Annotated in this window: 93 protein-coding genes (2 of these 93 running past the window's edge); 61 read left to right on the top strand and 32 right to left on the bottom strand. The window is 56.3% G+C overall.

The genetic code is table 11. From position 1 onward, the window contains the following. A protein-coding gene (locus ASD60_RS24645; RefSeq protein WP_056856486.1) for an LTA synthase family protein crosses the window boundary here: on the top strand, window positions 1-1,278 show its 3' portion. 822 nt of this gene lie to the left of the window's left edge; only the last 1,278 of its 2,100 coding nucleotides appear in the window; the start codon falls outside the window, past its left edge; its stop codon occupies window positions 1,276-1,278. A gap of 60 nt (window positions 1,279-1,338) precedes the next feature. On the opposite strand, the gene ASD60_RS28585 is transcribed toward ASD60_RS24645, so the two are convergent. Next, the gene (locus ASD60_RS28585; RefSeq protein WP_008060837.1) at window positions 1,339-1,491 is read right to left on the bottom strand and encodes a DUF3309 family protein; all 153 of its coding nucleotides are present in this window, start codon (window positions 1,489-1,491) and stop codon (window positions 1,339-1,341) included. A 285-nt stretch (window positions 1,492-1,776) separates the two neighbouring features. On the opposite strand from ASD60_RS28585, the gene ASD60_RS24640 reads away from it, so the two are divergent. The 3 genes from ASD60_RS24640 (at window position 1,777) to csrA (ending at window position 3,332) form a co-directional block, all read left to right on the top strand. Then, window positions 1,777-2,592 (top strand): SDR family oxidoreductase, encoded by an 816-nt coding sequence (locus ASD60_RS24640; protein WP_056856485.1) that lies wholly within the window; start codon window positions 1,777-1,779, stop codon window positions 2,590-2,592. A gap of 64 nt (window positions 2,593-2,656) precedes the next feature. Continuing rightward, a complete protein-coding gene (locus ASD60_RS24635; protein ID WP_056856484.1) occupies window positions 2,657-2,989 on the top strand; it encodes a YnfA family protein in 333 nt (110 codons plus the stop codon). A 151-nt stretch (window positions 2,990-3,140) separates the two neighbouring features. Then, complete coding sequence (gene csrA, locus ASD60_RS24630) at window positions 3,141-3,332, top strand: carbon storage regulator CsrA (protein WP_056856483.1); 192 nt, start codon at window positions 3,141-3,143, stop codon at window positions 3,330-3,332. Here the strand turns inward: csrA and ASD60_RS24625 are convergent. The 4 genes from ASD60_RS24625 to ASD60_RS24610 all read right to left on the bottom strand — a co-directional run bounded on the left by ASD60_RS24625 (window position 3,321) and on the right by ASD60_RS24610 (window position 8,483). Continuing rightward, entirely contained in the window at window positions 3,321-3,548 is a 228-nt protein-coding gene (locus tag ASD60_RS24625) for a YheU family protein (RefSeq protein ID WP_003199186.1), read from the bottom strand. The two genes, csrA and ASD60_RS24625, sit on opposite strands and share 12 nt — an antisense overlap. Window positions 3,549-3,625: 77 nt before the next feature. Next, entirely contained in the window at window positions 3,626-4,816 is a 1,191-nt protein-coding gene (locus tag ASD60_RS24620) for an osmoprotectant NAGGN system M42 family peptidase (protein WP_056856482.1), read from the bottom strand. A gap of 145 nt (window positions 4,817-4,961) precedes the next feature. Further along, entirely contained in the window at window positions 4,962-6,707 is a 1,746-nt protein-coding gene (gene ngg, locus ASD60_RS24615; protein ID WP_056856481.1) for an N-acetylglutaminylglutamine synthetase, read from the bottom strand. A gap of 3 nt (window positions 6,708-6,710) precedes the next feature. Beyond that, window positions 6,711-8,483, bottom strand: a complete 1,773-nt coding sequence (locus ASD60_RS24610) for an N-acetylglutaminylglutamine amidotransferase (protein WP_056856480.1) — start codon at window positions 8,481-8,483, stop codon at window positions 6,711-6,713. A 295-nt stretch (window positions 8,484-8,778) separates the two neighbouring features. Here ASD60_RS24610 and ASD60_RS24605 point away from each other — a divergent pair, with 295 nt between their 5' ends. After that, window positions 8,779-13,593 carry an NEL-type E3 ubiquitin ligase domain-containing protein gene (locus ASD60_RS24605; RefSeq protein WP_056856479.1) on the top strand — a complete coding sequence of 1,605 codons (4,815 nt, stop codon included), beginning with the start codon at window positions 8,779-8,781 and terminating at the stop codon, window positions 13,591-13,593. A 5-nt stretch (window positions 13,594-13,598) separates the two neighbouring features. Here ASD60_RS24605 and mnmC read toward each other — a convergent pair whose 3' ends face one another. Continuing rightward, the gene (gene mnmC / locus ASD60_RS24600) at window positions 13,599-15,581 is read right to left on the bottom strand and encodes a bifunctional tRNA (5-methylaminomethyl-2-thiouridine)(34)-methyltransferase MnmD/FAD-dependent 5-carboxymethylaminomethyl-2-thiouridine(34) oxidoreductase MnmC (RefSeq protein ID WP_056856478.1); all 1,983 of its coding nucleotides are present in this window, start codon (window positions 15,579-15,581) and stop codon (window positions 13,599-13,601) included. Between the two features lie 275 nt (window positions 15,582-15,856). On the opposite strand from mnmC, the gene pap reads away from it, so the two are divergent. Continuing rightward, a complete protein-coding gene (pap, locus tag ASD60_RS24595) occupies window positions 15,857-17,380 on the top strand; it encodes a polyphosphate:AMP phosphotransferase (RefSeq protein WP_056856477.1) in 1,524 nt (507 codons plus the stop codon). 103 nt (window positions 17,381-17,483) lie between these two features. Beyond that, window positions 17,484-18,668 carry a thiolase family protein gene (locus ASD60_RS24590; protein ID WP_056856476.1) on the top strand — a complete coding sequence of 395 codons (1,185 nt, stop codon included), beginning with the start codon at window positions 17,484-17,486 and terminating at the stop codon, window positions 18,666-18,668. Window positions 18,669-18,788: 120 nt separating this feature from the next. On the opposite strand, the gene ASD60_RS24585 is transcribed toward ASD60_RS24590, so the two are convergent. Then, entirely contained in the window at window positions 18,789-18,983 is a 195-nt protein-coding gene (locus tag ASD60_RS24585; RefSeq protein WP_056856475.1) for a DUF6316 family protein, read from the bottom strand. A 206-nt stretch (window positions 18,984-19,189) separates the two neighbouring features. Here ASD60_RS24585 and ASD60_RS24580 point away from each other — a divergent pair, with 206 nt between their 5' ends. Beyond that, window positions 19,190-20,149 carry a DMT family transporter gene (locus tag ASD60_RS24580; protein ID WP_056856474.1) on the top strand — a complete coding sequence of 320 codons (960 nt, stop codon included), beginning with the start codon at window positions 19,190-19,192 and terminating at the stop codon, window positions 20,147-20,149. A 130-nt stretch (window positions 20,150-20,279) separates the two neighbouring features. Here ASD60_RS24580 and ASD60_RS24575 read toward each other — a convergent pair whose 3' ends face one another. Continuing rightward, entirely contained in the window at window positions 20,280-21,674 is a 1,395-nt protein-coding gene (locus tag ASD60_RS24575) for a class II fumarate hydratase (protein ID WP_056856473.1), read from the bottom strand. Between the two features lie 192 nt (window positions 21,675-21,866). Between ASD60_RS24575 and ASD60_RS24570 the strand changes: the two genes are divergently transcribed. The 5 genes from ASD60_RS24570 (at window position 21,867) to ASD60_RS24550 (ending at window position 26,361) form a co-directional block, all read left to right on the top strand. After that, entirely contained in the window at window positions 21,867-22,391 is a 525-nt protein-coding gene (locus tag ASD60_RS24570; protein ID WP_056856472.1) for a DUF2059 domain-containing protein, read from the top strand. Between the two features lie 12 nt (window positions 22,392-22,403). Further along, window positions 22,404-22,700, top strand: a complete 297-nt coding sequence (locus ASD60_RS24565; RefSeq protein ID WP_056856471.1) for a BolA family protein — start codon at window positions 22,404-22,406, stop codon at window positions 22,698-22,700. 267 nt (window positions 22,701-22,967) lie between these two features. Then, window positions 22,968-23,912 (top strand): oxygen-dependent tRNA uridine(34) hydroxylase TrhO, encoded by a 945-nt coding sequence (trhO, locus tag ASD60_RS24560; RefSeq protein WP_056856470.1) that lies wholly within the window; start codon window positions 22,968-22,970, stop codon window positions 23,910-23,912. 36 nt (window positions 23,913-23,948) lie between these two features. Continuing rightward, entirely contained in the window at window positions 23,949-24,551 is a 603-nt protein-coding gene (locus tag ASD60_RS24555) for a DsbA family protein (protein WP_177336610.1), read from the top strand. Continuing rightward, entirely contained in the window at window positions 24,544-26,361 is a 1,818-nt protein-coding gene (locus ASD60_RS24550; RefSeq protein WP_056856468.1) for an ABC transporter ATP-binding protein, read from the top strand. The genes ASD60_RS24555 and ASD60_RS24550 overlap by 8 nt, the downstream gene beginning before the upstream one ends. Window position 26,362: 1 nt before the next feature. Here ASD60_RS24550 and ASD60_RS24545 read toward each other — a convergent pair whose 3' ends face one another. Next, window positions 26,363-30,496: a hypothetical protein gene (locus tag ASD60_RS24545; RefSeq protein WP_056856467.1), complete on the bottom strand. Its 4,134-nt coding sequence runs from the start codon at window positions 30,494-30,496 to the stop codon at window positions 26,363-26,365. 220 nt (window positions 30,497-30,716) lie between these two features. On the opposite strand from ASD60_RS24545, the gene ASD60_RS24540 reads away from it, so the two are divergent. Both ASD60_RS24540 and ASD60_RS24535 read left to right on the top strand, forming a co-directional pair. Beyond that, window positions 30,717-33,173: an EAL domain-containing protein gene (locus tag ASD60_RS24540; protein WP_056856466.1), complete on the top strand. Its 2,457-nt coding sequence runs from the start codon at window positions 30,717-30,719 to the stop codon at window positions 33,171-33,173. Window positions 33,174-33,250: 77 nt separating this feature from the next. Beyond that, a complete protein-coding gene (locus ASD60_RS24535; protein ID WP_442966025.1) occupies window positions 33,251-34,012 on the top strand; it encodes a TenA family transcriptional regulator in 762 nt (253 codons plus the stop codon). 74 nt (window positions 34,013-34,086) lie between these two features. On the opposite strand, the gene ASD60_RS24530 is transcribed toward ASD60_RS24535, so the two are convergent. The 5 genes from ASD60_RS24530 to ASD60_RS24510 all read right to left on the bottom strand — a co-directional run bounded on the left by ASD60_RS24530 (window position 34,087) and on the right by ASD60_RS24510 (window position 39,075). Beyond that, entirely contained in the window at window positions 34,087-35,013 is a 927-nt protein-coding gene (locus tag ASD60_RS24530; protein WP_056856464.1) for a GGDEF domain-containing protein, read from the bottom strand. 364 nt (window positions 35,014-35,377) lie between these two features. Continuing rightward, on the bottom strand, window positions 35,378-36,118 hold the full coding sequence (locus ASD60_RS24525) for a YciK family oxidoreductase (RefSeq protein ID WP_056856463.1): 741 nt from the start codon (window positions 36,116-36,118) through the stop codon (window positions 35,378-35,380). Between the two features lie 189 nt (window positions 36,119-36,307). Further along, window positions 36,308-36,979 (bottom strand): N-acetylmuramic acid 6-phosphate phosphatase MupP, encoded by a 672-nt coding sequence (gene mupP, locus ASD60_RS24520; RefSeq protein WP_056856462.1) that lies wholly within the window; start codon window positions 36,977-36,979, stop codon window positions 36,308-36,310. A gap of 4 nt (window positions 36,980-36,983) precedes the next feature. Beyond that, window positions 36,984-37,682 (bottom strand): bifunctional 2-polyprenyl-6-hydroxyphenol methylase/3-demethylubiquinol 3-O-methyltransferase UbiG, encoded by a 699-nt coding sequence (gene ubiG / locus ASD60_RS24515; RefSeq protein WP_056856461.1) that lies wholly within the window; start codon window positions 37,680-37,682, stop codon window positions 36,984-36,986. Window positions 37,683-37,740: 58 nt separating this feature from the next. Next, a complete protein-coding gene (locus tag ASD60_RS24510; RefSeq protein ID WP_056856460.1) occupies window positions 37,741-39,075 on the bottom strand; it encodes a TRZ/ATZ family hydrolase in 1,335 nt (444 codons plus the stop codon). 105 nt (window positions 39,076-39,180) lie between these two features. On the opposite strand from ASD60_RS24510, the gene mtnA reads away from it, so the two are divergent. The 12 genes from mtnA (at window position 39,181) to ASD60_RS24455 (ending at window position 54,740) form a co-directional block, all read left to right on the top strand. Next, on the top strand, window positions 39,181-40,257 hold the full coding sequence (gene mtnA / locus ASD60_RS24505; RefSeq protein ID WP_056856459.1) for an S-methyl-5-thioribose-1-phosphate isomerase: 1,077 nt from the start codon (window positions 39,181-39,183) through the stop codon (window positions 40,255-40,257). 425 nt (window positions 40,258-40,682) lie between these two features. Then, complete coding sequence (gene gyrA, locus ASD60_RS24500; protein WP_056856458.1) at window positions 40,683-43,337, top strand: DNA gyrase subunit A; 2,655 nt, start codon at window positions 40,683-40,685, stop codon at window positions 43,335-43,337. Window positions 43,338-43,589: 252 nt separating this feature from the next. Then, entirely contained in the window at window positions 43,590-44,675 is a 1,086-nt protein-coding gene (gene serC / locus ASD60_RS24495; RefSeq protein ID WP_056856457.1) for a 3-phosphoserine/phosphohydroxythreonine transaminase, read from the top strand. Next, window positions 44,675-45,769, top strand: a complete 1,095-nt coding sequence (gene pheA / locus ASD60_RS24490) for a prephenate dehydratase (protein ID WP_007939916.1) — start codon at window positions 44,675-44,677, stop codon at window positions 45,767-45,769. The genes serC and pheA overlap by 1 nt, the downstream gene beginning before the upstream one ends. A gap of 12 nt (window positions 45,770-45,781) precedes the next feature. Beyond that, a complete protein-coding gene (hisC, locus tag ASD60_RS24485) occupies window positions 45,782-46,894 on the top strand; it encodes a histidinol-phosphate transaminase (RefSeq protein ID WP_056856456.1) in 1,113 nt (370 codons plus the stop codon). Between the two features lie 28 nt (window positions 46,895-46,922). Continuing rightward, window positions 46,923-49,130 carry a bifunctional prephenate dehydrogenase/3-phosphoshikimate 1-carboxyvinyltransferase gene (locus tag ASD60_RS24480; protein WP_056856893.1) on the top strand — a complete coding sequence of 736 codons (2,208 nt, stop codon included), beginning with the start codon at window positions 46,923-46,925 and terminating at the stop codon, window positions 49,128-49,130. Then, window positions 49,127-49,816, top strand: a complete 690-nt coding sequence (gene cmk, locus ASD60_RS24475; RefSeq protein ID WP_056856455.1) for a (d)CMP kinase — start codon at window positions 49,127-49,129, stop codon at window positions 49,814-49,816. The genes ASD60_RS24480 and cmk overlap by 4 nt, the downstream gene beginning before the upstream one ends. A gap of 119 nt (window positions 49,817-49,935) precedes the next feature. Further along, window positions 49,936-51,627 carry a 30S ribosomal protein S1 gene (gene rpsA / locus ASD60_RS24470; RefSeq protein WP_056856454.1) on the top strand — a complete coding sequence of 564 codons (1,692 nt, stop codon included), beginning with the start codon at window positions 49,936-49,938 and terminating at the stop codon, window positions 51,625-51,627. A 247-nt stretch (window positions 51,628-51,874) separates the two neighbouring features. After that, complete coding sequence (locus ASD60_RS24465; protein ID WP_056856453.1) at window positions 51,875-52,153, top strand: hypothetical protein; 279 nt, start codon at window positions 51,875-51,877, stop codon at window positions 52,151-52,153. 150 nt (window positions 52,154-52,303) lie between these two features. After that, window positions 52,304-52,600, top strand: a complete 297-nt coding sequence (gene ihfB / locus ASD60_RS24460; RefSeq protein WP_056856452.1) for an integration host factor subunit beta — start codon at window positions 52,304-52,306, stop codon at window positions 52,598-52,600. A gap of 28 nt (window positions 52,601-52,628) precedes the next feature. Next, on the top strand, window positions 52,629-52,856 hold the full coding sequence (locus tag ASD60_RS28580) for a lipopolysaccharide assembly protein LapA domain-containing protein (RefSeq protein WP_082557663.1): 228 nt from the start codon (window positions 52,629-52,631) through the stop codon (window positions 52,854-52,856). Between the two features lie 285 nt (window positions 52,857-53,141). After that, entirely contained in the window at window positions 53,142-54,740 is a 1,599-nt protein-coding gene (locus ASD60_RS24455) for a hypothetical protein (RefSeq protein ID WP_056856451.1), read from the top strand. Between the two features lie 517 nt (window positions 54,741-55,257). Here the strand turns inward: ASD60_RS24455 and ASD60_RS24450 are convergent. After that, a complete protein-coding gene (locus ASD60_RS24450) occupies window positions 55,258-56,259 on the bottom strand; it encodes a Wzz/FepE/Etk N-terminal domain-containing protein (RefSeq protein WP_082557662.1) in 1,002 nt (333 codons plus the stop codon). Between the two features lie 791 nt (window positions 56,260-57,050). On the opposite strand from ASD60_RS24450, the gene ASD60_RS24445 reads away from it, so the two are divergent. The 7 genes from ASD60_RS24445 (at window position 57,051) to ASD60_RS24415 (ending at window position 66,051) form a co-directional block, all read left to right on the top strand. After that, on the top strand, window positions 57,051-58,253 hold the full coding sequence (locus ASD60_RS24445; protein WP_056856449.1) for a hypothetical protein: 1,203 nt from the start codon (window positions 57,051-57,053) through the stop codon (window positions 58,251-58,253). 56 nt (window positions 58,254-58,309) lie between these two features. Next, entirely contained in the window at window positions 58,310-60,178 is a 1,869-nt protein-coding gene (gene asnB, locus ASD60_RS24440) for an asparagine synthase (glutamine-hydrolyzing) (RefSeq protein WP_082557661.1), read from the top strand. Window positions 60,179-60,183: 5 nt separating this feature from the next. After that, window positions 60,184-62,076, top strand: a complete 1,893-nt coding sequence (locus ASD60_RS24435; protein WP_056856447.1) for a heparinase II/III family protein — start codon at window positions 60,184-60,186, stop codon at window positions 62,074-62,076. Beyond that, window positions 62,073-63,290 carry a glycosyltransferase family 4 protein gene (locus ASD60_RS24430; protein ID WP_056856446.1) on the top strand — a complete coding sequence of 406 codons (1,218 nt, stop codon included), beginning with the start codon at window positions 62,073-62,075 and terminating at the stop codon, window positions 63,288-63,290. Before ASD60_RS24435 ends, ASD60_RS24430 begins: the two co-directional genes overlap by 4 nt. Before the next feature lie 272 nt (window positions 63,291-63,562). Next, window positions 63,563-64,159, top strand: coding sequence for a sugar transferase (locus ASD60_RS24425; protein WP_056856445.1), 597 nt, complete (start codon window positions 63,563-63,565; stop codon window positions 64,157-64,159). Then, window positions 64,156-64,773: a NeuD/PglB/VioB family sugar acetyltransferase gene (locus ASD60_RS24420; protein WP_056856444.1), complete on the top strand. Its 618-nt coding sequence runs from the start codon at window positions 64,156-64,158 to the stop codon at window positions 64,771-64,773. Before ASD60_RS24425 ends, ASD60_RS24420 begins: the two co-directional genes overlap by 4 nt. Before the next feature lie 99 nt (window positions 64,774-64,872). After that, complete coding sequence (locus ASD60_RS24415; RefSeq protein WP_056856443.1) at window positions 64,873-66,051, top strand: DegT/DnrJ/EryC1/StrS family aminotransferase; 1,179 nt, start codon at window positions 64,873-64,875, stop codon at window positions 66,049-66,051. 226 nt (window positions 66,052-66,277) lie between these two features. On the opposite strand, the gene ASD60_RS28575 is transcribed toward ASD60_RS24415, so the two are convergent. The 4 genes from ASD60_RS28575 to wecB form a co-directional block, all read right to left on the bottom strand. Continuing rightward, complete coding sequence (locus tag ASD60_RS28575) at window positions 66,278-66,739, bottom strand: serine O-acetyltransferase (protein ID WP_082557660.1); 462 nt, start codon at window positions 66,737-66,739, stop codon at window positions 66,278-66,280. A 16-nt stretch (window positions 66,740-66,755) separates the two neighbouring features. After that, window positions 66,756-68,000 (bottom strand): hypothetical protein, encoded by a 1,245-nt coding sequence (locus ASD60_RS24410; RefSeq protein ID WP_056856442.1) that lies wholly within the window; start codon window positions 67,998-68,000, stop codon window positions 66,756-66,758. 123 nt (window positions 68,001-68,123) lie between these two features. Next, window positions 68,124-69,389: a UDP-N-acetyl-D-mannosamine dehydrogenase gene (wecC, locus tag ASD60_RS24405; RefSeq protein ID WP_056856441.1), complete on the bottom strand. Its 1,266-nt coding sequence runs from the start codon at window positions 69,387-69,389 to the stop codon at window positions 68,124-68,126. A gap of 9 nt (window positions 69,390-69,398) precedes the next feature. Continuing rightward, window positions 69,399-70,526 carry a non-hydrolyzing UDP-N-acetylglucosamine 2-epimerase gene (wecB, locus tag ASD60_RS24400; protein ID WP_056856440.1) on the bottom strand — a complete coding sequence of 376 codons (1,128 nt, stop codon included), beginning with the start codon at window positions 70,524-70,526 and terminating at the stop codon, window positions 69,399-69,401. A gap of 1,229 nt (window positions 70,527-71,755) precedes the next feature. Between wecB and ASD60_RS24395 the strand changes: the two genes are divergently transcribed. The 8 genes from ASD60_RS24395 (at window position 71,756) to rffA (ending at window position 79,584) form a co-directional block, all read left to right on the top strand. Beyond that, window positions 71,756-73,750 carry a polysaccharide biosynthesis protein gene (locus ASD60_RS24395; RefSeq protein WP_056856892.1) on the top strand — a complete coding sequence of 665 codons (1,995 nt, stop codon included), beginning with the start codon at window positions 71,756-71,758 and terminating at the stop codon, window positions 73,748-73,750. A gap of 95 nt (window positions 73,751-73,845) precedes the next feature. Beyond that, complete coding sequence (locus ASD60_RS24390; RefSeq protein WP_056856891.1) at window positions 73,846-74,538, top strand: WbqC family protein; 693 nt, start codon at window positions 73,846-73,848, stop codon at window positions 74,536-74,538. Beyond that, window positions 74,535-75,476 carry a glycosyltransferase family 2 protein gene (locus ASD60_RS24385; RefSeq protein ID WP_056856439.1) on the top strand — a complete coding sequence of 314 codons (942 nt, stop codon included), beginning with the start codon at window positions 74,535-74,537 and terminating at the stop codon, window positions 75,474-75,476. Before ASD60_RS24390 ends, ASD60_RS24385 begins: the two co-directional genes overlap by 4 nt. Beyond that, on the top strand, window positions 75,473-76,135 hold the full coding sequence (locus ASD60_RS24380; protein WP_056856438.1) for an acetyltransferase: 663 nt from the start codon (window positions 75,473-75,475) through the stop codon (window positions 76,133-76,135). The genes ASD60_RS24385 and ASD60_RS24380 overlap by 4 nt, the downstream gene beginning before the upstream one ends. Window positions 76,136-76,165: 30 nt before the next feature. Further along, complete coding sequence (locus tag ASD60_RS24375; protein ID WP_056856437.1) at window positions 76,166-77,086, top strand: hypothetical protein; 921 nt, start codon at window positions 76,166-76,168, stop codon at window positions 77,084-77,086. A gap of 5 nt (window positions 77,087-77,091) precedes the next feature. Then, window positions 77,092-77,502, top strand: a complete 411-nt coding sequence (locus ASD60_RS24370) for a GtrA family protein (RefSeq protein WP_056856436.1) — start codon at window positions 77,092-77,094, stop codon at window positions 77,500-77,502. Between the two features lie 68 nt (window positions 77,503-77,570). Then, window positions 77,571-78,365: a class I SAM-dependent methyltransferase gene (locus tag ASD60_RS24365; RefSeq protein WP_201783982.1), complete on the top strand. Its 795-nt coding sequence runs from the start codon at window positions 77,571-77,573 to the stop codon at window positions 78,363-78,365. A gap of 31 nt (window positions 78,366-78,396) precedes the next feature. Beyond that, on the top strand, window positions 78,397-79,584 hold the full coding sequence (gene rffA, locus ASD60_RS24360) for a dTDP-4-amino-4,6-dideoxygalactose transaminase (RefSeq protein ID WP_056856889.1): 1,188 nt from the start codon (window positions 78,397-78,399) through the stop codon (window positions 79,582-79,584). Between the two features lie 981 nt (window positions 79,585-80,565). On the opposite strand, the gene ASD60_RS24355 is transcribed toward rffA, so the two are convergent. After that, window positions 80,566-82,587 (bottom strand): acyltransferase family protein, encoded by a 2,022-nt coding sequence (locus tag ASD60_RS24355; protein ID WP_056856435.1) that lies wholly within the window; start codon window positions 82,585-82,587, stop codon window positions 80,566-80,568. A 228-nt stretch (window positions 82,588-82,815) separates the two neighbouring features. On the opposite strand from ASD60_RS24355, the gene ASD60_RS24350 reads away from it, so the two are divergent. From ASD60_RS24350 to fabF, 5 genes are all read left to right on the top strand, one after another. Continuing rightward, complete coding sequence (locus ASD60_RS24350) at window positions 82,816-83,124, top strand: cell wall hydrolase (RefSeq protein WP_330219580.1); 309 nt, start codon at window positions 82,816-82,818, stop codon at window positions 83,122-83,124. Between the two features lie 741 nt (window positions 83,125-83,865). After that, on the top strand, window positions 83,866-85,134 hold the full coding sequence (locus tag ASD60_RS24345) for a right-handed parallel beta-helix repeat-containing protein (protein ID WP_082557658.1): 1,269 nt from the start codon (window positions 83,866-83,868) through the stop codon (window positions 85,132-85,134). A 518-nt stretch (window positions 85,135-85,652) separates the two neighbouring features. Next, window positions 85,653-85,988: a ComEA family DNA-binding protein gene (locus ASD60_RS24340; protein WP_056856433.1), complete on the top strand. Its 336-nt coding sequence runs from the start codon at window positions 85,653-85,655 to the stop codon at window positions 85,986-85,988. Between the two features lie 208 nt (window positions 85,989-86,196). Beyond that, entirely contained in the window at window positions 86,197-86,991 is a 795-nt protein-coding gene (locus tag ASD60_RS24335; protein WP_056856432.1) for an SDR family NAD(P)-dependent oxidoreductase, read from the top strand. A 32-nt stretch (window positions 86,992-87,023) separates the two neighbouring features. After that, window positions 87,024-88,298: a beta-ketoacyl-ACP synthase II gene (gene fabF, locus ASD60_RS24330; protein WP_056856431.1), complete on the top strand. Its 1,275-nt coding sequence runs from the start codon at window positions 87,024-87,026 to the stop codon at window positions 88,296-88,298. On the opposite strand, the gene ASD60_RS24325 is transcribed toward fabF, so the two are convergent. After that, the gene (locus tag ASD60_RS24325; RefSeq protein ID WP_056856430.1) at window positions 88,295-88,852 is read right to left on the bottom strand and encodes a TetR/AcrR family transcriptional regulator; all 558 of its coding nucleotides are present in this window, start codon (window positions 88,850-88,852) and stop codon (window positions 88,295-88,297) included. The genes fabF and ASD60_RS24325 overlap by 4 nt on opposite strands. A gap of 175 nt (window positions 88,853-89,027) precedes the next feature. Here ASD60_RS24325 and ASD60_RS24320 point away from each other — a divergent pair, with 175 nt between their 5' ends. Continuing rightward, window positions 89,028-89,879, top strand: a complete 852-nt coding sequence (locus ASD60_RS24320; RefSeq protein ID WP_056856429.1) for an urea carboxylase-associated family protein — start codon at window positions 89,028-89,030, stop codon at window positions 89,877-89,879. 126 nt (window positions 89,880-90,005) lie between these two features. Here the strand turns inward: ASD60_RS24320 and ASD60_RS28565 are convergent, their stop codons facing one another. From ASD60_RS28565 to rfbB, 4 genes are all read right to left on the bottom strand, one after another. Continuing rightward, window positions 90,006-90,173 carry a DUF2897 family protein gene (locus ASD60_RS28565; RefSeq protein ID WP_007931351.1) on the bottom strand — a complete coding sequence of 56 codons (168 nt, stop codon included), beginning with the start codon at window positions 90,171-90,173 and terminating at the stop codon, window positions 90,006-90,008. Between the two features lie 219 nt (window positions 90,174-90,392). Further along, entirely contained in the window at window positions 90,393-91,262 is an 870-nt protein-coding gene (rfbD, locus tag ASD60_RS24315) for a dTDP-4-dehydrorhamnose reductase (RefSeq protein ID WP_056856428.1), read from the bottom strand. A 44-nt stretch (window positions 91,263-91,306) separates the two neighbouring features. Beyond that, window positions 91,307-92,179: a glucose-1-phosphate thymidylyltransferase RfbA gene (gene rfbA / locus ASD60_RS24310; RefSeq protein ID WP_056856427.1), complete on the bottom strand. Its 873-nt coding sequence runs from the start codon at window positions 92,177-92,179 to the stop codon at window positions 91,307-91,309. Then, window positions 92,176-93,258 (bottom strand): dTDP-glucose 4,6-dehydratase, encoded by a 1,083-nt coding sequence (gene rfbB / locus ASD60_RS24305; protein ID WP_056856426.1) that lies wholly within the window; start codon window positions 93,256-93,258, stop codon window positions 92,176-92,178. The genes rfbA and rfbB overlap by 4 nt, the downstream gene beginning before the upstream one ends. Window positions 93,259-93,527: 269 nt before the next feature. Here rfbB and kdpF point away from each other — a divergent pair, with 269 nt between their 5' ends. The 6 genes from kdpF (at window position 93,528) to ASD60_RS24280 (ending at window position 101,685) form a co-directional block, all read left to right on the top strand. Beyond that, window positions 93,528-93,617, top strand: coding sequence for a K(+)-transporting ATPase subunit F (kdpF, locus tag ASD60_RS28560; protein WP_007899818.1), 90 nt, complete (start codon window positions 93,528-93,530; stop codon window positions 93,615-93,617). A gap of 8 nt (window positions 93,618-93,625) precedes the next feature. Further along, window positions 93,626-95,320: a potassium-transporting ATPase subunit KdpA gene (gene kdpA, locus ASD60_RS24300; protein ID WP_056856425.1), complete on the top strand. Its 1,695-nt coding sequence runs from the start codon at window positions 93,626-93,628 to the stop codon at window positions 95,318-95,320. Between the two features lie 10 nt (window positions 95,321-95,330). Continuing rightward, complete coding sequence (gene kdpB / locus ASD60_RS24295) at window positions 95,331-97,397, top strand: potassium-transporting ATPase subunit KdpB (RefSeq protein ID WP_056856424.1); 2,067 nt, start codon at window positions 95,331-95,333, stop codon at window positions 97,395-97,397. Window positions 97,398-97,596: 199 nt separating this feature from the next. Further along, window positions 97,597-98,142: a potassium-transporting ATPase subunit KdpC gene (kdpC, locus tag ASD60_RS24290; RefSeq protein ID WP_056856423.1), complete on the top strand. Its 546-nt coding sequence runs from the start codon at window positions 97,597-97,599 to the stop codon at window positions 98,140-98,142. 130 nt (window positions 98,143-98,272) lie between these two features. Then, window positions 98,273-100,918: a sensor histidine kinase gene (locus ASD60_RS24285; protein WP_056856422.1), complete on the top strand. Its 2,646-nt coding sequence runs from the start codon at window positions 98,273-98,275 to the stop codon at window positions 100,916-100,918. Window positions 100,919-100,986: 68 nt separating this feature from the next. Continuing rightward, window positions 100,987-101,685: a response regulator gene (locus ASD60_RS24280; protein ID WP_056856421.1), complete on the top strand. Its 699-nt coding sequence runs from the start codon at window positions 100,987-100,989 to the stop codon at window positions 101,683-101,685. A 276-nt stretch (window positions 101,686-101,961) separates the two neighbouring features. Here ASD60_RS24280 and ASD60_RS24275 read toward each other — a convergent pair whose 3' ends face one another. Continuing rightward, window positions 101,962-103,002 carry a patatin-like phospholipase family protein gene (locus ASD60_RS24275; protein ID WP_056856420.1) on the bottom strand — a complete coding sequence of 347 codons (1,041 nt, stop codon included), beginning with the start codon at window positions 103,000-103,002 and terminating at the stop codon, window positions 101,962-101,964. 221 nt (window positions 103,003-103,223) lie between these two features. Between ASD60_RS24275 and ASD60_RS24270 the strand changes: the two genes are divergently transcribed. From ASD60_RS24270 to ASD60_RS24260, 3 genes are all read left to right on the top strand, one after another. After that, the gene (locus ASD60_RS24270) at window positions 103,224-103,502 is read left to right on the top strand and encodes a hypothetical protein (protein WP_056856419.1); all 279 of its coding nucleotides are present in this window, start codon (window positions 103,224-103,226) and stop codon (window positions 103,500-103,502) included. A gap of 45 nt (window positions 103,503-103,547) precedes the next feature. Next, a complete protein-coding gene (locus tag ASD60_RS24265) occupies window positions 103,548-104,315 on the top strand; it encodes a CHAD domain-containing protein (protein WP_056856418.1) in 768 nt (255 codons plus the stop codon). A gap of 210 nt (window positions 104,316-104,525) precedes the next feature. Next, the gene (locus ASD60_RS24260; protein ID WP_056856417.1) at window positions 104,526-105,323 is read left to right on the top strand and encodes an acyl-CoA thioesterase; all 798 of its coding nucleotides are present in this window, start codon (window positions 104,526-104,528) and stop codon (window positions 105,321-105,323) included. Here the strand turns inward: ASD60_RS24260 and ASD60_RS24255 are convergent, their stop codons facing one another. From ASD60_RS24255 to ASD60_RS24245, 3 genes are all read right to left on the bottom strand, one after another. Continuing rightward, window positions 105,324-105,689, bottom strand: a complete 366-nt coding sequence (locus ASD60_RS24255; RefSeq protein WP_056856416.1) for an Mpo1-like protein — start codon at window positions 105,687-105,689, stop codon at window positions 105,324-105,326. Window positions 105,690-105,835: 146 nt separating this feature from the next. Next, a complete protein-coding gene (locus tag ASD60_RS24250; protein ID WP_056856888.1) occupies window positions 105,836-107,317 on the bottom strand; it encodes a methyl-accepting chemotaxis protein in 1,482 nt (493 codons plus the stop codon). Window positions 107,318-107,426: 109 nt separating this feature from the next. Further along, entirely contained in the window at window positions 107,427-108,236 is an 810-nt protein-coding gene (locus ASD60_RS24245) for a TatD family hydrolase (protein ID WP_056856415.1), read from the bottom strand. 234 nt (window positions 108,237-108,470) lie between these two features. On the opposite strand from ASD60_RS24245, the gene ASD60_RS24240 reads away from it, so the two are divergent. The 3 genes from ASD60_RS24240 (at window position 108,471) to ASD60_RS24230 (ending at window position 110,997) form a co-directional block, all read left to right on the top strand. After that, on the top strand, window positions 108,471-109,892 hold the full coding sequence (locus ASD60_RS24240) for a transglycosylase SLT domain-containing protein (protein ID WP_056856414.1): 1,422 nt from the start codon (window positions 108,471-108,473) through the stop codon (window positions 109,890-109,892). A gap of 103 nt (window positions 109,893-109,995) precedes the next feature. Then, the gene (locus ASD60_RS24235; protein WP_056856413.1) at window positions 109,996-110,430 is read left to right on the top strand and encodes a DoxX family protein; all 435 of its coding nucleotides are present in this window, start codon (window positions 109,996-109,998) and stop codon (window positions 110,428-110,430) included. Between the two features lie 258 nt (window positions 110,431-110,688). After that, complete coding sequence (locus ASD60_RS24230) at window positions 110,689-110,997, top strand: hypothetical protein (RefSeq protein ID WP_056856412.1); 309 nt, start codon at window positions 110,689-110,691, stop codon at window positions 110,995-110,997. Window positions 110,998-111,014: 17 nt separating this feature from the next. On the opposite strand, the gene greB is transcribed toward ASD60_RS24230, so the two are convergent. From greB to ASD60_RS24215, 3 genes are read right to left on the bottom strand one after another with little or no spacing between them, the layout of a single operon-like run. Next, window positions 111,015-111,512 carry a transcription elongation factor GreB gene (greB, locus tag ASD60_RS24225; protein ID WP_056856411.1) on the bottom strand — a complete coding sequence of 166 codons (498 nt, stop codon included), beginning with the start codon at window positions 111,510-111,512 and terminating at the stop codon, window positions 111,015-111,017. Window positions 111,513-111,546: 34 nt separating this feature from the next. Next, entirely contained in the window at window positions 111,547-114,051 is a 2,505-nt protein-coding gene (locus ASD60_RS24220) for an ABC transporter permease (RefSeq protein WP_056856410.1), read from the bottom strand. Continuing rightward, the gene (locus ASD60_RS24215) at window positions 114,051-114,734 is read right to left on the bottom strand and encodes an ABC transporter ATP-binding protein (RefSeq protein WP_034150171.1); all 684 of its coding nucleotides are present in this window, start codon (window positions 114,732-114,734) and stop codon (window positions 114,051-114,053) included. Before ASD60_RS24215 ends, ASD60_RS24220 begins: the two co-directional genes overlap by 1 nt. A gap of 10 nt (window positions 114,735-114,744) precedes the next feature. Here ASD60_RS24215 and ASD60_RS24210 point away from each other — a divergent pair, with 10 nt between their 5' ends. Next, window positions 114,745-115,343 carry the 5' portion of an arylesterase gene (locus ASD60_RS24210; protein ID WP_056856409.1) on the top strand. It continues 7 nt past the right edge of the window, so the window shows 599 of its 606 coding nt (coding positions 1-599); it begins with the start codon at window positions 114,745-114,747; its stop codon lies beyond the right edge, outside the window.

Raw genomic sequence — 115,343 nt, 5'->3', positions numbered from 1 at the left:
GCGCAGCAGACCGTGCGCGACATGCTGGTGATGAAGGACGACAAACTGGTGGATGGCGAAACCGCCGCCGTACGTCGTGATTACACGCCGCCAACCGACAAGACCCTGCCGATCAAGAACGTCGTCGTGATCCTGATGGAAAGCATGGCCGGTCATTCGGTGGGTGCCTTGGGCGCCCCGGGCAACATCACGCCTTACCTCGACAAATTGTCGAAGGAAGGCCTGTTGTTCGACCGCTTCTTCTCCAACGGTACCCACACTCACCAGGGCATGTTTGCCACCATGGCGTGCTTCCCCAACCTGCCGGGTTTCGAATACCTGATGCAGACCCCGGAAGGCAGCCACAAGTTGTCGGGCTTGCCGCAGTTGCTCAGCGCTCGTGACTACGACGACGTTTATGTCTACAACGGTGACTTCGCCTGGGATAACCAGTCAGGGTTCTTCAGCAACCAGGGCATGACCAACTTCATCGGGCGTAACGACTTCGTCAACCCGGTGTTCTCCGATCCGACGTGGGGCGTGTCTGACCAGGACATGTTCGACCGTGGTCTGGTTGAGCTGAAAGCCCGGGACGGCAAGGACAAGAAGCCGTTCTATGCGTTGCTGCAAACCCTGTCCAACCACACCCCTTACGCCTTGCCAACGCCATTGCCGGTCGAACCCGTTACTGATCGTGGCAGCCTGAACGAGCACCTGACCGCCATGCGTTACTCGGACTGGGCGTTGGGTCAGTTCTTTGAGCAGGCGCGCAAAGAGCCGTACTTCAAGGAAACCCTGTTCGTCGTCGTTGGCGACCACGGGTTTGGCAACGAGCGGCAGATCACCGAGATGGACCTGGGGCGCTTCAACGTACCGATGCTGCTGATTGCCCCTGGCATCCAGGAAAAGTTCGGCACGCTGAGCCACACAGTGGGTACGCAAATCGACATCGTACCGACCATCATGGGGCGTCTGGGTGGCGAAGTGCGTCATCAGTGCTGGGGCCGCGACCTGCTCAACCTGCCTGAAGGTGACACCGGTTTTGGCGTGATCAAGCCGTCCGGCAGTGAACAGACCACGGCCATCATCACGGCTGACCAGATTCTGGTATTGCCGAAGGACAAGGACATGGCGCCGAAGATGTATCAGTACGAACTGGGCGCCAAACCGCGCGCCGAGGTTATACCGGATGCACCACGCACCGCCGAGTTGAAGACCAAGCTGGAAGCGTTCCTGCAGACAGCGACCAAAAGCCTGATCGATAACACGGCTGGTGTGGTGGACGGCACGCCGGACTAAACGCTGACGCAATAAAAAAGAGGCCTTGGAAAAGGCCTCTTTTTTTTGCCGATTAAATCGTCATATCTTGCCGAGTAACAACAGAATAAGTATCACCACCAACACCACGCCGATGATACCGGACGGGCCATAACCCCAACTTCTGGAGTGCGGGAAGACCGGCAGACCACCGATCAGTAACAAAATCAGAATGATGAGTAGAATTGTGCCCATGTCTGTTTCCTTGCTGTAAGAGTTCAGGAATGACTTTGCCGTTATCAGTCAGCGGGAATGCCATTAATTCGAGCCGCTTAAAACTTCCGACCATGGCGCTTGAAAGAAAATTCCAAGTTTTTTTGCTGTTTTTCGAAACAAAGCCAATTCCAATTCTTTTTAGTTAGTTGATGCAGCCCTTCCGACGGTTTGCTCATGCCATTCAGCAATCTGATGGAGCGTGGGTCGCGCAATATCCTTCGCTACACTCGACGCATCTTCCCCGGAACAACAAGGCTGTTTGCTATGCAAAATCGCATGATGATCACTGGTGCAGGCTCTGGCCTGGGTCGCGAAATCGCGCTGCGCTGGGCGCGTGAAGGCTGGCAGCTGGCCTTGTCGGACGTCAGTGAGCCCGGCCTGCAGGAAACCCTGAAACAGGTACGCGAAGCGGGCGGCGACGGTTTCATCCAGCGTTGCGATGTCCGCGATTACAGCCAGCTGACCGCGTTCGCCCAGGCTTGCGAAGAGAAACTCGGTGGCATCGATGTCATTGTCAACAACGCAGGCGTGGCGTCGGGTGGGTTCTTCAGCGAACTGTCCCTCGAGGACTGGGACTGGCAGATCGCGATAAACCTCATGGGTGTGGTAAAGGGCTGCAAGGCATTCCTGCCACTGCTGGAAAAAAGCAAAGGCAAGATCATCAACATCGCGTCGATGGCAGCGTTGATGCAAGGCCCGGCCATGAGCAACTACAACGTGGCGAAGGCGGGTGTGGTGGCATTGTCCGAGAGTCTGCTGATCGAACTGGCTCAACAGGAAGTCGGCGTGCACGTGGTATGTCCGTCATTCTTCCAGACCAACTTGCTGGACTCTTTCCGTGGTCCGACCCCGGCCATGAAAGCCCAGGTTGGCAAGTTGCTGGAAAGTTCGCCGATCAGCGCCGCTGACATCGCCGACTACATCTATCAGCAAGTCGGTGCCGGCGAATTCATGATTCTGCCCCACGAGCAGGGTCGTATGGCCTGGGCACTGAAGCAGAAGAACCCGCAATTGCTCTACAACGAAATGACGCTGATGGCTGACAAGATGCGCGCCAAGGCCAAGCAAACCGCAGGCTGAACTTGCCGGCGAGCGATGGCATCGTTAGGGTGGCCGCCATCGGCCACTCTCATGAGACGTTCGCATGCTCAACTATCTGTGGTTCTTCCTGGCCGCGCTGTTCGAAATCGCCGGTTGCTTCGCCTTCTGGATGTGGTTGCGCCAGGGTAAAAGCGTCTGGTGGATCGTGCCGGCGCTGCTCAGCCTGACGTTGTTCGCCCTGTTGCTGACCCGCATTGAATCGACCTATGCCGGTCGTGCCTATGCCGCCTACGGTGGCATCTACATCATCGCCTCGATCGGCTGGCTGGCGGTGGTTGAACGGATTCGTCCGCTGGGCTCGGACTGGCTCGGGGTGGCGTTATGCGTGATTGGCGCCAGCATCATCCTGTTCGGCCCGCGATTTTCCGCCTCCTGAAACGGGCCTTGCTTTGCGCTGCACTGTAAGACGTTTCCGTCAGTGTGTTGGCCGCTGGCTGTAGGTTCAGTCTGGATTGCCGCTACTGCCTTGAAGGCCAAGCCTGCGCCGGGCATCTTCAAGGTTCGGTAAACCTGAAAGGACCAAGGCCATGCTTGTACTCAGCCGCGTAGTGGGCGAATTGATTTCCATCGGCGACAACATTTCCATACGCGTCGTCGCCGTCAACGGCAATAACGTGCGTTTCGGTGTCGAAGCGCCGAGAGAGGTCAATGTGCATCGCTCGGAGGTTTACGAGCGCATCAAGCGCAAGCTGCCCAAACAGAAAAAATCAGTCGAATAGATGTTTGGGCACGTCGTGCTTGAGCATGAGCTGGCATTGCTCGCTTTCCGGGTCGAAGACGATCAGCGCCTGGCCCTTGGTCAATGCCTGGCGGACCCGCAATACGCGGGTCTCCAGGGGCGTGTCATCACCATTGTCGGTGCCGTCACGGGTCACGAAATCCTCGATCAGGCGGGTGAGGGTGTCGACTTCAAGTTGGTCGTGGGGGATCAGCATAGGCACCTCGGATCAATCAATGGCGCGATGCTACGGCGGTTGGCAACACATCACCAGCAGGAGCTGCTGCAGGATCGCTAATTGTCGTTGCGCTGTCCCACCAGGCTGTCCACTGACGGCACCCGCGTATCGCTTTCCATCTGGGTGTCGTGCTCGATCTGATGACTGAAGCGGTCAAGTGACCCCGTGGCGGGTTGGGCATCGGTGGCGAAGACCGGTGGGCTGAGGATGTAGGCACCGAGCAGGCGACTCAGGGCCGCAAGGCTGTCGATGTGGGTGCGTTCGTAGCCATGGGTCGCGTCGCAGCCGAAGGCGAGCAGGGCGGTGCGGATGTCATGCCCCGCGGTGACTGCCGAGTGCGCATCGCTGAAGTAATAGCGGAACAGGTCACGGCGTACGGGCAAGTCGTTATCGCTGGCCAGGCGCAGCAGATGTCGTGACAAATGGTAGTCGTAAGGTCCGCCCGAATCCTGCATCGCGATGCTCACGGTGTGTTCGCTGGAGTGCTGGCCCGGGGCGACCGGTGCGATGTCGATGCCGACAAATTCGCTGACGTCCCACGGCAATGCCGCCGCCGCGCCGCTGCCGGTCTCTTCGGTGATGGTGAACAGCGGATGACAGTCGATCAGCAATTCTTCACCGCTGTCGACGATGGCTTTCAACGCCGCCAGCAGCGCCGCTACCCCGGCCTTGTCATCGAGGTGGCGGGCGCTGATGTGACCGCTTTCGGTGAATTCCGGCAATGGGTCGAAGGCGACGAAATCGCCGACGCTGATGCCCAGCGAATCACAATCGGCACGCGTCGCGCAGTAGGCGTCGAGGCGCAGTTCGACGTGATCCCAACTGATCGGCATTTCATCCACGGCCGTATTGAAGGCGTGCCCGGATGCCATCAAGGGCAACACGCTACCGCGAATCACGCCGTTGTCGGTGAACAGGCTGACCCGGCTGCCTTCGGCAAAACGGCTGGACCAGCACCCGACCGGGGCCAGGGTCAGGCGACCGTTATCCTTGATGGCCCGTACCGCCGCGCCGATGGTGTCCAGGTGCGCGGATACGGCGCGGTCGGGGCTGTTTTTCTTGCCCTTGAGGGTCGCGCGGATGGTGCCGCGTCGAGTCATTTCGAAGGGAATGCCCAGCTCTTCCAGGCGTTCGGCGACGTAGCGCACGATGGTGTCGGTGAACCCGGTGGGGCTGGGAATGGCGAGCATTTCCAGCAGGACTTTTTGCAGGTACGTCAGGTCGGGTTCTGGGTATTTGATGGTCATGGAAACTCCTGATGGGGTGAGCACTGATCATTCCCACGCTCTGCGTGGGAATGCCTCAACGGACGCTCTGCGTTCGGCTCTTCGGGACGCAGAGCGTCCCGGGCTGCATTCCCACGCAGAGCGTGGGATCGATCATGAACGAGGTCTAGACTGCCGGCTGACTATGCGGAAACAACAAATCCACAAAGCGCTCGGCCGTCGGTTGCGGCTCATGGTTGGCCAGCCCGGCGCGTTCATTGGCTTCGATAAATACGTAGTCAGGCTGATCGGCGGCGGTCACCAGCAGATCCAGGCCGACCACCGGAATATCCAGCGCCCGGGCGGCTCGTACGGCAGCGTCCACCAGGGTCGGGTGCAGAATCGCGGTGACGTCCTCGAGAATGCCGCCGGTGTGCAGATTTGCCGTACGCCGCACGAACAGATGTTCGCCCGCCGGCAGGATGTTGCTGTAGTCGTAACCGGCAGCATTCAACGTGCGTTGGGTTTCCTGGTCGAGGGGGATTTTGCTTTCGCCGTCGGTAGCCGCTTGACGGCGTCGGCTCTGGGCTTCGATCAATTCGCCGATGGAATGTTGTCCATCGCCCACCACTTCCGCCGGTCTGCGAATGGCCGCCGCCACCACTTCAAAGCCGATCACCAGGATGCGCAGATCAAGACCCTCATGGAAGCTTTCCAACAACACACGATTGTCGAACTGGCGCGCTGACTCGATGGCTTGCTGGACGTCCTCGATGCTCTGCAAATCCACCGCCACGCCCTGGCCCTGTTCGCCGTCCAACGGCTTGACCACCACTCGATGGTGTTCGTCGAGGAACGCCAGGTTGTCATCGGCATTGCCCGCCAGTTGCTGAGCCGGCAAGTTCAAGCCGGCAGCCTTGAGCACTTTGTGAGTCAGGCTTTTGTCCTGGCACAGGCTCATGCTGATGGCACTGGTCAGGTCGCTGAGCGATTCCCGGCAGCGAACCCGACGCCCGCCGTGGCTGAGGGTGAACATCCCGGCATCGGCGTCATCCACTTGCACATCGATGCCGCGGCGATGCGCTTCCTCGACAATGATCCGCGCATACGGATTGAAGGCCACCTCTGGCCCCGGCCCGAGAAACAGCGGCTGGTTGATGCCGTTCTTGCGCTTGATGGCGAAGGTCGACAGGTTGCGAAAACCGAGCTTGGCGTAGAGGCTTTTCGCCTGGCGATTGTCGTGCAATACCGACAAATCGAGATAACTCAGCCCACGGCTCATGAAGTGTTCGATCAAATGCCGCACCAGCACCTCACCGACGCCAGGCCGCGAACAGCGCGGATCGACCGCCAGGCACCAAAGGCTGCTGCCGTTTTCCGGATCGTTGAAAGCCGTGTGATGATTGAGCCCCATCACGCTGCCGATCACCGCGCCGCTGTCGTCATCTTCAGCCAGCCAATACACCGGCCCGCCGTCATGCCGTGGGGTCAGCAAGGTCGGATCGACGGGCAACATGCCGCGTGACTGATACAGCTGATTGATCGCATTCCAGTCGGCTTCGGTCTGCGCACGGCGGATGCGAAAACCGCGAAACACCCGGGTGGCCTGACGGTAGTCACTGAACCACAGGCGCAAGGTGTCGGACGGGTCGAGGAACAACTGGGTCGGTTCCAACCCCAATATTTGCTGGGGGGCGGCAACGTACAGGGCAATGTCGCGCTCGCCGGGCTGTTCGTTGAGCAGTTCTTTGGCGAGGCTGGCCGGATCGGCAAAGGTATGGCCGATCAACAGGCGACCCCAGCCGCAATGCACGGCAATCGGCTCGCCGCCCAGTGCGCTGCCGTCTTCGGCCAGGCGCGCCTGCAAGCGTTCGTAGGAGGGCGCCTGACCGCGTAACAAGCGTTGGCTGAAAGCCGTGGCGTGAGGTTTCATCGATCAGATTCCTTGTTCACTGAGCCACAGGTTCAGGGCCGCCAGTTGCCACAGTTTGGAGCCGCGCAGCGGGGTCAGTTGCCCTTGCGGGTCGGTCAGCAGGCGGTCGAGCATGGCCGGGTTGAACAGGCCGCGATCCTGGCTGGGATCGAGCAACAGTTCGCGCACCCATTCCAGCGTGTCACCTTGCAAATGCTTGAGACCCGGCACCGGGAAGTAGCCTTTCTTGCGGTCGATCACTTCACTGGGGATCACCAACCGCGCGGCTTCCTTGAGCACCTGTTTGCCACCGTCCGGCAGTTTGAATTTGCCCGGTACGCGAGCCGACAACTCCACCAGGCGATAGTCGAGAAACGGCGTACGCGCTTCCAGACCCCAGGCCATGGTCATGTTGTCGACGCGCTTGACCGGGTCGTCCACCAGCATCACCGTGCTGTCCAGACGCAGGGCTTTGTCGACGGCCGCGTCGGCGCCAGGTTGTGCGAAATGTTGCTTCACGAAGTCGCCGGCAGCGTCGTTCGCCGTCAGCCATTTCGGCTGCACGGTGGCGGCGTAGTCGTCGTAACTGCGATCGAAAAACGCCTCGCGATAAGCGGCGTATGGATCGCTGGCGCCATCCACCTGTGGATACCAGTGATAACCGGCGAACAGTTCGTCGGCGCCCTGGCCGCTTTGCACCACTTTGCAATGCTTGGCCACTTCCCGGGACAGCAGGTAGAAGGCGATGCAATCGTGGCTGACCATCGGCTCGCTCATCGCGCGGAACGCGGCGGGCAGTTGCTCGATGATCTCTTTTTCGTCGATGCGCAGTTGATGATGCTGGGTGCCGTAGTGCTTGGCGATCAGGTCCGAATACTGGAATTCGTCACCGCGTTCGCCTCCGGCATCCTGGAAACCGATGGAAAACGTCGACAGGTTTTCTACCCCGACTTCACGCAACAAGCCCACTAGCATGCTCGAGTCGACTCCACCCGAAAGCAGCACGCCAACATCCACCGCTGCCCGTTGGCGAATCGCTACCGCCTCGCGGGTGCTGTCGAGCACGCGATCGCGCCAGTCTTCGAGTGTCAGACTCATCTCATCGGCGTGTGGGCCGTAGGGCAAGGTCCACCAGGTTTTCTGCTCGGTGCTGCCATCGGGTTCGATGCGCATCCAGCTGGCCGGTGGCAGTTTTTCGATGCCAGCCAGCAACGTGCGCGGCGCCGGGACCACCGCATGGAAATTCAAGTAATGATTGAGCGCCACCGGGTCAAGGATCGGGTTGATGTCGCCCCCCTTGAGCAGCGCCGGCAATGCCGAGGCAAAGCGCAGGCGCTGGCCGGTGCGCGACAGATACAACGGTTTCACGCCAAGGCGATCGCGGGCAATGAACAGGCGTTGCGCATCGCGCTCCCAGATGGCAAAGGCAAACATGCCGTTGAGTTTCGGCAGCAGAGCCTCACCCCAGGCGTGGAAGCCCTTGAGCAGCACTTCGGTGTCGCCACCGGAATAGAAGGCATAACCAAGGCCTTCCAGCTCCGCACGCAATTCCGGGTAGTTGTAGATGGCGCCGTTGAAGGCCAGGGACAAGCCCAGTTGGTTGTCGATCATCGGCTGCGCAGAGCCGTCCGACAGGTCCATGATTTTCAGGCGTCTGTGGCCCAGGGCAATCGGCCCTTGGCTATGGAAACCCCAGGCATCAGGACCGCGTGGTGCCAGGTGATGGGTGATTCGCTCTACGGCTGCAAGGTCTGCAGGTTGATTGTCAAAACGTAACTCGCCAGCTAATCCGCACATAAATTCCTTACCGGTTTTTCCGTTGGGGAGGGTGAAACGCTACCGCGCCAAAACAGCGGGTACTCAGAAACTGACCCGCTCGGATTTCAGTAGTTTTAGATCGATACGTTATAAGTGGCGGCTGTCGGACGAATGGCTCCTACCTGAAACGGCTTGTGCCAGGGGCAGTAGATATTGCTACGAAGCATAGGAATACTTGCTCGGACGCCACGGGATCAGCCCTGATATTCGAATTATCATTTGCCCGTTGAGCGCCGTAGGCTGAACGCATCTGAATGCAATAAGGACATTGCACATGCTGCCAACACTCCCGAAAACAAACCCTCCTGCCGTGACATTTACCCCGGCGCATCGGCTGGACGCACTGGTGGAACACACCGCTGACCTGGACAAGGCCGAGGTCTTGCAAAGGTCCATTCCGGACTGGCTGGCCAACGCCGACCTGGCCCAGGCGCAAGCGCTGAAAACAGCCTTTGAGCAGGCCCATGTTTGCCACACCCGGGCGCGCGAGGCGCTCGACAGGCTGAAGCCGCTGGATGTGTTCTGCATGGAACAATTGACCGACTTGCTCAAAGCCAAGTGGACAGTCGAGTTCGATGTCGAGCGCGATACGCTGGAGGTCAGCACCACTTCGATTACTTCGACAAGCATGTTCCCCGTCGATTGGACTGGTACCGTCACCACCCAATCCCGCAGCCTGCTCCACGCCGCCATGGAGAACTTCACCCTCGGCGAAGCTGGCACGAATGGATTTTCCAAAGAATCGTTGATTCGCATCAATGGCAAGCCTCAGACAGCAACAGTCATCACCCCTGCGCACTTCGCCACGTTGTGCCGCGAACTGGACCTCGGTGGCCGTTACCAGCAACACATTGACCAAGCATTGGCGCTTCCCCCCAGAACCCTGGGTGGCAGTGCGGCCAACTCAGCGGCTTCGGCTGCTGACATTCGGCGCCTGAAATTGCTCGATATGCAGGTCGCCGTGCACATCGCCTACATGAAAAAGGACATCAGCGCCGCAGCTCATGCCCTCCTGAACAGCGTGATCACGCAAGATGTTCCGGTGGCAAGCATCCGAAACGCGCTGTTCGATGGCGTACCGGTGATGTGGCAGGGCTTGATGATTCATGACGTTTGCATCTCGGGTGCGCTGGTGTTCAGCAATCAGTCGATCGATACCCACGCACAGGCGAAATGCATCGTCTACATGCCGAACGAGCCCCGTCGACCGCTGTATGAATACGCCTCGCTGGACGAGTTCAAGGTTTACCTGACACTCAAGTTGCAAACCAAAAGCTACCGAGCGGTGTTCGCCAGGCAATACCTTTGCGGTCACGATAAGACGAAGTTCTTTACCGCTTTTGACAAGGACAAGGCATTAGGTCCTTTGGCGGCCACGCCAGCGACCTGTCCTTCGGATTTTCTCTTCAGTGCTTTCATCGAAAAGACCCAGCAGGATGCGCAAGTGTTGGCGGTGCCGACAGAATCGGTCGATGAACAACAACGGGAGAAAACACGTAAAACGCTGATGGAGGCGAGCCTGGTCCTGCTCAACGCAGCGTCGTTCTTCGTTCCTGTACTCGGGGAGTTGATGGCCGCGGCGGCCATCGTCGACATTGCCGGCGAGGTGTATGAAGGGGTGCAGGACTGGACGCACGGTCAGCGCACCGAGGCCTTGTCGCATTTACTCAACGTCGTGGAAAACGTCGCGCAGATGGCCGCGTTTGTGGTGGGCGGCAAGGTGGTGACGTCTGCATTCAGTCGAATCGTAGGCGAACAGGCGACCTTTTTCGACGGTTTTGAGGCGGTAACCGGTCGTCATGGCGAACCAAGGTTATGGAAACCCGACCTGAAGGCCTACAAACAGGCAACGCCACCGGCAGCGACACTGCGACCTGATTCGAACGGCCTCTACAAGGACGGCCAGCGCACGTTGATCCTCATGGATGGGGCGCCGTATCGCGTCTCGCAAGATCCTGCGACGAAAGCGTGGCGCGTCGACCATCCCGTGCGCCAGGATGCTTTTCAGCTCACTCTCGTACGTCACGTCGAAGGAGGCTGGCGCCATATCCATGAACACGTATACGAATGGCCAAGCGGTTATGCGCTCAAACGGCTCAGCCCTGGCCAGACCGGGCTGAGCCACAGCGACATCGTGAGCATTGGCGCCATCACCGACCTGTCACCGGCGCTTGTGCACCAATTGCACGAAGCAAACCTGCCCTTGCCGGCACGGATCAAGGACTGCATCGAGCGGTTCAAATTGAATCAGGGTATCAATCTGCTGATCAGGCGAATGGAGCGTGGAGAATTCTCCGGCACAGCCCATTTGCAGGAACAACTGCATACGTTGCCGACATTGCCCGGTTGGCCCAAGGAACGATTCATCGAGGTCGTCGACGATAAACAGCAGTTCGTCTCGCGCCACCCGCAATCGGCGACGGTTGATGAGGCCAACCGCGTGCCTGTCAGCGAGTCCGAGCTGAAGTCAGGAAAGTTGCTGGAGACCGTGATCAACAGCCTGTCTTCCAAGGAAGTCGAAGGCATCATCGGTGCCACGACAGAGTCCAAACCCGCGCTGCTGGCGCAAAAAATCGGCACGGCGCTGAAAGGCAATCGCCGGCCCCTGATGGAGCAGCTGTATAAAACCTACGATGGCATTGCCACTGACGACGTTGCAACGTTGTGCGACCAGGTTACCGACCTTCCGGTGCGCGTGGCCGAGGAGCTGTTGAGCAATGCCTCTGGCAGAGACCGTAGCCTTCTTCGTGAGCGCAGGATCCTGGGGCTGGATCTGGCGCAACAGGTCAGTGAGGCACAGTTTTCGATCAGGCAGGATCGTGCCCTCACCGGGTTTCGCCTGCCGTCTCTGGCCAATGACGATACCGACAACCTGGCGCTCAGGTTCATGGATCGACTGCAAGGCTGGGACGACGGGTTTCGCCTGGAAGTACGCCAGGGATCAAGCACCGGCACCTTGCTCGACAGCGTTGGCCAGGCCACTGCACCCGCGAAGGGCGTGATCGTCAAGACGGCTTCGGGCTATCAAGTCAGCCAAGGCACTGGCACCACGCTCACTACACGTAGCAGCGAGCGCCTGCTCGATTCGATTTATCGCGCATTGCCGCAAACCCAGCGCACCCGCATGGGCTTGTCCGGGATCGAGGCGCAGGATGTTTCACGGTTGCAGACCCGTCTGTTGGTGGCAACATCACGGGATCCGCTACGCACCGCACGGATGCTGCGCAATGAACGCACAGAGCTGGCGCAACATTTTTCCAGCTGCGTACAGGCTGACCCGCCTGCGGCAAACGTCTATGCACAAGCCTTGATTCGCAAAGTCAGAAAGCTCTATCCGTATTTCAGCGATGCCCAGGTTTCGTCTTTTCTCGACGCGGCGGGCAGCACCCAGGCGTTGCGGGTAAACCGCATCAAGGTGCTCGAGCAGCAGCTCAAGCAACTGCGCGAGGTCCTGCGCAACTGGTGCGCCGATGACGAACAAATGAAGAAGTTGCCCGGGCAACTCAACGACCTGCGAGTCAGTCGTCGTCAGGTGGCCGATGCCATCGAAAACTGCTGGCGCCGGGTCGCGCCGCCGAGATGGCCGCAGGATCAGCCCTACACAGCGCTCAATCTTCAGCGCAACCCGGTCGGCCAGATGCCGACGCTGACCGAACAGGACGTTGCGCATGTACGCAGCCTCGCTATCACGGACATGGAAGCAGGCGATGAGTTGGCCTATTTCCTGAGGCCGTTCAAAGGGTTGGTCACCCTGGAGCTGGACCGCAATCGGCTGACGCGGTTGCCTGAAATACTGTCGCATATGCCCGACCTTCAGCATTTGAGCCTGAACGGCAATCAAGTGGCGCTGACGGAGCACACGTTGCGCAAACTGGCCGACATGCGCACGTTGCGCACGCTTTCGCTCAGCGGCAACCGTCTGGGAGCCACGCTGGATGTCAGCCAAATGGCCAACCTGCAGGCCTTGATTCTCAGCGACACACACGCCACCGAACTGCCTGCGGGATTTGACCGCTTGCCGTACCTCAACAGAGTCGACTTGCGCGGTAACCAGATTCGAGAGATGCCGGACTGGCTCTTTGATGTGCCGCAACGCTTCGCCCAATTCATCAACCTGCGATACAACCCCTTGTCCGCAGCCAGTCGCGCGAAACTGCAGTCTTACCGTGACAGGACCGGTATCGGCATGGGGTTCATGGCGGACGATGCCAAGGTGACCAGTGAACAGGTCGCCAGGGACTTCTGGATGCCCGATTCACGGGAAGCTGATTACACCCGGCGCAACCGCACATGGCTGGCGCTGAAGAATGAGCCTGCGTCGCCGGGACTCTTCCAGTTGCTGGCCGAGGTGGGGAACTCGGCGGACAGCCGTTTTGTGCATGAAGACATGACTCGTCGGGTATGGAACGTCATTGACGCGACAGCCGCTGATTCGGCGTTGCGCGAGCGGTTGTTGGCGCTGGCGGTGAAGGCCAACTGTACGGATTCCGCGGCATTGATTTTCAGTCACCTTGAAGTGGCGGTCGAAATCGACAAGGTGGTGAAGGCGTCTGCCAATGCTCACGATGAAGCCGCTCGACTGTTGAGCCTTGGGCGAGCTTTGTTCTGCCAGGACACCCTAGCCGGGATTGCCGAGGAACATGCGCGGGCCAACCCCAGGCTTGATCCCGTGGAAGTGGAATTGGCCTACCGAACCGGTTTGGCCGAGCGGCTGGAGCTGGTCGGCCAACCTCGGCATATGCGTTACGCATCGCTCAGCGGTGTGACGCAGGCAAACCTGGACACTGCTTACGCCCGAGTGACCACGGCATTATTGTCACCGGCGTTGCTGCGGGATCTGAGCACGCGTTCATTCTGGGTCGACTTCTTGCGTAAGCATCACGCTCAACGTTTGAATCGCCTCGCCGCACCCTTTCACGTGCGAATGCAGGCGGCCTTCGAAGGCGAGGCGACGCTGGGCACGCGCTATCGCGCCCATGTCGATGGCATCATGGATCAGTTGCAGCAGGCCGAGACCACGTTGCTGGAGGAACTGACCACGCAGGCGCTGGCGGCGGACGAGACGAAAACCTGTTTTATCCTCGATTGAGCGTCTCAGGCCTTGCCGCGAATCAATCGGCGCAAGGCAAAACGGTTCGGGTGGCAGGCTTCGGCCACCGCCCTGGGTAGAGGCAGCGGTTCGTTATCCAGCCAGGCGGCGAGCAATTCGCCGGACAGCGGCGCGGTGATCAAACCACGTGAGCCGTGACCGCTGTTGACGTACAAGCCGTCGAGCCATGGGCATTCGATGTCCGGCACTTGCCGGGCATCCTTGGCGAGTGCCGCATAGGCCTGGGCGAAAGCCTGACTGTCGGCCAACGGGCCGACAATCGGCAGGTAGTCGGGGCTGGTGCAGCGAAACGCCGCCCGACCCTGGAGGCTTTCCGGGGCAAGCGTGTCGGCTTCCAGTCGCGTGACCAGATCGTGGGAAATCTCTTCGAGCATGGCCAGGTTGCCCTGGTGTTCGGCGATGGTCGGAGTCAGGTCGTCGCTCTTGAAATCGAAACTGGCGCCGAGGGTATGTTCGCCATGGCGCGCGGGGGCGACATAGCCTTCGGCACATACCACCGTGCTCAAGGCCTGGCTTTGCGGGGTTTGCGCCAGGCGGGTGATTTGCCCGCGAATGCGTTTGAGCGGCAATTCTGCGCTTTCGGCGAAGCGTTGAATCTCGGCGGCACCGGCCAGCACGACCACGGGGGCGCTGGCGAGCAATCGCTCGCCGTCCCACGCTTGCCACTGGCCGTCGACCTTGCGCAGTTGCACGGCATCGTGGTGTGTCAGTATTTGAATGTTGTGCTGTGCAACCTGCGATTGGCACAGCGCCGGAGGATGCACCCAGCCACCTTCGGGAAAGTACATGCCGCCGTGCGCCAGACCGATCCCCGCCAGCGCCTGGGCCTGGGGCTGATCGATCAGGTGCAGCAGGTCTGCGGGAAACGCCTCGGCCAATTGCGCCTGTCGTTCGGCTTCCCTGGCATTGAACGCCAGTTGCAGCACGCCGCAATCGTCCCAGTCAGTGCCACGTTGCAAGTGCTCCAGCAGTCGTCGGGTGTAGCCGAAACCGCTGACGATCATTTGCGACAGCGCGGTGCCGTGCGCCGATAACTTCAGGTAAAGCACACCCTGTGGATTGCCGGAGGCCTCCTGGGCAATGTCGGCGTGGCGCTCCAGCACGCTCACTTGCCAGCCTCGCGCTGCAAGACTGGCGGCGCTGGCGCAACCGGCCAGCCCGGCGCCGATCACCAGTGCCCGGCGTTCACCCGTCAGCGGTGCAGGGCGGGCAAACCAGGGTTTGGCCGGGATTGGCGCAGCAACCTCCTGCGGCCACCCGAGGAATTCTCCACGCAGGATTTCCCATTTATGGCCGATGCCCGGCGTGCGTTTCATCTTGAAGCCCGCGGCGTTCAGCAGTCGCCGAACCCAACCGGTACTGGTGAAGGTACTGATGGTCGAGCCGGGAGCAGCCAGTCGTGCCAGTTCGACGAACAGTTCGGCGGTCCACATGTCAGGGTTTTTCGCCGGGGCAAAACCGTCGAGAAACCAGGCGTCGATTGGCCCGTCCAGTTGCGGCAGTTGCTCCAGTGCATCGCCGATCAGCAAGGTCAGCGTGACCCGGCCGTTGGCCAGTGTCAGGCGCTGAAAGCCTTGATGGATGGCCACGTACTGCGCCAGCAGTTGATCGGCAAATACCTTGAGCTGCGGCCACAGTGCCAGGGCGCGTTGCAGGTCGGCGAGGCTCAATGGATATTTTTCGACGCTGACAAAATGCAGCCGCGCATCGGGCGCCGCATGTTGCTCGAACACCTGCCAGGCACAGAGAAAATTCAGCCCGGTACCAAACCCCGTTTCGCCAATCACCAACCGGCCACCGGGTGGCAACGCGGCAAAACGTTCTGCCAGACGATTCTGTTCGATGAACACGTAGCGGGTTTCGTCCAGCCCCGACTGATCGGAGAAATACACATCGTCGAACACACGCGAATACGGACGACCTTGATCATCCCAGTCGAGCTGGGCGTGGGGCAATACAGGTTTCATGGCAGGCTCGGCAACGGCAAGGTGGCCATTCTAGCCGATCACGGGCGTGGCGCTTGATCCGCCTTTGTGGCGAGGGAGCTTGCTACGCCTTTGTGGCGAGGGAGCTTGCTCCCGCTCGGGTGCGAAGCAGCCGCCAATGTTTTTGGCGGCTGCTTCGCTGTCCAGCGCAAGCAAGCTCCCTCGCCACAGGTTTCTCGCGGCTGCGAAAATTGGATTTGTCTCACGCAAGAGAGGTCCATCCGCTAGTCTTGCTCAAATCTGCAAGGGAGCCGTTCATGTTCGAATCCGCTGAAATCGACCACGCCATCGACAAAGAAACCTACGACGCCGAAGTGCCGGCGCTGCGCGAAGCCTTGCTCGAAGCGCAATTCGAGCTTCAGCAGCAAAAACGTTTTCCGGTGATCATCCTGATCAACGGCATCGAAGGCGCCGGTAAGGGCGAGACGGTCAAATTGCTCAACGAGTGGATGGACCCGCGCTTGATCGAGGTCCGCACGTTCGATCAGCAAACCGATGAAGAACTGGCACGGCCCCCGGCGTGGCGCTATTGGCGGATGCTGCCGGCCAAGGGGCGCATGGGGGTTTTCTTCGGCAATTGGTACAGCCAGATGCTGCAGGGCAGGGTACATGGCGAGTTCAAGGACCCGCGCCTGGATCAAGCCATCAATGGCGCCGAGCGCCTGGAAAAGATGCTCTGCGATGAAGGCGCAGTGATCGTCAAATTCTGGTTCCACCTCTCCAAGAAACAGATGAAGGCGCGCCTCAAGGCGTTGGCCGACGATCCCTTGCACAGTTGGCGCATCAGCCCACTGGACTGGCAGCAATCGCAGACCTACGACCGTTTCGTCAAGTTCGGTGAGCGTGTCCTGCGTCGCACCAGCCGTGACTATGCGCCGTGGCACGTCATCGCTGGTATGGATGCACGCTATCGCAGCCTGGTAGTGGGCAAGATTCTGCTCGAAAGCCTGCGAGGTGCCTTGCAGCGGCCGCAGATCCATCCGGACAAAGTCAGCGCTGCGCCGGTGTTGCCCAGTGTCGATCAAGTCAACCTGCTCGACAGCCTGGACCTGACCCTGCACCTGGAAAAAGATGATTACGAGGAACAGTTGGTGACCGAGCAGGCGCGGCTTTCCGGGTTGATGCGGGACAAACGCATGCGCCGGCACGCCCTGGTCGCGGTGTTCGAAGGCAACGACGCAGCGGGCAAGGGCGGGGCGATCAGGCGAGTGGCGGCGGCGCTCGATCCACGTCAATACAACATCGTGCCGATTGCCGCGCCCACTGAAGAAGAGCGTGCACAGCCATACCTGTGGCGCTTCTGGCGACACCTGCCGGCACGGGGCAAATTCACCGTGTTCGACCGCTCATGGTATGGCCGGGTGCTGGTGGAACGTATCGAGGGTTTTTGCAGCCCGGCGGACTGGTTGCGCGCCTACAGTGAAATCAACGATTTCGAAGAACAGATTGGCGATGCCGGGGTGGTCGTCGTCAAGTTCTGGCTGGCCATCGACAAACAGACTCAAATGGAACGCTTTCAGGAGCGCGAAGAAATTCCTTTCAAGCGTTTCAAGATCACCGAGGATGACTGGCGCAATCGGGAAAAGTGGGACGACTATCGCGCCGCTGTCGGCGACATGGTCGACCGCACCAGCACCGAAATCTCGCCGTGGACGTTGATTGAAGCCAACGACAAGCGCTGGGCACGGGTCAAGGTGTTGCGCACGATCAATCAGGCACTGGAAGACGCGTTCAGGAAATCCGATAAACACGCCAGGAAGACCAACAAGGGCAAGAAGTGAGGCGATGGTTGCGCATACGCGGGGTGAATGATTGTCGCGGTTGGTAATTGGGTGGGCTTATGCTCGGGCCACTCTCAACCGACAACAACAATGAGGTAATGCCATGCGTGAAGTGGTGATCGTCGACAGCGTGCGGACCGGCCTGGCCAAATCCTTTCGCGGCAAGTTCAACCAGACCCGTCCGGACGACATGGCAGCGCACTGCGTCAATGCCTTGCTGGCACGCACCGGCATCGACCCGGCCAGCGTCGAGGATTGCATCGTCGGCGCCGGCTCCAATGAAGGCGCCCAGGGTTACAACATCGGGCGCAACGTCGCGGTGTTGTCGCGTCTGGGCATCGGTACCGCCGGCATGACCTTGAATCGCTTCTGCTCGTCAGGCTTGCAGGCGATTGCCATCGCTGCCAACCAGATCGCTTCCGGTTGCAGCGACATCATCGTCGCCGGTGGGGTCGAGTCGATCAGCCTGACCATGAAAAGCGTCAACACCGATAACCTGATCAACCCGCTGCTCAAGGAACAGGTGCCGGGTATTTATTTCCCGATGGGCCAGACCGCCGAAATCGTCGCCCGCCGCTACAACGTCAGCCGTGAAGAGCAGGATCTGTACGCCCTGCAAAGTCAGCAACGCACCGCCCAGGCACAGGCTGCCGGGTTGTTCGATGATGAAATCGTGCCGATGGCGGTGAAGTATCGCGTTGAAGACAAAGCCACCGGGCAGGTGCAGATTCTCGACGGTGTCGTCGACCGCGATGACTGCAACCGTCCCGACACTACGCTGCAAAGCCTGGCCGGATTGAATCCGGTTTTCGCTGAAGATGGTTCGGTGACGGCGGGCAACTCGTCGCAATTGTCGGACGGCGCGTCCATGACGTTGGTGATGAGCCTGGAGAAAGCCCTGGCGCTTGGCTTGAAGCCAAAAGCGTTTTTCCGAGGATTCGCCGTGGCCGGCTGCGAACCGGATGAAATGGGCATCGGCCCGGTGTTTTCGGTGCCGAAACTGCTCAAGGCCAAGGGCTTGCAGATGGCCGACATTGACCTGTGGGAACTCAACGAAGCGTTTGCCTCGCAATGCCTTTACGCGCGCAATCGGCTGGAGATCGAGAACGACAAGTACAACGTCAACGGCGGCTCAATCTCCATCGGCCACCCGTTTGGCATGACCGGTTCGCGTCAGGTCGGGCACATCGTTCGCGAGTTGCAGCGGCGCAATCTGCGTTACGGCGTGGTGACCATGTGCGTGGGTGGCGGGATGGGGGCGACCGGGTTGTTTGAGGCGGTTCGGTAAACGCCTCGGATTTTGTCATGACTGTTAAATAGCTATCGCCAGCAGGCTAGCTCCCACAGGATCTGATGGGCGACACAGATCCTGTGGGAGCTAGCCTGCTGGCGATGAAGGCGACTCGGTTTATCCATTCGTCGCCATATTTTTCATCCGCTCTATATAAGCATGAATCTCCCGCGCAGCCGCCTCGACATTGGCAAATGGCCCCTCGAGGGTGTTTTCCCGGGTGCTGAAATACAACTCCCCATTCACTCGACATAACCGATCACTGCGAAAGTGCAGGCCGGGAGCGTTGTCCTGGGCGCGCATGCCATACATGGCGAATCTCCTGAAAGTGTCCTGTGGATCCAATCAGCTTATGCAAGAACCACTTGCGGCGCCTATCGATCCGATCAGCGGCAGTTCGTCAATCAAGCGTTGCGACCTGCACAGTTTCATTCGCGGCCAGACGCCAACTGTGCCTGTGTACTGCGCGCCGGTGCGCCTAGAATGCCGGTTACTTGTCATCGGGTTTCGGGGTTTGCATGCACATTTCATCGGGTCGCTGGGTCTACGGTTTGTTTCTGGCCCTGCTGACTGCGTTGCTGTGGGGAATCCTTCCCATCAAACTCAAGCAGGTCTTGCTGGTGATGGACCCGGTGACGGTCACCTGGTTTCGCTTGATGGTGTCCGGCAGCTGCCTGTTCCTGTATCTGGCGGCCACCAAACGCCTGCCGAGCCGCAAAGTGCTCGGGCCACGCGGCGGCTGGCTGGTGTTGATGGCGGTACTGGGGCTGGTGGGCAACTACGTGCTGTATCTGATGGGGCTCAACCTGCTCAGCCCCGGCACCGCGCAACTGGTGGTGCAGATGGGGCCGATCATGTTGTTGATCGCCAGCCTGTTTGTCTTCAAGGAGCGTTTCAGCCTGGGGCAGGGCATTGGCTTGCTCGTGCTGCTGATTGGCTTCGTGCTGTTTTTCAATCAGCGTCTCTCTGAGTTGCTCACGTCGCTGAGCGATTACACCGCCGGTGTGTTGCTGGTGCTGTTGGCGTCCACGGTCTGGACCTTTTATGCCCTGGGCCAAAAGCAATTGCTGACGGTGTGGAATTCGTTGCAGGTGATGATGGTGATCTATCTGTTTTGCGGGCTGTTGCTGACGCCGTGGGTGCATCCACTCGAAGCACTGCAATTGAGCCCGTTGCAAGGCTGGTTGCTGCTGGCATGCTGCATGAACACCCTGATTGCCTACGGCGCGTTTGCCGAAGCACTGGCGCATTGGGAAGCATCGCGGGTCAGTGCCACGCTGGCGATTACACCGTTGGTGACGTTTGCGGCGGTTGCCCTGGCCGCCTGGTGGTGGCCGGACTATGTGCATGCCGAGACCATCAATGGTCTGGGGTATGGCGGGGCGGTATTGGTCGTGCTGGGTTCGGCGCTGGTGGCGTTGGGGCCTTCGTTGATTGCCGGGCTGAAGGCGCGGAAAATGCGGATGGCGGCCGGTTAGACCGCGTTATCGTTCATCGCGGGCAAGCCACGCTCCCACAGGATCAAGGCGATCACAATATCAGTGAACGACACAAAACCCTGTGGGAGCAGGCTTGCCCGCGATGACGGACTTGCAGGCGCTACCAATCTCAGCCCTTGGCCCCGGCCTCCAGCATATTCTCCGGCCTTACCCACGCATCAAACTCTTCATCGGTCAGATACCCCAATTCCAGTGCCGCCTCGCGCAAGGTCAACCCTTCTGCGTAAGCCTTCTTGGCAATTTCCGCCGATTTGTCATAACCGATGTGCGGGTTCAGCGCCGTCACCAGCATCAAGCCTTGCTCAAGGTGTTCTGCCATTTTCTCGGCATCCGGCTCAAGGCCTGCTATGCAATGCTGCTGGAAGTTGCTGCAGCCATCGCCGAGCAAGCGGATCGATTGCAGCAGGTTGTGAATGATCACCGGTTTGAACACGTTCAATTGCAAGTGACCCTGACTCGCGGCAAATCCGATGGCAACGTCGTTGCCCAACACCTGACAGGCAAGCATCGACAGCGCTTCGCACTGGGTCGGGTTGACCTTGCCGGGCATGATCGAGCTGCCCGGCTCGTTGGCCGGTAGCTTCACTTCGGCAAAACCGGCACGCGGTCCGGAACCGAGCAGGCGCAAGTCGTTGGCGATCTTCATCAACGTCACGGCGAGGGTTTTCAGTGCCCCGGACAAGGTCGTCAGCGGCTCGTGCCCGGCCAGGGCGGCGAATTTGTTCGGTGCGGTAACGAACGGCAGGCCGGAAAGCGCCGCCAGTTCAGCAGCGATGGCTTCACCGAAACCGTGCGGTGAGTTCAGCCCGGTACCGACCGCCGTACCGCCCTGGGCCAGTTCACACACCGCCGGCAGCGCGCTGCGAATGGCCCGCTCGGCGTAATCGAGTTGCGCTATAAAAGCCGAAACTTCCTGGCCGAAGGTGATCGGTGTGGCATCCATCATGTGCGTGCGCCCGGTTTTCACCAGCTTCATGTGACGCGCTGACAGTTCAGCCAGCCCGCCCGACAGTTCACTGATCGCCGGCAGCAAATGGTGCTGCACGGCCTGCACGGTGGCGATGTGCATGGCGGTGGGGAAGCAGTCGTTGGAACTCTGGGAGCGATTGACGTGATCGTTGGGGTGCACCGGCGATTTGCCGCCGCGTGGATTGCCCGCCAGTTCGTTGGCCCGGCCCGCAATCACCTCATTGACGTTCATGTTGCTCTGGGTGCCGCTGCCGGTTTGCCACACCACCAGCGGAAACTGATCGTCATGCTGGCCGGCGAGTACCTCATCCGCCGCTTGTTCGATCAGCCGGGCGATGTCGGCGGGCAAGTCGCCGTTGCGGTCGTTGACCCGTGCCGCCGCTTTCTTGATCAGCGCCAGACCGTGCAGCACGGCCAGCGGCATCTGTTCGTTGCCAATGGCAAAGTTGACCAGCGAGCGTTGTGTCTGTGCGCCCCAGTAGGCCTCCTCCGGGACTTCAACCTGGCCAAGGCTGTCGGTTTCGATACGGCTCATCGGTCACACTCCTGTAAGTCTGATTGCGCAGTTTAGGCCGTGATCGCCGGCCGGGGTTCCATCTGTCTCGCTTGCAACCATTGAACCCCTCTAAATCAGGCGCGACAAGGCTTGGGGTTGAGTGACAGCGTTTTTTAGGCGCAGAATGGACGTCCTTGGGGTTTTACCTCGCCTGCTAGAAAAGGAAACTCGATGACTCGTCTTCGTGCCATCTGTACCGCGGTTGCATTGGTTTGTGCCAGCGGCCAGGTTTTTGCCGACACCGCCAGCCACAACGCCAGTGCCGAGGCCTTCCTGACCCTGGCGCATGCTGACAAATTGGGCACTCCGGTGTACATGCAAGTGCAGCAAATGTTTGCTCAACGCTTCCAGCAAACCAAAGCCCCGGACTCGAAAAAAGCGGTACTGGAAACCTACCAGGCCAAGGCCAACGCCGCCCTGGACCAGGCCATTGGCTGGAACAAGCTGAAGCCGGACATGGTCAAGCTCTACACCACCAACTTCACTGAGTCGGAACTCAAGGACCTGGTGGCCTTCTACAAATCGCCATTGGGCAAGAAAGTCCTGGAAAAAATGCCGCAACTGACCCAGCAATCGGCCCAGATGACCCAGGCCAAGCTGGAAAGCGCGGTACCTGTCGTCAACAAACTGCTGGCCGACATGACTGCCGAGCTGGAGCCCAAAGGCGCCGCTGCGCCAGCCAAGGCCAAGCCTTAAGCGGAGTTCTGTATGACCATGCAACAACGCATCGAATCGACGTTGGGACTGCTTCAGCCCCAGCATCTGCAGGTGCTCGATGAAAGCCACATGCACAGTCGCGGGTTACAGACGCACTTCAAGGCTGTAGTTGTCAGCCAGCAATTCGAAGGGCTGAACCGGGTCAAGCGCCACCAGAAAGTCTACGGCACGCTCGGCGAGCTGATGGGCGAGTTCCATGCGTTGGCGCTGCATACCTACACGCCTGAAGAATGGGCACAGATCGACGCGGCGCCGGCCTCGCCGACCTGTGCTGGCGGCAGCCATTGATGTGATGGGCTGAAGAACTGTGGCGAGGGAGCTTGCTCCCGCTGGACTGCGAAGCAGTCCCGGAACCTGCAACGGCGTTTTGTCTGAAAGAGTGCAGTCGCCAGCATTACGACTGCTTCGCAGCCGAGCAGGAGCAAGCTCCTTCGCCACATCGTCGTCCTAAACAGCACGGTTTTTTGTTAGAATGCCCAACGCGCCGCTCACCCGGCGCGTTTTTTTTCGCATCCGGTTCACCCCTTACGAGGGTAGCCACCTGGAGATTCATCCATGACACAACAGATTGTCGTGGCGGCACTGTATAAGTTCGTCACCCTGGAAGATTACGTCGACCTGCGCGAGCCACTGCTCAAGGCAATGGTCGACAACGGCATCAAAGGCACTCTGCTGATCGCCGAAGAAGGCATCAACGGTACCGTGTCCGGTAGCCGCGAAGGCATCGACGGGCTGATGGCCTGGCTCAAGAACGACCCGCGCATGGACGACATCGACCACAAAGAGTCGTACTGCGACGAACAGCCGTTCTACCGCACCAAAGTCAAACTCAAGAAAGAAATCGTCACCCTCGGCGTCGAAGGCGTGGACCCGAACAAAAAGGTCGGCACCTACGTTGATCCGCAGGACTGGAACGCACTGATCAGCGATCCCGAAGTGCTGCTCATCGACACGCGCAACGATTACGAAGTCTCGATCGGCACCTTCGAAGGCGCCATCGATCCGAAAACCACCAGTTTTCGCGAATTCCCCGACTACATCAAAGCCAACTTCGACCCGGCCGTGCACAAGAAGGTCGCCATGTTCTGTACCGGCGGCATTCGCTGCGAAAAGGCTTCGAGCTACATGCTCAGCGAAGGCTTCGATGAGGTCTATCACCTCAAGGGTGGCATCCTGAAGTACCTCGAAGAGGTGCCACAGGAAGAAACCAAGTGGCAGGGTGACTGCTTTGTGTTCGATAACCGCGTGACCGTTCGCCATGACCTGAGCGAAGGTGATTACGATCAATGTCATGCCTGTCGCACGCCGGTCAGCATCGAGGATCGCGCCTCCGAGCACTACGTAGCCGGTATCAGCTGCCCGCATTGCTGGGACAAACTGAGCGAGAAAACCCGGCGCAGCGCCATCGATCGGCAAAAGCAGATCGAACTGGCCAAGGCCCGCAACATGCCTCACCCGATCGGCTACAACTACAAGCAAGCATCATCTTCCGAGGCCTGAACCATGTCTGCGCGCCTGCTCTATGTGATGGACCCGATGTGCTCCTGGTGCTGGGGCTTTGCTCCGGTTGCAAACGCATTGGTAGAGCAGGCGGCGGCCGCCGGAGTGGAGGTGCATCTGGTAGTGGGCGGTTTGCGCACCGGCAGTGGCGCCGCGCTGGAACCGACCACCCGGCGCTATATCCTTGAGCACTGGCAGGCGGTCACCGAGGCTACCGGCCAGCCGTTCAAGCGTGAGGGCGCGTTGCCTGACGGTTTTGTCTACGACACCGAACCTGCCTGCCGTGCGCTGGTGACGGCTCGCAACCTGGCGCCGGATTGTGCCTGGAAACTGCTCGGCCTGATTCAACATGCCTTTTATGCTGAAGGTCGCGATGTCACGCGCGCCAGTGTCCTGGTGGAGCTGGCAGAACAGGCCGGTCTGCCGCGTATCGAATTCGCAGCAGCGTTTGATCGTGCCGATACGCATGCCGCGACGGCTGCCGACTTCACCTGGGTCCAGGACCTGGGCATCGCCGGTTTCCCCACGTTGCTGGCTGAGCGAAACGGGCAATTGGCGTTGCTGACCAATGGCTATCAGCCTTTGAGCGTTTTGTCCCCGCTGCTCGGCCGCTGGCTGGAGCGCGCTGCCTGTGCATGACCTGCCCGACGAAGCCGTAACCGCTAAACGTGTCGACCGCTTGAGCTGGGCGGAAATCCGTCGTCTGGCGCTTCATCACAAGAAATCGCTCTGGATCGCCAACGGCGTTGCCGTACTGGCGACGCTGTGCAGTGTGCCGATCCCGTTGCTGCTGCCGTTGCTGGTCGATGAAGTGCTGTTGGGGCACGGCGATGCGGCGCTGAAAATCATGAACCTCGCGCTGCCTGAGGTTTGGCAAAAAGCCGCCGGTTACATTGGCCTGATGCTGGTGGTGACTCTGGCCCTGCGTTGCGCGGCGTTGCTGTTCAACGTGCTTCAGGCGCGGTTGTTCGCTGCCCTGGCCAAAGACATCGTCTACCGCATTCGCATCCGCCTGATCGAACGCCTCAAGCGTATTTCACTGGGTGAATACGAAAGCCTGGGCAGTGGCACCGTCACCACTCATCTGGTCACCGACCTGGACACGGTGGACAAATTTGTCGGCGAAACCCTCAGCCGCTTCCTCGTGGCCATGCTGACCCTGGTCGGCACCGCCGGGATTCTGATGTGGATGCATTGGAAACTGGCGTTGTTGATTTTGCTGTTCAACCCGTTGGTGATCTACGCCACGGTGCAGTTGGGCAAACGGGTCAAACACCTGAAGAAACTCGAGAACGACAGCACCTCGCGATTCACCCAGGCGCTGACCGAAACCCTGGATGCCATCCAGGAAGTGCGCGCCGGCAACCGTCAGGGCTTTTTCCTCGGTCGATTGGGGCTGCGGGCCAGGGAAGTTCGCGATTACGCGGTCAATTCCCAATGGAAAACCGACGCCTCGAACCGGGCCAGCGGTCTGTTGTTCCAGTTCGGCATCGATATCTTTCGCGCCGCCGCCATGCTCACGGTGCTGTTTTCCGACCTGTCGATCGGCCAGATGCTCGCGGTGTTCAGCTACTTGTGGTTCATGATCGGTCCGGTCGAACAACTGCTGAACCTGCAATACGCCTTCTACGCGGCGGGCGGTGCGCTGTCGCGCATCAACGAGCTGCTGTCGCGCGCCGATGAGCCGCAATACCCCAAGGGCGTCGACCCGTTCACCGGACGCGAAACTGTCGGTATCGAGGTGCAGGGCTTGAGTTTCGGTTATGGCGACGAGCTGGTGTTGAACCAGATGAACCTGTCTATCGCCCCCGGTGAAAAAGTGGCCATCGTCGGTGCCAGCGGTGGCGGCAAGAGCACGCTGGTGCAGTTGTTGCTGGGCCTGTACACGCCGCTGGCCGGGACCATTCGCTTCGGCGGCTCGACCCAGCAGGAAATCGGCCTGGAAACGGTGCGGGAAAACGTCGCGGTGGTCCTGCAGCATCCGGCGTTGTTCAATGACACCGTGCGCGCCAACCTGACCATGGGCCGCGAACGCAGCGACGAGGCCTGCTGGCAGGCCTTGGAAATCGCCCAATTGCACGCCACCATCCATGAACTGCCCAACGGCCTGGACAGCATTGTCGGGCGGTCCGGCGTGCGTTTGTCCGGCGGTCAGCGCCAGCGCCTGGCCATCGCGCGGATGGTCCTGGCTGAACCGAAAGTGGTCATTCTGGACGAAGCCACCTCAGCGCTGGACGCCGCCACCGAATACAACCTGCACCAGGCATTGGCGCGGTTCCTCAGCAACCGCACCACGCTGATCATTGCCCACCGGCTATCGGCGGTAAAACAGGCAGACCGTGTGCTGGTGTTCGACGGTGGGCAGATTGCCGAGGATGGCGATCACCAGCAGTTGATTGCCGACGGCGGCTTGTATGCCAAGTTGTATGGGCATTTGCAGCAGCACTAGATCAGTTCCACAGGACGTTCAAAGCATTTTCACCGCCGTCGAAACCGAACTCCTTGACCACCACCGAACACGATTCGCAAGGTGGCATGGTGGTAGCGACGTTCACGGTTTCGATCGATCCGGCATCGGGGTATTTTTCGCGAATGGCGCTGATCAACTTGCTTTCACTGTCCAGTGATGTGGGCCTGCGCGTCAGTGCCGGGTGATAGTTATCAATTTCGTTTATGGTTGCCGGCACAGCGAGCAGTTTTCCTTCATTCGACACGAGCAGTGATGTGTTGGGAAATTCCTGATTCATATCGACATTGAAGTAAGTCGTTTCACCGACCCTGATCTGATCTGCGCCAAGATTCTGTTTGAACAAAGGCAGATGCCCGGTCGCCCCCTGCGCCCCCGAAACACTGACATAGACCTCGCGCTTCCCGGTGGCAGTGACGACTTCCGCGTAGGCGATGTTTCTGGGATTGAATGAACGCTGGTTGTAAGGGATAAGCTTGTGCAGCTTCATCATCGTTTTCTTGATATTCAATGCGCTGTCGGCATTGTTCAGCACGGTGCTCGGCTCAAGGAACAATGTATCGAAGATTTCCACGGTTCTTTTCCGGAAATCTTCTGATGCGACCTTGCTTCGCGACCAACTGGTTGCCCCTTTGGACAACTGCGTGACAATCATTCGGGTCGAGTGATCGAACAGCACCGCTTCGCCTGGACTGGTATCGACTTTGAGCAGCTTGAGCGTGTCCGGCGGGTTCACGTGGCCGCCAATCGGAATGGCAATCTCTTCCATGGTTTGCAACGCTCGCTCCACTGCCGGCGTGCCGTGAATCCTTGCCACATTGTTGGCATTCAATGAACCGGTGTAGACCGTGAGCAGTTCTTGATTGAGATCTTCCGGCAATCTCGAAGCTTTCCTGAGATTCAGTTTGTCCGTCAGGTTTTGACCTTGTGCCAGTTCGGCGACATAAAAGTGTCCGGCATCCAGGCGGGTAAACACGTAGCGCTTGGATTCGTCTATCGCCGGGATGATGATGGCACCGGCTTCGAAGGTGTCGAACTGACCCTGTTTGCCGTAGGGGATGTCTACCTTGATCCTGCCATAGATCCCTTTCTGGAACTCCACCGTAGCCGGGAGCGATCTTTTAGACTTCAGGGTTTTAAGCAACATCGCCCGATCCGCAGTGGCCGGCGTATAGATACTGTCTCCGAACCACGGCGCCCAGCCTTTAGTCTCGTCGAAACTGCCAATGGCCGGCGTCGGTGCCGGATCGACGGTGACGAATGTGGTCTTGCAGACATCGGCACCCGGATGGCGGCGTACCCGGCAAGGCAAGGATTTGAACATCGCCTGGTCATCGATCAAGTCGGCACGACGCAGTTGGTCGTTGTCCAGTCGATAGGGGATGTCATCCACGAACAGAGTGGTACGACCATCGACTTCGAGTACTTCACGGATACGGGCTTGCTCCGGAAGTTCTACCAGCGTGTGCGTATCGGTGGGGGCTAACGTTTTGAAGGTTGACCGGCCATGTATGAGGTTGTCGCTGTGATTGTGCAGGCGGGGACCATAGGGCAATGACGTTACCGGGTCGACCGGGTGGAATCGGGTCAGGTCCGACGGGCTGGTGTTGCGCACGAGTACATCATCGACACCGTCGATCGTTGCCAGTCGATCACTCGATGTCAGAGGTTTCCAGCGCCCGGGGTCGGTTGCTTGGGGCAGGTTGTGAACCAGTCGGTAGCTGTCGGTGTTTCCTGCCAGTTTTCTCAGTCCACTGACACCAAAGCGGCCCGCCGTATACAGCCCTTTCCACGTACCGCTGCCGATTGCCTTGAGCAATGACGGAACCCCGTCCAACGGGTTCAGGTTGCGCAGCGACGCGACCAGCAATTTTCGGGTCAAGGTTGAAAAGGAAGGCAGACTTGCTTTGACGGCCATGCGCGAGGCTGTGGTCGCGGCCCTGATCAAACGCACCGACCCCGCCATGAATTTTCCGATGGGACTGACGAAAGAAGCCAGGTCCATGGCGAGTCCGATCACGCCTGTGAGTATCTGGCCTGACAGAAGATCGTCAATACTGCCCCAGAAGGGTACAAACGCTTTGGCAATCTCTACGAAAGTATTGCGCCGTTGTTCGTTCCTGGCCCTGATAGTGTCGAATGTTGTCATGCCACGTGCCTGGGCACGTAATTGGTTTTCATCGACGTACAGAAAGTTTGTTGCAATGTATTGGGCCACTGCATTCAAACGGGTGATGGCCTGTGCCGTTCCTTCGGTATTGGCGGTGGCAGGCACGTCACCGACCACGCCGAGGATCGCTATGTAATACGCCTTCTCAGCGGGCCTGGTGCCGTTCAAGTGCGCAGACCAGTCAAGAAGCAGCGAGGTGCTGATTTCAGCAGAGTATGTTTGTCCAGGAATTGAGGCGTGCAAGGGGTACGTGGTGCGGACGCCTTCGACGGTTGAAAACCTCAAGTGGTCTCTGCGACGAATCATGCCGGCGCTGGGTATCAGTTCGTAATAGGTGATTTCATGATTGTGGGTCACCTGTAGAACGAAACCTTTTCGTGGCCGGATATCGCCGCTTGTTTCGATGCGTGCCTGCTCCAGGTGCAGGCTCAGCAGGCGGACGTCACCTTCTACGAGGGCCTGGCGGTCGGCCAGTGGCAGCGAGGTCAGCAGACTGGCGATCAGAGTCTGATAGGCCGTCCTGATTTTCGAGAGGTAGTGTGCAAAGTCCGTTGCAAACTGCTGGTTGATATCAGGCAGCGTCTTGCCCCCGTATCGGGTTAGCACAGGCCTTTCGATGCCCCTGTGGTCTTTGCGAAACGGCTCATGATGCACGGTTCGCATGTCGTCGATTTTGATCCAGAGACTGGTTCGTGTCTTGCCATCGGATTGGGTGACAAAAAATTTTCTGCCGTCATCGAGCTGACCATCGGCATAGACATCGAGGAATGCATCGCCTGGCAGGTTCAACGAGGGCATATCCTTGGAGCCCAGGCTGCTTGGTGGATCATCGCGCAACAACTTGCGCCCGTCCGATTCGAACATTGCTTCGCCAAACACATCATCTTTCGCCTGCTTGGCCATTTTCAGCCTTTCAGGGGGTGGCAAATCGAGGGTCATGACAGCTTTGTTCAGGCTCTCGCTGTGGCTTTCCAGGGCGGCCGTCGCCCGCGTCATATCGTTCTCGTCGTAATCCGAGTTTGCGCGCGATTGAACGATGCCACAGCAGATCGCCCATTCCAGTGCCGGTCCCATCCTCAGTCGGGTAATCTGCTCAAGTTGTTCGGACGAGGCGTCGGCGCTCCGGGACAGGGGCAGGTCGACGAGCTGTTGAAAGGACAGGGTTTGCGATCGATTCAGGCCGAGTTCATCTGCCAGCAGCACGCCGTGCATGAAGTTCACCCACACCACCGAACTTTTGTAGGGAAGGTCGGGCGGGATGTCGCGCACAGCGAAGTCCTTCGAGAGGCGGGTCTGGTACACGCGCGCCAGTAATATCGCATCCTTGATATTGGTGAGCCGCCGGGTGTGCAGCAAGTGCTGTTCGAATTCGCTGCGCAGGCTCTGGTAGCTTTTGCCCCAACGTGCCGGATCTTGCCAGCGGAAGCCGGCGAGTACTTGCGAGTCGTCAGCCGACGACTCCTGAAAATAGAGGCATATGGCTTTGCAAATCAGTTGATTGCGTACGGACGTCGACGTCTGTTCGCCGGGGTGCGCGCCATACCACTTGAGTTTCTTCAGCAGTTGGTCTGCAAGTTCCTGTGTTCGGGGCGCGCTCAAGATTTCCTGGAGAATTACCGAGGGCGTTGTACGCAATTGCTCTTCGGAGGCCAGACGCAGTACATCGCCGCCCAAATGACGGATCAGCGACGATTCACTGCTGATAAAGGTTTTAACGGTATCGACGATTTGAGCATTGATGAGTTTTGTCTTGTACTGGTTGATGGTCAGAGACTGTGCAAGCGTGGGGGCGTTGCGTTGCAAGGTCTTGAAGCGTTGTTGATCCTGAGCTGTAGGGCGGGCAATGAAATAATCGATATCCGGACCGTCATCCAGTCCCAACTCTTGTCGGGCACGAACTTCTTTGGCAGCCGGTGTGTCGGGTTTAGCTAAAGGTGTCGATGTCATGTGGCACTCCTCGTGAAATCAATTCCCGCAACAACACGTAGGGGAATTCTCGAGTGCCCAGTAAATCGATCTCGAAATCTGCTGTGGCTGTACATATTTATGGCAGTGTTTAGAGTGACCGAGGCTGATCCTCCGCTTGCCGGAACCTTGAACTCACCCTAGTCTAGCTACAGCGAATTCGTCCGGATGACGGTCAAGCAGTGCTATTACAAGGGAACACATGAATCAAACGCGGACACTCGGATCGCCACGGCTGTTGGGCATCGTCTGGCCTTTTATCGCCGTTGTGCTGTTCCAAGCCTTGTTGGGCGGCGTTAGCCTGTACGTGCTGTCGGCGGTTCGCGGCTATGTTGCCGGCGAAAGCCTTTGGTCCAAGGGCCAGAAAGACGCCATCTATTACCTCAATCTCTATGCCGACAACGGCGATCAGGACATTTTCCGCAAGTATCAGCAGGCCATTTCCGTTCCTCAGGGCGGGCATGAATTGCGCGTGGCGCTGGATCAGCAACCGCCCGATATCGAAGCAGCGCGGCTGGCCATTCTCAAGGGCGGTAACCACCCGGACGACGTCTCCAGTCTGATCTGGCTGTACCTCAATTTCCGTCATTTCAGTTATCTGGAGAAAGCCATCGACCTGTGGACGGTGGGTGACGACTATTTGGTCAAGCTCGACGACGTTGCACGTGAGATGCACCAGCACATCACCGCCCACCCGACTTCGGCGGCGGACATCCAGCGCTGGAAGGCGCAGATCTTTGCCATCAATGATGAAGTGACACCGGCGGCGAAAGCCTTCAGTGACGCGCTGGGCGAAGGCTCGCGGATGATTCTTCGCTTGTTGCTGCTGACCAACCTCGCTACCGCCCTGGGCTTGATCGTGCTGGCGTTGATGCGTACTCACAAACTGCTCAAGCAGCGCCATGAATTTGCCGATGCCTTGCAGCTGGAAAAGGACCGGGCGCAAATCACCCTGCAATCGATTGGCGACGGGGTGATTACCACGGATGTGGATGGCGCCATCGCCTACATGAATCCGGCCGCCGAGGCGTTGACTCACTGGAAGGCCGAGCAGGCCGCAGGATTGCCGCTCGCGGCGTTGTTCAATCTATTGGATGAAAACGCCCAGTCCGATGGTTTTACCTTGATCGAACATATTCTCAGTGGGCAACTCAGCGGTGGCAGCGAGCATTCAAAACTGATTCAACGCCTCGATGGCAGCACGGTTTCGGTGACGCTGGTGGGGGCGCCGATCAGCAATGCCGGCAAGGTCAGCGGCACGGTGCTGGTGTTGCACGACATGACTCAGGAGCGGCAATACATCGCCAATCTGTCCTGGCAGGCGACTCATGACGCCTTGACCGGCCTCGCCAATCGCCGTGAATTCGAATATCGCCTGGAGCAGGCGCTGCATAACCTGACGCGCCAATCAGGGCGGCATGCCTTGATGTTTCTCGATCTGGACCAGTTCAAACTGGTCAACGATACCTGCGGCCACGCCGCGGGTGACGAGTTGCTGCGGCACATCTGCGCGCTGCTGCAATCGGGTTTGCGTGAAGGCGATACCCTGGCCCGGCTGGGGGGGGACGAGTTCGGCATCCTGCTGGAAAACTGCGGGCCAGAGGCCGCGGAGAAAATCGCCGAGTCGCTGCGCCAGACCGTGCAGAATTTGCACTTCGTCTGGAAGGGCCGGCCATTCGTGACCACCGTGAGTATCGGTCTGGTGCACGTTTCGCAGAATCCGACCACGCTTGAAGCCTCGCTGCGCGCTGCCGACATGGCGTGCTACATGGCCAAGGAGAAGGGCCGCAATCGGGTTCAGGTCTATCACCCCGATGATTCGGAATTGTCCCTGCGCTTCGGCGAAATGGCCTGGGTGCAGCGCCTGCACATGGCGCTGGAAGAGGACCGCTTCTGTCTGTACGCACAGGAAATCGCGCCCCTGGGCGTCGACTCGGGCGGCGGGCACATAGAGATTCTGCTGCGTCTGCATGATGAAGCCGGGCGCATGATTCTGCCCGACAGCTTTATTCCGGCGGCGGAACGTTACGGCCTGATGAGTTCGATCGATCGCTGGGTCGTACAGAACGTATTCAAGATCATTGCCCAATGCCGGGCCGAGCCGCATTGCGGGCCGCTGGCCATGTGTGCGATCAATCTGTCAGGCACAACCATCGGAGATGAGGCGTTTCTCGACTTCCTGCGCGAACAGTTCGTGACGTATTCAATTCCCGCTGAAATGATTTGTTTTGAAATCACCGAAACCAGCGCCATTTCAAATCTTGGCAGTGCAATCAGATTCATCAATGAACTCAAAGGCTTAGGTTGTCTGTTTTCGCTCGACGATTTTTGCGCCGGTATGTCCTCATTCGCGTATCTGAAACATTTGCCTGTAGACTTCCTGAAGATTGACGGGAGTTTCGTAAAGGACATGCTGGACGACCCGATTAACCGCGCCATGGTCGAGGTGATCAACCACATCGGGCATGTCATGGGTAAGCGCACAATTGCCGAGTTTGTCGAAACGACTCAGATCGAACAGGCTTTGCTGGAGATTGGTGTAGATTATGCTCAAGGGTATGTCATTGAACGCCCGCAGTTGTTTACCTGCGATAGTCTCCAGAGTCGTCCGGCCAGGCCTCAGCCTTTGTTGTTCAAGGCCCCTGGCACGTTCCGTTGAAATCTCTCGCTGATCTAATAATCACAATCAAAAGGAGCTCGACAGTGATCGACACATTCAACCGAACCGGACCGCTCATGGAAGCTGCGAGTTACCCTGAATGGGCTCAGCGCCTGATCAAGGACTGCAGCGAGAGCAAGCGCCGGGTGGTCGAACACGAACTGTATCAACGCATGCGAGATAACAAACTCAGTGCGAAGACCATGCGCCAATACCTGATCGGTGGTTGGCCCGTGGTCGAACAGTTCGCGTTATACATGGCCCAAAACCTGACCAAGACCCGATTTGCCCGCCATCCGGGCGAAGACATGGCGCGTCGCTGGCTGATGCGTAACATTCGAGTCGAATTGAACCACGCCGATTATTGGGTGAACTGGAGCCGTGCACACGGCGTCAGCCTGGAAGATCTGCAGGCACAACAGGTTGCCCCGGAACTTCACGCTCTCAGCCATTGGTGCTGGCACACCAGTTCTTCGGATTCGCTGATCGTTGCCATTGCCGCCACCAACTATGCCATTGAAGGTGCGACCGGCGAGTGGTCGGCGGTGGTTTGCTCCAACGGCGTGTACGCCGCTTCTTTCCCTGAGGAAGAGCGCAAGCGTGCGATGAAGTGGCTGAAAATGCATGCCCAGTACGACGATGCCCATCCTTGGGAAGCGTTGGAAATCATTTGCACCCTGGCGGGGATGAATCCGAGCAAAGCCCTGCAGGTGGAGCTGCGTCAGGCAGTGTGCAAGAGCTACGACTACATGTACCTGTTCCTGGAGCGCTGCATGCAGCTTGAGCACGCAGAGAAGGCACCGGTAATCCGTGAGCGACTGGAATTGGCCGAAAGCTGATCCCGAGAAGCCGCTGTAGAACTGTGGGAGCCAGCTTGCTGGCTCCCACAGTCTTTTGTGCAGCGAGCAACGGCTCAGCCTGCCATCGCCAACCGATTACGCCCCTCGCGCTTGGCCACATACAGCGCATTATCAGCCCGTCGCACCAGGCTTTCGGCAGACTCGCCAGGCAGCAGGGTCGAGCAACCGAGGCTTACAGTCAGTTGAATCGAGCGCCCATCGGCGATGTATTCCTCGCTCTGAGCGGCAAACCGCAGGCGTTCACCGACCAGGGCAGCAGCTTCCCGGCTGGTGTTCGACAGCAGAATCAAAAACTCCTCGCCGCCGAAACGAAACACCATGTCGACGTTGCGCAACTGATGTTTGATCGAAGCAGCAACTGCCTTGAGCACGTCATCACCCGCACTATGACCATGGGTATCGTTGATCTGCTTGAAATGATCGATGTCCAGCATCAACAACGACAACGGTTGTAGATGGCGCCGTGACAGATCGATTTCCCGCTGCAGGGTCTGATCCATCGCGATGCGGTTGCCGGTGCCGGTCAACGGGTCGCGTAACGCGCTTTGAGTGGCTGCGCGGTACAGCAGGGTATTGCGCATCGGATACAGCAACGTCGCCAGCAGCGATTCCAGGTTGCCCTGTTCCTGCTCGCTGAAGCGCTGGTTGCGGCGAAACACCAATTCACCCAGATGTTCACCCTCATGGCTGAGGCTGTAGCTGATCGAGTGGTGGCCGCGTTGACCAAACTCAAGGCGCAGGTCGCTGCTCTTGTGCTCGTAGCTCAAGGCATCCAGCGGGACCAGGCGCTGAACTTCAACAAAGAACAGGCCGAGAATGCGTTGGGGTTCAAGACTGGTTTGCAGTTGCAAGCTCAATTGCTGGCGCAGTTTCGCAAGGCTGGCAGGTCTTTCTGGAGAGGGTTGCTGCTGACCAAAACCCAGGCGCTGCAATTTGGCGCTATCGAAGTCAATTGCGTTGGTCTGGGAAGGTGATTTCATATGGCGTGCGCCCTTGAGCAGTAAGGCTGTGTCTTACAAGCTGGGTGAGAGCGGCTTTAGGCTGCGCGTCAGTACTGGTCCGTCAGCCCCGTAGGACATTTCGTACAAGTTTAATCGGCTTTGTAGAAGATTTGGAGTCTGTCGACTCCAGCTCCGCCCGGTTCGCGTTCACACGGCGTATGTGAGCAAGTGCAGAGCGAAAGTCGTGCCAAATCAGGGGGTGTTGATAAGGCCTTATAAATCAAATGTTTAGAAGATTTAAGAACGGTTGTGGTGCATGCGCTGACATAAGTTTGACTGGAGTTTCACTTCGGCCTCGGTGCCGCGACGGAAATTCGCCGCGGCACAAAAGCGACGTACGGCATTACTGGGCGTTAAAAGCTTGCCCGTTGATGCCTGTGCTGTCCGGACCCATCAAATACAGGTAGACCGGCATGATCTCCTCGGGCGTCGGATTGTTGAGTGGATTTTCTCCCGGATAGGCCTGGGCGCGCATGCTCGTGCGGGTGGCGCCCGGGTTGATGCTGTTGGAGCGCACGGGCGCCACGGTGTCGACTTCGTCTGCCAGGGTTTGCATCAAGCCTTCAGTGGCAAACTTGGAAACGCCATAGGCGCCCCAGTACGCGCGGCCCTTGCGTCCAACGCTGCTGGACGTGAATACCACCGAGGCGTCCTTGGACAGCTTGAGCAGCGGCAACAATGTGCTTGTGAGCATGAACATGGCGTTGACGTTGACTTGCATGACCCGCATGAAGTTTTCGCCTGACAGTTGTTCAATCGGCGTGCGCGGGCCAATGATCGATGCGTTGTGCAGCAGGCCGTCGAGGTGACCGAATTCGGTCTCGATCATCGCCGCCAGCTCATCGTATTGATGGGGCAGGGCGGTTTCCAGATTGAACGGAATCACCGCCGGTTGCGGGTGACCTGCGGCTTCGATTTCGTCGTAGACCTGTGTCAGGTTGGCTTCGGTCTTGCCCAGCAACAGCACGGTTGCGCCGTGAGCCGCATAGGTTTTAGCGGCGGCAGCGCCGATGCCACGGCCAGCGCCGGTGACCAGAATGACCCGATCCTTGAGCAAGTCGGGGCGGGCGGAATAATCGAACATAAAAAACCTCACGACAATTCAACAATAAGGCCGGCACTGAACCTGTGGCGAGGGAGCTTGCTCTCGCTCGGCTGCGAAGCAGTCGTAAAACCTGCAAATTCAGTGTGCCTGATAGATTGCAGTGGCAGATTAAAAGGCCGCTTCGCAGCCCAGCGGGAGCAAGCTCCCTCGCCACAAAAACATCTCTACTCAGCAGCTACACAAAGCGCTATCAAGCACCTTGCGCAACTCCAGTGGATGATCGACCACCACATCCGCTCCCCAGTGCCGCGGGTTGTCGTCCGGGTGGATATAGCCGAACGTCACTGCCGCAGTCTTGGTCCCGGCATCGCGACCCGATTCGATATCGCGCAGGTCATCGCCCACGAACAGCACGCTGGCCGGATCCAGGTCGAGCATCTTGCAGGCCAGGATCAACGGTTCCGGGTCCGGTTTGCTGTTCTTCACATGGTCCGGGCAGATCAGCAAGGCCGAGCGTTCGGCCAGCCCCAGTTGTTGCATGATCGGTTCGGCGAAGCGCAGCGGCTTGTTGGTGACCACGCCCCAGATCAGGTTGGCCTTCTCGATGTCCGCGAGCAGTTCGCCCATGCCATCGAACAGTTTGCTGTGCACCGCACATCCGACGAGGTAGCGCTCCAGGAACTCCAGACGCAACGCCTCGAAACCCGGCGATTCCGGGTCCATCGAGAACGTTACCGCGACCATCGCCTTGGCGCCGCCGGAGATCTCGTCGCGGATGTGTTTATCGTTGATCGGTGGCAAGCCACGGTCGGCACGCATCGCCTGGCAGATCGCAATGAAGTCCGGCGCCGTGTCGAGCAGGGTGCCGTCCATGTCGAAAAGAACTGCTCTGATACGCATCGGCTTACTCCTCGCGCAGGGTCTGGATCATGTAATTGACGTCCACGTCGGACGCCAGTTTGTAATGCTTGGTCAGCGGGTTGTACGTCAGGCCGATGATGTCCTTGACGGTCAGCCCGGCCATGCGGCTCCAGGCACCCAGCTCGGATGGGCGAATGAATTTCTTGAAGTCGTGGGTGCCGCGCGGCAGCAGCTTCATGATGTATTCGGCGCCGACGATGGCGAACAGGTACGCCTTCGGGTTGCGGTTGATGGTGGAGAAAAACACCTGGCCCCCCGGCTTGACCATGCGGAAGCAGGCGCGGATCACCGAAGACGGGTCCGGCACGTGCTCGAGCATTTCAAGGCACGTGACCACATCGAACTGTTCCGGCATTTCTTCGGCCAGGGCTTCGGCGGTGATCTGCCGGTATTCGACGCTCACGCCGGATTCCAGTTGATGCAACTGCGCGACCGCCAGCGGCGCTTCGCCCATGTCGATACCCATCACGGTGGCGCCGCGTTGAGCCATGGCTTCGCTGAGAATGCCGCCGCCGCAACCGACGTCGAGGACTTTCTTGCCGGCCAGGCTGACGCGTTCGTCAATCCAGTTGACCCGCAACGGGTTGATGTCGTGCAGAGGTTTGAATTCGCTTTCGCGGTCCCACCAGCGATGGGCCAGGGCTTCGAATTTGGCGATTTCGGCGTAGTCGACGTTGCTCATGGGTTAAGTCCTCTAAAACTTGAAAAATCCTGTTGCCTCGGGGTTGAGTCCGGGGTGCTTACGATTCGGTACGGCCGCTGATGCGTTGGCCCCAGGCCTTGGCAGTGGTGACCAGTTGCTGTTCATCCAGGCGTGTCAGGCGACGGTCGTCGAGCAGTTGCTTGCCGGCGACCCAGACATGTTTCACGCAGTCCCGGCCGGTGGCATATATAAGCTGTGAAACCGGGTCATAGATCGGTTGCTGGGCCAGGCCGGAGAGATCGAACGCGACGATGTCCGCGGCTTTGCCGACTTCCAGCGAGCCGGTGTCGGCTTCGATCCCCAGGGCGCGGGCGCCATTGAGCGTGGCCATGCGCAGGGCGCGATGAGCGTCCAGCGCGGTGGCCGAACCGGCGACGGCCTTGGCCAGCAGCGCAGCGGTGCGGGTTTCGCCCAGCAGGTCGAGGTCATTATTGCTGGCGGCGCCGTCGGTGCCCACGGCAACATTGACCCCGGCCTGCCACAAACGCTCCACCGGGCAAAAACCGCTGGCCAGTTTCAGGTTCGACTCCGGGCAATGAATCACATGGGTGTTGCTTTCTACCAGCAGCGCCAGGTCTTCTTCGCTGATCTGGGTCATGTGAACGGCCTGGAAGCGCGGCCCCAGCAAGCCCAGGCGAGCGAGACGGGCCAAGGGGCGTTCGCCGCGCTGTTCGAGCGCTTGCTGCACTTCGAAGGCGGTTTCATGCACGTGCATGTGGATCGACGCGTCGAGCTCTTCGGCGATCACGCGGATTTTTTCCAGGTTTTCATCGCCCACGGTGTAGGGTGCATGGGGGCCGAAGGTGATTTTGATGCGATCGTGATGCTTGAGATCGCCAAACAGTTCGATGCCCTGACGAATGGCTTCGTCCGCGCTGCTGGCGCCGGGGATCGGGAAGTCGAGGATCGGAATCGCGATTTGCGCACGAATACCGCTGTTGTGGACGCACTCGCTGGCAACCTTCGGGAAGAAGTACATGTCAGAGAAGCAGGTGACGCCACCTTTGAGCTGTTCGGCGATAGCCAGATCGGTGCCATCGCGTACGAATGCTTCATCGACCCATTTGGCCTCGGCGGGCCAGATGTGGTTTTCCAGCCAGGTCATCAACGGCAAGTCATCGGCCATACCGCGGAACAAAGTCATTGCCGCGTGCCCGTGGGCGTTGATCAGGCCCGGGCTGAGCAACATGCCCGGCAACTCGCGGACTTCGCGTGCATCAAGCTTCAGTGCAATTGTGCGTGGGCCGATAAAAACGATGCGCCCGTCGCGGATGCCCAGGGCATGATCCTTGAGGACAACGCCGGCAGGTTCGACGGGTACCAGCCAGGTCGGCAGCAACAACAGGTCGAGCGCAGCGGCAGTGTTCGGCATCGAAGGTCCAGTGCTTTTGTAAAGGATGGCGAAGTATACCCGAGCGTCTTCGCGGGGGGATCGCTATAATCGGCGGCTTTTGTGTTCATGAGTGCGGGGTGTGGGATGCGCGATCGACTGTTGGCTGCGGAGAAGGTGAAGGCCATCGATTGGCGTGATGGCGCCCTCTATCTGCTTGATCAGCGTGTTTTGCCGTTCGAGGAAACCTGGATCGCCTATACCAGCGCGGCCGGCGTGGCCGAAGCCATTCGTACCAGGGTGGTGCGCGGTGCGCCGGCGATCGGCATCAGCGCCGCCTATGGCATCGTGCTGGCGGCCCGCACCCGGATTGCCGAAGGCGGCGACTGGTATGCGGCGCTGGAAGAGGATTTCGCACTGCTCTCCGACGCCCGTCCCACTGGCGTAAACCTGTTCTGGGCGCTGGGCCGCATGCACGATCGGCTTGATCGCCTGAAAGAAAATGCCGACCCGCTGGTGGCGCTGGAAGCCGAGGCGATCGCCATTCACGAAAGTGATCGCGAAGCCAACCTGACCATGGCGCAACTGGGCGTGGACCTGATCCGCAAACACCAGGGCAATGCCCAGGCGATCCTGACCCACTGCAATACCGGCGCGCTGGCCACCGGCGGCTTCGGCACCGCGCTGGGGGTGATTCGCGGTGCGTTCATCGAAGGCATGGTCGAGCGTGTGTATGTCGACGAAACCCGTCCCTGGCTGCAAGGTTCGCGGTTGACCGCGTGGGAGCTGGCCAACGAGGGCATTCCCGTAACCCTGAATGTCGATTCCGCCGCGGCCCACATCATGAAGACCAAGGGGCCTACCTGGGTCATCGTCGGCGCCGACCGGATCACCGCCAACGGTGACGTGGCCAACAAAATCGGTACTTATCAACTGGCGGTCAATGCCATGCACCACGGCGTGCGCTTCATGGTGGTGGCGCCGAGTTCGACCATCGACATGCATTTGGCCAGTGGTGATGACATTCCGCTTGAAGAGCGTGACGGTCGTGAACTGCTGGAAGTCGGCGGCAAGCGCCTCGGCGCGGGAGTGGATGCGTTCAACCCGGTATTCGACGTGACCCCGGCGGATCTGATCGACGCCATCGTCACTGAAAAAGGCATCGTCGAACGCCCGGATACCGCGAAAATAGCGCAGCTGATGTGCCGCAAGCGCCTGCATTAAAGGATTGTTGTGCCTGAAAGGTCGCCATCGCTGGCAAGCCAGCTCCCACAGGGTTTGCGCCCGCCATTAATCCTGTGGGAGCTGGCTTGCCAGCGATGGGGCCTTAAAAGTCAATAAACAACCGCAAGCCAGGCCTCAAATCTGCATACAAAGAAGCTCTAAGCCTCTCTCGTCCGCTTTCAGCCTGTCATCGGTCAACTAACTACTCTCCATGCGCATCTGGGGGATAGGTGCGTGGCGGCTCTTGTGATAACATCCGGCGGTTTCCAGGGTTGCCCCGCGGGGTGACCTTTACTGCGCAGATCCGTGGCATAACTCGTTGATTTGTCGTAAGTCGGTGCATGGCACTCAGCCGGCAGCGGCGAGCTTCGTTGGTCCCATATGGATATGACGAAGTTTCACCAGAAAAAGGAATCAGGCTTCTCATGGGCGAACTGGCCAAAGAAATCCTCCCGGTCAATATCGAAGACGAGCTGAAGCAGTCCTACCTCGACTACGCGATGAGCGTAATTGTCGGGCGGGCACTGCCGGATGCGCGCGATGGCTTGAAGCCCGTGCACCGGCGTGTGCTGTTCGCGATGAGCGAGCTGGGCAACGACTTCAACAAGCCGTACAAGAAATCTGCCCGTGTTGTCGGTGACGTGATCGGTAAGTATCACCCGCACGGTGATACCGCGGTGTACGACACCATCGTTCGGATGGCGCAGCCATTCTCCCTGCGCTACCTGCTGGTAGACGGCCAGGGCAACTTCGGTTCGGTGGACGGCGACAACGCCGCGGCCATGCGATACACCGAAGTGCGCATGACCAAGCTGGCACACGAGCTGCTGGCTGACCTGCACAAGGAAACCGTGGACTGGGTGCCGAACTACGACGGCACCGAAATGATCCCGGCGGTCATGCCGACCCGTATTCCCAACCTGTTGGTCAACGGCTCCAGCGGTATCGCCGTGGGCATGGCGACCAACATCCCGCCACACAACCTCGGTGAAGTCATCGACGGTTGCCTGGCGCTCATCGACAACCCTGAGCTGACCGTCGACGAGCTGATGCAATACATCCCCGGTCCGGACTTCCCGACCGCGGCGATCATCAACGGTCGCGCCGGCATCATCGAGGCCTACCGCACCGGTCGCGGGCGCATTTACATGCGTGCCCGTTCGATGATCGAAGACATCGACAAGGTCGGTGGCCGCCAGCAGATCGTCATCACCGAACTCCCTTACCAGCTGAACAAGGCGCGTCTGATCGAGAAGATCGCCGAGCTGGTAAAAGAGAAGAAGCTCGAAGGCATCACCGAACTGCGCGACGAGTCCGACAAGGACGGTATGCGCGTCGTGATCGAGTTGCGTCGCGGCGAAGTGCCTGAGGTCATCCTCAACAACCTCTACGCCCAGACCCAGCTGCAAGCGGTGTTCGGTATCAACATCGTCGCGCTGATCGACGGCCGTCCGCGGATCCTCAACCTCAAGGACCTGCTGGAAGCCTTCGTTCGTCACCGTCGCGAAGTGGTGACCCGCCGTACCGTGTTCGAACTGCGCAAGGCGCGCGAACGTGGTCACATACTCGAAGGTCAAGCGGTCGCCCTGTCGAACATCGACCCGGTCATCGCCCTGATCAAGGCTTCGCCAACGCCGTCGGAAGCCAAGGAAGCGCTGGTCAGCACCCCTTGGGAATCCTCGGCGGTAGTGGCGATGGTCGAGCGTGCCGGCGCCGATTCGTGCCGTCCGGAAAACCTCGATCCGCAATACGGCCTGCGTGAAGGCAAGTACTTCCTCTCGCCAGAACAGGCGCAAGCCATTCTGGAACTGCGTCTGCACCGCCTGACCGGTCTGGAACACGAGAAGCTGCTGGCCGAGTATCAAGAGATCCTCAACCAGATCGGCGAGCTGATCCGCATCCTCAACAGCGCCACGCGCCTGATGGAAGTGATTCGCGAAGAGCTGGAAGTGATCCGTGCCGAATACGGCGACGTGCGCCGCACCGAGATTCTCGATGCACGTCTCGACCTGACCCTGGGTGACATGATCCCGGAAGAAGATCGCGTCGTGACCATTTCCCACGGTGGCTACGCCAAGACCCAGCCATTGGCTGCGTACCAGGCCCAGCGTCGTGGCGGTAAAGGCAAGTCGGCGACTGGCGTCAAGGATGAGGACTACATCGCTCACCTGCTGGTTGCCAACAGTCACACCACGCTGCTGCTGTTCTCCAGCAAGGGCAAGGTGTACTGGCTGAAAACCTACGAAATCCCAGAAGCGTCCCGCGCCGCCCGTGGTCGTCCGCTGGTCAACCTGCTGCCGCTGGATGACGGTGAATACATCACCACCATGCTGCCGGTCGAGGAATACACCGAAGGCCACTACATCTTCATGGCCACCGCCAACGGCACCGTGAAGAAGACCCCGCTGGAATCCTTCAGCCGTCAGCGCAGCGTCGGCCTGATCGCCCTGGAACTGGATGAAGGCGACGTATTGATCAGTGCCGCCATCACCGATGGCGAGCGCGAAGTCATGCTGTTCTCCGACGGCGGCAAAGTGACGCGCTTCAAGGAATCCGACGTTCGCGCCATGGGCCGTACCGCCCGCGGTGTGCGCGGCATGCGTCTGCCGGAAGGTCAGAAGCTGATTTCCATGTTGATCCCGGAAGAAGGCAGCCAGATCCTCACCGCTTCGGCGCGTGGTTATGGCAAGCGCACCGCTATCACCGAGTTCCCTGAATACAAGCGTGGCGGTCAGGGCGTAATCGCCATGGTCAGCAACGAGCGTAACGGCCGTCTGGTCGGCGCGGTGCAGGTGCTCGATGGCGAGGAAATCATGCTGATTTCCGACCAGGGCACGCTGGTGCGTACTCGCGTCGACGAAGTCTCCAGCCTGGGCCGTAACACTCAGGGCGTGACCCTGATCAAACTGGCCAATGACGAAACACTGGTCGGCCTGGAACGGGTTCAGGAGCCTTCGGAAGTCGAGGGCGAAGAGCTGGAAGGTGAAGAGGGTGCAGTGTTCGAAGGTGACGTCGTAATCAATGATGTCGCCGAAGACCAGCAGCTCGACGCCGCCGCTGACGAAGAACCACAGGAATAAGCGGGTAAACAGGGGGCGGATGAGAATTCGCCCCCTTGTTGTTTGTCCGGTATGAAAATCTGCAACACTGCGAATGATCGTTCCCACGCTCCGCGTAATGAGCGTTCCCACGCTCTGCGTGGGAATGCATCCAATGACGCTCTGCGTCATGGGACGCGGAGCGTCCCCAGCGGCATTCCCACGCAGAGCGTGGGAACGATCATTCGCAGACCAAAAGATTCAAGTGACCACCAGATCAGAGCGAGATTGGATGTGAGCAAGAGAGCCTATAACTTCTGTGCCGGTCCTGCGGCGCTTCCCGAAGCTGTCCTGAAGCGCGCCCAGGGTGAACTTCTCGATTGGCACGGCAAGGGCCTGTCGGTCATGGAAATGAGCCATCGCAGCGATGAGTTCGTGTCCATTGCCACCAAGGCAGAGCAGGATCTGCGTGATCTGCTGAATATCCCCTCGAACTATAAAGTGCTGTTCCTGCAAGGCGGCGCCAGCCAGCAATTTGCGCAGATTCCGCTGAACCTGTTGCCGGAAAACGGCTCTGCCGACTATATCGACACCGGTATCTGGTCGCAGAAAGCCATCGAAGAAGCTTCGCGCTATGGTCACGTCAACGTCGCCGCAACCGCCAAGCCTTACGATTACTTCGCCATCCCCGGCCAGAACGAATGGAAGCTGTCGAAAGACGCGGCCTACGTTCACTACGCACCGAACGAAACCATCGGCGGCCTGGAATTCCAATGGATTCCGGAAACCGGTGATGTTCCGCTGGTGGCCGACATGTCCTCGGACATCCTGTCGCGTCCGGTGGATGTTTCCCGTTTCGGCATGATCTACGCCGGCGCGCAGAAAAACATCGGCCCGAGCGGCATCGTCGTCAACATCGTGCGCGAAGACCTGCTGGGTCACGCCCGTTCGCTGTGCCCGACCATGCTCAACTACAAGGTCGCGGCCGATAACGGCTCGATGTACAACACGCCGCCAACCCTGGCCTGGTACTTGTCCGGCCTGGTGTTCGAGTGGCTGAAAGAGCAGGGCGGTGTCGAAGCCATCGGCAAGCTCAATGAAGTGAAAAAGCGCACGCTCTACGACTTCATTGATGCCAGCGGTCTGTACAGCAACCCGATCAATCACTCGGACCGCTCGTGGATGAACGTGCCGTTCCGCCTGGCTGACGATCGTCTGGACAAGCCGTTCCTGGCCGGCGCCGACGAACGCGGCCTGCTGAACCTCAAAGGGCACCGTTCCGTGGGCGGCATGCGTGCCTCCATCTATAACGCCGTCGACATCAACGCGATCAACGCGCTGGTTTCGTACATGGCAGAGTTCGAGAAGGAACACGGCTGATGTCTGAGCAAGAACTCAAGGCACTGCGCCTGCGCATTGATGCTCTGGACGAAAAAGTCCTGGAGCTGATCAGTGAGCGCGCGCGCTGCGCCCAGGAAGTCGCGCGAGTAAAGATGGCCTCGCTGGCCGAAGGCGAAGTGCCGGTGTTCTATCGTCCCGAGCGCGAAGCTCAGGTGCTCAAGCGTGTCATGGAACGCAACCAGGGGCCGCTGGGCAACGAAGAGATGGCGCGGCTGTTCCGCGAAATCATGTCTTCTTGCCTGGCGCTGGAGCAGCCACTGAAAGTGGCTTACCTCGGCCCTGAAGGCACCTTCACCCAAGCGGCAGCGATGAAACACTTCGGCCATGCCGTGATCAGCAAGCCGATGGCGGCGATCGACGAAGTGTTCCGTGAAGTGGCGGCCGGTGCGGTGAACTTTGGCGTGGTCCCGGTGGAAAACTCCACCGAAGGCGCGGTCAACCACACCCTCGACAGCTTCCTCGAACACGACATGGTGATCTGCGGTGAAGTCGAGCTGCGCATTCACCATCACCTGTTGGTTGGTGAAAACACCAAGACCGACAGCATCAGCCGTATCTACTCCCACGCCCAGTCCCTGGCCCAGTGCCGCAAGTGGCTGGACGCCCATTACCCGAATGTCGAGCGCGTGGCAGTGTCCAGCAACGCCGAAGCGGCCAAGCGGGTCAAAGGCGAGTGGAACTCGGCGGCGATTGCCGGCGACATGGCGGCCGGTCTCTACGGGTTGACCCGTTTGGCCGAGAAGATCGAGGACCGTCCGGACAACTCCACGCGCTTCCTCATGATCGGTAATCAGGAAGTGCCGCCGACCGGCGACGACAAAACCTCGATCATCGTGTCCATGAGCAACAAGCCGGGCGCGCTGCATGAATTGCTGGTGCCGTTCCACGATAACGGCATCGATCTGACGCGCATCGAGACCCGTCCGTCGCGCAGCGGTAAATGGACCTACGTGTTCTTCATCGACTTTGTCGGCCACCACCGCGATCCGCTGGTAAAAGGTGTGCTGGAAAAGATCAGTCAGGAAGCAGTGGCACTCAAAGTGCTGGGTTCCTACCCGAAAGCAGTTCTCTAAGGGGCGGTAGCAATGAGTGGCAATTTCCTCGCTCTGGCACAGCCGGGCGTGCAACAACTTTCGCCTTATGTTCCGGGCAAACCCGTGGACGAACTGGCGCGCGAGCTGGACCTCGATCCGGCCAGCATCGTCAAACTGGCGAGCAATGAAAACCCGCTGGGCGCGAGCCCCAAGGCGTTGGCAGCCATCCGTGATGCATTGGCCGAGCTGACCCGCTATCCGGATGGCAACGGTTTTGCGCTCAAGTCCCTGCTGGCCGAGCAGTGCCGCGTCGAGCTGAACCAGGTAACGCTGGGCAACGGTTCCAACGACATTCTTGAGCTGGTGGCGCGCGCCTACCTGGCGCCGGGCCTCAACGCCGTGTTCAGCGAGCACGCGTTCGCGGTCTACCCGATTGCCACTCAGGCGGTGGGTGCCCAGGCCAAGGTCGTTCCGGCCAAGGAATGGGGGCATGACCTGCCGGCCATGCTGGCGGCCATCGATGCCAACACCCGCGTGGTGTTCATCGCCAACCCGAACAACCCGACCGGCACCTGGTTCGACGCCGAGGCGCTGGACGAATTCCTGCAGGATGTCCCGGAGCACGTATTGGTCGTGCTGGACGAGGCCTACATCGAATACGCCGAGGGCAGCGACCTGCCGGACGGTCTGGATTTCCTCGCGGCTTATCCGAACCTGCTGGTCTCGCGTACGTTCTCCAAGGCCTACGGCCTGGCATCGCTGCGCGTCGGTTATGGTTTGTCCAGCGCCGTGGTGGCCGATGTGCTGAACCGTGTGCGCCAGCCATTCAACGTCAACAGCCTGGCTCTGGCCGCGGCTTGCGCGGCGTTGAAAGACCAGGACTACCTGGCTGAAAGCCGCCGCCTGAACGAAGCCGGCATGCAGCAACTGCAAGCGGGTTTCCGGGAGCTGGGGCTGAGCTGGATTCCTTCCAAAGGCAACTTCATTTGCGTCGATCTCGGTCAAGTCGCGGCCCCGGTGTTCCAGGGCTTGCTGCGCGAAGGCGTGATCGTGCGTCCGGTGGCCAACTACGGCATGCCGAACCACCTGCGTGTGACCATCGGTCTGCCGGCAGAAAACAGCCGCTTCCTTGAGGCGCTGACCAAGGTTCTGGCTCGTGGTTGATGTCACTGCACTGCAATCTGCTGAACCTATGATCGGGCGCCTGGTGGTAGTCGGTCTGGGGTTGATCGGCGGTTCGTTTGCCAAGGGTTTGCGCGAAAGTGGCGTGTGCCGCGAAGTGGTCGGGGTCGATCTCGATCCGCAGTCGCGCAAGCTGGCGGTTGAACTGGGTGTGGTGGATCGCTGCGAAGAAGACCTGGCCGTTGCTTGCCAAGGTGCCGACGTGATCCAGCTCGCCATCCCGATCCTCGCCATGGAGAAAATGCTTGGCCGTTTGGCCAGCATGGACTTGGGGCAAGCGGTTCTGACCGATGTCGGCAGCGCCAAGGGCAACGTCGTACGTGCCGCCACAGAAGCGTTCGGCGGCATGCCGTCGCGCTTCGTGCCGGGACATCCGATCGCCGGCTCCGAGCAGAGCGGGGTGGAGGCCTCCAATGCTGAGCTGTTCCGTCGCCACAAGGTGATCCTGACGCCGCTGGAGCAGACCGATCCGCAAGCTTTGGCCGTGGTCGATCGACTGTGGCGCGAATTGGGCGCCGATGTCGAGCACATGCAGGTCGAGCGCCACGACGAAGTCCTGGCGGCGACCAGTCACCTGCCGCACCTGTTGGCCTTCGGTTTGGTCGATTCGTTGGCCAAGCGCAATGAAAATCTTGAGATCTTCCGTTACGCTGCGGGCGGTTTCCGCGATTTCACGAGAATCGCCGGAAGCGACCCGGTCATGTGGCACGACATCTTCCTCGCCAACCGCGAAGCTGTCCTGCGCACACTCGATACATTTCGCAGCGACCTCGACGCCTTGCGCGACGCGGTCGATGCAGGGGATGGGCACCAATTGTTGGGCGTTTTCACTCGCGCCCGGGTTGCCCGCGAGCATTTCAGTAAAATCCTGGCCCGTCGGGCCTATGTGGACGCTATGAATTCCAACGATCTGATTTTCCTGGCTCAACCTGGTGGCCGCCTGTCCGGTCGGATTCGCGTACCAGGTGACAAATCGATTTCCCACCGTTCGATCATGCTCGGCTCCCTGGCCGAAGGCGTCACCGAAGTCGAAGGCTTCCTTGAGGGCGAAGACGCCCTGGCGACCTTGCAGGCGTTCCGTGACATGGGCGTGGTCATCGAAGGCCCGCACCACGGTCGTGTGACCATTCACGGTGTCGGCCTGCATGGCCTGAAACCCGCGCCTGGCCCGATCTACCTGGGCAACTCCGGTACTTCGATGCGCCTGTTGTCCGGCCTGCTGGCCGCGCAGGACTTCGACAGCACCCTGACCGGCGATGCTTCGCTGTCCAAGCGCCCGATGAATCGCGTGGCCAATCCGCTGCGCGAAATGGGCGCCGTGATCGAAACCGCCGCTGAAGGCCGTCCGCCGATGGTCATCCGTGGTGGCAACAAGCTCAAGGGCCTGACTTACACCATGCCAATGGCCAGTGCCCAGGTGAAATCCTGCCTGCTGCTGGCGGGCCTGTATGCCGAAGGCAAGACCACCGTCACCGAACCGGCACCGACCCGCGATCACACCGAGCGTATGTTGCGCGGCTTCGGCTACCCGGTCACCGTCAATGGCGCGACCGCCTCCGTCGAGTCCGGCAGCAAGCTGACCGCGACCCACATTGAAGTACCGGGCGACATCTCGTCGTCGGCGTTCTTCCTGGTGGCTGCATCGATCGCTGAAGGTTCTGAGCTGGTACTTGAACACGTCGGCATCAACCCGACCCGTACCGGTGTGATCGACATCCTGCGCCTGATGGGCGCCGACATCACCCTGGAAAACCAGCGTGAAGTGGGTGGCGAGCCGGTAGCGGATTTGCGCGTACGGGCGGCTAAACTCAAGGGTATCGAGATTCCTGAAGAGTTGGTTCCGTTGGCTATCGACGAATTCCCGGTCCTGTTCGTGGCAGCTGCCTGCGCCGAAGGCCGTACTGTGCTGACTGGCGCCGAAGAGCTGCGGGTCAAGGAGTCGGACCGTATCCAGGTCATGGCCGATGGCCTGCTGGCGCTGGGCGTCAAGTGTGAGCCAACGCCGGACGGCATCATTATCGACGGCGGCTCGATCGGCGGCGGCGAAGTGCATGGTCACGGCGATCACCGGATCGCCATGGCATTCAGCGTTGCATCGCTGCGCGCTACGGCACCGATCCGCATCCATGATTGCGCTAACGTCGCGACGTCGTTCCCGAACTTCCTGGCGTTGTGCGCACAGGTCGGTATCCGCGTTGCCCAAGAGGCTCAGTCGTGATCAAAATTGCACCGGTCATCACCATCGATGGGCCGAGCGGCTCCGGCAAAGGTACGGTCGCCGGGATCCTGGCCAAGCGTCTGGGCTGGAACCTGCTGGATTCCGGTGCGCTGTATCGGCTGCTGGCATTCGCCGCGCATAACCACGGCGTTGACCTGACCAACGAAGAATTGCTGAAAAAACTTGCCGCTCATCTGGATGTGCAGTTCATCGCGGCGACCGAAGGTCAGCTGCAACGCATCATCCTGGAAGGCGACGAAGTCAGCGATGTGATCCGCACGGAAAGCGTCGGCTCCGGAGCCTCCCAAGTGGCTGCATTGCCCGCCGTACGCGAGGCGCTGCTGCAGCGCCAGCGTGCATTTCAGGAAGCGCCGGGCCTGGTGGCCGATGGCCGGGACATGGGGACGGTGGTTTTTCCGGACGCGCCGCTGAAGATTTTCCTGACCGCCAGTGCCGAGGAGCGTGCGCGCCGTCGATACTTGCAGTTGAAGGGCAAAGTCGATGGTGTTAGTCTGTCGAGTCTGCTAGATGAGATACGTGCACGCGATGAGCGTGACACCCAGCGAGCGGTAGCCCCGCTCAAGCCGGCGGCTGACGCCATACAGCTGGATTCCACGGAATTGTCCATCGACCAGGTGCTGGAACGCATCATGAGCGAGATCGCCATTCGCGATATCGCCGGGTGACCAAGAAGGCCGCAGGGGACCAGTCATAGTCCTGGGGCGCTTCTTCTAAATGAAACTAACCCACACCGTCTGGGGTGTGGAGATGGGCGTATTCTTCGCCCTCATCAACAGGAATTAAAATGAGCGAAAGCTTTGCGGAACTCTTTGAAGAAAGCCTAAAAACCCTGAACCTTCAGGCAGGCTCCATCATCACCGGTGTTATCGTTGATATCGATTACCAAGCTCGCTGGGTAACCGTTCACGCTGGCCTGAAGTCTGAAGCACTCATCCCGCTTGAGCAGTTCTACAACGACGCTGGCGACCTGACTATCAACGTCGGTGACGAAGTTCACGTTGCGCTGGACTCGGTTGAAGACGGCTTTGGTGAAACCAAGCTGTCCCGTGAAAAAGCCAAGCGCGCTGAATGCTGGATTGTTCTGGAAGCAGCCTTCGCAGCCGAAGAAGTGGTCAAGGGCGTTATCAACGGTAAGGTTAAAGGCGGCTTCACTGTCGACGTTAACGGCATCCGTGCGTTCCTGCCAGGTTCTCTGGTTGACGTCCGTCCAGTGCGCGACACCACGCACCTGGAAGGCAAAGAGCTGGAATTCAAGGTCATCAAGCTGGACCAGAAGCGCAACAACGTTGTCGTTTCCCGTCGCAGCGTCCTGGAAGCCGAGAACTCCGCCGAGCGCGAAGCTCTGCTGGAATCCCTGCAGGAAGGCCAACAAGTCAAAGGTATCGTCAAGAACCTCACCGATTACGGCGCATTCGTCGATCTGGGTGGCGTCGATGGCCTGCTGCACATTACCGACATGGCTTGGAAGCGCATCAAGCATCCTTCCGAAATCGTCAACGTTGGCGACGAGATCGATGTCAAGGTTCTGAAGTACGATCGCGAGCGCAATCGTGTTTCCCTGGGCCTGAAGCAACTGGGCGAAGATCCATGGGTTGCTATCAAAGCCCGTTACCCAGAAAGCACTCGCGTTACCGCTCGTGTAACCAACCTGACCGACTACGGCTGCTTCGCTGAGCTGGAAGAAGGCGTTGAAGGTCTGGTACACGTTTCCGAAATGGACTGGACCAACAAGAACATCCACCCTTCGAAAGTCGTACAAGTCGGCGACGAAGTGGAAGTCATGGTTCTGGACATCGACGAAGAGCGTCGTCGTATCTCCCTGGGCATCAAGCAGTGCAAATCTAACCCATGGGAAGATTTCTCTGGCCAGTTCAACAAGGGCGATAAAATCTCCGGCACCATCAAGTCGATCACCGATTTCGGTATCTTCATTGGTCTGGACGGCGGCATCGACGGTCTGGTTCACCTGTCCGACATCTCCTGGAACGAAGTGGGCGAAGAAGCCGTACGCCGTTTCAAGAAGGGCGACGAGCTGGACACCGTTATCCTGTCGGTTGACCCAGAGCGTGAGCGCATCTCCCTGGGCATCAAGCAACTGGAAAGCGATCCGTTCTCCGAGTACGTTCAAGAGAACGACAAAGGCGCAATCGTTAAGGGCATCGTGAAAGAAGTTGACGCCAAAGGCGCCATCATCACCCTGGCCGACGATATCGAAGCGACTCTGAAAGCCTCCGAAATCAGCCGTGACCGCGTTGAAGACGCGCGCAACGTTCTGAAAGAAGGCCAGGAAGTAGAAGCCAAGATCATCAGTGTTGATCGCAAGAGCCGCGTAATCCAGCTCTCGATCAAGTCGAAAGACGATGCTGAAGAGAAAGAAGCAATCCAGAGCTTGAAAGACAAGCCTGCTGCTGACATGGCTGCTGGTCCTACCACTCTGGGCGACCTGTTGCGTGCACAAATGGAAAAACAGAACTAAGTTCTGACTTTCTGTAAAAAAGGGCGACTTCGGTCGCCCTTTTTTATGCCCGGAATTTGTAGCTTCTCCCCCGTAGGCGCTGCCGAAGGCGGCGGTCCTTCCAACATGCGCGCACGATCAGCAAACCCACGAAACCAACACCCCCGCAAAACTGTCTCTTTCTTTAACAGGATCAACCGCTTATTTGCAGCTAGTCTTACGCTCAAGCGAACCAAGCCAGGGCGGCATGCCTGGCATAAGGAAGTGAATGAACAAGCTCATCGTCGCAATAGCTTTACTGACACTGGCGGGTTGTACCACTAATGCCAAGACCCATGCGGTACGAGGTGTCAGCGGCATAGAGGTTGATTGTTCGGGATTGGGCTCGGGCTGGGAGAAATGCCAAAAGCGCGCAGCCAAGGAGTGCAAGGGCGCCGGCTATAAAGTCGTCACCCGGTCAGACGATGCAAAGGAAGAGGATGAATTCCCATTCGGCTTCAATCCGGCAGGCTACCTGACACGAACCATGCTGGTCATCTGCAGGTAACGTCGCCAATCAGGATCGGCGTAGTGACACTCAGAACCGCCACCTTCTTGTGCTGGAAGATATGTCAAAACTCGGGCTGTTCAAATTGATGCGGGCGTGCTAAAACCTCTGGAGCGATTTTCCTAGCTGCTTGAAAAAGAAGGGAAAAATATGACGAAGTCGGAGTTGATCGAACGAATTGTCACCCATCAAGGGCTGCTCTCATCCAAGGATGTCGAGCTGGCCATCAAGACCATGCTCGAACAAATGTCCCAATGCCTGGCCACCGGTGATCGGATCGAGATCCGTGGGTTCGGCAGCTTCTCCCTGCACTACCGCGCACCGCGGGTAGGTCGGAATCCGAAAACTGGTCAGTCGGTTAGCCTGGATGGCAAGTTTGTTCCGCATTTTAAGCCGGGGAAGGAGCTCAGGGATCGTGTCAACGAGGATGAGGAGGAAGGGAATTGATAGTTGTAGCAGGCAATGGAGATAACTCGTGAGTAATCTCAAGCGTTTACTCCTCGGGCTAATCCTTTTATTGCTCGTCGTTGCCGTATTGGTATTCGTTCTGGAAAATCAGCAGCCCGTTACCCTGGCATTTTTCGGATGGGTCGCGCCGCGGTTACCATTGGCTGGTGTTACTATCGGTTCATTGCTAATTGGTCTAGTAATTGGGCCGTTGATAGGTTTATTACTTAATCGTGCAGGTCGTAGTGGCAACTGAAATAGCTGAACTTATCCCTTCAAGAGGTTGCACAATTTATATTTCACGCTGAGGTACAGCTCAAGTGTAGAGGTGTTATCTCACAAACGAAAAAGAAGCGACCAGTTAGGCGCCGGGCAGTGAGTTGATAGTTTGGTAGACTAATACTGGCAGATGATCCATTGAAACTTTAGACTAAGGTGGGTGTTTGGTGTTGGACTTGAGGTCTTGATGTCAGTGCTTTTGTAGAGCAACCTGTTACAAATGGAAGTTAAAGTTGGATAGTTATTACGGAACTCACGCTCTATGTTTGTAGCAATGATAAAAAAAATATCGAAAACATCATCGTTAGGTTTAATTTTCAGCATATCGATTGTCGTTTTAGCGTATTTATCTTACGTTTTTCCAATGATTTATGCATATTTCGAGTCGGTAAATTTTATTTATGTAAACGCATGGGATGAAGAAACCTATCTTAGTTATCAGGGGGCGCATGGCTCATTAAGTATTCCAGGATATTGGACTTCAGGCGGAATCGTATACGCACTACAAAATCTAGGGTTCAGTGGAGGGGAGATAAATATAATATTTGACTGTTTGTTGACTCCTGTAACTTTTTCTTTGATTTTTTTTATACTCCGGTACTTGAAAGTTGAAAGTAGTCAAGCATTGATCTATGGGGTTGTGATTTTATTTTCCCCTATTCTTTTTAATTTCGGCAATCCGTTGCTATCGGGTTTTACCAGGGAGTACGGGATTTTAGGGTATGGTTGGGAATACTATCAGTCAGCCTTGCGCACACCAGAGCCGCAACTATCATATTTTTTTGTTGTGTTGGCCGTCGCTGGATATTTGAAGACCAGAAAAATTAGTTTTTTGTTTGCAGTAGTGCCGCTTCTTTATTTTTATGTGGGTGTTCCGTATGCATATTTTCTTGTTAGCGGTTTAATACTGCTGTATTCAAAATTTATTGAACGGAGTTTAGATTTTTTAAGGGTTGGTATAATCTGTATAATATCTTATCTGGTCGTTTCAATTGGATTCATTGTTTTTGATTTTTTGTTTTTGTCTAAAGATGTATTCATCACGGGTATACCTCAAGGGTATATAAAAACCCATGTGCCAGTATTTCCTGTTTCAGCAGGACTCATGTTTTTCTTTTTGTTGGTGGAAAGGGCTATTTTGAGTCCGGAAGCTTTCAAAAAAAGTAAACAGGTGCATGCGCAACTGTATGTTGCCATCTCGATATTTTTCATATGCAACTTGCATATGATTTCAGGGGTTATGCTCTCCTATAAAAACTATCTTGACTATTCTACCGGCTTAATTGCTGGCGTTGGGATTGTGATTTTTCTGGACTTTCTGAGATGTCATTCGATCAAGTGGGCGAATGCAGTGTGCTTTGTGTCAGTTTCACTCATTTTATACCTGACATTTAAGGCTTATGGCTTCAGCTTTAGTGCGATGGAGTATAATTTCTTTCGCGGATTACAATTCAATTCGATCGAAGAGTATGAAGCTGCCACCGATGATCCAATGTCTACAATTATTCAGGATAGTGATCTTGCTGCTAAGTTGCCTTACTCAGTTCCTAAAATGACAGCCCCATTATTTTCCTATCAATATAATTATCCAATGGTGGCTAATGGCTGTCGCTCAGTACTTCAGCGTATGGAGTTTGTAGTTGGTTATTTGAAAAGCAATCCCCAGAATGTTCCCTTAGTAAATTTCCAATATCTTGAAGCGTCAATAAAAGCATTTTCCGGACAAAAATACGTACCGCTTGAATTGCAAAAAAACGGGCCGGACAAGAAATCCTGCAAAATAATCAATCCGGAGGGAAGTTTTCGGATATTGGATTATCGTTACAAGGATAACGGATGGCTGAGAGTAAAATTGTTCTGAGTTTTAACGCGTTTCATAGAAAAGCTGACGAAAAAAAAAGGCGATCAATGAGCTGGTGTGTTTTATGAAGTTCATTTCAGAAGCTTGGCTTTAAATGCTCAACATTCGCTCTAGGTGAGTCTTAATTTGGACTCGATGTAAAATTATCGTGATGCATTATAGAGGTGCAGTCTGGGGAGCACAGGTAGACGCTTGGTCACGCTTCAAACTAGCGTAACTCATACGCTAAATGTGTACGTAGTTGGCGGCACAGTTCTGGTGTTCACGCAATCAGGTTGAGTCAGTTGATCTGGAAGTTTGTATGGAGGCAGAGGGGCTGGAAGACTGAGCGAGTCTCTCTCCCGTGTAGCAAATCAGGGTTCGTCAATATGAGCAATAATAACTCCAACTGCCGATCCTAAGGTCCGGTTCAGCTTACATTAACGAGCGTTGTTCTCGAAGGGGCTTAGACCTCCAACATGACACGGATGCAAAACCGTCAAATCATGCTGGAGGTAAAAAACTAACGTCGATTAAGTCAAGTTAGGGGCTGCTGTTTGCGGGCAAAGCAACGAATCAATGCGATAACCACGCCTACTAGTGCACCAAAAATAATTCCTATGGCGATAACCATGGAGCTCCTTGGTTTAATTGGGCCCAAGGACTCGATCGGCCCTTCTTGTGAATACACGGAGAACTCTGTTGGTTTTACATTAATCGAGCTGAAAAACTCTTTCTGGAAAACTGATTCACGAAATTTTTTAATGTAAGGATCGTCATTGGTGCGGTGTTGTAGGCTATTTATCTCTGCTTTTAATGCGAGGGTTCCTCTAAGGTAGGCAAGATCTTCTGGGTCATTAGCCGTTAAAGAAGAGGAGGGCTTTTCGATATTGAGACTTTCTGCTATGCGTAACGAATCCTGCAGTCGAGAGATCTCGTCCAAACGCTTTGTTTTCGTAACTTCCCTGCTTGCTGCAATTAGCTGCTCATAACGCTGGGCAGCTGATTCAGCTTCAAAAGACAGATTCTTGAGAACCTTTTGTTTTGTGCTATCGCTAGCTGTTTTTAAAAGGCCTTCAAGATACATTGGTAGCTCTTCAGGGGTTGACCCTTGCGCGGTGATAGTAAATCGACCAGGAGCGACACCACTTACAGTAATATGATTGGAAAGCTCAGCAGCGGAACTGAAGGCAGCAGATGAAGTTTCAGATTTTGACGGCAGATATACATCTTTATAGAGATCAATTCGTACTTTGTCTGACTGAAGTTCGCGGGTGAACAGAATATAAACTTCATCAGGCACAAATTGCTTGATGCCAGAGTAATTGAGAACGGCAACATCACTAGATAGTGGCGCCTGCAGATTGATCCTGGCTACATAAGCTGGCTTGCTGAAGTAAGCGTAGAGTGAGGCTACGACGGCAAAAATTATGGCGGTCAAGATTATCAACATTTTTTGCTGCCATAAAATGCGAATAAGATCTACGAGATCGACTTCATTTATGGGCTTGCTTGGAGTGACGGGCGAGTGGTTGTTCACTGATCAGATCTACCTTAAATTTGGAGCGTAAAACAGACCTCGATCCCGCTGCGGTCTATTGGTTTGAACGAAATCACTTTTTTCAAAGGATACAGCGTTGTGGGCAATCGTACTGAATGCGCATTTTGCCATCAAGTATAAAGATTACAAGGATAAGCGAAAAGTCCTACAGAAGTCTTGCCCGCAACGCAGAAGCTGACGGAGGTCGCGTTCGACTATCGGGGGCAGACAGCAGTCCCGTGTTGGCATTGGTTGGCTAATTTTTTACCAGTGTTGCGCGCGTGGGTTTTGGTGGATGTTAGGGGTGCAGGAAGGACGTACCGTAATATATAATAGCTTGATGCCTTGCTAGGGCGGGAAACCAAGTCGGTGCAGGTATGCTTTCCCGCTATTCCAAAGGCGATAGGGGGGGTGGCCGACCGATTGCTCGTATTAATAAGGCGGGCAATGCAGCAGATCCGAAAATCGGCCAGATTGGTAGGGGCTCAGATTCTTGCTGTGAGGAAAGCAGGTAAGTGAAGATTACTGTTGTCGGAAATCTCAGTTTTAAGCTGTACAGATCGGGCTGATCCCGCCATGCTTGCGGCGCGCAAGCTTGGATGAAGATCCTGGGCCCGCGTGTTAGCAGGCATGTTTATAAATTTTTGATTTGGCAGCAATGGTAATCGGATGGCTTTTAAGATTTTCAACGCATGTCTAGAAGCAAAGAAAATGGCTAATTTTGCACAAGCAACAGATGAACAGTTGGGTGCGAGGATCTGTGTTAGTTTGTCAAATGATAGGAAAATGGAATGATCGAGCAGCGAATCTCAACCGGACTGGCAATAGGTGCGATAATCGCCGGTTGTGGTTTTTTGCTTTTAAATCCGCTAAGGCTCGCATTTATTGCTAATACTTTCGTACCTTTCTTGCTTTTTAATCTCGCAGTCATGCTGGCATGCGGCATGCTTTTTTTACTTAGAGCAGACAGAATAAAAGTCCGCCCAATTGAACTGGTATTGTTCCTTTTGGTGATAGGGACTGCACTGATGACCAACTATGGTGGCCGTAGTATTCCAGATATCCTCACTGACTTTCTTCGGCCCGTCCTTTTTCTCACTGTAGTTATTTTTATTCGTAATTATATAAATTTAGAAAAATTTGGTTCGTCCCGGACTGTTCGTTTTTGGTTGAAAGCAACCGGCTGGGTGACGGTAGTTGTGGTTCTGTGCAGTTTGCTGATAAGTCGTTATCTAATCCCTCTTTATCCTGCGTTCTCGAGTATCGACTCAATTTTTGGTTTGGCGTGGCTACTAGCATCAGGGAATATTTTTTCGCAGATTAGTTACATGCTTATATTAGTTGTTTCTGGCAAGCGAGGGGTATATCTGGCTGGGTTTTTAGTGTTGTTAATTTGTTATAGATATAAAAAAATGACTTTGCCATGGTGGATCTCTTTAATTGCTATATTCTGTTTTATTTGTTTGATGACAGTGTTGAACCTGGATACGCTTGCAGCGATTTTTCTCAAGAGTAATACGAACCTGCCCAGCGATTCATCGGGAATTATAAACCTGTTGAGTGGTGGCCGTATTGAGGAGCTCCGCGGTGCGATCGCTGCAGTTCATACTCCTCTAGAGTATTTTTTTGGCGCTGGGCTTGGATTTGCTTTCAAAGTGGAAGGTTTCGAGGATGCTTCGGGGCTTCATAGAAATCTTCACTTTACACCTGCAAATCTAGCGATCTACTACGGCATTCCTTTTGTCGTTGCATTCGCCTACTATTTGGCAGGGTTTTTCTTGGATGCATTAAAACTCATCAAGGAAAATAGCAATCCAGTTATCTATTGTTACGCCGTCTACTGCATAGCTTCGATGTTTTTCTTGTTTACCGAGTTTAGTATTTTTGCTTACGTAAATTTTGCAATTAGTTGCGGTGTCGTTTCAGGTGCAACTAATCAACGGCGGAAGTTGAATCGAAGTAGCTTCGCTTGCCATACTGCAGCATCAAAATAATTTTTATCCGTTTCTTGAAAGTTCGACGGAAGAGCATTGATTTATAGGGGGTTTACGTGTGCGGTCTTTTTGGTGCTGTGATCTATAATAAGTCTACAAATCGTCAGCAATTATTAGCTCGAATTGAAGAGGCCCAGAGCGTGCAAGCTCACAGAGGCCCGGATATGAATGGTCATAAGGTTTATGAGTTAAACGATGTAACAGTCGTGTTGGCTCACCAACGACTTTCGATCCTAGATCTCTCAGATAATGGGCGTCAGCCAATGAGTTCATCTAATCTTGAGAGTGAAATTGTCTTCAATGGCGAAGTTTACAATTATAAAGAGATTGCGTTAGCGAAGAAGATGAATAATCTTCGGAGCGGAACAGACACTGAAGTGATTCTGGAGGCATTGTCAGGTGGCAATTACGCAGAAGCGCTGGCAGAGTTTAATGGTATGTGGTCGATCGCGCTCCTTGACACAAATAAACAGACACTTTTACTTAGTCGTGATCGCGCGGGAGTAAAACCGCTGTACCATACTGTTGTTGATGGGAACTTATATTTCGCTTCTGAAATTAAAACGTTGCTGGTGCTTAGTGGTGGCAAATTTAACTTAAACTTAGGAGTTGTAGGTAAATATATTGAGCAGTCAGTTCAAGATGACACGACAGCAACTTTTTTTGAGGGGATTAACAGTCTCGAGTCCGGTGAATACGCGGTTTTGGATCTCAAGAAAAAAGAGATCAATATATCCAGTTCGTCTTATTGGACGCCTTTTAGTGCATTCGACAAGTCTTATTATCAGAATCCTGAAGCTAAATTTCGCGAGCTTTTCGAAGATGCGGTGAAGCTAAGGTTGAGGGCTGATGTTCCAGTTGGTGTTACCCTTTCCGGGGGGCTTGATTCATCTCTAATTTGCCAAGCTGTAAGAAGCCAGCTAGGTCATAGTAATTTTTTTGTGCTTTCCGCAGTTTCTCCTGGAAAAAAAGGGGATGAATCTCCTTTTATCGATATCGTTGCTGATCACTTTGACCTTGATGTTTCAAAAGTAGATCTGGGTTGGTCTGCAGATGAAACTCTAGCTTTAATGCACAAGGCTACGTGGCATAACGATGCCCCACTAGGAAGTTTGTCCAATGTCGCATTTTATTTATTGATGTCCCAAGCCAGAGAGCTCGGTGTAAAAGTTATTCTGAGTGGGCAGGGGGCAGATGAAATACTTTGTGGATACAAGAAGTATTTGGGTTTTTATATTAAACATCTCGTTAAAGACAGGAAATACTTCACTGCCCTAAAGGTCCTATTGTCTTTTGCTCGCACCGGTACAGTGCTGAATCAATTCGGTTTTGCAGAGGCGAAGCGATATTTGGAAGGAAAAGGGGTTAGCAGTACCACGATTATGTCTGAAAAAGTAATCAGTCACTTCAAAAAAGCCCCCATTGGTGCTATAGGGAGATCATTAGAAGACCGCCAATGGCTCGATTATAAAAAATACTCCGTACCGTATCTAACTCACTATGAAGACAGGATGTCAATGGCGTTTGGTCGTGAGATTCGCTTACCATTTCTGGATTATAGACTGGTCGAGTTTATGCTGAACGCACCAGCTAACTTAAAGCTGTGCAAAGGTTGGACTAAATATCTTCTTCGAACCGCATATGAAGCGCTATTGCCCAAAAGTATTACTTGGCGCAAAGATAAGCAAGGATTCACTAGTCCTCAGGATGAATGGTTGAGGGCCGAGCTTAAACCGGCAGTTGAGTCGTATTTTTCTTCCTCTGCATTGATCTATAAATATGATCTTATTGATAGAGTTAAATTAGAGGAAAAGTATGCAGCTTATTGTAGCGGTGATCGAAATGTTTGGTATCGAGAGATCTTCAATCCATTAGGTCTAGAAGTCTGGCTTCGTGAGTTCCAAGCTTTTATTCGAACGGAATAAGCGTAATGTCATCTCTATTGATGAAGTATATCGGTTGTCGACGGTTGTTATTGAAGATTTTATTGATTAAGCGTTTGGGGTTGATCAATATACTTCGGGTGATCCGGCATCGCTTGCGTCTTCGCAATAAATACTACGAACAGGCATTGCCTGTAGTTGCTGTACCTACTGATGTGGGATTCTGGGTACACGAAGACGCCCGTTCCCGTCCCTCGATTGACCTCACACTGCAAGCATCCGTATTGGAGCGTGCGAATGAGGTCACATGCGGTTGGTTTCGTCGCTTTGAAGATGATCGGACGTTCGAGGGAAAGGCACCCGAATGGCATAAGGTAAGTTACGCCAGTTCAAAGGATGAGCATTTTTCGCGTGTGAAACTGAATGAGAGTCCGGGGGCCGATGTGAAGCTCTGCTGGGATCTCTCGAGGTTTAAATGGGTAACTCAATTAGCGATCGCAGCCGCAGTGTCGACCGACGAAGACAAACGTCGAATGTACTTGGACAGGAGTGAAGATCTATTGGGTTCATGGGTTGCCGAAAACGGTTATTTCATGGGCGTCAATTGGGCTTGCGGTCAGGAGGTCTCCATTCGCGGGTTGCACCTGATGGTGAGTACATTCATTTATGAGACTCACTTTAACAGTCGTCCTGCCAAGGGGTTATTGGCGTTGATGCAAGCTTCCTATGAGCGAGTGAAATTAACGATCGATTACTCGCTGGCGCAGGATAATAATCATAGTTTGACTGAAAGCCTGTTCCTTTATTTTAGCTTTAACTTTCTAAAGCACTACGGCATTAATGTTGCGACACCAAAGGAAAATGCCAAAAATTTAAGGCGTATTGATCGGGTAATGGCGAGGCTAATCCAGCGCGATGGTTCTTTTGCTATGTATTCGGTTAATTATCATCGCGCGGTCTGCGATATATTGTCTTTGTCAAAAGTAATTGATGAGGCGCTAAATATCGGTTATTGGCGGTCCAAGGATAAGTTGAATTGTGTGAAAAACATGCATGCATTTCTTTCTACGCTGGTAGATCCTGTTTCCGGAAGAGCCCCGAATATTGGGCATAATGATGGATCGCTACATGCAGTTCAATTTACATCGTTTGATGATTTTTCACCTTCTGTCGTTTTTATGGGAGCGGTGTTTTCGCTGCCAATTAATCATATTTTTGATGCAGCTTGCAGTAATGTTTATTGCTTTGGTTTTGAGCCAAAATTTGTCCAGATGAAAGCTGAACGCTTTTTGCAATTTAGAGAGTTCGGCATGCTGGTAGTATCGATGTCGTCTTACAGGGCTTTCTTCAAGTACCCCAATAACAAGTTTCGACCACAGCAACAGGATTTTTTACACCTTGATTTGTGGGTGCGTGGTGTGAATGTATTTCGCGACTCAGGTTCCTACAGCTACAATCCGGATGATCCCTTGCTCATTGAATACTTTGATGAAGCGCCTGCTCACAACGTTCCCTTTCTCTCAGAAGGTCGATTCGTTGACCGGCTGAGCCGTTTCCTATATCTAGAATGGCCGGGCACTGATCTTGAAACGACTGAAAATCATGAGCTTGTTTCAGTCTCTGCGCGAGTAAGTAACCTCAAAGGACAGGCCTTTGTCCGAAAGTTGCAGTTTTCGGGGGGAAGCATTTTGATCTCTGATCAAGGGCCAGATGATGACGATTGGTCGGTAGCTTATAATTTAACCACGGCTCCGATCATCTCCGATTTGGGCACTGTAGTTGCTCCAGGTGTCTTTTTAAAATGTGACGCACCCGTAAGTACGAGTGAATCTTTTTACTCGACACGTTATCTAGATAAACAAGTCGGTGCGCGGCTCATCATGACTCAAAAAGCAAACACTTTAATAATTGCTAAAGTGGATATTCAGGATCAAATATGAGAGTTCTTTATTTTCACCAACACTTCTCCACACCAAAGGGGGCGGTAGGGACGAGATCGTATGAGATGGCTCAAAGGCTGATCGCCAGGGGGCATCAAGTGACCGTGGTTTGTGGTAGTTATAGTGGTGGACAAACCGGGCTGAGTACTGATTTCGTTTCTGGCAAACGCACTGGCATGGTGGCTGGTATTAGGGTTATTGAGCTTGATCTCGCGTATTCCAATAGTCACGGCCTCTTTAAACGCACTATTAGTTTTATGAAATTTGCAATACGAAGTATTGGGATAGCGTTGACCGAAAAATACGATCTGGTATTCGCTACAACCACTCCATTAACCGCCGGAATTCCAGGCATTTTCGCTCGTTGGTTTCGTAATAAGCCCTTTATTTTCGAGGTAAGGGATCTTTGGCCAGAATTGCCGAAAGCAATGGGAGTTATTCGTAACCCTCTGATTCTTGGCGCGCTGTCAGCTCTGGAATGGATAAGCTATCGCTCGGCTCACAGACTTATTGGGCTTTCTCCTGGAATTGTGGAGGGGATTTCACATCGAGGGGTGCTTCGAGAAAAAATTGCCATGGTTCCGAATGGATGTGATTTGGATATTTTCAATATTCCAACAGATCCTTGGCTACCAGAGGGTGTGAGCCAAAGTCAGCTGGTGGCAGTATTTACAGGCACTCACGGAGTAGCTAATAAGCTGGATGCCGTGCTCGACACTGCTCTTGAGCTCAAGTCTCGTGGGCGAGACGATATACGGTTAGTTTTAGTAGGACAGGGCAAATTGAAACCTGCCTTGGTAGAGCGCGCGCGGGCGTTGAATTTGGACAACGTTATTTTTCACGATCCAGTCAATAAAGAACGATTGTCTGGACTAATGGCTTCCGCTGATATTGGTCTCCAAATTTTGGCAAATGTTCCTGCATTTTATTATGGGACGTCGCCTAATAAATTTTTCGACTATATCGCTTCCGGTCTTCCAGTGTTGAATAATTATCCAGGCTGGCTTGCCGAGCTGATCAGGACTAACGACTGTGGCTATGTGGTGCCCCCTGAAAATCCTAAAGCATTCGCAGACGCTTTAGAGCATGCTGCTAACGATCGTGAGGCGCTTAAATTGAAGGGGCTGAAGGGGCGTCAGCTTGCTATCAATCATTTTGATCGCAGAATATTGGCTGATCAATTTGTTGATTGGCTCGAAGGGGCGGTGCGGTGATTATGGGGTTCAGTCTCACCGCCTGCAGTCGCATCCGGAGTCGTTTGCGCTCCTTGAACTCTGCTTAAATAAGTCGCGGGTTGCTCGCGGCTGGTTCCACTGATCAGGCTTCACATTTGTTGTATTGTTTGTGCCAGAGGTACCACCCCTTTCACGAGGTCATGAGATATATTTGGTACCTAAGCTTTGCGCTGGTCATTGTTTAAAAGTCAAAAGAGCAGGCGTAGACGACGGTTCATTCGCTCTCATCCATCAGGCACTCAGGTCTTCAAATGTTCAAACGGTTCTTCGATATCACTGCTTCATTGTTAGCACTTATTATTTTGGCGCCGGTTATGGCAATCGTTGCATGGAATATTCGTCAAAAACTTGGCTCGCCAGTGCTTTTCAAGCAAATCCGTCCTGGCTATGGCGGCAAACCCTTTGAGATGGTTAAGTTCCGTACTATGCGAGATGCATTCGATGCCCAAGGCAACCCCCTTGCGGATGCGGAGCGTATGACCCCGTTCGGAAGCTTCCTCCGGGCCTGCAGCCTTGATGAGCTTCCAGAGTTGTGGAACGTACTCAAAGGTGAAATGAGCCTCGTCGGGCCGCGCCCATTGTTAATGGAGTATCTGCCTTTATATAGTCCGGAGCAGTTTCGCCGTCATAACCTTCGCCCCGGTGTCACTGGTTGGGCGCAGGTCAATGGGCGAAATGCATTATCTTGGGACGAAAAATTTAAATTGGATGTCTGGTATGTTGATAACCAGTCCTTTTGGCTAGACATCAAGATTATTCTCATGACACTTAAAAAAGTGGTGGTCAGAGAAGGGATCAGCGCGGATGGCGAAGTTACTATGTCCAAGTTTACTGGTAACAAGCCATGAAGAAACTGGCAGTGCTTGGTGCCAGTGGGCACGGGAAAGTCGTTGCTGACACCGCCCATTGCTGCGGATGGGATCTGGTGGAGTTTTTTGATGACGCTTGGCCTGCCCGTAGCGAAAATGGGCATTGGTCAGTCGTAGGAGATTCGAAGGCCATGCTCGCTCGACTCCTGGAGTACGACGGTGTGATCGTGGCAATTGGCGATAATAAGGTTCGTAACGATAAGCTCGTGACCCTGATGAGCGCTGCCGCTCCTGTTGTATCATTGATTCATCCAATGGCGTTCGTTAGCCGATACGCTACCATTGGTGTTGGCTCTGTCGTTTTCGCTGCAGCTGTGGTCAATGCCGACGCGAAGATAGGTCTCGGAGCGATCCTCAACACAGGCTGCAGTGTTGACCATGATTGCCAGTTAGGGGAGGCTGTACATGTGAGCCCAGGAGCCAGACTGGCAGGTTCTGTCAGTGTGGGCGACCGAAGCTGGATCGGAATAGGCGCTAGTGTTAAGCAATTAATCAGAATCGGTTGTGAAGTCGTCGTCGGTGCTGGGGCGTCGGTTGTGAGCCATGTAGCTGACGGGGTAGTCGTTATCGGCGTACCTGCTAAAGTACGTTGAGTTTGAGTAAGGCTGCGGCCATAAAAAGATATTTGGCTGAGCCGGATGTGAATGAATAGCGTTTCATAATTTTAATTTTGAAATCAATGGAAATAAGCTGTGTTGAACTCTCATTTTTCTCCCTGGCCTTCTTTCTCCGAAGAGGAAGCCAATGCAGTTCGTGACGTTATTCTTTCCAACAAAGTCAATTACTGGACGGGGCAGGAGTGTCGCGAATTTGAGAAAGAATTCGCTGCGTGGACTGGTACTCGTCACGCTATAGCCCTGGCAAACGGCACAGTTGCCTTGGATCTTGCATTTCAGGCATTGGGAATCGGAGCGGGGGACGAGGTCATCGTCACCTCAAGGACTTTTCTTGCATCTGTTTCTAGTATCGTCAATGCCGGAGCGATTCCGGTGTTTGCAGATGTAGACCGCGACTCGCAGAATATTACAGCGCAGACAATTGCTGCTGTATTAACGTCTCGTACTCGGGCTATTGTTTGTGTTCATCTTGCGGGTTGGCCCTGTGATATGGACCCGATCATGGCTCTAGCCCAAGAGCATGACCTCAAGGTGATAGAGGATTGTGCTCAGGCCCATGGCGCGACATACAAAGGCCGTTCAGTCGGCTCCATTGGCCATGTTGGGGCTTGGTCGTTCTGCCAAGACAAGATCATGACCACTGGTGGTGAAGGTGGGATGGTCACAACTAACGATCACAGTTTGTGGGCAGCGATGTGGTCCTACAAGGATCATGGCAAGAGTTGGGAAGCTGTCTACGAGCGAGAACATGCTCCCGGTTTTCGTTGGCTGCATGAGAGCTTCGGCACCAACTGGCGTATGTTGGAAGTGCAGGGTGTGTTGGGTCGAATCCAACTGCGCCGCATGAAGCACTGGCAGGAAGTCCGATTGGCCAACGCTCGTAAAATTTGGGCTGCCGCGGAACAATCGATCGGTTTGCGAGTACCACATATTTCAGAAGATTATACTCACGCAGCATACAAGTGCTATGTGTTTGTCGAACCCCATGCTTTGAAGTCTGATTGGAGTCGGGATCGAGTCCTTAATGAGATCGCCGCGCGTGGAGTTCCGTGTTTCTCTGGTTCGTGCTCAGAGGTTTATCTGGAAAAAGCCTTCGACAATACAGCTTGGCGACCTGTGGTACGTCTCCCTGTTGCCCGGGAGTTAGGGGAAACCAGCTTGATGTTCATGGTTCACCCGACCCTTACCTCTTTAGAGATCGACAAGACATGCGAAGTCTTGATCGAAGTCATGAAGGAAGCTCTCGCAGATTAACTCTATCTCTACATCAGGTGTAGTTGGAGTAACAGGTGTTAAGAGTCGAGCTGATAAAGCTCGGCTCTGTTCGTTCCTCTATACTACCGACCTGAGACAGGATCTTTTGAAATTTAGGATAGGAAAGTTAAGGGGTATTACAGTCTTTTACTTAGATGATAGAGGTGCAAGGCTCGGCATAATGGCATTGCCTCATTGTTTTCACCTCCATCATGCCTGCACGGAATTACGGTCGTATTGCTCTGTAATCCAAAGGTGTTTGTCCGACAACTCGGGCTGGAATGCCAACTATAATTGAGTTAGAAGGTACGTCTTTAAGAACGACTGCTGACGCTCCAATTTGGCAGTTGTCACCGATTTTGATGTCACCAATAATCTTCGCTCCCGCACCGATGTAACAGTTATCTCCGATCACGGGGCATTTATTAATCTCACTAGTAACATAGCCTTCCGCTGCCCCGATTGTAATACCCTGTCCCAAAACGCAATTAGTTCCGATTTTAGCGTTCGCATGAACCACAACGCCTATAGCGCCATAGGCAAAAATAGAACCTTTTCCTATGTTCGCGGAAACTGGGATATAGGAGTTAAAAAAGAGAAAGATTAAATTTCGAATGAGGCCAGGTACGATTGGCACTCCGCGTTTATGAAACCAGTTCCCAATTCTATAGAGTTTTACAGCATTCATTATTAATCTCTCCCTATTAAAACCGCAGCGTGCGCAAGTCCGCCGGGCGAAGCCGGAGAACTACTACAGCAATGAACAAAAGTGAGCACATGTAGAGTGTGCCCCAGATCAAACTAACATTCTTCATAATTACGGCTATCGGCGAAAGTATCGACACCCAGAATACAACAGATAAACGAATTCCTGGTTTACATAGCAAGTGCAAAATCAGTAAATAAGCAGAAAAGCCGACCGTGTAAAAAATCTCTGCCTGTTTTAGCCCTTTAACGAACAGGATCATTCCCGCCACGGCGAATATTCCAGTGACCAAGTTTGCTACTATTACCTTGCGATGAAGACCTGTTGCGACGAGATATCGCTCACTAACTACTGCCCAGTATAGGACTGGCAAACAAGGGAGTAACGCAAAGTAACCAGAATATTGTGGAAACATCCATCCTAGTGCATAACCAAACAAGCCAACCAGCGCAAAATACAACAGCGAAATTGACATGATTTTTCTATACTGCTCTTGTCGTTCGCCACCGGACACGAACGAGACAAATACGGCCCTCACATTTATCGGGAATAAGCTCGTAGCTGATTGAATGATCGAAACTATCACGCGGAAGAGTCCAAGGTCTCGAATAGGCAGGCTTTTAGATAAAATGTAGGGGAGTATGTTCGTGAAAAGATTGAAAACCAACGTGATGGTGATCATTCTGGGTAATAACAGAAGTACTTGGTGGCAGGTAGACAGCAGAAGCTTGCCGACAGGGATTTTTGCTCCGTGGGTAATCAGCACGGCAATGGAGTACAGACATGGTATAAGATTGGTGAGTAACAGTATTTCTACAATGCTCAGGTTTGCAATTTTCTGGTTGGTGATAATAAGAAGGGTAAAGAATACTATTAAAAAAATTACAAGATACCCAACGATCCAGCGCTGCAAGCGTAGTCCGAATAATGAAAGCAAGCATGCCGAGCTTAATAGCATTACACCAAGCAAATATTTATTGCCGATATCCTCTACGAGGCTGATTATGCTAAATAATACAAATATCAACAATGCCATGAATAGTGAAGTTACGAGTATGTATTTGGCTTCTATGCTCGCAATAAGTTGTTCGTTGACTATATCAAGAAGCTTCTGAAATAAAAATACTAGTACGTTGGCCTTAATAAAGGCGCCATATGCTTCCAGTCCATAAAGCCCAGGGATAACGAAGTTAACCACAAGACCACTTATAAGTGTCAGAACTTGAATTAGCAAATTGACCATGCAAGAACCTCTTATACCTCATCAAGACTAATCGAGCATACGATCAATTGACAAAAATCAACGTCGCCTCAAGGTAAAAGAGCCGGTGGGATCCCATCCGGCTCTCGTACATTAGGTCAACATTTAGGTCCAAATTCCGCGGGTATCAATAACTTTTACTGAGGACAAGCGGTCTTTCGGGATTCCCTTGAATGCACTGTGATCGACGAGCAGAACCACCACGTCGGCCGTCGTCAAAGCCTGATCGACATCGCTGAGTTTTACGGCTTCTTTCAAACGAGCTGGGAGGCATTCGATATTTGGTTCAACTGCTAGAACACTCCCTGGATGAACTTCTGCTATTTTTAAGGTGATCTCGAGTGAAGGGCTTTCGCGCAGATCGTCAATGTCTGGTTTAAATGCCAAGCCTAGGCAGGCGACAGTGACGTCTTTGGCTGTTTTAGCCGGGTGTTCCTGCAAAAATTTGCCAATTGCAAGCTGGACTTGATCGAGTACCCATTGTGGCTTGCTGTCATTGACCTCGCGCGCGGCTCGTATCAAGCGCGCTTCATCAGGTGTCCGGCTCACGATAAACCAAGGGTCAACCGCGATGCAGTGCCCGCCAACGCCAGGTCCCGGTTGCAATATGTTGACTCGTGGGTGGTGATTCGCAAGGCGGATCAACTCCCATACGTTAATATCAAGCTTGTCGCAAATGATCGATAGTTCATTTGCAAAAGCGATGTTCACATCGCGGAAGCTGTTTTCGGTGAGCTTGCACATTTCCGCAGTTCGCGCATCCGTGATGATGCATTCACCTTCAACAAATGTTTTATAAAGGTGCATTGCAGCATCCGAGCATTTGGCGGTCATGCCACCAATGATCCGATCATTTTCGATCAGCTCACGTAATACGTGACCGGGTAGAACGCGCTCCGGGCAATGCGCAATGCGAATATCAGAAAGTTCGCCGTGAGTTTGCGGGAAACTCAGGTCCGGTCGCGCTTCGGCCAACCACTCAGACATTTGTTCGGTTGCACCTACAGGTGAAGTCGACTCGAGAATTACCAAGTCGCCTTTCTTCAATACTGGGGCGATGGCTTTGCTCGCCGACTCGATGTAAGACAAGTCCGGTTCATGGTCGCCTTTGAATGGCGTCGGAACAGCGATCAGGAAGGCATCTGCCGATTCGGGTGTGGTGGTCGCGCGCAAATACCCCTCAGTTACAGCTGCTCGGACAACGATATCCAGATCTGGCTCAATAATGTGAATATCGCCGCGATTGATCGTGGACACCGCGTGCGGATTCACGTCGACGCCAATAACTTTTTTCTTGCGTGCGGCAAAAACAGCAGCAGTAGGAAGGCCAATGTAGCCTAGGCCAACCACGGAAACAGTTTCAAAACTCATATGTGGACCTTATTGAATTTTGGAAAGAACTTCGAGAATGCGAGCGCAGGCCTTGCCATCGCCGTAGGGATTGTGAGCATAGCTCATCTGCTCATATGCTTTCGGGTCAGTCAGTAGGCGGGTCAGGTTACTTGTGATTGCATCGACTCCGGTGCCTACCAGTTTTACAGTACCGGCCTCGACTGCTTCCGGTCGTTCGGTTGTATCACGCATCACTAGAACGGGTTTGCCGAGTGAAGGTGCTTCTTCTTGAATGCCGCCCGAGTCACTTAGGATGAGGTAAGAGCGATGCATTAGATACACGAAAGGTAGATAGTCCAGCGGTTCGATCAGGTGAATATTTTCAATGCCCGCCAGAAGGCGGTTCACGGGTTCCCGCACATTGGGGTTCAGGTGCACAGGATAGACAATCTCGACGTCTGGAAAGGTTTTTGCAATGTTAGCCAGCGCTTTGCAAATGTTGTCGAATCCATCGCCGAAGCTTTCACGCCGGTGGCCAGTAACAAGGATCACTCGCTTGCCTTCACTTATGAACGAGAATTGTTCATGGAACATTTGCTGTAAATTCGAATCGCTCTCGACCCTTTCGACCACGTCAAGCAAGGCGTCTATTACAGTGTTTCCCGTTACGTGAATTGAAGATACATCCACTCCTTCATTGATTAGATTCTGTCTGGAGGTATCGGTGGGGGCAAAGTGTAGCGCGGCAAGCGCTCCTGTCAGTTTGCGGTTTGCTTCTTCTGGCCAAGGCGAATACATGTTACCTGTTCGCAGCCCTGCCTCAACATGGGCTACCGGTATTTGCTGATAGTATGCCGCCATTGCTGTTGCGAAAGTCGTCGCCGTGTCACCATGTACCAAGACAATATCTGGTTTAAACTCAGCAAAGATCTTTTTCATTCCATGCAGGATTGCCGTCGTGACGTCGGTCAGGTCCTGGCCCGGCTTCATAATGTTGAGATCGAAGTCGGGAGTAATCTGGAACAGATCCAATACTTGATCGAGCATCTGCCGATGCTGACCGGTCACGCACACTTTGGCTTCGAATCTTTCGTCGGCTGCGAGGCTCAGCGCCAAGGGAGCCATTTTGATTGCCTCAGGGCGCGTGCCGAATACACACAGTGTTTTCAAAGTCATTGCAATACCGCTATTGAAAAAAAGGAAGGTTTAACGTGTATACATGCGATACCGGTTGTCTTGCATGATGAATTATACAACTCAATAATCGGTGTTTCTCTCGTTCAACCCGACGGTAAACAATAGCGGATCGAATCATGATAATTTTTTCTTGACACTCGCGGGGGCCGTTAATTTTCTGCATATCATCATCTCAAGGATCTAGCCGGCTTTCTGCTGACAATTTATCGGCGCCATGCTGTCTTGAGGACAAAATCAAATTCAATGCCGGATCACAAGCGATGCCCGCCTTCGTTGGTAGAGAAGTCGACACCGTCCTTTGACCTTCCACCCATCGGATTGCTGCTGGGTTTGTAACCCTCGACGCTTGTACGATAAGCCTCTTATGGCGGCGCGAGCACGCTTCTCTGGACCTGATTTCAGCGCTCATAGAAGGCACGGGTTCAAACTCTCCATGGCAGAGCCTTTGTAAATCTCTTTGCCACAATTATTTACGAGATGCATCTTTTTCATCAAGGGCAACCGCTGGTGCATGGGGGGCGTAGATCTCGAAAGCGGTCAATGCCAACTTTTCTGCAAGCTTGTTTTTTCCGACATCGAATGTGCCCCCGTACGAGTGTGACGTGAATTATAACCACCTTTGCTCGGCGCTTTCCAAAATTGTGGCGTTGAGAGGCGTTGCCCGCATTTTTTGCGCAGGAAGGCTAGCAGCAATCACGCAGATCCATAGCATTTTTCGTGTATTAATCATTCAAAAGGATAGGCGTGGGCCGTGGACGAACCACATGAAAGACTCTAGCTTTGCCAGGGGGGGGGGGGCGCTACCTGTCGGCGGTGAGTGAAGGGTTGGATGTTACCAGGGCTCAAATCAGAGTGATGCGGGGGGGGGGGGGGGGGGGGGGGGGGGGGGGGGGCGATGATGGGGGAGGAGTACCAGAGGCTCGGGAGTATCCGCTAAGGTGCAGTCAGCTTCATAAAGGAGGGAGAAGGACGAAAAAGCATTGCTTCAAGGCTTCAGGCATCTGGTGGAAGACATTTTATCTAGATGGAGGGTTTTGCAGGATTTTTGCCTGAACCAATGTATCATGAGAACCATACAAAGACTTGTAGATGGAAACAGAAGGATTCAGGTTCCGAGCTGTACCATTTCGTACCTGGGTGTTTCATTTTTGAGTCTGAAGGCATGGTTTTTTCGGTTCAAGAGCTTGAAAGGGGTGTTCGATAGGTTTATGGATAAGATCAGAATTTTTTTGTTGAGCCTTCCTCGACGCTGCAAGCGGGTTCTGCAGGTAACAGTAGATGTGTTTCTGGTCTGGTTATCGTTATGGATGGCATTTATCGTACGCCTCGGTATAGATGAGCTGGATAGCCCTTTTCAACAGCATCTTTGGCTATTTATAAGTGCGCCTATCGTAGCTATTCCTCTTTTTATTCGGTTTGGCATGTACCGAGCTGTTATGCGCTATGTCGGTAATGACGCGCTTATAGCAATTGTAAAGGCAGTCACTCTGTCGGCGCTTATTCTTGGTGTCTTTGTATATTGGTACAGTAATCATCAAACAATTGTACCGCGATCAATTATTTTCAATTATTGGTGGCTAAGCCTAGTGATGATTGGCGGATTGCGAATCGCTATGCGGCAGTATTTTTCTGGTGATTGGTTTATCGCAGCTCAACATGTTCCGTTTGCAAATGCTGACAATGGATTACCAAGGGTCGCAATCTATGGTGCCGGAGCAGCAGGTAACCAATTGGTCGCTGCGTTGCGCATGGGGCGAGTCATGCGACCAGTAGCATTCATAGACGATGACAGCAATATTGCCAGTCGCGTCATTGCGGGCTTGCAAGTATTCAAACCTAAACATATTCAGCAAATGATAGACACTACCGGTGCTCAAGAAATTCTCTTGGCGATTCCGTCCGCCAATCGAGGGCGGCGTCGAGAAATACTCACTTTCCTAGAGCGGTTTCCTTTGCACGTGCGTAGTGTCCCGGGATTTATGGATTTGGCTAGTGGCCGGGTTAAGGTCGATGATATCCAGGAGGTGGATATCGCCGATTTGCTGGGCAGGGATGCTGTGCCTGCCCAAGGAGATCTGCTTGAGCATTGCGTAACCCGTCAGTCTGTAATGGTCACAGGAGCTGGTGGTTCAATAGGCTCTGAATTATGTCGCCAAATTCTCGAATTACGACCAACCACATTGTTGTTGTTCGAGCATAGCGAATTTAATCTTTATAGTATTTTTTCTGAACTTGAACAGAGAATCTCCCGTGAGTCCCTTTCTGTAAACCTGCTCCCTATTCTTGGCTCTGTTCGAGACGAGAGAAAGTTGCTAGATGTAATGAAAGCTTGGCATGTCGATACGGTTTACCATGCCGCAGCCTACAAACATGTCCCGATGGTTGAGCACAATATCGCCGAGGGCGTTCTCAATAATGTCATTGGTACTTTAAATACTGCACAAGCGGCTTTGCAAGCAGGCGTTGCTAACTTTGTCCTCATTTCCACGGATAAGGCTGTGCGACCAACCAATGTCATGGGAAGTACCAAGCGGCTCGCAGAGATGACTCTTCAGGCGCTCAGTCGTGAGAAAGCCCCTGTATTATTCGGTGATCAATCGTCCATATCTCAAGTCAATAAAACCCGCTTCACTATGGTCCGGTTTGGTAACGTATTGGGATCCTCAGGTTCGGTGATCCCACTTTTTCATAAGCAGATAAAGTCAGGGGGGCCGCTGACCGTTACGCATCCGAAGATCACCCGCTACTTTATGACTATTCCCGAAGCCGCTCAATTGGTCATTCAGGCGGGTTCCATGGGGCAGGGTGGGGATGTCTTTGTGCTAGATATGGGCGAGCCGGTAAAAATTGTGGACTTGGCGGAGAAAATGATTCATTTGTCGGGATTGAGTGTGCGGTCAGAAAGAAACCCACATGGTGATATCCACATTGAGTTTTCCGGTTTGCGCCCGGGCGAGAAGCTGTACGAAGAGTTGTTGATTGGCGATAACGTAGCCGCTACACAACATCCAATGATTATGACTGCAAATGAAGATCATATTGGTTGGGAGGTCCTCAAGGCTAAGCTGAGCGAGTTGCTGAGCGCTGTCGACAGGGATGATTACGCACGTGTTCGTCAGTTGCTACGTGACACGGTCAGTGGATATGCGCCTGACGGGGAAATCGTTGATTGGATTTATCAACAACGGCGCTTGGAGCCTTAATAGAACTTAGACGGGTGGCAAGGTGAGCTTGGCCACTCTATGACATGAGATAAAGTGCGGGCTAATAACGCGCGTCGGTGCGCTTGGACTTGAAAGTGAAGAAAGTTGCCATATTGCAATCTAACTACATCCCATGGAAAGGATATTTTGATCTTATTTCGGCTGTGGATGAATTTATCATTTATGACGATATGCAGTTCACGAAACATGACTGGCGTAATCGCAACCAAATCAAGACTCCTCAGGGAGTGCAATGGTTATCTATTCCGGTAGGCCAGAGTATTCATCGCCGCATTCGTGATGTAGCGTTGGTAGATGGCTGGCAGGTGAAGCACTGGAAAACGTTGCAGAGCAACTATCGGCGAGCGCCTTTCTTCGATGAGGTCGCACAGTGGCTCGAGCCGCTCTATCTGATGGAGACCCATACGGGGCTGTCGCCGATGAATCGTAAGTTCATGGAAGCGATTTGCCGATATATTGGTATTGAAACCCGCATTACGAATTGTTGGGACTATACGTCTGCCGGCGACAAAACCCGGACTGCGCGCCTGGTAGACCTTTGTCAGCAGGCCGGTGCGACGCATTATCTGTCGGGGCCGGCGGCAAAGGATTACATCGAGGCGCCGCTGTTCGACAAAGCCGATATTGCGCTGCAATGGTTCGATTACGCCGGCTTTCCCGAGTATCCGCAACTCTGGGGGGAATTTACCCATGGCGTCACCGTCCTGGATCTGCTGTTCAATTGCGGCAAGGACGCGCGCCGTTACATGAGGCATGTCAAAGCATGAAGCTGTCCATCGTCGCCACGCTTTACAGCTCGGCCAGGTTCATCGAGCAATTCCATCTCCGTGCAAGCCAGGCTGCACAACAAATGGTCGGAGATGATTACGAGATCGTACTGGTCAACGACGGCTCGCCCGATTCAAGCCTGGAACTGGCCGTCCAGTTGAGCGAAGCCGATCACCACGTGGTGGTCGTTGATCTCTCACGCAACTTCGGCCACCACAAAGCCATGATGACGGGCCTGCAACATGCCCGAGGGGAACGTGTCTTCCTGCTCGATAGCGACCTGGAAGAAGATCCTGCATGGTTGCTCTCGTTCAGTGAGCAGATGGAGCGTGAAAAGGTCGATGTGGTCTACGGGGTCCAACAGCAGCGAAAAGGCAGGCACTTTGAGCGCTGGACCGGACATGTGTTCTACAAACTTTTCCGTTTCCTCAGCGGGCTTGATATGCCCGACAATATAGTTGTCGCCAGACTGATGTCGCGCCGCTATGTGGACGCGTTGATTCAGCACGACGAACGCGAGTTGTTCATGGCGGGTCTGTGGGTCATCACTGGCTTCGATCAGCGTGCGCAGTCCATCGTCAAGCACAGTCGTGACGAGACGACCTACACGCTGGGAAAGAAGGTAGCGCAACTGGTCAATTCGATCACTGCCTTCAGCAGTGCACCGCTGGTGGGAATCTTCGGCGTGGGCTGCGCGATCTTTCTGCTGTCGGCCGCCTACACGAGTTTTCTCTTCGTCAACTGGCTGCTACTGGCGAACCCACCTAGCGGCTATACGTCGCTGATGGCTTCGATCTGGCTGCTCGGTGGCCTGATCATCGCATTCGTAGGCGTGGTCGGGATCTATCTCGCCAAGATCTATTCCGAGGTCAAACAGAGACCCTACACTATCGTCCGGAACGTCTACCGTCAGGCTAAGACGCGGAGCATTGAATGAAAAAACTCATTATTTTTGGTCTCACCGACGCCGCTGAGCTCGCACTCTATTATTTTTCCAACGACTCGGGCTATCAGGTCGAAGCGTTTGCTGTTGATCCCGCCTTTATGCCGGCCGATAAGAGTTTCATGGGATTTCCGGTGGTGGCATTCGATGAAGTCACTCAGATCTACCCGCCAGACCGGTATGTCTTTTTCGTCGCGCTTGGCTATTCCAAGCTCAACCAGATCCGTAAGGAAAAATATCTGGCAGTCAAGGGGCTGGGCTACGAAATGGTCAGCTACATAAGTTCTCGAGCCACGGTGCTGACAGAGGACATCGGCGAGAATTGCTTCATCCTGGAAGATAATACCGTTCAGCCCTTTGTGCGCATCGGCAACAACGTGACCATGTGGAGCGGCAATCACGTCGGACATCATTCTCAAATCGAGGACCACTGTTTCCTGGCCTCGCACATCGTCGTATCCGGCCGTGTAACGATCGGGGAAAGTTGTTTTCTCGGCGTCAACGCAACACTTCGCGATCACGTTACCATTGGCGAGAAATGCATCATCGGCGCCGGCGCTCTGATTCTTGGAGATGCTGCTGCCGAAGGCGTGTACATCGGACAAGCCACCGAACGGTCGCGCGTGCCGAGTACTCGCGTCAGGAACATCTGAAGAACCTCATAATTGGCGTGAAAAAATCCCATGTGGAAAAAACTAGGAAAGATATTCTGCGCAGAAGGGCAGAGCGATTGGTTGTATTCTCACGCGATGATTCCCATTGCGGAGCAGGTGAACGGCGACCTGTATCGCATCTATTTTTCATCGCGCGACAAGAATAATCGCGGACACGGCGGCTTCCTCGAGATCGACATGCGGGACCCGACCAAGGTCTTGCGCGTCCATCCGGATCCGGTCCTCGAGCCAGGCGACCTCGGATGTTTCGACGACAGTGGCGCCTTGCCCAATTCGATCGTCAACGTCGGCGGCCGCAAGCTGCTGTACTACACCGGGATCAACCTGGGCGTAACGGTGAAGATCCGCAATTCCATTGGCCTGGCCGAATGGAACGAGGCCACCCACCGCTTCGAGAGGTTGTTCCGCGGCCCCGTCATCGACCGCACCCGCGATCTTCCTCACTTCGTCGCCACCCCCGAGGTGCAGTTCGAGGCCGGACGATTCAGGGCCTGGTTCACCTCCTGTGTGCGATGGGAGCAAGGCCCTTCGGAAGCGAAGCACTTCTATCATCTCGAGTATGCCGAGTCTTCCGACGGGATCGAGTGGGAGCGTGACGGCAAGGTTGCCATCGAGTTCCGCGACGAACACGAGTACGCCCTGGGTGTGCCGCGCGTGCTCAAGGATGCGGACATGTACCGGATGTGGTTCTGCTCCCGGGCCACGAAGGACTGCCCCACCTACCGGATCCGCTACGCGACCTCGTCCGATGGCGTGAAATGGACGCGACACGATGAGCAGGTGGGAATCGACGTATCGGAATCGGGTTGGGATTCGGAGATGATCTGTTACCCGTACGTCTTCGATCATGCTGGTCGACGCTACATGCTTTATAACGGCAACGGCTATGGCAAGACGGGTTTCGGAATTGCCGTCTGGGGAGATGAGTGATTCCAATGCAGCGCTGGCGGCCCGTGATCAGGCCAATTCTCCGCTACGCAGTCGTCGGCGTCGCCTGCAATGCCATCGGTTATGCGACCTACCTGGCATTGACGTGGGTGGGCATCCCATTCAAGCTGGCCATGAGCTTCCTGTACGTACTTGGCATCTGCATCAGCTTCCTGGGCAACCGTAACTGGGCGTTCGAGCATCGCGGCAACGTCGTGGGGACGGCATGGCGTTTCGGCCTGGCGCACGCAGCCGGCTATTTGCTCAACCTGGCCTTGCTGACGGTGTTCGTCGACAAGCTGGGATATCCTCATCAGTGGGTCCAGGCCGCCGCCATTTTCGTTGTAGGAGGTTTCTTGTTCGTTGTTTTCAAGCTATTCGTCTTTCGTCATGACCAACCGGATGGGAATCAGGTGTGAAGATCTGTTCTGAATGCGAGACGCAGTACGTCTCGGAGCAATGGATATGCGTCCGGTGTGGACATCAGGTGGCTCGAAAGAACGGTTTTGCCGCGTTTGCGCCAGAACTCGAGGACAAGCAGGAGGGCTTCAAGGCCGACTTCTACGAGACCTACGCGCATCTTGAAAGCGGCCATTTCTGGTTTCGGGCGCGTGCCAGGTTGATTACATGGGCGCTGACGAAATATGCGCCGCGCATGCGTTCATTTCTGGAAATCGGATGCGGTACTGGCTTCGTTCTGAGTCGGGTTTCCGTGGCGTTTCCGAAGGCCAGGTTGCTTGGCAGCGAGATGTTCTCGACCGGGCTGAAGTTTGCCTCCTCGCGTTTGCCTGGTGCGGAGTTCGTGCAAATGGATGCGCGCGATATCCCTTACGTCGACGAGTTCGAAGCGATTGGCGCGTTCGATGTCATCGAGCACATCGAGGCGGATGCTGTGGTGCTCCAGCAGATGCACCGTGCCCTGAAGCCCGGGGGAATCATGCTGTTGACCGTACCCCAGCATCAGTGGCTATGGAGCCAGGTGGATGAATATTCCTGCCACGTGCGGCGCTACGAAGCCGCCGATCTGCATCGCAAGGTGGAAGAGGCGGGGTTTTCCGTCGTGCGCAGCACATCGTTCGTCTCGTTACTGCTGCCAGCGATGATGATTTCACGCGGCGCCAAGAAGCAACAGCGGGGCGATACGAGCGAGACCGCCGAATTAGCGGTACCCAAGGCGCTCAATGTGCTGTTTGGTTTCGTGATGTGGCTGGAGTGTTTACTCATCAAGGTCGGAGTGAGTTTTCCGGTCGGTGCTTCCAGGCTGCTTGTCGCCCGGAAATAGAGTGGATGCCCCCACTTTCCATAACGAAGTGATGTTTAGTTCGACCCGACTAATTTTGCGTGCGAAGGCTCAAACGGTGGAAGACAAAAAGATCCAGTTCAATCGCCCCTACATGACGGGGAAAGAACTTTATTACATCGCTGAAGCCAAGTTCGGCAATGTTCTCGCCGGCGATGGCCCGTTCACCAAGCGGTGCCATGAGTGGTTGACCGAACATACCGGTGCGAGCAAAGCCTTGCTGACGCACTCGTGTACGGCAGCGCTGGAAATGTCTGCATTGTTGTTGGACATCCAGCCGGGCGATGAGGTCATCATGCCCTCGTTCACATTCGTTTCTACAGCCAATGCCTTTGTTTTGCGCGGCGGCGTTCCCGTGTTCGTCGATATCCGTCCGGATACCCTGAACCTGGATGAGACGCTGATCGAGGCCGCCATCACGCCACGCACCAAGGCAATCGTGCCGGTTCATTATGCGGGTGTGAGTTGCGAGATGGATACGATCATGGAGATTGCCAAGCATCACAACCTGAAGGTGGTCGAGGATGCAGCACAGGGTGTCATGGCCGCTTACAAGGGCCGGGCTCTGGGCAGTATCGGGGACTTTGGCGCCTTCAGCTTCCATGAGACCAAGAACGTCATTTCGGGCGAGGGCGGCGCATTGCTCGTCAATGATCCTTCGTATGTGTTGCGCGCAGAAATCATCCGCGAAAAAGGCACCGACCGTAGTCGTTTTTTCCGCGGCGAGGTCGACAAATACACTTGGCAGGAAGTCGGGTCGTCATTCCTTCCAGGAGACCTGACTGCCGCGTTTCTCTGGGCGCAGTTGGAAGAGGCCGAACACATCACGCAGTTGCGGCTTGCCATCTGGCAGCGGTATCACGAATTGCTCGCGCCGTTGGAAACCAGCGGGGTGCTACGCCGCCCTATCGTACCCGCCGACTGTCAGCACAACGCACACATGTACTACGTGCTGCTGCCCGCAGACGTGCCTCGACAACCGGTGCTCGATGGCCTTAAGCGAGAGGGAATCAATTCGGTCTTCCATTACGTGCCCCTGCACTCCTCGCCGGCCGGGCGGCGCTACGGCCGTGTCCATGGCTCCATGGATATCACGGTGGGCCTATCGGAGCGCTTGCTGCGACTGCCGCTGTGGGTAGGTTTATCGGTCCAGCAGCAAGAACGTGTAGTGCAAGTCTTGCGGGACATACTTTGTCGCTGACTCGACAAGCACGCTTGCCAGAGTTCAACGCGATCCCGAGTCCAAGTTTTATCGCTACAGCTTTAGAGTCGGAGCGTTCTTTGTAGCTCAAGAAGGCAAGCACTCCGCCAGTGTGCGTGCTCGTCGCGTGGGAAACCCGCCTCACGCATGTTGGTGCATCATTCCAAAATGGCATTTTACGTCGCTCCGCGACAGTTGACCCTCGCGGTTTCGACCAGGCAGCTGTTGGCTACCAATGGCACAGCGGTGGCAGTAGGTAATGTCTATAGCGGTGCAACCATGCCGGCAGGGTGTACCGCATCGACACTGGTCAGCGTGTGCGCCCCAGGCGAGCTTTATATCGTATCAATCGCTACAGCAGTGCCGCCTAATGCTAGAAGTGTTAACGGCTATGTGAGAGTCTCGCCGGGTAGTGTGGGTAGTCGCGGAACGAAGGCGAATCTTCAGTCATATCCGGAAAATTTTAGGTTTTTTATCGCAACTGTACAGACTATCTGGTGCGCCGCAACGGTAAGCGCCGAGACGATTACCACTAGCATTGTTCTGACATCACACACTTTTTAGTGTGGTCAAATGCCATTTATACCGTTCTCCGATGCCACACAATTATATGTCGATTCGGTGTTCGGTAGCCCATAAGATCCGGATGAATATCCAAATCAATGAAAGGTCGCTGAAGACGACTTTCGTTGTATCACCTTTATGGCGCCGCAAGAGGCAGAGACCCGCTGGAAAAGCTGAAAATTTCCTCTTGGAAAATCCCGATCTTGCTGCAATTCTGAATAACTGTCGGCAGACATGCAAATACCCGAGCAGCAACTCATTAGTTTCCGAACGCCGGCAAACAATTCAACGTTTTTGCGCTCTGGAGAACGGATATGACCCTATCAGCAAAAGAGTAGCCCGGTTATCCGGGCTTTATAGTTAGGCCAAAAAAACATAGGTAGTCTGCTCGCTGTGATGCGCTGGTGACCCTTTGGTTTAATCTATAGCCGCAGGCTCTCCCGTAACAAGTCCTACAAGAAATTTTTTGGCTAAATACTCAGATGCAATTGGAGTTAGATGACCATAATCCCAACTGGTAATACCCGTTTTAATATCGTCTCCGAGATACGTCATACAGCCTTCGCTATTGCAAAATACGTTAATGATGTCCGCGTATATCGCGCCTGAGTTGGCTAGGTTTTTCCTAAGTTCGGCATTGCGCTCAATGACAGCCATGTCTAGACCTTGGCGCGTAAATCTCGGTGTGCTAACCCAAAGTGTTTTCATTATGGTTTTAGGTAAATCCACGGTCCAGTGTGGTGTTGGGCCAGTAAATATAACTCGTTCAACCCCTGCGTCTTTCAAGATCATGAATATACGGCGCAGCTTGATTTCGTCGTGTTTCTCGTTCTGGCCAATGATGACAACATCAGGTCGGAGATTTTTTATCTGCTTTAAAGCGAACCAATTTGATTGGGCGCAATAATCTGTAGTAGAAGGCTGCGTAGCGTCTGGAGAAGCTGGGCAGCCTGAGGTTGCCACTTGTAGGATCTCCCATGTTTTTGGTAATTCTTTTCGCAGTCCTGAATATAATTGCTGAGCATGCGAGTCGCCCCAAATAAACAGGGTTTTGCTTTTCGGTAGATTTTTTGTATAACAATTACTGTCAATTTCGGGAACAGGCACATTCGTCGATCTACCATTCAGGTACTCGGATACGTTATAAAAGTTGCACTCGCCGCGAAAATTTTTGGTTAACTCTAGTTTTTCGAAGTATTTTCGAGCCGGAGGAGAATTTTCAAAATACTCAGCGAACTCCACTCGGTCTTTTAAACGAAACTCCAAGCCCTCGGTTTTATAGGTCACGTACCCTGCTATACAGCAAATAAGCATCAATGCGGTAAGTGTGAAGACCTTAACATTGTTGTGTTGAAATTGACGCAGTGGCCTTTCTATAAATACGTAGGTTAACCACGCCAAGGCTATTGCGATGAATACTGTAACAACTAATGTGATGGTTGAGGCTTCGCCGCCTTCCATAATATGGATGAACGATAGGAGCGGCCAGTGCCACAGATACAGGGGAAAGCTAATAAGCCCGATCCAAACTAGTAACCGACTGGATAACACCGCTTTGTTGAACCAGGCATAAGGCCCAGCAGCTATGATAAGAGCTGCACCGATGGAAGGCAGAAGCGCCCACCACCCTGGAAACTGGTTGCTTTTCGTGGTGAGGGAAAACGCGATGACGAGGCATACGAGGCCGGATGCAGATTGAGTATTCCGAATGACCGGCCCGTCGATGCTCCGCCATCTGTAGAATATTTGGTTCTTATACATTGACACATATGCCAAAAGTGATCCTATAAGAAGCTCCCAAAATCTTGTTTGCGGTGAATAGAATGTCGCAACCGGATCTGTCACGACGCCCATCACATTCAAAGCAAATGACGCGCCACCAACAGTGATTATTAATGCTAGGGCGTTAATTCTTAATTTATAGGCAGCCCAAAGCATCAGTGGCCACAGTAGATAAAATTGCTCTTCAATGCCGAGTGACCACAAATGCAGTAGCGGTTTCGTGTCGGCGCTATTATCAAAGTAACCAGCCTCGGCGCGTAGAACGTAATTTGATATGAACGCAGAGCCGCCGGCTATGTGTTTCCCTAGTTGCATGTATTCGTCAGCAAGGAGAATGAACCATCCGAGTGCCCAAGTTCCGGCAAGCACTAACAGTAGCGCAGGGAAGATCCGGCTGACTCGTCGACTGTAGAACTCATAAAAGCTGAAGCTGTTTCTTTCGAGGCTTCCGAAAATTATGCTTGAGATCAGGAATCCGGAGATTACGAAAAATACATCGACGCCAACAAAACCACCTTGTATCAGTGACGGAAATGCGTGGAACGCCACGACAGACAGGACTGCTATAGCACGCAGTCCATCAATGTCGGGACGGTACTTCGGGTGGCTGAGTCGTTTGTCAGTAGCCAGCAGCGGTGCATCAGATAGAACAGTCATTGTTGGGAAGTAATCCGTTTAAGTAACACGCCATGTTTGAGCGCCGAACATCGTACCAGCACAACAAACCTTTGCCGCCATGGAGTAGAAGTTTTTTTGCCCGGAGGAAATTTATGTCCGTTAACGATATAGATCGCGACGTGCCTTCCAGAATCATTTGGGGAGAAGCGCGCGGCGAAGGCCTCCTTGGCCAGATTGCAGTCGCCTGGACAATCAGCAATCGCGTGGATGACGGTAATCCAACTCATGGTGGGCGAAGGCTATGCAGGAGTCTGTCAGAAGCCGTATCAGTTCACCTGCTGGCACAAGAAAGACCCGAACTACCAGTTTCTGATCGAATTGAAACAGATCTTGTTCCGTGAGCTGGCACATTGTCGAGTCGTGGCTAACCAAGTCACCGATGGCAAGGTTCCAGATCCGACTGGAGGCACCACGCATTATTGCGCGATCACGAGGAACACGCCGCCGACCTGGGCTGCGAAGGCGGAGCAAGCGCCGAGGCTGGGCGGTCACGTTTTCTTCAGGGATGTGTCCTGAGCCCGACGATGTCGAGGGGAGCCGGAGCGCTTTCACGGGTATTACTCGGCGCAATCAGTGCTTGGCAGGTTCAGGACTGGTAATACGCGGCTCTCAATTGGCCGAGCAATCGCGATTACACACCGAGACCCTCAATCAACTGGCCATGGTCGGCGCAGTGGCGTAAAGACCGAGCAGGATAAGCATCTGGTACTCGAGCAGCGTCTGATGGCCAGAGACCAAATCACCACGAGACTTTGACCAATGCTAAAAAAGGCCAGGATCGTCTGCGGGGTCGCCTTGCCACTTCCGATCTGCGGCGTCATCCCTCCTCGACCTGAGCTCAGCCGGTGATTGTTCAATGCCTGCCACCGCCGGCGCCGGCCGCTTGGTTCATGGTACCGTACGAGCCGAACGAATTATCACCATCCCGATCAGGGTGACCGGGCGGTGATTGCGCTGTGGCCCTGCCAAGCGCATTTGCGCGAGGTCGTACAATAATCGCTATCAGGGCTATCAAAAGTCGTTGCGATGATGACGTTGGGCGTTGTGGAAGTGTTTTGCTGCGGATGGGAGGAATACAAACCGCTAGAGATAGCTTCGCCGGAAGGCGGCGTGCCTCTAAATGGAAATTGGCAACAAAAATGTCGCATAATTGACTCAGTTCGGCTTGAAATGCATTTGTGCCGACGGCGAAGCGACTATTTGAAAATCGAAAACGTTGCTGAATGATTTTGTCTCAATTGGTGGTGTTAAATATTTATGCGTTTTTGTTTATCCGTTGTGTGTTTGCTCCTATTGTCAGGAGTGGTACAAGCAGGGGGGGCTCTAATTATAGATTCGCCGAAAAATTATACTTCCTCAGTCAATGCTATTGTTATACCAAAGGAGGGTTTAACGATTAGTGCGCCGGTACGTGTTTCGGGAAAGCTTAAAATAACGGGGCAAGGGCGGCTTCATATTAAAGGCTTTGGTAGGTTCATTGTTGAAAAAAATGCGACCTTGGATATGCGTGGTGTTTCCGTTCTTGTTTCTGAATTGGAAGTGCAAAATGATATAGATGGTGGAAATATTATTCGGCTAAACGGAGGTGCACTGACTCTCAAAAACAATCGCGTGAAAATAGACGTTGCCTTTGATCCCAGCTTCACAGTATCTGAAATTCCTTGGGGCCAGCGCCCACGTTTTTGGTTTGTTGGTTTAAGTGATATTGCCAAGAAAAAGCGAAGGTCCGTGCTTTTCAATATAGTTGATAATGAATTCGAAAGCAGTCAATTATATGCTGCAGGGGCAATAAAGCTTTCTACTCGAAAGAAAGATGAGTTGTTAAGAGTTTCGGAGTTGGACAATGTTTTTGTGCGTGGGGGAATATTACGAAATAGGTTTGTTGGATTTCATGGCGGCATTTTTATAAATGGCGGTAACAAAGTTCTGATATCAGATAATGTATTGATGAAAAATAGCTATCTCGCTATCATTGCTGGTGGGAAAAATATACAGATCACCAATAATAGAATATTGTATCCCGGAAATGGTACTACTGGTGATGGAATCACGGTGTACGATGTAATGATTGATGGCAGGATTTCGGGTAATCTAATATATGCTGGTAGTTGCTACGGTATATGGGTTCTAGCTAATCATGTAAATGGTCTGGATATTCAGCGAAATACAATATTGAATGGTATTACTTCCGGAATATATATGTCAGCCAAGGATGTGGGTGGTTATATTGGAAATGTTCTCGTGAAGTATAATGTGATAACTGGAAATGCTGGGTTTGCGGTAGCGGTTGAGAATGGACAAGATGTAGCGATTTCAAATAATCACTTTGAAGGTAATGCAGCTGGCTTTTCGGCTCAGCTTTATGTATCGAAGTTAGCAAAAAATATTACGGTTAAAGGCAATACCGCCGCTAAAAAAATTACTCCGGAATGGGCGAAGGATATGGCGTTGTACAGGCATCAAACTTATGAGGATAACGAAGTATTCACTCCAGCTATAAATGCACAGAGCGTGCCATCGCCGTAAATTTCAACAAGGCTCCAAAGCATGTATTAATTTTGTCTCCGTATAGTGGACGTTGCCAATGGGTCGATCAGTCTTGAACCCCTCGAAAGCCGCAGTTTGTTCGCCCTACAGGACACCATTTATCCGCGCGATACTTAGGTGTGGTGAGGGCCAACAATCGCGTGGTCGATACCTGCGTGGAATATCGGTGCCATGCCAACTGCTTACCGCCTCGAAGCAGTTCAGCGTAGGCCGTCGATGGATTTTCGAAAGTCCACGGGCTTGGGATAGAGGTACACTTTTTCGACTTTAGCGTCGGGTCGCATCATGACGTGCTGGCTCCAGAGACACATCAGAGCACCGCATCGGGAATGAACTGCGGGGTGGGTTCACGGATCGGTTACTGTTGTTCCGCTTGATTCAGGGTTTGTTTCACATCCTGTAACGGACACATTTTTGACAGGCTCCAGCCATCGCCTAAGTTTAGGAGGCAGCTTCGGAAAAGCTGCTTTCCCAATCGATGTCATGGAGCTTCATTTATGCGTACCGGCTATTTCTCTTCTCTGGTTTTTGCCCTTCTCACCAGCGCCTCTGTCGCCACTATTGCTGCGCCGGCCGTGGAGTCGCAAGCGAGTAGCGCTCCGTTGATGCAAGAGGTTTCCTCTTCGACGCAGTCGGCCAAGATCGACCTCAATGCTGCCGATGCCCCGACTTTGCAGCGTGAGCTGGCGGGTGTGGGAGAAGCTAAGGCCAAGGCAATTGTTGCGTATCGGGAAACGAATGGGCCTTTCGCGTCCATTGATGAGTTGCTCGAGGTGAAGGGGATCGGCAAAGCCATTCTGGATAAAAATCGCGAGAAGCTTGAGGTGAACTAAGCTTGTAAGTCAGCGCCAGGGGCCGGTCATTGATCGGCCCCTTTTCTTTCTGGCGCATGCTGCGAGGTTTTGCCTTTTGTCGGCGTCGTTTAAATTATGGCTATCATATGCCATTTAAATTATGCCTATAATTAATGCGATTTCTGTCGAAGCGTCCTGAGCCTCAGGCGCTTGGCTTTCCCTTCAAGCATTTCCCTGGAGCATAGTCATGACCTCTACTCAATCCCAAGGCACGGCCCTCGTCACTGGCGCTTCTTCCGGCATCGGCGCGGTCTACGCGCAGCGTCTGGCGGCGCGTGGTTTTGATTTGTTGTTGGTCGCTCGTGATCAGCAACGGCTGGACGAAGCGGCGAACGCGTTGCGTGCTGAATTTGGCGTGCAAGTGGAAGTGCTGAAAGCGGATCTGACGCAAAAGGATGACGTGCTCAAGCTTGAGCAGCGTCTGCGCAGCGACTCCAGCATCAGCTTGTTGCTGAACAATGCCGGCGTGGCAGCGGATGGGTTGTTGGCCAATGCCGACACCGATCAGTTGGAGCGAATGATTCAACTGAACGTTACAGCAGTCACTCGCTTGGCATCGGCGGCGGCGGCGAGTTTTGCCAAGGCCGGTCGCGGGACCATTATCAACATTGCATCGGTGGTGGCGCTGTTCCCTGAGCGTTTCAATGCGACCTACAGCGCCAGTAAGGCGTATGTTCTGAGTCTGACCCAATCCTTGAACGCCGAGCTTGATGGCACCGGGGTCAAGGTCCAGGCCGTGCTGCCGGGTGTGACGCGTACCGAAATCTGGGAACGCTCCGGTATCGATGCGACCCAGATTCCGGCAGAGATGGTCATGGAGGCGGGCGAGATGGTCGACGCGGCGTTGTCGGGCCTGGACCAGGGCGAGTTGGTCACTATTCCTTCGTTGCCGGATGCCGCCGAGTGGAATGCCTTTGTCGCGGCACGACTGGTCATGGCTCCGAACCTTTCCAAAAGCCAGGCTGCTGCACGTTACAAGTGAAGCGCCATCAATCGGCATGAGGTATTTGCGGTATGAGTAATCGTCGAGTGGTTGTTACGGGGATGGGACTGGTTTCTCCGTTGGGTAGCGGGGTTGAAGCGGTATGGTCTCGCCTGTTGGCCGGGCGTTCCGGGTTGCGCAACTTGCCGGAAGAGGTGGTTGCGGATCTGCCGGCGAAGGTCGGCGGTTCGGTGCCCACTGTGGCGGACGATGCTGAAGCGGGGTTCGACCCGGATCTGGCGACGCCGCCCAAAGAACAGAAGAAGATGGACCGCTTTATCCTGTTTGCCATGGAAGCGGCGCGTCAGGCGTTGGAGCAGGCCGGTTGGCAGGCGCAGTCTGCTGGCGACCAGGAGCGTACCGCGACCATTATCGGTTCAGGCGTAGGTGGTTTCGGCGCGATAGCCGATGCGGTGCGCACCACCGACAGTCGTGGCCCGCGGCGTTTGTCGCCGTTCACCATTCCGTCGTTTCTGGTTAATTTGGCGGCGGGGCATGTGTCGATTCAACACGGCTTCAAAGGTCCGCTGGGTGCACCGGTGACGGCGTGTGCGGCCGGGGTTCAGGCGATTGGTGATGCGGCGCGATTGATTCGTACCGGTGAGGCGGATATCGCCGTGTGTGGTGGCGCCGAGGCCGCGATCGACCGGGTCAGTCTTGCCGGATTTGCAGCGGCTCGCGCTCTGTCCAGTGGCTACAACGACACCCCGGAGCGTGCTTCGCGGCCGTTCGACAGTGGGCGCGATGGCTTTGTCATGGGCGAGGGCTCGGGTTTGTTGGTGATCGAGTCGCTGGAACACGCCTTGGCCCGTGGCGCCAAGCCACTGGCTGAGTTGGTCGGGTACGGCACCAGTGCCGATGCCTATCACCTGACTGCAGGCCCGGAAGATGGCAGCGGAGCGCGTCGTGCGATGTCGTTGGCATTGGCTCAGGCCGGTATTTCGCCGGAGCAGGTTCAGCACCTCAATGCCCACGCGACCTCAACGCCGGTTGGCGACCTCGGAGAGTTGGCGGCGATCAAGTCGTTGTTTGGCGCGGATAACAAGATCGCGGTGACATCAACCAAATCGGCAACCGGGCATTTGCTCGGTGCGGCGGGGGGGATTGAAGCGATCTTCACATTGCTGGCGATCAGGGATCAGGTTGTACCGGCGACGCTGAATTTCGATAACCCGGACCCTGCTACCCAGGGCGTGGACATTGTTCACGGTCAAGCCAGGCCGATGACCATCGAGTACGCATTGTCCAATGGCTTTGGCTTTGGTGGCGTGAATGCCAGCGTGTTGTTCAAACGCTGGAACGGTTAGGTCTCGGACTGGTTCAAGTGGGTTCGCGTGACGTCGAGAATCTGCTGGGCCAGCTCGGGATTCTCGACACTGCGCGATAGCAACAAAGCACCCACCAGTGTCGACATGATGACGATGCTGCGCTCTACCGTGTTTTCACCGGCAAGCGTGTTCTGTATCTGCTCAAGTCGCGCATTGAGCACCACGTCGGAAGTGGGGCTCGGTTGCCCGCGCAGGCCGAGTTCCGACGACATGGTCAGCAGCGGGCAGCCTTCATGGGGTGACGTCTGATGCCATTCGGACAAATAGGTATTGATGAACACCTCCAGCGGGCGATCCTCGGCGAATATCTGGGCACATAACCCATCCACTTGTTTGCCCGCCTCTTGCAGCGCCTTTTCCACCAGTTCGTCCTTGGACTTGAAGTGCGAATAAAAGCCTCCGTGAGTCAGGCCCAGCGCCTTCATTAGCGGTTGCAGGCCAGTGGCGCCGATACCGTCGCGGCGAAAGCGTTCCGAAGCTTCTTTGATGATGCGTTGGTGGGTCTGGGCTTTATGGTCATGCGAGTAACGCATCTGATATCTCCACATCAAGGTCGCCATATTAACCAATGAAAATTACATGGTGACTGTACTTCTACTTCTAAAAAGCATGCAGATGCGTTGATCTTGGTTCGAACGCGTTGAAGAACTGGCACGAATAGTGATTACGCTGACTGCACCGTAACGTCACTGATCGAGGGAGATTGGCATGTACAAAGACTATCCGGCGGCCTATCAAGTCAGCAAAGGCTCGGCTTTGCAGGTGGACAAGCCGTTCTATGAACGGGTGCGCGATGCCAAGGATGCACGCACGCTGATCGAGTCATTCGAAGTGCCGATTCGCACCGGCCGCGCCTGGAACGTTCCGGCCGGACACGTGTTCAGGGTCACGACGCCTGTTGGTCCGCAAGTCGGCGATTTCAACGTCTGGAACGCTCACGATCCCCGTGAACGTTTGTGGGCGTCACGTACCCGACAGCTGCAAGGCGCCCATGTCAGCACCCACGACCGGTTGTGGTCGAACCTGCCGTTTCTGCGGCCGCTGGTGACCATCACCGATGACAGCCTGGCCGGCTATGGAATCGACGAACACGGCGGTCGCCTGCATGATTTGCTCGGCACTCGATGTGATCCCTATGTGAACAAAATGCTCACCGGTGAAGACTTCCATCATCACTGTCACTCCAACCTGACCCGGGCGATATTGCCCCACGGCCTGACCGAATTCGATGTGCATGATGTGCTGAATATTTTCCAGTGCACGGGCCTGAACCACGACGACATGTATTTCATGAAAGCCTGTCCGGCGCAGAAGGGGGATTATCTGGAGTTCTTTGCCGAAATCGATCTGCTGTGCGCACTCTCGACTTGCCCGGGCGGAGATTTGTCATTGGCGATGTGGGGGCCGGACGCGCAGGATCCATTGAGCGTCTGCCGACCGCTGGGTGTGGAAATTTACCGCCTGGAGGATTCATTGCTGGAGGGCTGGAGTCAGCCCGAGCGTGCCGCCTACAAAGGTCTGCACGGGTTGCACATTGCCAAGGCCGATTGGGAGAAATAGAAACGCTTTTGTGGCGAGGGAGCTTGCTCCCGCTCGACCGCGCAGCGGGCGCAAAAAAATGTGCGAGGGACCTCAAGGGCCGCTGCGCGACCCAGCGGGAGCAAGCTCCCTCGCCACAGTTGTTTGTTAGCGGTCCTGCGCATCCTTGGCGTCCGCTTCCGCGTTGCGTTCAGCTACGCGTTTACGTTGTTCATCGGTCAGCTCGACCTTGTTGGCGGTGTCACGCAACATCATCAAACCGCCAACGATAGAGCCGATGGCAACCACCAGAATCAACCAGGCATACCAGGGCATAGGAATCTCCTTGAAAGCAGGCTGGTTGGCGAGGTTTCGCCAACCGGGCGTGCATAACACTTTGAGCGATACATTTTCGCAGTGGTTCCATTCTATGCCTGATGTGGCGTAGGCATCGCACATCCTTGTCGGAGCAGCGTGCAGCGGCTCCTGAGATTATCCGTCGTCAGCATGAAGTAAGCCGATTGCGATGCTGGTCGGCGGGTTCGTGGTTCCCGCTCAGTTTTGTTCGGCGAGACACTCGCGCAGCGCGGTTTGCCAGTCGGGTTGGCTGACACCCCAGTCCCGTTGCAGGCGATTGCAATCCAGGCATGAGTTGATTGGGCGGGTGGCAGGGGTTGGATAGTCGCTGGAGGGGATAGGCAGTAGATTTGCGCAGGGCTTTCCTTGCTGTCGTAACGCTTCACCGATGGCCTCGGCGAAGCCAAACCAGGATGTTTTACCCTGAGCAGTCAGGTGATAGGTACCCCAGGGAGTGGGTTCGCCCGATTGCCAGCGTTCGATCAATGCCCGCGTACTATTGGCGACTGTCCCCGCCCAGGTAGGCGCACCAATCTGATCCGCGACAACTGCCAATTCTGCCTTCTCTTGCAGCAAGCGTTGCATCGTCAGCAAAAAGTTCCGGCCATGGGTCGAGTAGACCCAACTGCTGCGCAGAATCAAGTGTTTGCATTGCACCTCGGTGATGGCCCGTTCGCCCGCCAGTTTGCTTTTGCCGTAGACCCCGAGCGGGTTGGGCGTGTCGTTTTCGTCATAGGTGCCGATTTTCGTACCGTCGAATACGTAATCGGTGGAGTAGTGAATCAGCGGGATACCGAGCGCCAGCGCTTGTTCGGCAAAGATACCGGGGGCGACCGCGTTGATGGCATAGGCTGTTTCCGGCTCGTTTTCAGCCAGATCCACCGAGGTATACGCCGCCGCATTGATGATCAGATCGGGGCGAACATCCTGCACCGTTTGGCGAATTTGATCGGGTTTGGTCAGATCGAGCTGATCGCGGCCAGGTACGATCAACTCGCCGACCCCCCCCAGCCGACGCTGTAACTCAAGCGAGATCTGACCCTGTTGGCCGCTGATTAGAACTTTCATGGAAAAAGCTCAGCGGATTCGCAGAACGGGTTCAATTAGATTCATTATTTTTCCCCGGCCAATTTGGCGAGGTACTGACCATAACCAGTCTTGCCGAAATAGCGGGAGCGCTCCAGCAGGTGTTCGCGGTTGATCCAGTTATTTTGATAAGCGATCTCTTCAAGGCAGGCAATCTTCAAGCCTTGGCGGTGTTCAATGGTCTGCACGTACTGAGAGGCTTCGAGCAAGCTGTCATGCGTGCCGGTATCGAGCCAGGCGAAACCACGCCCAAAGCGTTCAACCTGTAGATCACCCCGTTCGAGATAGGCATTGTTGATGTCGGTAATTTCCAACTCGCCGCGAGGCGAAGGTTTGACTGCCTTGGCGATCTCGATCACGTCGTTGTCGTAAAAATACAGCCCGGTCACCGCATAGTTGGATTTCGGATTCTGGGGCTTTTCTTCTATCGACAAGGCACGGCCTTCGCCGTCGAAATCAATTACGCCGAAGCGCTCGGGGTCTTTGACCCAGTAACCGAAAACTGTAGCGCCTGAAGAACGTTTGGCTGCGGTTTGTAGTTTTCCGCCGAAATACGAACCATGAAAAATGTTATCGCCAAGGATCAGGCACACCGGATCATCGCCGATAAACTCTTCGCCAATTATAAACGCTTGGGCCAGGCCATCCGGTGATGGCTGCTCGGCGTAGCTGAAGTTCACCCCAAACTGACTACCATCACCCAGCAAGTTGCGGTATTGAGGTAAATCGTGGGGGGTGGAAATCAGCAGAATGTCCTTGATACCGGCCAGCATCAGCACCGAGATCGGATAGTAGATCATCGGCTTGTCGTAGACTGGCAACAGTTGTTTGGATATTCCAAGTGTGATCGGATGAAGGCGCGTTCCAGAGCCTCCTGCTAAAACGATACCCTTCGTCATGCGAGCAATTCCTTTGTATTGATGGCACCCAGGCGTTCACCTTGATAACTGCCATCTTGAACACGACGGCACCATTCCAGGTTATCCAGATACCACTGAACGGTTTTGCGCAGGCCGGTTTCGAAAGTTTCTTCCGGTACCCAGCCTAATTCTTTTTCAATTTTGCTCGCATCGATTGCGTAGCGCAGGTCGTGCCCGGGACGGTCCTGCACGAAAGCAATCAGGTCTGCATAGTGCTTGATACCCTCAGGCTTTTGCGGTGCCAGTTCTTCAAGCAAGCCGCAGATTGCACGCACTACATCGATATTTTTTTGCTCATTGTGGCCGCCAATGTTGTAAGTCTCGCCGACCTTGCCTTCGATAACGACCTTTATCAGCGCCCGGGCATGATCTTCTACGAACAACCAATCGCGTACTTGGAGGCCGTTGCCATACACCGGCAATGGCTTGCCCGCCAAGGCATTGAGTATCACCAGCGGAATCAATTTCTCGGGGAAATGAAAGGGGCCGTAGTTATTCGAGCAATTGGTCAGTATGACCGGCAGGCCATAGGTGCGATGCCAGGCGCGGACCAGATGGTCGGAAGCAGCTTTGCTGGCGGAGTACGGCGAGCTTGGCGCGTAGGGTGTCGTTTCCGTAAACAGGTCATCAACCCCATGTAAATCGCCATAGACCTCGTCGGTGGAAATGTGATGGAACCGGAAGGCGCTCTTTTCTGGCTCGGCAAGGGTATGCCAGTAGGCTCGGGCCGCTTCCAGAAGACTGTAGGTGCCGACGACATTGGTCTGGATGAAGTCCGCGGGGCCGTCAATGGATCGATCGACATGGGATTCGGCAGCCAGATGCATGATTGCATGCGGCTGGAAACGTTCTAACACGGCACTGACGGCAGCCTGATCAATGACATCAGCCTGGACGAATTCATAGCGAGTGTCGTTGGCAATGCTGGTCAAGGATTCGAGATTTCCAGCGTATGTCAGCTTGTCCAGGTTGATGACTTCATGACTGGAGTGGCAAATCAACTCGCGAATCAGAGCAGAACCGATGAAACCGGCACCGCCGGTGATGAGGATACGCATGTAGACAAGCCTTTTCAGTGAGCCTATGACACAGAGATGCATAGCTTGTCGGCATGAGTGGGGGAGTGCAATAGAAGCAGTGATCTGTTTTTGCCATGTCAGCCATTATTCCGCCTTCGCGGACAAGTCCAGATAGCTGTAACCCCAGCATAAACCCACTCTTTACACATTCTTTATCCCCCGCCCCAACCCTCGATCTCGCGCCTTTACACCCTCCCTCTCGACAATGACTCCACACGCGGCAATGCGCCGTAACACGGAGAACTTCCATGAGCGTTCTGGACGGAGTGTCACTGCTGTTGGCAGTGGGGCTGTTCATTTATCTGTTGGTTGCGCTGTTGCGCGCGGACCGGAACTAGGAGCGGCTATGCACAGTTATGACTATTGGCTGATCCTTGCGTTTTTCGCGGTGGTATTGGTTCCGGCGCCGTTTCTGGGGCGCTTCTATTACAAGGTGATGGAAGGCCAGCGCACGTGGCTGACGCCGGTGCTCGGGCCGGTGGAGCGCGGTTGCTATCGCGTGGCGGGTGTCGATCCGCATTCCGAGCAGAGCTGGAAGAAATACGCCCTGGCCTTGCTGGCGTTCAACCTTGCGGGTTTCCTGCTGCTGTTCGCGATTTTGCTGTTTCAGGATCACTTGCCACTCAACCCGCAGAACCTGCCGGGCCAGGAGTGGACACTGGCGTTCAACACCGCCGTCAGCTTCATGACCAACACCAACTGGCAGGCCTACAGCGGTGAAGCATCGCTGAGCTACCTGAGCCAGATGGTCGGCCTCACCGTGCAGAACTTCGTGAGTGCCGCCACCGGTCTGGCGGTGCTGGTTGCGCTGTGCCGCGGCATCGGTCGCAAGTCCACTGCATCGCTGGGTAATTTCTGGGTCGACATGACCCGCGCCACGCTCTACGGCTTGCTGCCGCTGTGCCTGCTGTTGGCGTTGTACCTGGTGTGGCAAGGCGTGCCGCAAACTTTCGCGCAATACGTGAACGCGGTGACGATGCAGGGCGTTGATCAAGTGATCCCGCTCGGCCCGGCCGCCAGCCAGATTGCGATCAAGCAGTTGGGCACCAACGGGGGTGGCTTCTTCGGCGTCAACTCGGCGCATCCGTTCGAGAACCCGACGGCGTGGAGCAACCTGTTTGAAATGGCCTCGATCATTCTGATCCCGGTCGCCCTGGTGTTCACGTTCGGCCATTACGTGAAGGACTTGCGTCAGAGCCGCGCGATCATCGCCTGCATGCTGGCGCTGTTCCTGATTGGCGGCGCGACTTCAATGTGGGCGGAATACCAACCGAACCCGAGCTTGAACAACGTTGCCGTCGAACAGACCGCGCCGCTGGAAGGCAAGGAAGCGCGCTTCGGCACCACCGCCACCGTGCTGTGGTCGGTGACCACCACCGCGGCATCCAACGGTTCGGTCAACGGCATGCACGACAGCCTCAACCCGCTGAGCGGGATGGTGGCGCTGGTCAACATGATGGTCGGCGAAGTGATCTTCGGCGGCGTTGGTGCCGGGCTCTACGGCATGTTGCTCAACGTGCTGATCGCGGTGTTCCTCGCCGGCCTGATGATTGGTCGCACCCCGGAATACCTCGGCAAGAAACTGCAAGCCAGGGAAGTGCAGCTGTTGGTGGTGACCTTGATGGTCATGCCGATCGGCGTGCTGGTGCTCGGCGCGATTGCCGCCAGCCTGCCAGGTCCGGTGGCCTCGGTGAGCAACCCCGGCGCCCACGGTTTCAGTCAGTTGCTCTACGCCTACACCTCGGCCAGTGCCAACAACGGTTCGGCGTTCGGTGGCTTCGGCGCCAACACCCCGTTCCACAACCTGATGCTGGGCCTGGGCATGTTGATCGGTCGCTTCGGCTACATCCTTCCGGTGCTGGCATTGGCCGGCAGCCTGGCGCTGAAGAAAACCGCACCCATCGGCCAGAACAGTTTCCCGACCCATGGCCCGCTGTTCGTGACTCTGTTGACCGTGACCATTTTGCTGGTGGGTGGTTTGACCTTTCTGCCGACCCTGGCACTGGGGCCTATTGCTGAACACCTGAGTATGGGCTTCTAAGGAATCCATCATGAATATGCATGTTCCAGCTTCAAAACCTGCATCACCGACCCAGTCGGCCGAAGCACCGAAAACCGCGATCTCGGCCCTCTGGCGCCCGGCGCTGGTGCAAGCCTTCGTCAAGCTCGACCCACGGCAATTGCAACGTGCGCCAGTGATGTTGGTGGTCGAACTGACCGCGATCCTCACCACCGTGTTGTGCTTCATTCCAGACGCGGCGGTGCCGACCTTCGTCGCTGCGCAAATTGCCGTGTGGCTGTGGTTCACCGTGTTGTTCGCCAACTTTGCCGAGGCCCTGGCCGAAGGTCGCGGCAAGGCTCGCGCCGACAGCCTCAAGGCCGGCAGCGAAGGCTTGAGCGCCCGGCGTAAAACCAGCAATGGCAGCTTCCAGGTGGTGCCCGCCGCCAGCCTGCGCCAAGGCGATGTGGTACGCGTCGAAGCGGGGGAGATGATTCCCGGTGACGGCGAGGTGATCGAAGGCATCGCGGCAGTGAACGAAGCGGCGATCACCGGTGAGTCGGCGCCGGTGATTCGCGAGTCCGGTGGCGACCGCTCGGCCGTCACCGGCAACACGCGGCTGGTATCTGACTGGCTGCTGGTGAAGATCACCGCCAACCCCGGCGAGTCGACGCTGGATCGGATGATCGCCCTGGTTGAAGGCGCCAAGCGCCAGAAAACCCCGAACGAAGTGGCGCTGGACATCCTGCTGATCGGCCTGACCCTGATCTTCCTGTTGGTGGTGGTCACCCTGCAACCGTTCGCCCACTTTGCCAACGGCAGCCTGCCGCTGGTGTTCCTGGTGGCGCTGTTGGTCACGCTGATTCCGACCACCATCGGCGGTCTGCTGTCGGCCATCGGCATTGCCGGTATGGACCGCCTGGTGCGCCTGAACGTGATCGCCAAATCCGGGCGCGCCGTGGAAGCGGCGGGGGACGTGCACGTGCTGTTGCTGGACAAGACCGGCACCATCACCTTCGGTAACCGTCGTTGCACGGCAGTGGTTGCGGCCCTAGGCGTGAGTAGCCAGGAGCTGGCCGAAGGAGCGTTGTTCGCATCCCTGGCCGATGACACGGCCGAGGGCAAATCCATCGTCGAGTTCCTGCGCGGCTCTCAGCCACAAGCGGAGCCTGCTGCCGAGTTGCTGACCGCGGTGCCATTCAGCGCCGAGACGCGGTTGTCCGGTGTCGACTATCACGGCCGCGTTTACCGCAAAGGCGCGGTGGATTCGCTGCTGACCTTCATCGGTATGAAACGTGCTGACCTGGCACCGGCGCTGTCGCGGGAAATCGACAAGATCGCCCAGAGCGGTGGCACGCCGTTGCTGGTCTGCGTCGACGGCAAATTGCTCGGTGCGATCCACCTCAAGGACGTGGTCAAGCCCGGCATTCGCGAGCGTTTCGCCGAGTTGCGCAAGCTGGGGATTCGCACCGTCATGGTCACCGGCGACAACCCGCTGACCGCTGCCGCCATCGCTGCTGAAGCGGGTGTGGACGACGTGCTGGCCGAAGCCACCCCGGAGAAAAAACTGGCGCGTATTCGTCATGAGCAAAACGACGGTCGCCTGGTCGCCATGTGCGGCGACGGTGCCAACGACGCCCCGGCCCTGGCCCAGGCGGATGTCGGCATGGCGATGAACGACGGCACGCAAGCGGCGCGCGAAGCGGCCAACATGGTCGATCTCGACAGCGACCCGACCAAGCTGCTGGACGTGGTGCAGATCGGTAAGGAATTGCTGGTGACCCGCGGCGCGCTGACCACGTTCTCGATTGCCAACGACGTGGCCAAGTACTTCGCGATTTTGCCGGCGCTGTTTGCGGCGATCTACCCGCAATTGGGCGTGCTGAACGTCATGCACTTGAGCAGTCCGCAGAGCGCGATTCTCTCGGCCATCGTGTTCAACGCGTTGATCATCGTGGTGCTGATTCCATTGGCGTTGCGCGGTGTGCGCGTGCAGGCAGCCAGTGCGGCGGCGCTGCTGCGGCGCAATCTGCTGATCTACGGGCTGGGCGGGATTCTGGTGCCGTTCGTGGGCATCAAACTCATCGACATGTTGTTGACGGCGTTGCATTTGGTTTAGCGGGTAGCGGGTGGCTGGAAAGGGGCTTTTTGTGGCGAGGGAGCTTGCTCCCGCTGGCTGCGAAGCAGCCCCGACCCAGTCACCGCATTTGATCATGCACATCACACTTACCCGATTTACGACTGCTTTGCAGCCGAGCGGGAGCAAGCTCCCTCGCCACAGGTGAAGTGTTGTTTTCAGAGAATTCGAGGATTTTGACATGTCCACAATGATACGCCCGGCCCTGAGCCTGTTGGTCTTGATGACCCTGATCACCGGCGTCGCCTATCCCTTGGTGGTTACCGGTGTCGCCCAGGTGGCTTTCCCGGATCAGGCCAATGGCAGCCTGTTGCGCGATGCCGACGGCAAGGTCCGTGGCTCGTCGCTGATCGCCCAGGATTTTATCGGCGACGCCTGGTTCCACCCACGGCCATCGGCCGCTGCCTTTGCCACGGTGTCGAGCGGTGCGAGCAACCTGGCGCCGAGCAACCCGGCCCTGGCCACTCGCGTGATCGACGATGCCAACAAGCTGCTGGTGCCCGGCCAGGGTCCGGTGCCGTTGGCCATGCTCACCACGTCCGGCAGCGGGCTCGATCCACACTTGCCACCGGCCGCGATTGCCTATCAACTGGCGCGTGTCGCGGCGGCGCGCAACCTGCCGGTCGCGACCCTGCAAAACCTGCTGGACGCGCACATCGAGCAACCGCTGGTAGGTCCGCCGGTGGTGAATGTGCTTGAGTTGAATCGGGCGCTGGAAAGCCTGTAGAAGATGATCATTCCCACGCTCTGCGTGGGAATGCATCAATGGACGCTCTGCGTCCGCTTTTGGGGACGCAGAGCGCCCCGGGCTGCATCCCCACGCAGAGCGTGGGAACGATCATTAGAGAGATCCACACATGAGCAACTCCGGCCGCGCCGACGCGCTGTTAGCAGACCTGCCCCGCGATGGCCGTGGCCGGCTCAAGGTATTCCTCGGCGCCGCGCCCGGTGTTGGCAAAACCTACGCCATGCTGCAAGCGGCCCACACCCAACTGCGCCAGGGTGTGAAAGTGATTGCCGGTGTGGTCGAAACCCACGGTCGGGCCGAAACCGAAGCGCTGCTGGGCGGCTTGCCGCAGCAGCCTTTGGTGCGTTCGGAATACCGTGGCGTGATGCTCGAGGAAATGGATCTCGATGGGTTGCTGGCCGCCAAACCCAAACTGGTGTTGGTGGATGAGTTGGCCCACACCAATGCCCCCGGCAGCCGTCACGAAAAACGCTGGCAAGACATTCAGGAATTGCTCGCCGCCGGTATCGACGTGTTCACCACCGTCAACGTCCAGCACCTGGAAAGCCTCAACGATCAGGTGCGCGGTATCACCGGTGTGCAGGTGCGCGAAACCCTCCCGGATTGGGTCCTGCAAGAAGCCTTCGAGCTATTGCTGATCGACCTGCCGCCACGTGAACTGCTGGAGCGCCTGCGCGATGGCAAGGTCTACGTGCCGGAGCAGGCGAGGGCGGCCATCGATGCGTTTTTTACCCAGACCAACCTGACAGCCCTGCGCGAATTGGCGATGCAAACGGCCGCCGCCCAGGTCGATAACGACTTGACCCAGGGTTATCGGCAGATGGGGCAAGCGGCGCCGACGGTGCGTGGTCGGCTGTTGGTGGGTGTCGATGGCGATGCCCAGGCGGAACGGCTGGTCCGTCACGCCAGCCGCGTCGCCCAGCGTCGGCATCTGCCGTGGAGCCTGGTGCATGTGGACAACGGCAGCGTGCGCGACGAGCAATCACGCCTGCGCCTGCAAAGTGCCCAGCAACTGGCTGAACGCTTGGGCGGGGAAGTAGTGCTGTTGCGCGCCGGTGAGGTGGCGAAAACCCTGATCCAGCATGCCGCCGAACGCCGCGCCAGTCTGGTATTGGTCGGCCAGTCGCGGCCACGTTTGCGCCGGCGCCTGTTCGGTGGCGGCTTGGCGGCGCGGTTGTTGCGCCATGCCCGCGGGCTGGAAATCAACGTTATCGACAGCGATCACGAGCAGCATCAGCCACGTCAGCGTTCAATGCAGGCGCTGGTGTGGTTCGACTATGCCCTGGCCATTGTGGCGACGGTGTCGGCCACTGCCTTGGCCTGGGCGGTCGCGAGCGTTTTGCCGTTGCCGAACATCTCGCTGGTGTTCCTTGCGGCAGTGCTTCTGGTGGCGGTGCGCAGCAGTCTCGGCCCGGCGCTGGTCTGTGCGGCGCTGTCGTTCCTGACCTACGACTTTCTGTTCATCCCACCGAACTTTTCCTTCAGCATCCAGCGCGAAGAAGACGTGCTGACCTTGCTGTTTTTCCTGTTGATGGCGGCCCTCACCGGCAACCTCGCAGCGCGCCAGCGGCGACAACTGCAGGCGCTGCGCGACACCCAGGAAGAAACCACTGAGCTGCTCGACCTGTCGCGCAAACTGACCGCCGCGACTGACCGCCAAGCGGTGGTCAGCGCTGCCGCTCAGCACCTCAATGGCTGGAGCGATTTGCAGTTGTGCCTGCTCAATCGCGACGGCCCGAGTGGCTGGAAAGTCGAAACCGGTGGTCCGCTGGAATTCACCGAAGCCGAGCGCGCTGCCGCCGACTGGGCGTGGCAACACGATCAGCCTGCTGGCGCGGGCACCGGAACGTTGCCGTTCGGGCGTTGGTGGTGGTGGCCGTTGTCGGTAGAGGATGGGCCGCTGGCGTTGCTGGGTGTCTGCGCAAAAGAAGGCCAGACCCTCAGCGGCCAGCGTCGCCGGTTGTTGACTGCGCTGAGCCAGCCGCTGGCACAGGCGCTGGCGCGTGCGCAATTGGCGGATGATCTGGAAGCGGCGCGGTTGCACGGCGAAACCGAGCAACTGCGCAGTGCCTTGCTGGCGTCGGTGTCCCACGATTTGCGTACGCCGCTGACCTCCATGCGCGGCAGTATCGACAGTCTGCTGGCGCTCGGCGAAGCGATCCCGCTGGAAGATCGCCGGGAATTGCTTGAAGGCACCCGCGATGAAGCCGAACGGCTCGACCGCTACATTCAGAATCTGCTGGACATGACCCGACTCGGTCACGGCGCGTTGAAACTGGCGCGGGACTGGGTATCGCCGGCCGACATCGTCGGCAGTTCGCTCAGCCGCTTGCGTGCGGTCCTCGCACCGCTGCAAGTCAGCACTGATGTGCCGGCGCAGTTGCCGCTGCTTTACGTGCATGCCGCGCTGATCGAGCAGGCGCTGATCAACGTGATGGAGAACGCCGCGCGCTTTTCACCGCCCCACGGACGTTTGCAATTGCGCGCCGGAGTGGACGACAACGAGCTGTTTTTCTCGGTCAGTGACGAAGGTCCGGGAATTCCGGAGGAAGATCGGGAAAAGATTTTCGACATGTTCTACACCGCTGCACGCGGCGATCGAGGCGGGCAGGGCACCGGTCTGGGCCTGGCGATTTGCCAGGGCATGGTGGGCGCCCATGGCGGACGAATCAGCGTTGCCGATGGCATTGAAGGGCGCGGCACCTGCATCACCTTGCACTTGCCCTTGCAGGCTCAGCCGGCCTTTGAAAATTAACAGCCGACTGTGAAGCCTGATCGTGCTTGCGCTACTCTCTTGCCACTTATTTGTATTGATGTGAATTCATGAGCCAGACCGCGACCATCCTGGTCATCGACGACGAACCGCAAATCCGCAAATTCCTGCGTATCAGTCTCGTCTCCCAGGGCTACAAAGTGTTGGAAGCCAGCAACGGGACCGAAGGGTTGGCGCAGGCAGCACTGAACAAGCCGGACCTGCTGGTGCTCGACCTCGGTTTGCCAGACATGGACGGCCAGCAGGTTTTGCGCGAGTTTCGCGAGTGGTCGACGGTGCCGGTATTAGTGCTTTCGGTGCGCGCCGGCGAAGGGCAGAAAGTCCAGGCGCTGGATGGCGGCGCCAATGACTACGTGACCAAACCCTTCGGCATTCAGGAGTTCCTGGCGCGAATTCGTGCGCTGTTGCGCCAGGCACCGGTAGGGGAAGCCCAGCAAGCGGCACTGACCTTCGGCCCGCTGACGGTGGATCTGGCCTATCGCCGGGTTCTGCTCGAAGGCGCCGAAGTGGCACTGACCCGCAAGGAATACGCGGTGCTCGCGCAACTGGCTCGGCATCCCGGGCGAGTCATCACCCAACAGCAATTGCTCAAGGATATCTGGGGGCCGACCCATACCGAAGACAGCCATTACTTGCGGATCGTGGTCGGGCATTTGCGGCAGAAACTGGCGGACGACCCGACTCAACCGCGATTCATCGTGACCGAGGCGGGGGTGGGGTATCGGTTGTTGAGTGACGGCAGTCTGTAGTTTTGTGTTGCCTGAGCAGGCCTCATCGCTGGCAAGCCAGCTCCCACAGGATTGGTGTCGTTGCCTGATCGTTCCCACGCTCTGCGTGGGAACGCCGCCAGGGACGCTCCGCGTTCCGCTTTTGGAAGCGACGCGGAGCGTCACGGGATGCATTCCCACGCGGAGCTTGGGAACGATCGACGACAGGATTGGTTTCGTTCACAAAATCTGTGATCACCTTGATAACTGTGGGAGCTGGCTTGCCAGCGATGGGGCCGTCACCGGCACTCGAGAACCTCAGGAATCCCGCTCGCTTTCATATCGGTCCAGCGTATCGCGCGCAATCTCCCGCCCCAGCGCGATCAATTCCGGTGCCTTGTAGAACTCGAAAAACCGGCACACCCGCTTCGGTACGTTGATCAGAATGTCCGGTGGATAGCCGGCAATCTTGTACTGCGCCAACGACGTCTGCATGACCTCGAAACTCTGGTTGATCAAGTCCAGCAAAGACGCCGGGCCGACGTTGTCGATGATGAATGATCCGGTGGCGGACTTCGGCGCGCCGTCACGTTCAGGCGCTGCGGCGGGTTGCTGGGCTTCGGGTTCGGCAGATTCGATCCAGGGATTGATCTCTGCGGCCTCGGCCATCAACGCTTCCTTCTCCAGCAACAGCAATTGTTCGGCTTGCTTGCGCCGGAACGGCATTTTCGAACCCAGTGAATTGAGCAGGCTGTTGAACCGGCTCTTGAAAGCGGCAGGGCGCTCGATCACCGGCAACTGGTAATGACGCTGGTTGGTGGAGTTGAGATTGACCGCGATGATCAAATCACAATGGCTCGATACCACCGGCACAATCGGCAGCGGGTTGAGAATGCCGCCATCCACCAACATGCGATTGCCTTGCATCACCGGGGTAAACAGACTGGGAATCGCCGCCGAGGCGCGCATGGCCTGGTGCAGGCAGCCTTCCTGGAACCAGATTTCCTGCTGGTTCGTCAGGTCGGTGGCCACTGCCGTGTAGGGAATGCGCAAGTCTTCGATATTGATCTCGCCGACGATCTTGCGGATCTGCCCAAAGACCTTTTCCCCGCGGATCGCCCCCAGGCGAAAACTGACATCCACCAGACGCAAAACATCGAGGTAATCCAGGCTTTCGATCCAGTCGCGATAATCATCGAGCTTGCCGGCGGCATAGATCCCGCCGACCACCGCTCCCATCGAGCAACCAGCGATACAGGCGATATCGTAACCGCGCCGTTCGATTTCCTGGATCACGCCGATATGCGCATAACCCCGGGCTCCACCCGAGCCCAACACCAGTGCGACACGCTTTTTCATGAATCGCCCTCGTTTGAATGGTTCAACAATGCACCCATCGGGGGGCGCGCTTCAATCGGCAAGGTCGCACGGTGCGGCGAACGCGTCGTTTTTTCGACACTCCAGGGCGGCAGATGATTATTCTTGCCCGCGCTATAGTTTGCGCTGGCGATGAACGGCACTTTTCACGTGCCAGACCGTCCTACCTGCATGACTGTTTTCCTATCTCTGAGGTGTATGTGATGAAAGCCTGGATTTGTGTGCCACTGATTGCCCTGGCACTGGCCGGTTGCGCCGGTAAAACTGCTTATCGCGACAGCTGCGGCAGCAACCTCGATGCCGCCTGGCATGAACTGGACCTGGCCAAGGCTGAAGGTTTCGCCGGGACCGTCAGCTACTCCAAGGCCTTGTCATTGTTGACCGCGGCCAAAACCCAGCAACAATTCGAAGGGTTCGAAGGCTGTGCGAAAAAAGCCGAGAAGGCACGCTTCTATATTCGTGAGTCACGTGCCGGCCGTTGAGGCATGATGTAAGTCCACGAGGGCAGGCGAGTCAGGGAGCAAGCGATGTCGGCAATGGTTGATCGATTGGTGGCCCATGTTCTGGGCCTGGAAGTGCGTCTACTGGCCTGCCAGGCGCGTTTGACTGCCCGGACTGACCCTGAGGCCTTGCACGACTTGCGCACTACCGTGCGCCGTTTGCGCAGCCTTTTGCGGCCGTTGCGCGGACTGCCCGGCGTTGAGCAACTGGAAACAGCGGCTTCGGCCGTGGGCGACCTGACCACCCCCTGGCGTGATCGCGAAGTGCTGGCGGCGTATTTGCTCCAGCACGGTCAACCCGACGCTGCGCAGCGGCGGTTGGCGCAGATGGCCGACGCTTATCCGGCCATTGCGAGCAGTGCCGAACTGGCGCAGTTGCTGGTCATCCTTGATGCCTTTCCGCGCTTTCTGCGGGCCTCTCAACGTCAGGGCTTGCTCAAGGGCTTGGGCAAGCGCATCGAGAAACGCCTGGGCAAGCAATGGAAAAAACTCGACCAGGCCCTGCACGATCCCGCCCATGACCGCCATCGCCTGCGCTTGTTGATCAAGCGTGTGCGTTACGGCATCGACGCTTACCCCGAACTGGATCGCTTGCCGAAAGCGGCCATGCCCCGGTTGAAGTCGGCTCAGGGCGCATTGGGCGATTGGCACGACTGCGTGCAATGGCTGGCCATGGCCGAGCAGGAAACGGATTTGCGCCCCTGCGTCGCCGGTTGGCACACCGCCATGGCCCAGGCCGAACAGCGCGCCGACCGAGTGCTGGACAAGCTCAGCGCGGACTGCTTCAAATCCTGAAATCAGTCACTTCCCCCTGTAGGAGCAAAGCTTGCTCGCGATAGCGATCCACCGGACGCCATCGCCGGCAAGCCTCGCTCCTACAAGGCTTGGGATTATACGGGGGGCTTGTGCGGCCCATCTGTCAGTCAATTTGGCCGGAATGTGCGCTGTACAGCCTTCGCCGGCTGGTTAAGATCCCTGCATCCTTTTCCCGATCCTGAGGTTTCCATGCGCTTTTGCGATTTGCTCGACGCCGTCCGCCGCCAACCGTTTGAGCTCACCATCCCGGCCGGGTGGGCTCAGGGACGTGCCAGTTTCGGTGGTTTGGTGGCCGCTTTGCAGTACGAAGCCATGCGCGCAAAAGTTCCGGCGGACCGGCCCGTGCGATCGTTGGCGATCACCTTCGTTGGCCCGGTCGAACCGGAAGTCGCCGTCAGTTTTGAAGTCGACGTGCTGCGCGAAGGCAAAGCCGTCAGCCAGGTGCTGGGCCGCGTAATGCAGAAGGGGCAGGTGGTGACGTTGATTCAGGGCAGTTTCGGCGCCTCGCGTCCGTCTGAAGTGTCGGTACAGGCCGAGCCAGCACCCGAGATGAAGCATTGGGAGGAGTGCCAGGAGCTGCCTTTCATCGAAGGCGTCATCCCGGAATTCATGCGCCATCTGGCGATGCGCTGGAGTGTCGGCGGGCTGCCGTTCAGCGGCAGCACATCGCGTCAGATGGGGGGCTGGGTGCGCTTGCGTGGTGACGTGAAGGAAGAGGCGATCACTGAATCGCACATTCTGGCACTGGTGGACGCCTGGCCGCCGGCGGTGATGCCTTTCTTGAACAAACCGGCCATGGGCAGCACGCTGACCTGGACTATCGAATTCGTCCAACCTCTGCTGGAGCTGAGCACCCTGGACTGGTGCAAGTACCTGGTCGAAACCGAATATGCCGCCAACGGTTACGGGCATGCCGCCGCGAAGATGTGGGACGCGCAAGGTCGATTGATTGCCATGAGCCGGCAAACGGTGACGGTGTTCGCCTGATCAGTGACGGCGGTGGCGTTCACGCCAGGCGCGCCACCAGCCGCCGCTGAGGAAAAATCGCGGGAAGGTCAGGAACTGCTCGACCATCAGGCGCGACACAGCGTCTTTTCGGTCGCTGAACGGCTCGGAGGCTTGTGCTTCGAGGCTGTGGCCATGGCGTTGCAGGCCGAGTGCAGCGATCACCCCGATGATGCCAATGGCAAGGTTCGCCAGATTCAGGCTGAACACGCCGCAGACGATCAACAGAAACGCCACGATGAACAGCGGCACGGCAATCAGGTGCAGCACCAGGTTGGCCGGGTGCTGGTGATTGTTCGGGTAGGCACGCCATTGCCAGGCGGGAAGGTTGGGGTGACGTTTGCCCATGATGCTAATCCTCGATCCATGTTGAACACATGATTGAAGAATAGGCCCGGCCCGAGCGGGCGGCGAATCGAGGTTGGCTATGGCCGTGATAGGCGTCATGGGCAAAAAGGATCGCTTGCACCGCAGCGGCCGCAGGCTGCGAGCTTTTAAAGTTTCAATTGCCCGATGGCCTTGCTCAATTCTCCTGCCAGCGCCGCCAGTTCATGACTGGTGGTTGCCGACCCGACGGTCTGCCGCACGGTGTTTTCGGTGACATCGCGGATGCTCACCACCGCCCGGTTCATCTCTTCCGCCACCTGACTCTGCTGCTCGGCTGCCACAGCAATCTGCGTATTGCTTTCACGCATCTGCGCCACCGCACCGGTAATCTGCACCAGGGCGGCGCCGGCCTCCTGCGCCTGTTGCACGCAATCGTCGGCCTTGAACGAGCTCTCCTGCATGAAGTCCACGGCGTCCCGTGTCCCGGCCTGCAACGCTGACACCATCACGGTGATTTCATCTGTCGAAGCCTGCACACGCTTGGCCAGGTTGCGCACTTCATCGGCGACCACCGCAAAGCCACGGCCCATTTCGCCTGCCCGGGCTGCTTCGATGGCCGCGTTCAATGCCAGCAGATTGGTCTGCTCGGCAATGCTGTGAATCACGTTGACCACGCCGTTGATTTTCTGGCTGTCCTCGGCCAGCCGCTGAATCATCTCGGCGGTTTGCTGCACGCCGGTGGACAGCCCGGCTATCGACTTTTGTACGCGCATGACCACTGCTTGCCCACTGCCGGCCAGGGTGTCGGCCGATTGCGACAAGTCGCGTGTGGCGCCGGCGTGTTGGGCGATGTGGTAGACCGTTGCGGTCATTTCGTTGATGGCGGTGGCGGCTTGATCGGTTTCACTTTGCTGGCCGAGCATGCCGTGCTGCACTTCGTTCATGCTTGAAGCCAGGCGTGCGGCGCCCTCATCCAGCTGCTGCGCTGTGCTGGCGACGGTGATGACCACCCGCTGATAACCGGCCTGCATGGCATTGAAGGCGTTTGCCATCTGCCCGACTTCGTCGTTGCAGGCCAGTGGAACCCGGGCCGACAAATCACCGGTTTTTTCCACGTGAAGCATCACGTCCTTCAAGGTGTTGAGTTGGCTGAGCAGGAAGCGGATCAACAGCTGCGAGGCTCCGAGCATGACCAGCATCAACACGAACACCGCCACCGCGTAGTGGGCGAATCGCTCGCCGAACACCTGGCTCAGGCTCGGCCCATGGGCAAGCACTGCTACGTGCTGGCCGTCCGCGCGCGTGAACACCTCGGCACCCATCAGCAGATTGTCACCGAACAACGGCATGCGATTGATCTCGACCCAGCCCTTGGCATCCGTCAGCTTCGGCAGCGGTTGGTCATTGAGCGAGGGGGCTTGCCCGCGAGTGAACGTCAGCAGGTTTTCGGCTTTGGGCAGCGCTTGCCCGACCGGCCAGGCAGCCAGTAATCGCGCCTGTGCCTGAGCCGATTCCTGCGCGGCGTGCTGGCGTGCCTGTTGCTCGAGCTGCACGGCGTACAGCACCAGCAGCAGGGTGGTAACGAAGGCGACGGCGTTCACCGCCCAGAATTTGTATTTCAGCGAGATATTGCTAAGCCAGGTACCCATGTAGGTCTTCTCTGATAGCGGAAACAGCATTGGCAAGGTGCCATTATTGTGCCGCTATGCAGAGCTTCGAAAGTTGACATGAGTCAACTGGGCACCGCTTTACCTGTGGCTACTGAGGAACTGACGGCAATCGGAAAAACGCCCGTGCGCAGGCGGTCGTGTGCGCCGCCAGATCTTCCTCGGTTTCGGCCCGATGCAATGCCACCTCGCGCAACACCTCGGTCAGGTACGCCGGTTCGTTGCGGCCATTTTTCGGCTTCGGTCGCAGGCTGCGTGGCAGCAGGTACGGCGCGTCGCTTTCCAGCATCAGGCGTCCGCGCTTGATTTCCTTGACCAATGGGTGCAGGTGCGTGCCCCGGCGCTCATCGCAGATCCAGCCAGTCATGCCGATGTGCAAATCCAGATCGAGGTAGCTGAACAGCGCAGACTTTTCGCCGGTGAAGCAATGCACCACGGCGGCGGGCAGTTGGTCGCGGTAGTCGCGCAGGATTTCCAGCAGACGCTGGCTGGCATCCCGCTCGTGCAGGAACACCGGCAATTGCAGTTCAACGGCCATCGCCAGATGTTCTTCCAGGACTTTTTCCTGTTGTGGCCGTGGCGAGAAATCGCGGTTGAAATCCAGTCCGCATTCACCCACGGCGACCACGTTCGGCTCTTTAAGCAGGCTGCGCAGGCGTCGGGCGCTGTCGGCATTCCAGTCGCTGGCCGAGTGCGGGTGAATACCAGCGGTGGCGAACAGCCGTTGCGCGCTGTCATCCAGTTGCCCGCAGAGTTCGAGCGCTTGCTCGCTGCCTTCGACACTGGTACCGGTCAACACCAATTGGCATACGCCAGCGGCATAGGCGCGGTCGAGTACCGCCTGGTGTTTGTCGGCAAAACTGGGGTTGGTCAGGTTGACGCCGATATCGATGAGTTGCATGGTGCTACCTCGGACCAAAGGCCGGAAAGCATATCAGAGCTGTAGATTTATAAGAAAAACCAAGAACTACAACGAGTTATAGCTGTCTTTTGAGCCGCGGGACCGGGCGGGGTGGTCAAGGTTGCCATCACTGTGCCAGTCTTCCGCACTTTGCCAGCGCTCAGGCGCTCAGTTTTTTCGTTTGATTTCATGAAAACACTCATGTGATCAGCCCGAATTCTTTCCGGAGAGTGGATGATTCGTCCCTCGGTTTTGCTATTGCTGTGTTGTTCGCTGCTGCTGCCGATGTCGGCGGTCGCGCGTCTGCCCGGCCCCCTGCAAGCCGTGCCGGCGACCAAGGTCCGAGACTTGACGGAAATTCGCAGCAGTCGAGTGCTGCGGGTGTTGGTCAACCAGAGTCGCAACAGCTCCGGTGAAGTCCAGGGCCAGGCCATCGGCGTCGAATACCATCGCTTGCGCGCCTTTGAGCAATACCTCAATGGTCACGCCCGTGACGGCCAGGAAATCAGCCTCAAGATCATTCCCAAAGCCAAGGATCAACTGCTCGGCGCGTTGCAGCGCGGGGAGGGCGATCTGGTTGCGCCTGGAGAATTGCTCGATTTGCAACCGGGGTTCGCCGTCAGCAGCAGTGAACCGGTGGCCAGGAACATTCCCTTGGTGCTGGTGGGCATCAAGGGTGAGCGCCGCTACACCCGACTTGAACAGTTGTCAGGTAAAACCCTGGCGTTGCCAACGGGCAGCGCCGCCGGGGATGCCATCAGCCAGATCAACCAAAAGCTCGCGCTGCATAAATTGCCAGCGGTCAACATCGAATGGGTCGATCCCAGCCTGGCGGTCGAAGACGTGCTGGAAATGGTCCAGGGCGGGATCTTTCATCTGACCATCGTTGAGCAGCCAATCGCCGAACGCTGGGGCAAGATCCTGCCGAAACTGCGCCTGGATCGACAGGTGCTCATCAGCGAGCCGGGCGAAGAGTTCTGGTTCGTGCGTCGCGATGCTTCGATGCTGCGCGCCAGCATTGATCGCTTTCTCACCGGTTACAAAAAGCCGTCGGATCAGGATGCGGCCTTCCTGCGCATCTATCGGCGCCTGTACCAGGTTCACTACCCACTGGCCAAGGCTGACCGACAACGTCTGGAAAAGCTGCGACCAGTGCTGCAAAAGCATGCCGATGCGCAAAACATGGACTGGTTGAACCTGGCGGCGCTGGCGTTCAAGGAGTCAGGCCTGAAGCCGACGGCGCGCAGTGGCGGTGCGCCGACCGGGCTGATGCAGATCACGCCTTCCGCGGCCCAGCGGGTGGGGGTCAACAATATTCAGGATCTTGATGCCAATGTGCAGGCCGGGGCCAAGTATCTGGCGATGATTCGTCGCAAGTTTTTCGCCAGCCCCAAGCTCAACGAACGCGAGCGAATGGCCTTCGTGCTGGCGGCCTACAACATCGGACCGGAGCGGGTGCAAGGAATGCGTGCCGAGGCACGGCGTCGAGGCCTGAATCCGAACCAGTGGTTTTTCCAGGTCGAGCGCGTTGCCATGGAGCAGGTGGGAATGGGACCTGTCAGCTATGTTAATAGCGTGAACAAGTATTACCTGGCGTTCGATCGGGAGCGGGAGTCGTTGGAGCCCCAGGGGCAGAAGGTTGCCCTTCGTAAGTGATCGAATAAACTGATTGTTAAGGTGGATATTTTGCGCTTTTAACATGAGATTTACTGATTAATATGGCGGCCAACCAACTCACTCTCACAATGGATGACACAGCATGAGCACACTGATCAACAAGGTACTGTTTACCCGCGCTGGCTACGGCCTGACCGTTCTGCGAATTATCGTCGGCATCATCTTCGCTGCCCACGGCTCGCAGAAACTGTTCGGGGCATTTGGTGGCTACGGTCTGGCCGGCACCGCGCAGTACATGGAAAGCATCGGCCTGACGCCAGGCTACCTGATGGCGACGCTGGCAGGTGGTACCGAGTTCTTCGCCGGGCTGGCGTTGATCATCGGCTTGCTGGTGCGGCCGGCCGCGCTGGGCCTGACCTTCCTTTCCCTGGTGGCGATCTTCTCGGTGCATATCAGCAACGGCTTGTTCATGGCCAACAACGGTTATGAGTTCGCTCTCGCACTGCTCGGTGGCAGCATCGCGGTACTGATCGAAGGCGCCGGCAAGCTCTCGGCAGACCGCGCCATCGCCGGCTGACCGCTCTGGCTCAAGGCAAAGGCCCGCACAATGAGCATTGTGCGGGCCTTTTTTTGTTACGCGTCATTCTTGACACTGTCCGGTCAGCTTCTCTAGGATGCTGCCCATGCGCCGATTTAAACAGCTACTTGCGGGGCGCCAGGTGACTCATTCAGTTGCCGATAGAAGCTTGAAACAGGCTTCGAAATACCGCTAAAGCGCTGGTTCGGTGTTGCCTCTCACCTGCCATGCAGACTTTTGAGGCAGAGACACGACACGATGAATGCACTAAACCCTGTAGTACGTCCCGCGCCGATCACGGCACACCTCACCCAGCGCAATCCAAAAATCCTGCTTGGCGGCAAGCATCAGCCGACGCTCCTGCGTTATCTCGATGGTTGGCCACGTCGTAACGGCGGTCCCGCTGCGTTCCTGATCCAGTTCGTCGACGACGGCGAATCCCTCGCCCGTTTTGCCAGCGACAGTTTTGATCTGGCGGTGATTCAATCGCCAAACCTCGAAGACGCCCCCGAAGTCATCAGGCAACTGACCCGTGTCGCCCGGCAAGGGCTGATTACCCGTCGCTGAATGCCGAGCGCTACGGCTTACGGATAGTCGATCGAAACGATGTACACACATTGTTCGCCGGTAGGCGTCTGGACTCGCACTTCGGCGTCCAGAGCCTTGCCGATCAAGGCGCGGGCCAGCGGTGAATCGATGCTGATCAGGCCCTGTTTCAAGTCCAGCTCATCCGGCCCGACGATGCGATAACGGGACTCTTTGCCGTCCTCGTCCTCGATGGTGACCCACGCACCGAAATAGACTTTGTTCGGGTCGCTGGGCTTTTCACTGACGACCTTGAGCGCTTCCAGGCGTTTAGTGAGAAACCGCACGCGACTGTCGATTTCCCGCAGCATCTTTTTGCCGTAGGTGTATTCAGCGTTTTCCGAGCGATCGCCCTGTGCCGCCGCTTCGCTGACAGACTGCGTGACTTGCGGCCTACGGACATGCCAAAGCTCATGAAACTCGGCACGCATCCGCGCTTCACCTTCGGGGGTGATCAGCGCGGTGCCGGCGGTTCGGGGAGGGCGGTAGCGGCTCATGGCGACTTCTTGTGATTAAGAGCGCTTGAGTTTATCAACCCTCGCGCAAAACTGTCAGCGGGCTGGCATTCAAGGCGCGGCGAGTGCCGAATACACCGGCGCCGCCGATCAGCACAGCACCGATCAATGGCAACACCAGCAGCCACGGATGCGGATGCCAGGGCAGGTCGAACGCATATCGGTAAAGCACCAGGCTCACGACTTCCGAGCCCAGCGCTGCCAGCAAGCCGCTGACTGCGCCCAGCAAACCGAACTCGATTCGCCGCGCCTTGACCAGCAATTGCCGCTCTGCACCCAGCGCCCGCAATAAAGCGCCCTGACGAATGCGCTCGTCCAGTGTCGCTTGCAGGCCGGAAAACAACACCGCCATCCCCGCTGCCAGCACGAATAACAGCACGTACTCCACCGCCAGGGTGACCTGGGCGAGGATGCTGCGCAGCTGCGCCAACAGCGCCTCGACTTGCAAAATGGTCACCGCCGGAAAGGCTCGGGACAGATCGACGATCTGCTGGTCATGACCCGATGCGAGGTAGAAGCTGGTCAGGTAAGTTGCCGGCAGGTCCTTCAAGGTCCCGGGCTGGAAGATCATGAAGAAGTTCGGCTGGAAGTTATCCCAGTTGATCTCCCGCAGACTGGTGACTTTGGCCTCGCGATTGACCCCGCCGACGGTGAAGATCAGATGGTCGCCGAGCTTGAGCTTCAGGCTCTCGGCGACCTTGCCCTCCACCGAGACGCCGGGAATGTCATCCGGCGCCTGCTCGGGCCACCAGTTGCCGGCAGTGAGTTTGTTGCCCGCTGGCAAGTCCGCCGCCCAGGTCAGGCTCAAGTCCCGCTGGATCGCCCGGTCACCTGCGGACTCCTTGGTGACGATCTGCTGCACTGGCTCGCCGTTGATGCTGATCAGGCGTCCCGGTACCACCGGATACAGCGGCGCCGATTGCGCCGACAACTCCATCAGGCGATCGGCGAAGGCCTGTTTATCCCCCGGCAGAATGTTCAGCGCAAAGTAGTTCGGTGCATTTTTCGGCAACTGGTTCTGCCAGGTATCGAGCAATTCACCGCGCAGCAGCGCAATCAACGCCATCGACAGCAGGATCAGGCCGAATGCCAGTGATTGTCCCGCCGCCGCCAGAGGATGGCGCAACAATTGACCCAGCCCCAGCCGCCACGGCAAAGACGCACGGGCCAGCATTCGCCGCAGACTTTTCAGCAGCAGCAACAACAAGCCACCCAGCACCAGCGCCGCAACGACGCCACCACCGAGCAGGGCGAAGGTCAGCAGAAGGTCCAGGCTCAGGCGCCACATGATCAGGCCGAGGGCGCCCAATGCAGCGCCGTAGACCATCCAGGAACTCGACGGGATCGGCAGCATGTCCCGCCGCAACACCCGCAGCGGTGGTACCCGACCCAGTGCAGCCAGTGGCGGCAAGGCAAACCCGGCCAGTGCAACCAAACCTGTGCCGATTCCGGCGAAGGCCGGAAACAGGCCGCCGGGCGGCACATCGGTCGGCAACAAGTCGTGCAGCAGGGCGAACAGGCCAAGTTGCGCAAGCCAGCCGATGACCGCGCCGGTGATGCTGGCGAGCAGGCCGAGGACGGCCAGTTGCAGACTGAACAGCACCAGGGTTTCCCGGCGGGACAAACCAAGGCAGCGCAACAGCGCACTGGCATCGAAGCGGCGAGTGGCGAAGCGCGTTGCCGACAGCGCCACGGCGACACCGGCCAGCAGCACCGCGACCAGACTGGCCATGTTCAAATAACGCTCGGCCTTGCCCAGTGCGCCGCCAATCTGCCGGTTGCCATCGCGCGCATCCTGGATGCGCTGATTGGCGGCCAGGCCGGGTTTGATCAATTGACGATAGAGCTCCAGCGTCTCGGCGTTCCCGCGCCAGAGCTCGCGGTAACTGACCCGGCTGCCGGGTTGCACGACGCCGGTGGCGGCAAGGTCGTTGAGATTGATCAGCACGCGCGGCGTCAAACTGTAGAAGTTGCCCGCACGGTCCGGTTCGTAGGTCAACACGCGCGCCAGTGTCAGGGTTTTCATGCCCACATCGATGCTGTCGCCGATCTTCAGGTTCAGCGCTGTCAGCAATCGGGCTTCGACCCAGGCTTCGCCGGGTTTCGGTCTCCCTCCGGGTGCTTCCGGGGCGAAAGGGGCGGGGGCGCTTTTCAGTTCGCCGCGCAGTGGATAGAGATCGTCGGCAGCCTTGATGCTGGACAGTTGAATGCCGTTGTCGGTGGCGATGACGCTGGAAAACTCCACCACTTGCGCATGTTGCAGACCCAGCTCGGTGCCGCTTCTGATTTGTTCCGGGCGCGCTTCGGAGCTGCCTTCCAGCACCAGATCGGCCCCGAGGAATTCGGTGGCGCGCAGCATCATGGCACCGTTCAGGCGAGCGCCGAAATAACCAATGGCAGTACTCGCGGCCACGGCCACCAATAACGCGAAAAACAATACCCGCAATTCACCGGCGCGAGCGTCGCGCAGCAGTTGGCGGATGGCGAGGCTGAACAGGCGCAACAGCGGCAGACGTGCCATCAAGGCTCCAGAGGGGCGACCAGCAGGCCGGCTTCAAGACGGATCAGGCGCCGGCAGCGATGTGCCAGGCGTTCATCGTGGGTCACCAGCACCAGCGTCGTGCCGCGTTCCTTGTTGAGTTCGAACAACAGATCGCTGATGCGCTCACCAGTGTGGCTGTCGAGATTGCCGGTTGGCTCGTCGGCGAAGAGCACATCGGGCTCGGCGGCAAACGCCCGGGCAATTGCCACGCGCTGCTGTTCGCCGCCGGAGAGCTGGCGGGGCGAGTGGGTCAGGCGTTGGCCCAGGCCGACCCGTTGCAGCAGCTCGGTGGCGCGGCCACGGGCGTCCTTGCGGCCATCGAGTTCCAGCGGCAGCATGACGTTTTCCAGGGCATTGAGGCTGTCGAGCAACTGGAAGGACTGAAAAACAAAACCGACATGCTCGGCGCGAATTCGTGCGCGCTGGTCTTCATCCAGATTGCTCAGGCCTTGGCCGGCGAGTGTGACTTCGCCGCTGCTCGGCAGGTCGAGGCCGGCGAGCAGGCCCAGAAGGGTGGATTTGCCGGAACCGGACGCGCCAACGATGGCCAGGCTGTCGCCCTTGTTCAGTTCCAGGCTGAGTTCGTGCAGGATAGTCAGTTCACCTTCCGCGCTGGGAACCACTTTGCTGAGGTTCTTCGCGGTGAGTATGCTTGCGCCCATGGAGAATCCGATGCGTGTGTGGTTTTTGAGTGCTGGCCTGGCCTTGATGTGCATGGCCCAGAACGCAGCGGCGGGTACTGTCCTGATCGTTGGCGATAGTATCAGCGCCGGTTTCGGGCTGGATACCCGGCTGGGGTGGGTGTCGTTGCTTGAGCAGCGGCTCAAGCGCGAAGGTTTTGACGATAAAGTGGTCAATGCGTCCATCAGCGGCGACACCAGTGCCGGTGGCCAGGCGCGGCTGCCGGCGCTGCTTGCAGAGCATAAGCCGGAGTTGGTGATCCTCGAATTGGGCGGCAATGACGGACTGCGTGGACTGCTCCCAACACAATTGCAACAAAATCTTGCTTCGATGATCGACAGCTCCCGCGCCAGCGGTGCCAAGGTGCTGTTGCTCGGCATGCAGTTGCCACCCAATTATGGCGCGCGTTACACCAAGGCTTTCGCTGATGTCTACAGCAACCTGGCCGACGAGAAGAAAATCCCGCTGGTGCCGTTTTTTCTCGAAGGCGTGGGCGGTCATCCCGACCTGATGCAGGCCGATGGCATACACCCGGCGGCCGGGGCTCAGGACAAGTTGCTGGAAAATGTCTGGCCTACCCTAAAACCGCT

The organism is Pseudomonas sp. Root562, assembly GCF_001427125.1.
GTDB lineage: Bacteria > Pseudomonadota > Gammaproteobacteria > Pseudomonadales > Pseudomonadaceae > Aquipseudomonas.
This window is presented reverse-complemented; position numbering and strand designations above follow the sequence as displayed.

What these genes read in the sequence shown, in the direction of transcription:
- ASD60_RS28585 (WP_008060837.1), bottom strand. Translation starts at nt 1,491, where the DNA reads ATGGGCACAATTCTACTCATCATTCTGATTTTGTTACTGATCGGTGGT.
- ASD60_RS24640 (WP_056856485.1), top strand. Translation starts at nt 1,777, where the DNA reads ATGCAAAATCGCATGATGATCACTGGTGCAGGCTCTGGCCTGGGTCGC.
- ASD60_RS24635 (WP_056856484.1), top strand. Translation starts at nt 2,657, where the DNA reads ATGCTCAACTATCTGTGGTTCTTCCTGGCCGCGCTGTTCGAAATCGCC.
- csrA (WP_056856483.1), top strand. Translation starts at nt 3,141, where the DNA reads ATGCTTGTACTCAGCCGCGTAGTGGGCGAATTGATTTCCATCGGCGAC.
- ASD60_RS24625 (WP_003199186.1), bottom strand. Translation starts at nt 3,548, where the DNA reads ATGCTGATCCCCCACGACCAACTTGAAGTCGACACCCTCACCCGCCTG.
- ASD60_RS24620 (WP_056856482.1), bottom strand. Translation starts at nt 4,816, where the DNA reads ATGACCATCAAATACCCAGAACCCGACCTGACGTACCTGCAAAAAGTC.
- ngg (WP_056856481.1), bottom strand. Translation starts at nt 6,707, where the DNA reads ATGAAACCTCACGCCACGGCTTTCAGCCAACGCTTGTTACGCGGTCAG.
- ASD60_RS24610 (WP_056856480.1), bottom strand. Translation starts at nt 8,483, where the DNA reads ATGTGCGGATTAGCTGGCGAGTTACGTTTTGACAATCAACCTGCAGAC.
- ASD60_RS24605 (WP_056856479.1), top strand. Translation starts at nt 8,779, where the DNA reads ATGCTGCCAACACTCCCGAAAACAAACCCTCCTGCCGTGACATTTACC.
- mnmC (WP_056856478.1), bottom strand. Translation starts at nt 15,581, where the DNA reads ATGAAACCTGTATTGCCCCACGCCCAGCTCGACTGGGATGATCAAGGT.
- pap (WP_056856477.1), top strand. Translation starts at nt 15,857, where the DNA reads ATGTTCGAATCCGCTGAAATCGACCACGCCATCGACAAAGAAACCTAC.
- ASD60_RS24590 (WP_056856476.1), top strand. Translation starts at nt 17,484, where the DNA reads ATGCGTGAAGTGGTGATCGTCGACAGCGTGCGGACCGGCCTGGCCAAA.
- ASD60_RS24585 (WP_056856475.1), bottom strand. Translation starts at nt 18,983, where the DNA reads ATGTATGGCATGCGCGCCCAGGACAACGCTCCCGGCCTGCACTTTCGC.
- ASD60_RS24580 (WP_056856474.1), top strand. Translation starts at nt 19,190, where the DNA reads ATGCACATTTCATCGGGTCGCTGGGTCTACGGTTTGTTTCTGGCCCTG.
- ASD60_RS24575 (WP_056856473.1), bottom strand. Translation starts at nt 21,674, where the DNA reads ATGAGCCGTATCGAAACCGACAGCCTTGGCCAGGTTGAAGTCCCGGAG.
- ASD60_RS24570 (WP_056856472.1), top strand. Translation starts at nt 21,867, where the DNA reads ATGACTCGTCTTCGTGCCATCTGTACCGCGGTTGCATTGGTTTGTGCC.
- ASD60_RS24565 (WP_056856471.1), top strand. Translation starts at nt 22,404, where the DNA reads ATGACCATGCAACAACGCATCGAATCGACGTTGGGACTGCTTCAGCCC.
- trhO (WP_056856470.1), top strand. Translation starts at nt 22,968, where the DNA reads ATGACACAACAGATTGTCGTGGCGGCACTGTATAAGTTCGTCACCCTG.
- ASD60_RS24555 (WP_177336610.1), top strand. Translation starts at nt 23,949, where the DNA reads ATGTGCTCCTGGTGCTGGGGCTTTGCTCCGGTTGCAAACGCATTGGTA.
- ASD60_RS24545 (WP_056856467.1), bottom strand. Translation starts at nt 30,496, where the DNA reads ATGACATCGACACCTTTAGCTAAACCCGACACACCGGCTGCCAAAGAA.
- ASD60_RS24540 (WP_056856466.1), top strand. Translation starts at nt 30,717, where the DNA reads ATGAATCAAACGCGGACACTCGGATCGCCACGGCTGTTGGGCATCGTC.
- ASD60_RS24535 (WP_442966025.1), top strand. Translation starts at nt 33,251, where the DNA reads ATGGAAGCTGCGAGTTACCCTGAATGGGCTCAGCGCCTGATCAAGGAC.
- ASD60_RS24530 (WP_056856464.1), bottom strand. Translation starts at nt 35,013, where the DNA reads ATGAAATCACCTTCCCAGACCAACGCAATTGACTTCGATAGCGCCAAA.
- ASD60_RS24525 (WP_056856463.1), bottom strand. Translation starts at nt 36,118, where the DNA reads ATGTTCGATTATTCCGCCCGCCCCGACTTGCTCAAGGATCGGGTCATT.
- mupP (WP_056856462.1), bottom strand. Translation starts at nt 36,979, where the DNA reads ATGCGTATCAGAGCAGTTCTTTTCGACATGGACGGCACCCTGCTCGAC.
- ubiG (WP_056856461.1), bottom strand. Translation starts at nt 37,682, where the DNA reads ATGAGCAACGTCGACTACGCCGAAATCGCCAAATTCGAAGCCCTGGCC.
- ASD60_RS24510 (WP_056856460.1), bottom strand. Translation starts at nt 39,075, where the DNA reads ATGCCGAACACTGCCGCTGCGCTCGACCTGTTGTTGCTGCCGACCTGG.
- mtnA (WP_056856459.1), top strand. Translation starts at nt 39,181, where the DNA reads ATGCGCGATCGACTGTTGGCTGCGGAGAAGGTGAAGGCCATCGATTGG.
- gyrA (WP_056856458.1), top strand. Translation starts at nt 40,683, where the DNA reads ATGGGCGAACTGGCCAAAGAAATCCTCCCGGTCAATATCGAAGACGAG.
- pheA (WP_007939916.1), top strand. Translation starts at nt 44,675, where the DNA reads ATGTCTGAGCAAGAACTCAAGGCACTGCGCCTGCGCATTGATGCTCTG.
- hisC (WP_056856456.1), top strand. Translation starts at nt 45,782, where the DNA reads ATGAGTGGCAATTTCCTCGCTCTGGCACAGCCGGGCGTGCAACAACTT.
- ASD60_RS24480 (WP_056856893.1), top strand. Translation starts at nt 46,923, where the DNA reads ATGATCGGGCGCCTGGTGGTAGTCGGTCTGGGGTTGATCGGCGGTTCG.
- rpsA (WP_056856454.1), top strand. Translation starts at nt 49,936, where the DNA reads ATGAGCGAAAGCTTTGCGGAACTCTTTGAAGAAAGCCTAAAAACCCTG.
- ASD60_RS24465 (WP_056856453.1), top strand. Translation starts at nt 51,875, where the DNA reads ATGAACAAGCTCATCGTCGCAATAGCTTTACTGACACTGGCGGGTTGT.
- ihfB (WP_056856452.1), top strand. Translation starts at nt 52,304, where the DNA reads ATGACGAAGTCGGAGTTGATCGAACGAATTGTCACCCATCAAGGGCTG.
- ASD60_RS24455 (WP_056856451.1), top strand. Translation starts at nt 53,142, where the DNA reads ATGTTTGTAGCAATGATAAAAAAAATATCGAAAACATCATCGTTAGGT.
- ASD60_RS24445 (WP_056856449.1), top strand. Translation starts at nt 57,051, where the DNA reads ATGATCGAGCAGCGAATCTCAACCGGACTGGCAATAGGTGCGATAATC.
- ASD60_RS24435 (WP_056856447.1), top strand. Translation starts at nt 60,184, where the DNA reads ATGTCATCTCTATTGATGAAGTATATCGGTTGTCGACGGTTGTTATTG.
- ASD60_RS24430 (WP_056856446.1), top strand. Translation starts at nt 62,073, where the DNA reads ATGAGAGTTCTTTATTTTCACCAACACTTCTCCACACCAAAGGGGGCG.
- ASD60_RS24425 (WP_056856445.1), top strand. Translation starts at nt 63,563, where the DNA reads ATGTTCAAACGGTTCTTCGATATCACTGCTTCATTGTTAGCACTTATT.
- ASD60_RS24420 (WP_056856444.1), top strand. Translation starts at nt 64,156, where the DNA reads ATGAAGAAACTGGCAGTGCTTGGTGCCAGTGGGCACGGGAAAGTCGTT.
- ASD60_RS28575 (WP_082557660.1), bottom strand. Translation starts at nt 66,739, where the DNA reads ATGAATGCTGTAAAACTCTATAGAATTGGGAACTGGTTTCATAAACGC.
- ASD60_RS24410 (WP_056856442.1), bottom strand. Translation starts at nt 68,000, where the DNA reads ATGGTCAATTTGCTAATTCAAGTTCTGACACTTATAAGTGGTCTTGTG.
- wecC (WP_056856441.1), bottom strand. Translation starts at nt 69,389, where the DNA reads ATGAGTTTTGAAACTGTTTCCGTGGTTGGCCTAGGCTACATTGGCCTT.
- wecB (WP_056856440.1), bottom strand. Translation starts at nt 70,526, where the DNA reads ATGACTTTGAAAACACTGTGTGTATTCGGCACGCGCCCTGAGGCAATC.
- ASD60_RS24395 (WP_056856892.1), top strand. Translation starts at nt 71,756, where the DNA reads ATGGATAAGATCAGAATTTTTTTGTTGAGCCTTCCTCGACGCTGCAAG.
- ASD60_RS24385 (WP_056856439.1), top strand. Translation starts at nt 74,535, where the DNA reads ATGAAGCTGTCCATCGTCGCCACGCTTTACAGCTCGGCCAGGTTCATC.
- ASD60_RS24380 (WP_056856438.1), top strand. Translation starts at nt 75,473, where the DNA reads ATGAAAAAACTCATTATTTTTGGTCTCACCGACGCCGCTGAGCTCGCA.
- ASD60_RS24375 (WP_056856437.1), top strand. Translation starts at nt 76,166, where the DNA reads ATGTGGAAAAAACTAGGAAAGATATTCTGCGCAGAAGGGCAGAGCGAT.
- ASD60_RS24370 (WP_056856436.1), top strand. Translation starts at nt 77,092, where the DNA reads ATGCAGCGCTGGCGGCCCGTGATCAGGCCAATTCTCCGCTACGCAGTC.
- rffA (WP_056856889.1), top strand. Translation starts at nt 78,397, where the DNA reads ATGTTTAGTTCGACCCGACTAATTTTGCGTGCGAAGGCTCAAACGGTG.
- ASD60_RS24355 (WP_056856435.1), bottom strand. Translation starts at nt 82,587, where the DNA reads ATGACTGTTCTATCTGATGCACCGCTGCTGGCTACTGACAAACGACTC.
- ASD60_RS24350 (WP_330219580.1), top strand. Translation starts at nt 82,816, where the DNA reads ATGACGGTAATCCAACTCATGGTGGGCGAAGGCTATGCAGGAGTCTGT.
- ASD60_RS24345 (WP_082557658.1), top strand. Translation starts at nt 83,866, where the DNA reads ATGCGTTTTTGTTTATCCGTTGTGTGTTTGCTCCTATTGTCAGGAGTG.
- ASD60_RS24340 (WP_056856433.1), top strand. Translation starts at nt 85,653, where the DNA reads ATGCGTACCGGCTATTTCTCTTCTCTGGTTTTTGCCCTTCTCACCAGC.
- ASD60_RS24335 (WP_056856432.1), top strand. Translation starts at nt 86,197, where the DNA reads ATGACCTCTACTCAATCCCAAGGCACGGCCCTCGTCACTGGCGCTTCT.
- fabF (WP_056856431.1), top strand. Translation starts at nt 87,024, where the DNA reads ATGAGTAATCGTCGAGTGGTTGTTACGGGGATGGGACTGGTTTCTCCG.
- ASD60_RS24325 (WP_056856430.1), bottom strand. Translation starts at nt 88,852, where the DNA reads ATGCGTTACTCGCATGACCATAAAGCCCAGACCCACCAACGCATCATC.
- ASD60_RS24320 (WP_056856429.1), top strand. Translation starts at nt 89,028, where the DNA reads ATGTACAAAGACTATCCGGCGGCCTATCAAGTCAGCAAAGGCTCGGCT.
- ASD60_RS28565 (WP_007931351.1), bottom strand. Translation starts at nt 90,173, where the DNA reads ATGCCCTGGTATGCCTGGTTGATTCTGGTGGTTGCCATCGGCTCTATC.
- rfbD (WP_056856428.1), bottom strand. Translation starts at nt 91,262, where the DNA reads ATGAAAGTTCTAATCAGCGGCCAACAGGGTCAGATCTCGCTTGAGTTA.
- rfbA (WP_056856427.1), bottom strand. Translation starts at nt 92,179, where the DNA reads ATGACGAAGGGTATCGTTTTAGCAGGAGGCTCTGGAACGCGCCTTCAT.
- rfbB (WP_056856426.1), bottom strand. Translation starts at nt 93,258, where the DNA reads ATGCGTATCCTCATCACCGGCGGTGCCGGTTTCATCGGTTCTGCTCTG.
- kdpF (WP_007899818.1), top strand. Translation starts at nt 93,528, where the DNA reads ATGAGCGTTCTGGACGGAGTGTCACTGCTGTTGGCAGTGGGGCTGTTC.
- kdpA (WP_056856425.1), top strand. Translation starts at nt 93,626, where the DNA reads ATGCACAGTTATGACTATTGGCTGATCCTTGCGTTTTTCGCGGTGGTA.
- kdpB (WP_056856424.1), top strand. Translation starts at nt 95,331, where the DNA reads ATGAATATGCATGTTCCAGCTTCAAAACCTGCATCACCGACCCAGTCG.
- kdpC (WP_056856423.1), top strand. Translation starts at nt 97,597, where the DNA reads ATGTCCACAATGATACGCCCGGCCCTGAGCCTGTTGGTCTTGATGACC.
- ASD60_RS24285 (WP_056856422.1), top strand. Translation starts at nt 98,273, where the DNA reads ATGAGCAACTCCGGCCGCGCCGACGCGCTGTTAGCAGACCTGCCCCGC.
- ASD60_RS24280 (WP_056856421.1), top strand. Translation starts at nt 100,987, where the DNA reads ATGAGCCAGACCGCGACCATCCTGGTCATCGACGACGAACCGCAAATC.
- ASD60_RS24275 (WP_056856420.1), bottom strand. Translation starts at nt 103,002, where the DNA reads ATGAAAAAGCGTGTCGCACTGGTGTTGGGCTCGGGTGGAGCCCGGGGT.
- ASD60_RS24270 (WP_056856419.1), top strand. Translation starts at nt 103,224, where the DNA reads ATGAAAGCCTGGATTTGTGTGCCACTGATTGCCCTGGCACTGGCCGGT.
- ASD60_RS24265 (WP_056856418.1), top strand. Translation starts at nt 103,548, where the DNA reads ATGTCGGCAATGGTTGATCGATTGGTGGCCCATGTTCTGGGCCTGGAA.
- ASD60_RS24260 (WP_056856417.1), top strand. Translation starts at nt 104,526, where the DNA reads ATGCGCTTTTGCGATTTGCTCGACGCCGTCCGCCGCCAACCGTTTGAG.
- ASD60_RS24255 (WP_056856416.1), bottom strand. Translation starts at nt 105,689, where the DNA reads ATGGGCAAACGTCACCCCAACCTTCCCGCCTGGCAATGGCGTGCCTAC.
- ASD60_RS24250 (WP_056856888.1), bottom strand. Translation starts at nt 107,317, where the DNA reads ATGGGTACCTGGCTTAGCAATATCTCGCTGAAATACAAATTCTGGGCG.
- ASD60_RS24245 (WP_056856415.1), bottom strand. Translation starts at nt 108,236, where the DNA reads ATGCAACTCATCGATATCGGCGTCAACCTGACCAACCCCAGTTTTGCC.
- ASD60_RS24240 (WP_056856414.1), top strand. Translation starts at nt 108,471, where the DNA reads ATGATTCGTCCCTCGGTTTTGCTATTGCTGTGTTGTTCGCTGCTGCTG.
- ASD60_RS24235 (WP_056856413.1), top strand. Translation starts at nt 109,996, where the DNA reads ATGAGCACACTGATCAACAAGGTACTGTTTACCCGCGCTGGCTACGGC.
- ASD60_RS24230 (WP_056856412.1), top strand. Translation starts at nt 110,689, where the DNA reads ATGAATGCACTAAACCCTGTAGTACGTCCCGCGCCGATCACGGCACAC.
- greB (WP_056856411.1), bottom strand. Translation starts at nt 111,512, where the DNA reads ATGAGCCGCTACCGCCCTCCCCGAACCGCCGGCACCGCGCTGATCACC.
- ASD60_RS24220 (WP_056856410.1), bottom strand. Translation starts at nt 114,051, where the DNA reads ATGGCACGTCTGCCGCTGTTGCGCCTGTTCAGCCTCGCCATCCGCCAA.
- ASD60_RS24215 (WP_034150171.1), bottom strand. Translation starts at nt 114,734, where the DNA reads ATGGGCGCAAGCATACTCACCGCGAAGAACCTCAGCAAAGTGGTTCCC.